At 63.3% G+C, this 113,010-nt stretch carries 110 protein-coding genes, 1 other RNA gene, 1 pseudogene and 1 riboswitch (1 of these 113 only partly in view); of the genes and pseudogenes, 66 read left to right on the top strand and 46 right to left on the bottom strand.

Annotation, left to right across the window (positions count from 1 at the left end; genetic code table 11):
- The 6 genes from AC6H0W_RS12260 to ispH form a co-directional block, all read left to right on the top strand.
- Positions 1–473, top strand: partial view of an N-acetylmuramoyl-L-alanine amidase gene (locus tag AC6H0W_RS12260; RefSeq protein ID WP_497577464.1) — the final stretch only. It extends 844 nt beyond the left edge of the window; only the last 473 of its 1,317 coding nucleotides appear in the window; its start codon lies beyond the left edge, outside the window; its stop codon occupies positions 471–473.
- A 63-nt stretch (positions 474–536) separates the two neighbouring features.
- Complete coding sequence (locus tag AC6H0W_RS12255; RefSeq protein WP_497577463.1) at positions 537–1,472, top strand: bifunctional riboflavin kinase/FAD synthetase; 936 nt, start codon at positions 537–539, stop codon at positions 1,470–1,472.
- 14 nt (positions 1,473–1,486) lie between these two features.
- Positions 1,487–4,303, top strand: coding sequence for an isoleucine--tRNA ligase (gene ileS, locus AC6H0W_RS12250; RefSeq protein ID WP_497577462.1), 2,817 nt, complete (start codon positions 1,487–1,489; stop codon positions 4,301–4,303).
- Positions 4,296–4,802 carry a signal peptidase II gene (gene lspA / locus AC6H0W_RS12245; RefSeq protein WP_497577461.1) on the top strand — a complete coding sequence of 169 codons (507 nt, stop codon included), beginning with the start codon at positions 4,296–4,298 and terminating at the stop codon, positions 4,800–4,802. The genes ileS and lspA overlap by 8 nt, the downstream gene beginning before the upstream one ends.
- Positions 4,799–5,230, top strand: coding sequence for an FKBP-type peptidyl-prolyl cis-trans isomerase (locus AC6H0W_RS12240; RefSeq protein WP_497577460.1), 432 nt, complete (start codon positions 4,799–4,801; stop codon positions 5,228–5,230). Before lspA ends, AC6H0W_RS12240 begins: the two co-directional genes overlap by 4 nt.
- A gap of 19 nt (positions 5,231–5,249) precedes the next feature.
- The gene (gene ispH, locus AC6H0W_RS12235; protein ID WP_497577459.1) at positions 5,250–6,188 is read left to right on the top strand and encodes a 4-hydroxy-3-methylbut-2-enyl diphosphate reductase; all 939 of its coding nucleotides are present in this window, start codon (positions 5,250–5,252) and stop codon (positions 6,186–6,188) included.
- Between the two features lie 70 nt (positions 6,189–6,258).
- Here ispH and AC6H0W_RS12230 read toward each other — a convergent pair whose 3' ends face one another.
- Positions 6,259–7,353, bottom strand: a complete 1,095-nt coding sequence (locus AC6H0W_RS12230; protein ID WP_497577458.1) for an aromatic ring-hydroxylating oxygenase subunit alpha — start codon at positions 7,351–7,353, stop codon at positions 6,259–6,261.
- 129 nt (positions 7,354–7,482) lie between these two features.
- On the opposite strand from AC6H0W_RS12230, the gene AC6H0W_RS12225 reads away from it, so the two are divergent.
- The 5 genes from AC6H0W_RS12225 to AC6H0W_RS12205 all read left to right on the top strand — a co-directional run bounded on the left by AC6H0W_RS12225 (position 7,483) and on the right by AC6H0W_RS12205 (position 12,005).
- Entirely contained in the window at positions 7,483–7,716 is a 234-nt protein-coding gene (locus AC6H0W_RS12225; protein WP_497577457.1) for an exodeoxyribonuclease VII small subunit, read from the top strand.
- Positions 7,713–8,606, top strand: coding sequence for a polyprenyl synthetase family protein (locus tag AC6H0W_RS12220; RefSeq protein WP_497577456.1), 894 nt, complete (start codon positions 7,713–7,715; stop codon positions 8,604–8,606). The genes AC6H0W_RS12225 and AC6H0W_RS12220 overlap by 4 nt, the downstream gene beginning before the upstream one ends.
- A gap of 20 nt (positions 8,607–8,626) precedes the next feature.
- Positions 8,627–10,489, top strand: coding sequence for a 1-deoxy-D-xylulose-5-phosphate synthase (gene dxs / locus AC6H0W_RS12215; protein WP_497577455.1), 1,863 nt, complete (start codon positions 8,627–8,629; stop codon positions 10,487–10,489).
- Positions 10,490–10,544: 55 nt separating this feature from the next.
- Complete coding sequence (gene folE2, locus AC6H0W_RS12210) at positions 10,545–11,354, top strand: GTP cyclohydrolase FolE2 (RefSeq protein ID WP_497577454.1); 810 nt, start codon at positions 10,545–10,547, stop codon at positions 11,352–11,354.
- 123 nt (positions 11,355–11,477) lie between these two features.
- Positions 11,478–12,005 (top strand): BPSL1445 family SYLF domain-containing lipoprotein, encoded by a 528-nt coding sequence (locus tag AC6H0W_RS12205; protein WP_497577453.1) that lies wholly within the window; start codon positions 11,478–11,480, stop codon positions 12,003–12,005.
- 88 nt (positions 12,006–12,093) lie between these two features.
- Here AC6H0W_RS12205 and argJ read toward each other — a convergent pair whose 3' ends face one another.
- Complete coding sequence (gene argJ, locus AC6H0W_RS12200; protein WP_497577452.1) at positions 12,094–13,332, bottom strand: bifunctional glutamate N-acetyltransferase/amino-acid acetyltransferase ArgJ; 1,239 nt, start codon at positions 13,330–13,332, stop codon at positions 12,094–12,096.
- 148 nt (positions 13,333–13,480) lie between these two features.
- Positions 13,481–16,198: a preprotein translocase subunit SecA gene (secA, locus tag AC6H0W_RS12195; protein WP_497577451.1), complete on the bottom strand. Its 2,718-nt coding sequence runs from the start codon at positions 16,196–16,198 to the stop codon at positions 13,481–13,483.
- A gap of 96 nt (positions 16,199–16,294) precedes the next feature.
- Between secA and AC6H0W_RS12190 the strand changes: the two genes are divergently transcribed.
- Entirely contained in the window at positions 16,295–16,729 is a 435-nt protein-coding gene (locus tag AC6H0W_RS12190; RefSeq protein WP_497577450.1) for a DciA family protein, read from the top strand.
- A gap of 4 nt (positions 16,730–16,733) precedes the next feature.
- Here AC6H0W_RS12190 and AC6H0W_RS12185 read toward each other — a convergent pair whose 3' ends face one another.
- The 21 genes from AC6H0W_RS12185 to rsmI form a co-directional block, all read right to left on the bottom strand.
- Positions 16,734–16,919, bottom strand: coding sequence for a hypothetical protein (locus AC6H0W_RS12185; RefSeq protein WP_497577449.1), 186 nt, complete (start codon positions 16,917–16,919; stop codon positions 16,734–16,736).
- A gap of 5 nt (positions 16,920–16,924) precedes the next feature.
- Positions 16,925–17,854, bottom strand: a complete 930-nt coding sequence (gene lpxC, locus AC6H0W_RS12180) for a UDP-3-O-acyl-N-acetylglucosamine deacetylase (RefSeq protein ID WP_497577448.1) — start codon at positions 17,852–17,854, stop codon at positions 16,925–16,927.
- 150 nt (positions 17,855–18,004) lie between these two features.
- On the bottom strand, positions 18,005–19,144 hold the full coding sequence (gene ftsZ, locus AC6H0W_RS12175) for a cell division protein FtsZ (RefSeq protein ID WP_497577447.1): 1,140 nt from the start codon (positions 19,142–19,144) through the stop codon (positions 18,005–18,007).
- Positions 19,145–19,270: 126 nt separating this feature from the next.
- A complete protein-coding gene (gene ftsA, locus AC6H0W_RS12170; RefSeq protein ID WP_497577446.1) occupies positions 19,271–20,500 on the bottom strand; it encodes a cell division protein FtsA in 1,230 nt (409 codons plus the stop codon).
- Positions 20,497–21,315, bottom strand: coding sequence for a cell division protein FtsQ/DivIB (locus AC6H0W_RS12165; RefSeq protein WP_497577445.1), 819 nt, complete (start codon positions 21,313–21,315; stop codon positions 20,497–20,499). The genes ftsA and AC6H0W_RS12165 overlap by 4 nt, the downstream gene beginning before the upstream one ends.
- Positions 21,308–22,222 (bottom strand): D-alanine--D-alanine ligase, encoded by a 915-nt coding sequence (locus AC6H0W_RS12160; RefSeq protein ID WP_497577444.1) that lies wholly within the window; start codon positions 22,220–22,222, stop codon positions 21,308–21,310. The genes AC6H0W_RS12165 and AC6H0W_RS12160 overlap by 8 nt, the downstream gene beginning before the upstream one ends.
- Positions 22,219–23,622, bottom strand: a complete 1,404-nt coding sequence (gene murC / locus AC6H0W_RS12155) for a UDP-N-acetylmuramate--L-alanine ligase (RefSeq protein ID WP_497577443.1) — start codon at positions 23,620–23,622, stop codon at positions 22,219–22,221. The genes AC6H0W_RS12160 and murC overlap by 4 nt, the downstream gene beginning before the upstream one ends.
- Complete coding sequence (murG, locus tag AC6H0W_RS12150) at positions 23,619–24,671, bottom strand: undecaprenyldiphospho-muramoylpentapeptide beta-N-acetylglucosaminyltransferase (RefSeq protein WP_497577841.1); 1,053 nt, start codon at positions 24,669–24,671, stop codon at positions 23,619–23,621. The genes murC and murG overlap by 4 nt, the downstream gene beginning before the upstream one ends.
- Positions 24,672–24,691: 20 nt before the next feature.
- Positions 24,692–25,927 carry a putative lipid II flippase FtsW gene (gene ftsW, locus AC6H0W_RS12145; protein WP_497577442.1) on the bottom strand — a complete coding sequence of 412 codons (1,236 nt, stop codon included), beginning with the start codon at positions 25,925–25,927 and terminating at the stop codon, positions 24,692–24,694.
- Complete coding sequence (murD, locus tag AC6H0W_RS12140; RefSeq protein WP_497577441.1) at positions 25,924–27,315, bottom strand: UDP-N-acetylmuramoyl-L-alanine--D-glutamate ligase; 1,392 nt, start codon at positions 27,313–27,315, stop codon at positions 25,924–25,926. The genes ftsW and murD overlap by 4 nt, the downstream gene beginning before the upstream one ends.
- A complete protein-coding gene (mraY, locus tag AC6H0W_RS12135) occupies positions 27,312–28,400 on the bottom strand; it encodes a phospho-N-acetylmuramoyl-pentapeptide-transferase (RefSeq protein WP_497577440.1) in 1,089 nt (362 codons plus the stop codon). Before mraY ends, murD begins: the two co-directional genes overlap by 4 nt.
- Positions 28,390–29,796 carry a UDP-N-acetylmuramoyl-tripeptide--D-alanyl-D-alanine ligase gene (locus AC6H0W_RS12130; protein WP_497577840.1) on the bottom strand — a complete coding sequence of 469 codons (1,407 nt, stop codon included), beginning with the start codon at positions 29,794–29,796 and terminating at the stop codon, positions 28,390–28,392. The genes mraY and AC6H0W_RS12130 overlap by 11 nt, the downstream gene beginning before the upstream one ends.
- On the bottom strand, positions 29,796–31,295 hold the full coding sequence (locus AC6H0W_RS12125) for a UDP-N-acetylmuramoyl-L-alanyl-D-glutamate--2,6-diaminopimelate ligase (protein ID WP_497577439.1): 1,500 nt from the start codon (positions 31,293–31,295) through the stop codon (positions 29,796–29,798). The genes AC6H0W_RS12130 and AC6H0W_RS12125 overlap by 1 nt, the downstream gene beginning before the upstream one ends.
- A complete protein-coding gene (locus AC6H0W_RS12120; RefSeq protein WP_497577438.1) occupies positions 31,295–33,034 on the bottom strand; it encodes a peptidoglycan D,D-transpeptidase FtsI family protein in 1,740 nt (579 codons plus the stop codon). Before AC6H0W_RS12120 ends, AC6H0W_RS12125 begins: the two co-directional genes overlap by 1 nt.
- Positions 33,027–33,299 (bottom strand): cell division protein FtsL, encoded by a 273-nt coding sequence (ftsL, locus tag AC6H0W_RS12115; RefSeq protein WP_497577437.1) that lies wholly within the window; start codon positions 33,297–33,299, stop codon positions 33,027–33,029. Before ftsL ends, AC6H0W_RS12120 begins: the two co-directional genes overlap by 8 nt.
- Positions 33,296–34,234, bottom strand: coding sequence for a 16S rRNA (cytosine(1402)-N(4))-methyltransferase RsmH (gene rsmH / locus AC6H0W_RS12110; RefSeq protein WP_497577436.1), 939 nt, complete (start codon positions 34,232–34,234; stop codon positions 33,296–33,298). The genes ftsL and rsmH overlap by 4 nt, the downstream gene beginning before the upstream one ends.
- Positions 34,231–34,674, bottom strand: a complete 444-nt coding sequence (mraZ, locus tag AC6H0W_RS12105) for a division/cell wall cluster transcriptional repressor MraZ (protein ID WP_497577435.1) — start codon at positions 34,672–34,674, stop codon at positions 34,231–34,233. Before mraZ ends, rsmH begins: the two co-directional genes overlap by 4 nt.
- 321 nt (positions 34,675–34,995) lie before the next feature.
- Positions 34,996–35,455, bottom strand: an RNA gene (rnpB, locus tag AC6H0W_RS12100) — RNase P RNA component class A.
- Positions 35,456–35,481: 26 nt separating this feature from the next.
- The gene (locus AC6H0W_RS12095; protein ID WP_497577434.1) at positions 35,482–35,895 is read right to left on the bottom strand and encodes a hypothetical protein; all 414 of its coding nucleotides are present in this window, start codon (positions 35,893–35,895) and stop codon (positions 35,482–35,484) included.
- Entirely contained in the window at positions 35,895–36,938 is a 1,044-nt protein-coding gene (pyrC, locus tag AC6H0W_RS12090) for a dihydroorotase (protein WP_497577433.1), read from the bottom strand. The genes AC6H0W_RS12095 and pyrC overlap by 1 nt, the downstream gene beginning before the upstream one ends.
- A 26-nt stretch (positions 36,939–36,964) precedes the next feature.
- Positions 36,965–37,831 (bottom strand): 16S rRNA (cytidine(1402)-2'-O)-methyltransferase, encoded by an 867-nt coding sequence (rsmI, locus tag AC6H0W_RS12085; RefSeq protein WP_497577432.1) that lies wholly within the window; start codon positions 37,829–37,831, stop codon positions 36,965–36,967.
- Between rsmI and AC6H0W_RS12080 the strand changes: the two genes are divergently transcribed.
- The 3 genes from AC6H0W_RS12080 to AC6H0W_RS12070 all read left to right on the top strand — a co-directional run bounded on the left by AC6H0W_RS12080 (position 37,830) and on the right by AC6H0W_RS12070 (position 39,630).
- A complete protein-coding gene (locus tag AC6H0W_RS12080) occupies positions 37,830–38,249 on the top strand; it encodes a YraN family protein (protein WP_497577431.1) in 420 nt (139 codons plus the stop codon). The genes rsmI and AC6H0W_RS12080 overlap by 2 nt on opposite strands.
- Positions 38,250–38,374: 125 nt before the next feature.
- On the top strand, positions 38,375–38,968 hold the full coding sequence (locus tag AC6H0W_RS12075; RefSeq protein ID WP_497577430.1) for a phosphoheptose isomerase: 594 nt from the start codon (positions 38,375–38,377) through the stop codon (positions 38,966–38,968).
- The gene (locus tag AC6H0W_RS12070) at positions 38,965–39,630 is read left to right on the top strand and encodes a BON domain-containing protein (protein ID WP_497577429.1); all 666 of its coding nucleotides are present in this window, start codon (positions 38,965–38,967) and stop codon (positions 39,628–39,630) included. The genes AC6H0W_RS12075 and AC6H0W_RS12070 overlap by 4 nt, the downstream gene beginning before the upstream one ends.
- 2 nt (positions 39,631–39,632) lie before the next feature.
- On the opposite strand, the gene mpl is transcribed toward AC6H0W_RS12070, so the two are convergent.
- Entirely contained in the window at positions 39,633–40,979 is a 1,347-nt protein-coding gene (gene mpl, locus AC6H0W_RS12065) for a UDP-N-acetylmuramate:L-alanyl-gamma-D-glutamyl-meso-diaminopimelate ligase (RefSeq protein ID WP_497577428.1), read from the bottom strand.
- 88 nt (positions 40,980–41,067) lie between these two features.
- On the opposite strand from mpl, the gene AC6H0W_RS12060 reads away from it, so the two are divergent.
- The 8 genes and pseudogenes from AC6H0W_RS12060 to AC6H0W_RS12025 all read left to right on the top strand — a co-directional run bounded on the left by AC6H0W_RS12060 (position 41,068) and on the right by AC6H0W_RS12025 (position 46,676).
- Positions 41,068–41,670, top strand: a complete 603-nt coding sequence (locus tag AC6H0W_RS12060; RefSeq protein ID WP_497577427.1) for a hypothetical protein — start codon at positions 41,068–41,070, stop codon at positions 41,668–41,670.
- Complete coding sequence (locus AC6H0W_RS12055) at positions 41,667–42,212, top strand: TlpA family protein disulfide reductase (protein WP_497577426.1); 546 nt, start codon at positions 41,667–41,669, stop codon at positions 42,210–42,212. Before AC6H0W_RS12060 ends, AC6H0W_RS12055 begins: the two co-directional genes overlap by 4 nt.
- Positions 42,213–42,273: 61 nt before the next feature.
- Positions 42,274–42,762, top strand: coding sequence for a type II 3-dehydroquinate dehydratase (gene aroQ / locus AC6H0W_RS12050; protein ID WP_497577425.1), 489 nt, complete (start codon positions 42,274–42,276; stop codon positions 42,760–42,762).
- 47 nt (positions 42,763–42,809) lie between these two features.
- Positions 42,810–43,253, top strand: a complete 444-nt coding sequence (gene accB, locus AC6H0W_RS12045; RefSeq protein ID WP_497577424.1) for an acetyl-CoA carboxylase biotin carboxyl carrier protein — start codon at positions 42,810–42,812, stop codon at positions 43,251–43,253.
- A gap of 8 nt (positions 43,254–43,261) precedes the next feature.
- Positions 43,262–44,623 carry an acetyl-CoA carboxylase biotin carboxylase subunit gene (gene accC, locus AC6H0W_RS12040; protein ID WP_497577423.1) on the top strand — a complete coding sequence of 454 codons (1,362 nt, stop codon included), beginning with the start codon at positions 43,262–43,264 and terminating at the stop codon, positions 44,621–44,623.
- A 5-nt stretch (positions 44,624–44,628) separates the two neighbouring features.
- Complete coding sequence (gene prmA, locus AC6H0W_RS12035) at positions 44,629–45,525, top strand: 50S ribosomal protein L11 methyltransferase (RefSeq protein WP_497577422.1); 897 nt, start codon at positions 44,629–44,631, stop codon at positions 45,523–45,525.
- Positions 45,522–45,584: pseudogene (locus AC6H0W_RS12030) on the top strand (MJ0042-type zinc finger domain-containing protein); the annotation flags it as partial. The gene prmA and the pseudogene AC6H0W_RS12030, both read left to right, overlap by 4 nt.
- A gap of 288 nt (positions 45,585–45,872) precedes the next feature.
- On the top strand, positions 45,873–46,676 hold the full coding sequence (locus AC6H0W_RS12025) for a DUF3426 domain-containing protein (protein WP_497577839.1): 804 nt from the start codon (positions 45,873–45,875) through the stop codon (positions 46,674–46,676).
- A 73-nt stretch (positions 46,677–46,749) separates the two neighbouring features.
- Here AC6H0W_RS12025 and AC6H0W_RS12020 read toward each other — a convergent pair whose 3' ends face one another.
- Complete coding sequence (locus AC6H0W_RS12020) at positions 46,750–47,217, bottom strand: outer membrane lipoprotein (RefSeq protein ID WP_497577420.1); 468 nt, start codon at positions 47,215–47,217, stop codon at positions 46,750–46,752.
- A complete protein-coding gene (locus AC6H0W_RS12015; RefSeq protein ID WP_497577419.1) occupies positions 47,214–48,152 on the bottom strand; it encodes a carbohydrate kinase family protein in 939 nt (312 codons plus the stop codon). Before AC6H0W_RS12015 ends, AC6H0W_RS12020 begins: the two co-directional genes overlap by 4 nt.
- Positions 48,153–48,293: 141 nt before the next feature.
- On the opposite strand from AC6H0W_RS12015, the gene AC6H0W_RS12010 reads away from it, so the two are divergent.
- Together AC6H0W_RS12010 and AC6H0W_RS12005 are read left to right on the top strand one after the other, a co-directional pair.
- On the top strand, positions 48,294–49,052 hold the full coding sequence (locus AC6H0W_RS12010) for a GNAT family N-acetyltransferase (RefSeq protein WP_497577418.1): 759 nt from the start codon (positions 48,294–48,296) through the stop codon (positions 49,050–49,052).
- A 17-nt stretch (positions 49,053–49,069) separates the two neighbouring features.
- Positions 49,070–49,828 (top strand): lysophospholipid acyltransferase family protein, encoded by a 759-nt coding sequence (locus tag AC6H0W_RS12005; RefSeq protein ID WP_497577417.1) that lies wholly within the window; start codon positions 49,070–49,072, stop codon positions 49,826–49,828.
- On the opposite strand, the gene AC6H0W_RS12000 is transcribed toward AC6H0W_RS12005, so the two are convergent.
- Positions 49,825–50,622, bottom strand: coding sequence for a symmetrical bis(5'-nucleosyl)-tetraphosphatase (locus AC6H0W_RS12000; RefSeq protein WP_497577416.1), 798 nt, complete (start codon positions 50,620–50,622; stop codon positions 49,825–49,827). The genes AC6H0W_RS12005 and AC6H0W_RS12000 overlap by 4 nt on opposite strands.
- Positions 50,622–51,629 (bottom strand): NAD-dependent epimerase, encoded by a 1,008-nt coding sequence (locus AC6H0W_RS11995; RefSeq protein ID WP_497577415.1) that lies wholly within the window; start codon positions 51,627–51,629, stop codon positions 50,622–50,624. The genes AC6H0W_RS12000 and AC6H0W_RS11995 overlap by 1 nt, the downstream gene beginning before the upstream one ends.
- 88 nt (positions 51,630–51,717) lie before the next feature.
- Here AC6H0W_RS11995 and waaA point away from each other — a divergent pair, with 88 nt between their 5' ends.
- Positions 51,718–52,980 (top strand): lipid IV(A) 3-deoxy-D-manno-octulosonic acid transferase, encoded by a 1,263-nt coding sequence (gene waaA, locus AC6H0W_RS11990; RefSeq protein ID WP_497577414.1) that lies wholly within the window; start codon positions 51,718–51,720, stop codon positions 52,978–52,980.
- A 319-nt stretch (positions 52,981–53,299) separates the two neighbouring features.
- Here waaA and AC6H0W_RS11985 read toward each other — a convergent pair whose 3' ends face one another.
- From AC6H0W_RS11985 to AC6H0W_RS11960, 6 genes are all read right to left on the bottom strand, one after another.
- Entirely contained in the window at positions 53,300–54,595 is a 1,296-nt protein-coding gene (locus AC6H0W_RS11985) for a TolC family outer membrane protein (protein ID WP_497577413.1), read from the bottom strand.
- Between the two features lie 12 nt (positions 54,596–54,607).
- Positions 54,608–54,931, bottom strand: coding sequence for a rhodanese-like domain-containing protein (locus AC6H0W_RS11980; protein ID WP_497577412.1), 324 nt, complete (start codon positions 54,929–54,931; stop codon positions 54,608–54,610).
- A 76-nt stretch (positions 54,932–55,007) separates the two neighbouring features.
- Positions 55,008–56,852, bottom strand: a complete 1,845-nt coding sequence (locus tag AC6H0W_RS11975) for an EAL domain-containing protein (RefSeq protein ID WP_497577411.1) — start codon at positions 56,850–56,852, stop codon at positions 55,008–55,010.
- 64 nt (positions 56,853–56,916) lie between these two features.
- Positions 56,917–58,059, bottom strand: coding sequence for a methyltransferase (locus tag AC6H0W_RS11970; RefSeq protein ID WP_497577410.1), 1,143 nt, complete (start codon positions 58,057–58,059; stop codon positions 56,917–56,919).
- On the bottom strand, positions 58,056–58,721 hold the full coding sequence (locus AC6H0W_RS11965; RefSeq protein WP_497577409.1) for an alpha/beta hydrolase: 666 nt from the start codon (positions 58,719–58,721) through the stop codon (positions 58,056–58,058). The genes AC6H0W_RS11970 and AC6H0W_RS11965 overlap by 4 nt, the downstream gene beginning before the upstream one ends.
- Positions 58,722–58,751: 30 nt before the next feature.
- Positions 58,752–59,156, bottom strand: coding sequence for an FKBP-type peptidyl-prolyl cis-trans isomerase (locus AC6H0W_RS11960; protein WP_497577408.1), 405 nt, complete (start codon positions 59,154–59,156; stop codon positions 58,752–58,754).
- Positions 59,157–59,309: 153 nt separating this feature from the next.
- On the opposite strand from AC6H0W_RS11960, the gene dinB reads away from it, so the two are divergent.
- Together dinB and AC6H0W_RS11950 are read left to right on the top strand one after the other, a co-directional pair.
- Positions 59,310–60,467 (top strand): DNA polymerase IV, encoded by a 1,158-nt coding sequence (dinB, locus tag AC6H0W_RS11955; protein ID WP_497577407.1) that lies wholly within the window; start codon positions 59,310–59,312, stop codon positions 60,465–60,467.
- Positions 60,467–61,360 (top strand): cobalamin-binding protein, encoded by an 894-nt coding sequence (locus tag AC6H0W_RS11950; RefSeq protein ID WP_497577406.1) that lies wholly within the window; start codon positions 60,467–60,469, stop codon positions 61,358–61,360. Before dinB ends, AC6H0W_RS11950 begins: the two co-directional genes overlap by 1 nt.
- Here the strand turns inward: AC6H0W_RS11950 and AC6H0W_RS11945 are convergent.
- Positions 61,349–62,482 (bottom strand): M48 family metallopeptidase, encoded by a 1,134-nt coding sequence (locus AC6H0W_RS11945; protein ID WP_497577405.1) that lies wholly within the window; start codon positions 62,480–62,482, stop codon positions 61,349–61,351. The two genes, AC6H0W_RS11950 and AC6H0W_RS11945, sit on opposite strands and share 12 nt — an antisense overlap.
- Before the next feature lie 259 nt (positions 62,483–62,741).
- Here AC6H0W_RS11945 and AC6H0W_RS11940 point away from each other — a divergent pair, with 259 nt between their 5' ends.
- Positions 62,742–63,017, top strand: a complete 276-nt coding sequence (locus tag AC6H0W_RS11940; protein ID WP_497577404.1) for a ComEA family DNA-binding protein — start codon at positions 62,742–62,744, stop codon at positions 63,015–63,017.
- A gap of 24 nt (positions 63,018–63,041) precedes the next feature.
- Here the strand turns inward: AC6H0W_RS11940 and cobA are convergent, their stop codons facing one another.
- Both cobA and AC6H0W_RS11930 read right to left on the bottom strand, forming a co-directional pair.
- Complete coding sequence (gene cobA / locus AC6H0W_RS11935; protein ID WP_497577403.1) at positions 63,042–63,890, bottom strand: uroporphyrinogen-III C-methyltransferase; 849 nt, start codon at positions 63,888–63,890, stop codon at positions 63,042–63,044.
- 151 nt (positions 63,891–64,041) lie between these two features.
- Positions 64,042–65,502: a cobyric acid synthase gene (locus tag AC6H0W_RS11930; protein WP_497577402.1), complete on the bottom strand. Its 1,461-nt coding sequence runs from the start codon at positions 65,500–65,502 to the stop codon at positions 64,042–64,044.
- 54 nt (positions 65,503–65,556) lie between these two features.
- Here AC6H0W_RS11930 and cbiB point away from each other — a divergent pair, with 54 nt between their 5' ends.
- The 4 genes from cbiB to AC6H0W_RS11910 are packed head-to-tail and all read left to right on the top strand — an operon-like array spanning position 65,557 to position 68,720.
- On the top strand, positions 65,557–66,483 hold the full coding sequence (gene cbiB / locus AC6H0W_RS11925; protein WP_497577401.1) for an adenosylcobinamide-phosphate synthase CbiB: 927 nt from the start codon (positions 65,557–65,559) through the stop codon (positions 66,481–66,483).
- The gene (gene cobD / locus AC6H0W_RS11920) at positions 66,480–67,475 is read left to right on the top strand and encodes a threonine-phosphate decarboxylase CobD (protein ID WP_497577400.1); all 996 of its coding nucleotides are present in this window, start codon (positions 66,480–66,482) and stop codon (positions 67,473–67,475) included. The genes cbiB and cobD overlap by 4 nt, the downstream gene beginning before the upstream one ends.
- Positions 67,472–68,353, top strand: coding sequence for a cobalamin-binding protein (locus AC6H0W_RS11915; RefSeq protein ID WP_497577399.1), 882 nt, complete (start codon positions 67,472–67,474; stop codon positions 68,351–68,353). Before cobD ends, AC6H0W_RS11915 begins: the two co-directional genes overlap by 4 nt.
- A gap of 52 nt (positions 68,354–68,405) precedes the next feature.
- Positions 68,406–68,720 (top strand): hypothetical protein, encoded by a 315-nt coding sequence (locus tag AC6H0W_RS11910; RefSeq protein ID WP_497577398.1) that lies wholly within the window; start codon positions 68,406–68,408, stop codon positions 68,718–68,720.
- A 42-nt stretch (positions 68,721–68,762) separates the two neighbouring features.
- On the opposite strand, the gene cobO is transcribed toward AC6H0W_RS11910, so the two are convergent.
- The 4 genes from cobO to AC6H0W_RS11890 all read right to left on the bottom strand — a co-directional run bounded on the left by cobO (position 68,763) and on the right by AC6H0W_RS11890 (position 73,208).
- A complete protein-coding gene (cobO, locus tag AC6H0W_RS11905; protein ID WP_497577397.1) occupies positions 68,763–69,371 on the bottom strand; it encodes a cob(I)yrinic acid a,c-diamide adenosyltransferase in 609 nt (202 codons plus the stop codon).
- 72 nt (positions 69,372–69,443) lie between these two features.
- Positions 69,444–70,220 (bottom strand): ABC transporter ATP-binding protein, encoded by a 777-nt coding sequence (locus AC6H0W_RS11900; RefSeq protein WP_497577396.1) that lies wholly within the window; start codon positions 70,218–70,220, stop codon positions 69,444–69,446.
- The gene (locus AC6H0W_RS11895) at positions 70,220–71,239 is read right to left on the bottom strand and encodes a FecCD family ABC transporter permease (RefSeq protein ID WP_497577395.1); all 1,020 of its coding nucleotides are present in this window, start codon (positions 71,237–71,239) and stop codon (positions 70,220–70,222) included. Before AC6H0W_RS11895 ends, AC6H0W_RS11900 begins: the two co-directional genes overlap by 1 nt.
- Before the next feature lie 10 nt (positions 71,240–71,249).
- Positions 71,250–73,208: a TonB-dependent receptor domain-containing protein gene (locus tag AC6H0W_RS11890; protein ID WP_497577394.1), complete on the bottom strand. Its 1,959-nt coding sequence runs from the start codon at positions 73,206–73,208 to the stop codon at positions 71,250–71,252.
- Positions 73,202–73,432: riboswitch (cobalamin riboswitch) on the bottom strand. (Overlaps the previous gene by 7 nt.)
- 53 nt (positions 73,433–73,485) lie before the next feature.
- Between AC6H0W_RS11890 and cobU the strand changes: the two genes are divergently transcribed.
- On the top strand, positions 73,486–74,010 hold the full coding sequence (gene cobU, locus AC6H0W_RS11885) for a bifunctional adenosylcobinamide kinase/adenosylcobinamide-phosphate guanylyltransferase (RefSeq protein ID WP_497577393.1): 525 nt from the start codon (positions 73,486–73,488) through the stop codon (positions 74,008–74,010).
- Positions 74,011–74,046: 36 nt separating this feature from the next.
- Here cobU and thpD read toward each other — a convergent pair whose 3' ends face one another.
- A complete protein-coding gene (gene thpD / locus AC6H0W_RS11880) occupies positions 74,047–74,991 on the bottom strand; it encodes an ectoine hydroxylase (RefSeq protein WP_497577392.1) in 945 nt (314 codons plus the stop codon).
- Positions 74,992–75,166: 175 nt separating this feature from the next.
- Positions 75,167–75,898: a 5,6-dimethylbenzimidazole synthase gene (gene bluB / locus AC6H0W_RS11875; protein ID WP_497577391.1), complete on the bottom strand. Its 732-nt coding sequence runs from the start codon at positions 75,896–75,898 to the stop codon at positions 75,167–75,169.
- Between the two features lie 133 nt (positions 75,899–76,031).
- On the opposite strand from bluB, the gene cobT reads away from it, so the two are divergent.
- The 12 genes from cobT to AC6H0W_RS11815 all read left to right on the top strand — a co-directional run bounded on the left by cobT (position 76,032) and on the right by AC6H0W_RS11815 (position 87,775).
- Entirely contained in the window at positions 76,032–77,072 is a 1,041-nt protein-coding gene (gene cobT / locus AC6H0W_RS11870; protein WP_497577390.1) for a nicotinate-nucleotide--dimethylbenzimidazole phosphoribosyltransferase, read from the top strand.
- A 14-nt stretch (positions 77,073–77,086) separates the two neighbouring features.
- Positions 77,087–77,857 (top strand): adenosylcobinamide-GDP ribazoletransferase, encoded by a 771-nt coding sequence (locus tag AC6H0W_RS11865; RefSeq protein WP_497577838.1) that lies wholly within the window; start codon positions 77,087–77,089, stop codon positions 77,855–77,857.
- On the top strand, positions 77,842–78,393 hold the full coding sequence (gene cobC, locus AC6H0W_RS11860) for an alpha-ribazole phosphatase family protein (RefSeq protein WP_497577389.1): 552 nt from the start codon (positions 77,842–77,844) through the stop codon (positions 78,391–78,393). Before AC6H0W_RS11865 ends, cobC begins: the two co-directional genes overlap by 16 nt.
- A gap of 67 nt (positions 78,394–78,460) precedes the next feature.
- Positions 78,461–79,483 carry a nicotinate-nucleotide--dimethylbenzimidazole phosphoribosyltransferase gene (locus tag AC6H0W_RS11855; RefSeq protein ID WP_497577388.1) on the top strand — a complete coding sequence of 341 codons (1,023 nt, stop codon included), beginning with the start codon at positions 78,461–78,463 and terminating at the stop codon, positions 79,481–79,483.
- Positions 79,484–79,531: 48 nt separating this feature from the next.
- On the top strand, positions 79,532–80,224 hold the full coding sequence (locus AC6H0W_RS11850) for a diguanylate cyclase domain-containing protein (protein WP_497577387.1): 693 nt from the start codon (positions 79,532–79,534) through the stop codon (positions 80,222–80,224).
- A 67-nt stretch (positions 80,225–80,291) separates the two neighbouring features.
- Positions 80,292–81,257: a D-glycero-beta-D-manno-heptose-7-phosphate kinase gene (gene rfaE1, locus AC6H0W_RS11845; protein ID WP_497577386.1), complete on the top strand. Its 966-nt coding sequence runs from the start codon at positions 80,292–80,294 to the stop codon at positions 81,255–81,257.
- Complete coding sequence (rfaD, locus tag AC6H0W_RS11840) at positions 81,254–82,204, top strand: ADP-glyceromanno-heptose 6-epimerase (protein WP_497577385.1); 951 nt, start codon at positions 81,254–81,256, stop codon at positions 82,202–82,204. The genes rfaE1 and rfaD overlap by 4 nt, the downstream gene beginning before the upstream one ends.
- Positions 82,205–82,209: 5 nt before the next feature.
- Complete coding sequence (gene waaF, locus AC6H0W_RS11835) at positions 82,210–83,289, top strand: lipopolysaccharide heptosyltransferase II (protein ID WP_497577384.1); 1,080 nt, start codon at positions 82,210–82,212, stop codon at positions 83,287–83,289.
- A complete protein-coding gene (gene waaC / locus AC6H0W_RS11830; RefSeq protein WP_497577383.1) occupies positions 83,289–84,371 on the top strand; it encodes a lipopolysaccharide heptosyltransferase I in 1,083 nt (360 codons plus the stop codon). The genes waaF and waaC overlap by 1 nt, the downstream gene beginning before the upstream one ends.
- Positions 84,368–85,492, top strand: a complete 1,125-nt coding sequence (locus AC6H0W_RS11825; RefSeq protein ID WP_497577382.1) for a glycosyltransferase family 4 protein — start codon at positions 84,368–84,370, stop codon at positions 85,490–85,492. The genes waaC and AC6H0W_RS11825 overlap by 4 nt, the downstream gene beginning before the upstream one ends.
- The gene (gene rfaP, locus AC6H0W_RS11820) at positions 85,489–86,307 is read left to right on the top strand and encodes a lipopolysaccharide core heptose(I) kinase RfaP (protein WP_497577381.1); all 819 of its coding nucleotides are present in this window, start codon (positions 85,489–85,491) and stop codon (positions 86,305–86,307) included. The genes AC6H0W_RS11825 and rfaP overlap by 4 nt, the downstream gene beginning before the upstream one ends.
- A 55-nt stretch (positions 86,308–86,362) precedes the next feature.
- Positions 86,363–87,775 (top strand): lipopolysaccharide kinase InaA family protein, encoded by a 1,413-nt coding sequence (locus tag AC6H0W_RS11815; protein WP_497577380.1) that lies wholly within the window; start codon positions 86,363–86,365, stop codon positions 87,773–87,775.
- Between the two features lie 9 nt (positions 87,776–87,784).
- Here the strand turns inward: AC6H0W_RS11815 and msbA are convergent, their stop codons facing one another.
- Together msbA and rpoH are read right to left on the bottom strand one after the other, a co-directional pair.
- Positions 87,785–89,602, bottom strand: a complete 1,818-nt coding sequence (gene msbA, locus AC6H0W_RS11810) for a lipid A export permease/ATP-binding protein MsbA (RefSeq protein WP_497577379.1) — start codon at positions 89,600–89,602, stop codon at positions 87,785–87,787.
- 362 nt (positions 89,603–89,964) lie between these two features.
- The gene (gene rpoH, locus AC6H0W_RS11805; protein ID WP_497577378.1) at positions 89,965–90,810 is read right to left on the bottom strand and encodes an RNA polymerase sigma factor RpoH; all 846 of its coding nucleotides are present in this window, start codon (positions 90,808–90,810) and stop codon (positions 89,965–89,967) included.
- Between the two features lie 147 nt (positions 90,811–90,957).
- On the opposite strand from rpoH, the gene AC6H0W_RS11800 reads away from it, so the two are divergent.
- The 20 genes from AC6H0W_RS11800 to AC6H0W_RS11705 form a co-directional block, all read left to right on the top strand.
- Complete coding sequence (locus AC6H0W_RS11800; RefSeq protein WP_497577377.1) at positions 90,958–91,548, top strand: BUD32 family EKC/KEOPS complex subunit; 591 nt, start codon at positions 90,958–90,960, stop codon at positions 91,546–91,548.
- The gene (locus AC6H0W_RS11795) at positions 91,545–93,743 is read left to right on the top strand and encodes a lipopolysaccharide kinase InaA family protein (protein ID WP_497577376.1); all 2,199 of its coding nucleotides are present in this window, start codon (positions 91,545–91,547) and stop codon (positions 93,741–93,743) included. The genes AC6H0W_RS11800 and AC6H0W_RS11795 overlap by 4 nt, the downstream gene beginning before the upstream one ends.
- Before the next feature lie 726 nt (positions 93,744–94,469).
- On the top strand, positions 94,470–94,799 hold the full coding sequence (locus AC6H0W_RS11790; RefSeq protein ID WP_497577375.1) for a MarR family EPS-associated transcriptional regulator: 330 nt from the start codon (positions 94,470–94,472) through the stop codon (positions 94,797–94,799).
- Positions 94,800–94,903: 104 nt separating this feature from the next.
- Entirely contained in the window at positions 94,904–96,070 is a 1,167-nt protein-coding gene (locus AC6H0W_RS11785) for a nucleotide sugar dehydrogenase (RefSeq protein WP_497577374.1), read from the top strand.
- Positions 96,071–96,078: 8 nt separating this feature from the next.
- Entirely contained in the window at positions 96,079–97,878 is a 1,800-nt protein-coding gene (locus AC6H0W_RS11780; RefSeq protein WP_497577373.1) for an ABC transporter ATP-binding protein, read from the top strand.
- 32 nt (positions 97,879–97,910) lie between these two features.
- Positions 97,911–98,909 (top strand): UDP-N-acetylglucosamine 4,6-dehydratase (inverting), encoded by a 999-nt coding sequence (gene pseB / locus AC6H0W_RS11775; protein ID WP_497577372.1) that lies wholly within the window; start codon positions 97,911–97,913, stop codon positions 98,907–98,909.
- 2 nt (positions 98,910–98,911) lie between these two features.
- Positions 98,912–100,069: a UDP-4-amino-4,6-dideoxy-N-acetyl-beta-L-altrosamine transaminase gene (gene pseC, locus AC6H0W_RS11770; RefSeq protein WP_497577371.1), complete on the top strand. Its 1,158-nt coding sequence runs from the start codon at positions 98,912–98,914 to the stop codon at positions 100,067–100,069.
- A 49-nt stretch (positions 100,070–100,118) separates the two neighbouring features.
- The gene (gene pseI / locus AC6H0W_RS11765) at positions 100,119–101,168 is read left to right on the top strand and encodes a pseudaminic acid synthase (protein WP_497577370.1); all 1,050 of its coding nucleotides are present in this window, start codon (positions 100,119–100,121) and stop codon (positions 101,166–101,168) included.
- A gap of 94 nt (positions 101,169–101,262) precedes the next feature.
- Positions 101,263–102,618: an MBL fold metallo-hydrolase gene (locus AC6H0W_RS11760; protein WP_497577369.1), complete on the top strand. Its 1,356-nt coding sequence runs from the start codon at positions 101,263–101,265 to the stop codon at positions 102,616–102,618.
- Entirely contained in the window at positions 102,530–103,285 is a 756-nt protein-coding gene (locus tag AC6H0W_RS11755; protein WP_497577368.1) for a class I SAM-dependent methyltransferase, read from the top strand. The genes AC6H0W_RS11760 and AC6H0W_RS11755 overlap by 89 nt, the downstream gene beginning before the upstream one ends.
- 34 nt (positions 103,286–103,319) lie before the next feature.
- Complete coding sequence (pseF, locus tag AC6H0W_RS11750) at positions 103,320–104,030, top strand: pseudaminic acid cytidylyltransferase (RefSeq protein ID WP_497577367.1); 711 nt, start codon at positions 103,320–103,322, stop codon at positions 104,028–104,030.
- Complete coding sequence (gene pseG, locus AC6H0W_RS11745; protein WP_497577366.1) at positions 104,027–105,124, top strand: UDP-2,4-diacetamido-2,4,6-trideoxy-beta-L-altropyranose hydrolase; 1,098 nt, start codon at positions 104,027–104,029, stop codon at positions 105,122–105,124. The genes pseF and pseG overlap by 4 nt, the downstream gene beginning before the upstream one ends.
- A 4-nt stretch (positions 105,125–105,128) precedes the next feature.
- Positions 105,129–106,010, top strand: a complete 882-nt coding sequence (locus AC6H0W_RS11740) for an LbetaH domain-containing protein (RefSeq protein ID WP_497577365.1) — start codon at positions 105,129–105,131, stop codon at positions 106,008–106,010.
- An 18-nt stretch (positions 106,011–106,028) separates the two neighbouring features.
- Positions 106,029–106,637, top strand: a complete 609-nt coding sequence (locus tag AC6H0W_RS11735; RefSeq protein ID WP_497577364.1) for a hypothetical protein — start codon at positions 106,029–106,031, stop codon at positions 106,635–106,637.
- Positions 106,634–107,563 (top strand): ketoacyl-ACP synthase III, encoded by a 930-nt coding sequence (locus AC6H0W_RS11730; protein ID WP_497577363.1) that lies wholly within the window; start codon positions 106,634–106,636, stop codon positions 107,561–107,563. The genes AC6H0W_RS11735 and AC6H0W_RS11730 overlap by 4 nt, the downstream gene beginning before the upstream one ends.
- Before the next feature lie 12 nt (positions 107,564–107,575).
- Positions 107,576–107,812: a phosphopantetheine-binding protein gene (locus AC6H0W_RS11725; protein WP_497577362.1), complete on the top strand. Its 237-nt coding sequence runs from the start codon at positions 107,576–107,578 to the stop codon at positions 107,810–107,812.
- A 724-nt stretch (positions 107,813–108,536) separates the two neighbouring features.
- On the top strand, positions 108,537–109,265 hold the full coding sequence (locus AC6H0W_RS11720; RefSeq protein WP_497577361.1) for a glycosyltransferase family 29 protein: 729 nt from the start codon (positions 108,537–108,539) through the stop codon (positions 109,263–109,265).
- A 16-nt stretch (positions 109,266–109,281) separates the two neighbouring features.
- Positions 109,282–110,253 (top strand): glycosyltransferase family 2 protein, encoded by a 972-nt coding sequence (locus AC6H0W_RS11715; RefSeq protein ID WP_497577360.1) that lies wholly within the window; start codon positions 109,282–109,284, stop codon positions 110,251–110,253.
- 1,599 nt (positions 110,254–111,852) lie between these two features.
- Positions 111,853–112,833 carry a glycosyltransferase family 2 protein gene (locus AC6H0W_RS11710; RefSeq protein WP_497577359.1) on the top strand — a complete coding sequence of 327 codons (981 nt, stop codon included), beginning with the start codon at positions 111,853–111,855 and terminating at the stop codon, positions 112,831–112,833.
- A partial coding sequence (locus AC6H0W_RS11705; protein ID WP_497577358.1) for a glycosyltransferase occupies positions 112,830–113,010 on the top strand: 181 nt, incomplete at its 3' end. The genes AC6H0W_RS11710 and AC6H0W_RS11705, both read left to right, overlap by 4 nt.

The following is a 113,010-nucleotide window of genomic DNA, read 5'->3' as shown; positions in this document are numbered from 1 at the left end:
ACGCCTTCACCCGGCCCGAGGCCAACGGCAGCTCGGTGTATGTGCTGTCGGAGCGCGGCGCCACCAGCACCGCCGCACGCTGGCTGGCCCAGAAGGAAAACGAGGCCGACCTCATCGGCGGCGTGAACATCGCCCGCCAGGAAGGTCACCTCGCCCGCACTCTGCTCGACCTGTCGCAAACGGCCACCATCAACGACAGCCTCAAGCTCGGCTCGGCCGTACTGGCTCAACTGGGCGGCATCAACCGTCTGCACAAACCAAAGGTTGAGCAGGCGGGTTTTGCAGTGCTGCGCTCGCCCGACGTGCCGTCGATCCTGGTCGAGACGGCCTTCATCAGCAACCCGGACGAAGAGCGCCGCCTCAACGACAAGGCCTATCAGGACAAGATGGCCAACGCCATCGTGGCCGGCATCCGCAAGTACTTCGCCAGCAACCCGCCGGTGCGCCGCACCACCGTGGCGCGCGCCGATTAAGCCAGCCTGCGGGGCGCGCAAGCCGCCCCGATGCCGTATAATTGCGGCTTTTTTCAGGCGCTTATGCAGGTTCTTCGCGGGATTCCCGAGCGTGCCGCACAGCCCTCGGTGCTCACCATCGGCAACTTCGACGGCGTTCATCGCGGGCATCAAGCCCTGCTCGAACTGCTCGTCGCGAGAGCCCGTGCGTACAGCGCTGCGGCAACCGTGCTGACCTTCGAGCCGCATCCGCGCGAGTACTTCTCTCCGCAAAATGCCCCGGCACGCCTGGCCTCGCTGCGCGACAAGCTCCTGCAACTCTCCCAGCAACACGTCGATCGCGTGCATGTGTGCCGTTTCGATGCGCGCCTGGCTGCGATGCCGGCTGATCGCTTCATCGAAGACGTGCTGGTGCGCGGCCTCGGCGTACGCCACCTGATCATCGGTGACGACTTCTGTTTCGGCGCGAAGCGTCAGGGCGATTTCGCATTGCTGCGGCGTGAAGGCGCCCGGCTGGGCTTCAGTGTCGAAGCCATGCCCACGCTGGCGACCGACGGGCTGCGCGTTTCCAGCTCGGCCGTGCGCGATGCGCTGGCCAATGGTGCGCTGACGCGCGCTGCGACCCTGCTTGGGCGGCCGTACAGCATTGCCGGGCGCGTGGTGAGCGGGCGCAAGCTGGGCCGAAGCATCGGCTTCCCGACCGCCAACATCCCGCTGCGCCACCTCAGGCCGGCGCTTTCGGGCGTGTTTGCGGTAAAGGTCGAAGGGCTTGCCGAAGGCTGTATCGCGGGGGTCGCCAATCTCGGTTCACGCCCCACGGTGGGCGGCGACAAGCCCAACCTCGAAGTACACCTGCTCGACTGGCAAGGCGATTGTTACGGCGCCCATCTGCGCGTGCACTTTCTGCACAAGCTACGCGACGAGGCACGCTACGATTCGCTCGACGCATTGACCCAACAAATCCGGCGCGACGAGGCCGGTGCGCGTGCCTGGTTTGCGCGCAATCCCATTCAAGACTGACGACACACGACGACATGGCCGAATACCGCACGACGCTCAACCTCACGGATACGCCCTTCCCGATGCGCGGCAACCTCGCGCAGCGCGAGCCTGCGTGGATCGCCGACTGGCAGCAGCGCAAGCTCTACCAGCGCATCCGCGAGAACGCCAAGGGGCGGCCGAAGTTCATCCTGCATGACGGCCCGCCGTACGCCAACGGCGACATCCACCTCGGCCACGCGGTGAACAAGATCCTCAAGGACATCATCGTGCGCTCGAAGACGCTGGCCGGCTTTGATGCGCCCTACGTGCCGGGCTGGGATTGCCACGGCCTGCCGATTGAGCACCAGATCGAGAAGAAACACGGCAAGAACCTGCCTGCCCCCGAAGTGCGCAAACTGTCGCGCGCCTTCGCCGCCACACAGGTCGAAACGCAGAAACAAGGCTTCATCCGCCTGGGTGTGCTGGCTGACTGGGACCGCCCTTACCTCACCATGAACTTCGGCAACGAAGCGGGCGAAATCCGCGCGCTGGCCGAGATGGTCAAGAAAGGCTGGGTGTATCGCGGCCTGAAACCCGTGAACTGGTGTTTCGACTGTGGCTCGGCACTGGCCGAGGCGGAAGTGGAGTACCAGGATCGCACCAGCCCGACGGTGGATGTCGGCTTCGAGATCGCCGATCATGAGCGCGCCCGCCTCGCTGCGGCCTTCGGCCTTACCGAACTGCCGGCCGGCAGCGTCAAGGCAGTGATCTGGACCACCACGCCGTGGACCATCCCCGCCAACCAGGCGCTCAACGCACACCCCGAACACGCCTACGCCCTGGTGCAGCTCGACGGCGGCGGCCACGTGGTGCTGGCAGAGGCACTCGTGGAAGAGTCCCTCAAGCGCTTCGGGCGCAGCGGCACGGCGGTGGCCACCACCGTTGGCGAGAAGCTCGAGCGCATTGCCTTCCGTCACCCGCTGTACGACCGTGAATCGCCGGTGTTCCTCGCCGATTACGTCGGCATCGATGCCGGTACCGGTATCGTGCACAGCGCCCCCGCTTACGGCGTGGATGACTTCCAGTCGTGCATGAAGAACGGCTTCACCACCGACGACGTGCTGAACCCGGTGCAGAGCAACGGCGTGTATGCCGACTCGCTGCCGTTGTTCGGTGGCCTGCACATCTGGAAGGCCAACCCGGTGATCGCCGAGAAGCTCGCAGAGGCCGGCGCACTGTTCTCGCATGACAAGGTGCAGCACAGCTACATGCACTGCTGGCGCCACAAGACGCCGGTGATCTACCGCGCCACGGCGCAGTGGTTCGTCGGCATGGACCTCAAGCCGAACGGCGGCCCGTCCTTGCGCGAATCGGCCCTGGCGGCAATCGAAGACACCGCCTTCTACCCGGACTGGGGCAAGGCGCGCCTGTCGGCGATGATCGCCAACCGGCCCGACTGGTGCATCTCGCGTCAGCGCAACTGGGGCGTGCCGATCCCGTTCTTCCTCAACCGCGCCACCGGTGAATTGCACCCGCGCACGGTCGAGCTCATCGAAGAAGTCGCCAAGCGCGTGGAGCACGCCGGCATCGACGCATGGTTCGACCTCGACGCGGCCGAGCTGCTGGGCGACGAGGCTGCGCAGTACGAGAAGATCAGCGACACCCTCGACGTATGGTTCGACTCCGGCGCCACGCACTGGCACGTGCTGCGCGGCTCGCACGCCGACCTCGCGCGCGACGACGGCGGCCCGGTGGCCGACCTGTATCTGGAAGGCTCCGACCAGCATCGCGGCTGGTTCCATTCGTCGCTGCTGACCGGCTGCGCCATCGACGGCCATGCGCCTTATCGCGCACTGCTCACGCACGGCTTCACCGTCGACGCCAAGGGCCGCAAGATGTCGAAGTCACTAGGCAACGGCATCGAGCCGCAAGAGATCGGCAACAAACTGGGCATCGAGATCCTGCGCCTGTGGCTGGCTTCCACCGACTACTCCGGCGAGCTGTCGATCTCGAAGGAGATCCTCGACCGCGTGGTGGAAACCTACCGCCGCCTGCGCAACACGCTGCGCTTCCTGCTCGCCAACACCTCGGACTTCAACTTCACGAAAGACGCCGTGGCACCCGAGCAACTGCTCGACATCGACCGCTACGCGCTGGCCCACCTGGCCGGATTGCAGCAACAAATCACGTCGGACTACGAGCGCTACGAGTTTCACCGCATCGTGCAGGCGCTGCAGAACTACGCCTCGGAAGACCTCGGCGCCTTCTACCTCGACGTACTGAAAGATCGCCTGTACACCACGCAGCCGGCCTCGCTGGAACGGCGCTCGGCGCAGACCGCGCTGTGGCACATCACGCAAAGCATCACACGCCTGATGGCGCCGATTCTGGCCTTCACGGCAGAAGAGATTCACGCCCTGGTGGGCAACGGCCCGGACGACAGCGTGATGCTGCACACCTGGCATGACGTGCCGGCCATCGACGACGCCGCCGCGTTGACCGCGCGCTGGACACACATCCGCGAAGCGCGTGCCGAAGCGCAGAAGGTGCTCGAAGATCTGCGCACCGCTGGCAGCATCGGCGCCTCGCTGCAGGCCACCCTGCACATCCGCGCCAGCGGCGAGCGCTTCGACGCACTGGCGAGCCTTGGCGACGACCTGCGCTTCGTGATGATCACCTCCGAGGCTACGCTGGAGCGCGTGCCCGGCGAAGCCGAGCAGTCCATCGTCGCCACGCCCTCATCGCATGCCAAATGCGAGCGCTGCTGGCACTACCGTGCAGAGGTCGGAACCATTGCCGACCACCCGGAACTGTGCAGCCGCTGCCATGGCAACCTGACTGACGTACCGGAGAACCGCACGCATGCATGACGGCGCGCAGATGAAAGGCCGCTTTGCGCTGTGGCTGGTGCTGGCCGCAGTGGTCGCCCTGCTCGACCAAGGCACCAAGTGGTACATGAGCCAATGGCTGGGCTCGGGCGACGTGATCACCGTGACCGGCTTCTTCAAGCTCATCCTAGTGCACAACCCCGGCGCCGCCTTCAGCTTTCTGGCCGACCAGTCCGGCTGGCAACGCTGGTTCTTCGTCGTTCTGGGCATCATCATCTGCGGCTGGTTGCTCGCCCTGATGTGGCAGCACCGCGCAGAACGCGCCCTGCCGCTGGCCTTCAGCCTGATCATTGGCGGCGCCATCGGCAACATCTATGATCGAATGGCCCACGGCGCGGTCGTAGACTTCCTGTACTTTCACGCCGGCTCGTATGGCTGGCCGGCGTTCAATCTGGCCGACTCGGCCATCACCGTCGGTGTCGTGCTCATGCTGTGGTCGCAGTTCCGGCCTCACCGCTCTACAAAGGAACCTGCCACATGAACCAGCAAGTACGCCCCGACAGCCTCGTCACCCTGCACTATTGCATCGCCCTGCCCGGCGGCCAGCCGCTGATCAGCACCTATGGTGGCAACCCCGCCACGCTGCAACTGGGTGCCGGCGAGCTGCTGCCGCAGATCGAGCGCCTGCTTGACGGCCTGGAATCGGGCTCGGAGCACAGCTTCGACCTCGCTCCAGAGCAAGCCTTCGGCGCTCGCCGTGATGACCTGATCGAACGCGTACAGCGCAAGCACCTGCCCGAGAGCGAAGTGGTCGAAGCCATGAGCATCATGGAATTCAGCGCACCGGACGGTTCGCGCTACTCGGGCCTGATCACCCAGGTCGAAGACGACGCGGTGATGATCGATTTCAACCATCCGCTCGCCGGCAAGCAGGTCCGTGTGGACGTGCGCATCGTCGGCGTGCTGTAAACCTTCTGCGAGCAAAACCATGAACGATCGCGAAATTCTCCTCGCCAGCCCGCGCGGTTTCTGCGCCGGCGTGGAACGCGCCATCGAAATCGTCGAACGCGCACTGGAGCAACTCGGCGCGCCGATCTACGTTCGTCATGAGGTCGTGCACAACAAGTTCGTGGTGGACGATCTGCGCAACAAGGGCGCGGTGTTCGTCGAGGAGCTCGATGAAGTCCCCGGCGGCAATACCGTGATCTTCAGCGCCCACGGTGTGTCACAAGCCGTGCGCGACGAAGCCGAGCGGCGCGGCCTGAAAGTGTTCGACGCCACCTGCCCGCTGGTGACCAAGGTACACAACGAGGTCATGCGCATGCATGGCCTCGGTCGCGAGATCATCATGATCGGCCACCGCGGCCACCCCGAGGTCGAAGGCACGATGGGCCAGATCGACGGCGGCATCCACTTGGTGGAATCGGCCGACGACGTCGCTGCCCTGCAGGTCGCGGACCCCGAGGCCTTGGCGTTCGTGACTCAGACGACGCTGTCGATGGACGACGCGGCAAGCATTATCGACGCCCTGCGCGCACGCTTCCCGGCCATTCAGGGCCCACGCAAGGACGACATCTGCTACGCAACGCAAAACCGTCAGGATGCCGTGAAATTCATGACGCCGCAGGTCGATGCGGTGCTTGTCGTCGGCTCCCCCAACAGCTCCAACTCCAACCGCCTGCGTGAAGTGGCCGAGTTGCGCGGCGTGCCGGCCTGGCTTGTCGAGAACGCCGATGCGATTGACCCGGCGTGGCTGAAGGGCAAGCGTCGCGTGGGCATCACTGCCGGCGCATCCGCCCCGGAGGTGCTGGTCAAATCGGTCATCGACCGTGTTCGTGCCCTGGGCGGTGCCACCGTGCGCACTCTCGACGGCGTGCAAGAGAAAGTCGTTTTCGCGCTACCGAAAGAGCTTCAGCAAACCAGCTAACCCGGCATCAAGGCAAAAAAAGGGCCGCAACGTCTGACGCTGCGGCCCTTTTTTTGCCTTGCGAGCAGGCTTAGGCGCCCATCACGCGCCGATAGAACTCGTGGAAGTGTTGCATGCCGTCTTCCATGGGCGACTGATACGGGCCGACCTCATTGCGCCCCTCGCGATACAAGGCCAGACGCCCGCGATCCATGCGCTCGGCGATCTCGTCGTCCTCGATGGCGGTCTCCATATACGCCGCCTGCTCGGCTTCGACGAAATCGCGCTCGAACTCCATGATCTCTTCCGGGTAGTAGAACTCGACCACGTTGGTGGTCTTGTCGACATCCCGCGGAATCAGTGAACTGACCACCAGCACGTGGGGATACCATTCGACCATCACGTTCGGGTAGTAAGTGAGCCACAGCGCGCCGTGCGGCGGCGGCTGATCGCCGTAGATCGAGCGCACCGCTTCATGCCATCGCGCGTAGGCCGACGTGCCCGGTTTCGACAGCGAAGTGATGCCCACGCGCTGCACCGAATACCAGTCGCCGAACTGCCAGGTCAGGTCATCGCAGGTCACGAAATTGCCGAGCCCCGGATGGAACGGCGCAACGTGGTAATCCTCCAGATAGACCTCGATGAAGGTCTTCCAGTTGTAGTTGCACTCGTGGATTTCGACACGGTCGAGCTTGTAGCCCGAGAAGTCGAACTCGGGCGCCACCTGCATGCCTGCCAGATCACCGGTAACCGAGCGCGGCCCCTTGAACAGCAGGCCGTTCCAGCGCTCCAGCGCATCACGGCGCAGATTGAGGCAGGGGTTTTCGGGGAAGTGCGGGGCGCCCTGCAGCACGCCGGTGTTGCCGTAGGTCCAGCGATGCACCGGACACACCACGCGCTCGGCCGAGCCGCTGCCTTCGAGCATGATGGCCTGACGGTGGCGACACACGTTCGACATGCGGTGAATGCCGTCGGCGGTATTGAACAGCAGAGCCGAATTGCCGAGCCATTCGAGGGAGCGGTAGTTGCCGACTTCAGGTACCATCAACTCGTGGCCGACGTACCCCGGGCCGGCATCGAAGAGAAGCTTTTTCTCCTGCTCGAAAACCTGCTCATCGAAATACGCAGAAACCGGCAGTTGTGAAACCCCCGGCGCCAGTTGCCTCCTGGAAGCCATGTCGGACATGCCCGAACCCCCAACGCGAAAAACCAAAAAGAAATTCGGCGGAAAAGAACCGGTAATTCTAGGCAAAAAGGCGTTTGACCGCCAGTTGCCGCTTCGGTTATTTTCGAAACTTTTCCCCTGTCCGCACACATGACCAAATCAGCCGCTTCCCCCAAATCCTTCGAGGGCGCCATCACCGAGCTCGAAGAGATCGTGCGCGCAATGGAAGCTGGCCAGATCACGCTGGAACAGGCTCTTGACCACTATCAGCGCGGCGTCGGCCTGCTGCGTTACTGCCAGGACACCCTGCGCAACGCCGAGCAACGCGTGCGCCAGCTCGAAGGCGACCAGCTCGTGGACAGCGCTGCGGAGAAAAAGTCGTGAGCGCTCACGATTTCCAGGCCTGGATGGGCCAGATCCAGCAACGCACCGAACACGCCCTCGAAGTGCGCCTGCCGACCGGCGACATCACGCCCGCCGACCTGCATGCTGCCATGCGCTACGCCGTGCTCGAAGGCGGCAAGCGCGTGCGCGCCCTGCTCGCGCACGCCGCAGGCGAACTGGCCGGAGCCGACAGTGCCGCCACCGACGCAGCGGCCTGTGCGGTGGAGCTCATTCACGCCTATTCGCTGGTGCATGACGACATGCCGTGCATGGACAACGACGTACTGCGCCGCGGCAAGCCCACGGTGCACGTCGAATTCGGCGAAGCCACTGCGCTGCTGACCGGCGACGCCCTGCAGACGCTGGCCTTCCAGGCGCTGAGCGACGCCCTTCCCGGTGTCACGCCGGCCCGCCAGATCGAAATGATCGCCTTGCTGGCCCGCGCTTCGGGCTCACGCGGCATGGCCGGCGGGCAGGCCATCGACCTCGCCGCCGTCGGAACCGCCCTGACGCGCGAAGAGCTCGAGCACATGCACATTCACAAGACCGGGGCGTTGATTCGCGCTTCGGTAGTACTCGGCGCCATGTGCAGCGCCGACACGGCGCCGGACACCCTCGACCGGCTTGACCGTTACGGCAAGCTCGTCGGCCTGCTCTTTCAGGTGGTCGACGACATTCTCGATGCCGAGTCGGACACCGCCACGCTGGGCAAAACGGCCGGCAAGGACGCTGAACAACACAAACCCACCTATGTCTCACTGCTTGGGATGAGCGAAGCCCGTGCGCTGTCGGCCCGCCTGCTGGCCGAAGCACACGACGCAATCGCACCGCTGAGCGCGGCGCAGCGGCTGCGCGAGCTCGCCGACTTCATTGTCCATCGCAAGTTCTGACCCGATCACGGCTGCACAACATGTCCAAATACCCTCTGCTAGACCGTATCGACTCTCCGGCACAGCTTCGCGCACTCGACCGCAGCGAACTGCCGGCAGTGGCCGATGAGCTGCGCGCGTTTCTGATCGAGTCGGTCTCCAAGACCGGCGGCCATCTGTCGTCGAACCTGGGCACCGTGGAACTCAGCATCGCGCTGCACTACATCTACGACACGCCAGAAGACCGCATCGTGTGGGATGTGGGCCATCAGACCTACGGCCACAAGATCCTCACCGGCCGCCGTGCCGGAATGAGCGGGCTGCGCCGCTTCGGCGGCATCTCGGGGTTTCCGCGTCGCAGCGAAAGCGAATACGACACCTTCGGCACGGCGCACTCATCGACCTCCATTTCGGCCGCAATGGGCATGGCCGTCGCGGCACGCGACAAGGGTGAAAGCCGCCAGAGCATCGCGGTGATCGGTGACGGCGCCATGAGTGCCGGCATGGCATTCGAGGCGCTCAACAACGCCGGTGAGCTCGACGGCATCAACCTGCTGGTGATCCTCAACGACAACGAGATGTCCATCTCGCCGCCGGTCGGCGCAATGACGCGCATCCTCGCCCGCATGCTGTCGGGGCGCACCTATAACGCTGCGCGCCGCGCTGGTGAAAAGGTGCTGGGCATCGCCCCGCCGGTGCTCCAGTTCGCCCGCAAGGTCGAAGAACACGTCATCGGCCTGGTCACACCAGGCACGCTGTTCGAGGAATTCGGTTTCCATTACTACGGCCCGATCGACGGTCACGACCTCGACTCGCTGATTCCGATGCTGCAGAACCTCAAGAAACTTCCGGGGCTGCAGTTCCTGCACGTGGTCACGCGCAAGGGCCAGGGCTACAAGCTCGCCGAAGCAGATCCGATCCTGTACCACGGCGTCTCGCAGTTCGAGCCCTCCGCGGGCATCGCCACCGGCAAAGGCAGCGGCAAGCTCACCTACACCAAGGTGTTCGGAGACTGGCTGTGCGACATGGCGGCGCAGGACGAGCGCCTTGTCGCCGTCACCCCGGCCATGCGTGAAGGCTCCGGGCTGGTGCGCTTTGCCGAGGAGTATCCGTCGCGCTATCACGATGTGGGCATCGCCGAACAGCACGCCGTGACCTTCGCTGCCGGCCTTGCCTGTGAGGGCCTGAAGCCGGTGGTGGCGATCTACTCGACCTTCCTGCAACGCGCCTACGATCAGCTCATCCACGACGTTGCGCTACAGAACCTGCCGGTGGTGTTCGCCATCGACCGCGCCGGTCTGGTCGGCGCCGACGGCGCCACCCACCATGGCGCCTTCGACCTCTCCTACCTGCTGTGCATCCCCAACATGGTGGTGATGACGCCGGCCGACGAGAACGAGTGCCGCCAGATGCTGTACACCGCCTATTGCCACGACGGCCCGACGGCTGTGCGCTACCCGCGTGGCGGCGGCATGAGCGTCACGCCCGAAACTGCCATGACGGCCATTCCGCTGGGCAAGGCCGAAGTGCGGCGCTCAGGCAAGAAGGTGGCCATCCTCGCCTTCGGCAGCATGCTGCCTGCCGCCTTGGCCGCCGGTGAATCTATCGACGCCACCGTGGTCAACATGCGGTTCGCCAAACCTCTGGACGAAGCGTGCATTCGTGAGGTGGCCGCCGAGCACGATGTGCTGGTGACCATCGAAGAGAACGCCGTGGTCGGTGGCGTGGGCGCGGAAGTGTCACGCGTGCTCGACACCCTGGAAAGCCGCCCGCGCCTGCTGCGCCTCGGCTTGCCCGATCGGTTCGAGGATCACGGCGAACAGGGTCAGCTGCTCGCAGAGCTCGGTCTCGACAAAGCCGGCATCCTCTCCGCGATTGCAAAACTGAATCAAGCCAATAGTTGAGCGTTTTTGTCGGATTTGCTACGATCCGCGCCTCGCTCCCCAACAGAGTTCGAAGATGAACCCCCAAGACCTCCTCACCATCCCGGATGTCCAGAGTTCCCGCGACAGCCGTGAGCTCGCCATCAACAAGGTCGGCATCAAGTCCATCCGTCATCCGGTGAAGGTCCGTGACCGGTCGGGCGGCGTGCAGCACACGGTGGCCATGTTCAACATGTACGTGGGCTTGCCGCACAACTTCAAGGGCACCCACATGTCGCGCTTCGTCGAGCTGCTGAACGGCTCCGAACGCGAGATTTCGGTCGAGTCCTTCGAGCCGATGCTGCGTGAAATGGTCGCCCGCCTCGAGGCCGAAACCGGCCATGTCGAGATGACCTTCCCGTACTTCATCAACAAGACCGCCCCGGTTTCCGGCGTGCAGAGTCTGATGGATTACGAAGTCACCTTCATCGGAGAAATCCGCGCCGGGGGCGTGTACGAATTCACCATGAAAGTCGTGGTGGCCGCCACCAGCCTGTGCCCGTGCTCCAAGAAGATTTCCGATTACGGCGCGCACAACCAGCGCTCGCACATTACCGTGACGGCCACGCTGGGCGACCACGTCTGGATCGAGGAGATCGTCGATCTGGTCGAGAAACAGGCCTCGTGTGAGGTCTATGCGCTGCTCAAGCGCCCTGACGAGAAGTACGTGACCGAGCGCGCCTACGACAACCCCAAGTTCGTCGAGGACATGGTGCGTGACGTGGCCGGTCAGCTCAACGCCGAGCCGCGCATTGTCGCGTATGCACTGGAGTCGGAGAACTTCGAGTCGATCCACAACCACTCCGCTTACGCCATCATCGAGCGCGACAAGCGTATCGAATCCTGATTCCGCCTCGTTGCGGCAGTGAATGAAACGGCGCCTCACGGCGCCGTTTTTGCTTGCAATTGCGCGAGCGAGGACAGCGTTGAATCGATTAGGGTAATACTCACAACAACCCGGAGATTCGACATGAAACTGCTGCTCGCAATGCTCATGGTGGTCGCAACGGCCAGCGCCAATGCGGCCTCGAAAGAACAGATCGATGCGGAGGTGCGCGAAGCCCTGCAGGATTTTCGTGAAACCACCAGCGCGGGGCATGACCTGTCGCAACAGGCCAAAGGCATCCTGGTGTTCCCCAGCGTCATCAAAGCGGGCGTGGGAGTCGGCGGCGAATACGGTGAAGGCGCGCTGATCGTGAACGGCGAGACGGTGGGCTACTACAACCTGGCTTCAGCCTCCATCGGCTTTCAACTGGGCGCCCAGAAACGCTCCCAGATCGTGCTGTTCATGACCGACGAAGCGCTTACCGGCTTTCGCAGCCGCGAGGGCTGGAAGGCCGGCGTCGATGGCAGCGTTGCACTGGCCACGCTTGGCACCGGTGGCGCCATCGATACCGAAACGGCCAAACAACCGATCATCGGTTTCATCTTCGCCAACAAGGGGTTGATGTACAACCTGACTTTCGAGGGCTCGAAGATCACCAAGATCGATCGCTGAGCACCACTTAACCGCACGGTGCAATGCAAACGGCTCGCAGAGCGATCTGCGGGCCGTCTTTGTTTCTTCTGTGCCGTGTGCGTCAAGGTCAACTGCGGTATTCGGCGTTGATCTTCACGTAGTCGTAGGAGAAATCGCAGGTCCACACCGTTGCGTCAGCATCGCCACGCCCCAATGCGATGCGCACGGTGATCTCGTCACGCTGCATGATGCGTGCGCCGTCCTCTTCCCGATACGCCGCCGCACGCCCGCCGTTCTCGGCAACCAGTACCGATTCGCCACCACTGGCCAGCCAGACGCTGAGGCGCGTCACGTCCAGATCTTCGATGCCGGCATTGCCCACCGCCGCCAGAATACGGCCCAGATTGGGGTCGGACGCGAAGAAAGCCGTCTTCACCAGCGGCGAATGCCCCACCGCATAGCCCACCTTGCGGCATTCCTCGCGGCTGCCACCACCTTCTACCGCCACGGTGATGAACTTGGTCGCACCTTCGCCATCGCGCACGATGGCCTGCGCCAGCTCGATCGAGATGCCGATCACGGCTTCGCGAAACGCCTGATAGGCCGGCGAGTCGGCATCGAGAATCTCGGGATTCTCGGCTTTGCCGGTCGCAATGAGGATGAAGGAGTCGTTCGTCGAGGTATCACCGTCGATGGTGATGCTGTTGAACGACTGATCCGCAGCATCCACCACCAGTTGATTCAACAGTTGCTGCGAGATGCTGGCATCCGTGGCGACAAACCCCAGCATCGTCGCCATGTTCGGCTTGATCATGCCGGCGCCTTTGCTCATGCCCGTGAGGGTGATGGTGCGACCGCCGATCTCGACGGTTCGCGAGGCAGCCTTGGCAACGATATCCGTGGTCATGATGGCGTGCGCTGCATCGTGCCAACCATCGGCGCGCAGATCGTCACGCGCGGCCGGCAGAGCCGCCTCGATGCGCTCGACCGGGAGTTGTTCGAGAATCACGCCGGTTGAGAACGGCAGAACCTGATTCGGCGCGATTTCCAGCACCTCGGCCACGGCCTGGCAGGTGCGCTGTGCGGCCACCATGCCCTGCTCGCCGGTACCGGCATTGGCGATGCCGGTGTTGATGACCAGCGCACGCACACTGGTATTGCGCAGATGCTCTCGGCACACCTGCACCGGCGCGGCACAGAAGCGGTTCTTGGTGAACACACCAGCCACGCGGCTGCCCTCATCCAGCTCGATCAGCGTCAAATCGCGGCGACCCGCCTTGCGGATACCGGCTTGCGCGATGCCGAGTTGAACCCCCAGCACGGGCTTGAGCGCAGCAGGCGCGGGAGCGACGAGATTCACGGGCATGGATAGAACTCCTTGATCTTCGGTTAAGCAACGTCAATGTGCCAAATGCCGCGACAGTTTACTGCATGCACCTCGCCAGAACCGAACCGGAGAAATGAAAAAAGCCCGCGACCTTGCGGTGGCGGGCTTTGTGTGCGGCTCAGCTGGATCAGGCGAGCTTGCCGTGGCAGTGCTTGTATTTCTTGCCCGAGCCGCAAGGGCACGGATCGTTACGACCGACACGCGGACCACCAGGCTCGCCGCCGCCGGCAGCCGCCTTGGCCGGCTGCTCCGGTTCGTCGAGGTTGTCATGCTTGTACTCGACATTCTCGATCGGAGCCGGCTTCTCGGCCTCTTCGAGCTCTTCGCGAGTACGCACCTGCACCGTCATCAGCACTTTGGTGACGTCCGCACGTACGGTGTCCAGCAAGCTCTCGAACAGCTCGAACGACTCGCGCTTGTATTCCTGCTTGGGGTTCTTCTGCGCATAACCACGCAGATGGATACCCTGGCGCAACTGGTCCAGCGCCGACAGGTGATCGCGCCAGTGGTTATCGAGGCTTTGCAGCATCACGTTGCGCTCGAACTGATGCCATGCCGCGCTATCCACGATGGCGATCTTGGCGGCATAAGCCTGGTCGGCGGCTTCAATGATGCGCGCCAACATGGTTTCAGCATCCAGGTTGGGATCATTGGCGAGCCACTCACTCACCGGCAGCTTGAGCTGGAATTCGCCGGCCAGCGCTGCTTCCAGCGCCGGGATCTCCCACTGTTCTTCAACGCTCTCCTCGGGCACGTAAAGATGCAAGGTATCGGCCAGCACCCCGTGACGCATCGCGGTGATGGTCTCCGAGATGTCTTCGTTGACAAGCAACTCGTTACGCTGCTCGTAGATCACTTTACGCTGATCGTTGGCGACATCGTCGTACTCGAGCAGTTGCTTGCGGATATCGAAGTTACGCTGCTCGACCTTGCGCTGTGCCGACTCCAGCGAGCGCGTGACCATGCCGTGCTCGATGGCTTCACCCTCGGGCATCTTGAGGCGAACCATGATGGCGTTGAGACGGTCACCGGCGAAGATCTTCATCAACGGATCTTCAAGCGACAGATAGAAACGGCTCGAACCCGGATCGCCCTGACGGCCGGAGCGGCCGCGCAGCTGGTTGTCGATACGACGGGATTCATGGCGCTCGGTGCCGATGATGTGCAAACCGCCCGCGGCGACGACCTGATCGTGCACGATCTGCCAATCGGCCCGCATCGAGGCGATCTTGGCTTCTTTCGCCGCTTCATCCAGCGAGGCGTCGCTGCGCACGGCTTCGATCTCACGCTCGACGTTACCGCCCAGCACGATATCGGTACCACGACCGGCCATGTTGGTAGCGATGGTTACCACGCCCGGACGGCCCGCCTGCGCGACGATGTTCGCTTCGCTGTCGTGCTGTTTGGCGTTGAGCAACTGATGCGGCACCTTTTCGCGGGTGAGCACCTGCGACAGGAATTCGTTCACTTCGATCGAGGTCGTGCCTACCAGCACCGGCTGGCCACGGCTGACGCAATCGCGAATGTCTGCGATCACCGCATCCCACTTTTCTTTCGCGGTGCGATAGACCTTGTCGTTCTCGTCACGACGCTGCATCGGCCGGTTGGTCGGCACTATGACGGTTTCGAGGCTGTAGATCTGGTGGAACTCGTAAGCTTCGGTATCCGCCGTGCCGGTCATACCGGCCAGCTTGCCGTACATGCGGAAATAGTTCTGGAAGGTAATCGAGGCCAGCGTCTGGTTCTCGGCCTGAATCTTCGCACCTTCCTTGGCTTCGACGGCCTGATGCAAGCCATCCGACCAGCGGCGCCCCGGCATCAGGCGGCCGGTGAATTCGTCGACGATGACGACTTCGCCGTTCTGCACGACGTAATGCTGATCCTTGTGGAACATCGTGTGCGCACGTAAAGCGGCATACAGGTGATGCACCAACATGATGTTGCCCGGGTCGTACAGGCTTGCGCCTTCCTTGAGCAGCCCCATGCTGAACAGGATGTTCTCGGCTTTCTCGTGGCCTTGCTCGGTCAGCAGCACCTGCCGCGCCTTGAGATCGAGCGTGTAATCGCCCGGCACGGTGACGTTGTCACCCTCGCCTTCCTGCTCGCTGAGCTGGCTCGGCAATTCGTTGAGGCGCAGATACAGTTCTGTATGGTCCTCGGCCTGACCGGAAATGATCAGCGGCGTACGCGCTTCGTCGATCAGGATCGAGTCGACTTCATCTACGATGGCGAACGACAACTTGCGCTGTACGCGCTCGGCGATGGAATACACCATGTTGTCGCGCAGGTAGTCGAAACCGAATTCGTTGTTGGTGCCGTAGGTGATGTCGGCAGCGTACGCGGCCTGCTTGTCGGCATGCGACATGCGGGACAGATTGCAGCCCGTGGTCATGCCGAGGAAGCCGAAAATACGCCCCATGCCTTCGGCATCGCGGCTGGCGAGGTAATCGTTCACCGTCACCACATGAACACCCTGACCGGCCAGCGCATTCAGGTACGCCGGCAAGGTCGCCACCAGCGTTTTGCCTTCGCCGGTCTTCATCTCGGCGATGCGCCCGTCGTGCAGCACCATGCCGCCGATGAGCTGCGTATCGAAGTGACGCATGCCATACACGCGGCGACCGGCTTCGCGCACGACGGCGAACGCCTCGACGAGCAGATCGTCGAGCTTCTCCCCATTGGCCAGCCGCGCCCGGAACTCCTCCGTCTTGGCGCGCAGCGCCTCGTCGGAAAGCGCGGCCACGTCCACCTCGAGGGCGTTGATGGCGCGAACCTTGTTGGAGTACTGGCGAATCAGGCGGTCGTTGCGACTACCGAAAATCTTCTTGATAAGGCCGGAGATCATGGATGTTTTGATAGGTCGATTCGGCAAGAGTGCTAGTGTAGCATGCACGCACTACCCTTCCGCATTGCGGAAATTCGGCGAATAAATGCCTAAAACATGAGCAGCCACCTGCAACGTTTTCTGGGTGCGGGCGACACGCTCACACGCCTGCACGACCACGCCCGCCTGTTGCTGCGCGCGCAGGAGGGGCTGCGTGCGATGCTGCCCGGCCCGCTGGCCGAGAGTTGCTCGGTCGCCAACATTCGTGACGGCAACATGGTGGTGTTCGCCCACAACGGCAGCGTCGCCGCGCGCCTGCGTCAGATGACGCCGAGCCTGATCAACGGCTTCGCCGCACGAGGTCAGATCGTGCAGGCCATTCAAGTGAAAGTCGGCTTGGTGGTTCAGGCCGAACCGCCCCCCCCGCGAGAAGCCCGCCGGGTGGGGTCGGTCGGTCGCGAGAGCCTCGCGGCCCTGATCGCGGAACTGCCCGAAGATGCTCCGCTGCGGGAATCGCTGCAGCGCCTGCTTGATCGCAGTCGCAGCGACTGAATCGCTAGAACGGGCCGACCAGCCGGTCGGCGACGAAAATCAGCAGCACTGCCAGCAACACAAGCAGGCCACCCAAGGTGATGTTCCACGCCACGGCCCGGTATCGCGGATTGCCGGTCAGCAGCCATGCCAGCACGGCACCGCCAATAGCGAGCAGCGCCGCCAGAGCGACTAGACGTACGGCGAACACCGGGCTCAGACCAGAACCGGCTCAGGGGCCGGCGCGAATTGGCGGATGACGGACTGCGGCGCCTGCTCGACCTGTTCGAAACTCACCATTTCCCAGGCGGAGTCGTCCTCCAACAGAGCACGCAGCACTTCGTTGTTCATTGCGTGGCCGGACTTGTGCGCCGAATAACCGGCGAGCAACGGATGGCCGCACAGGTAGAGATCGCCGATGGCGTCCAGCACCTTGTGCTTCACGAACTCGTCGGCGTAGCGCAAACCCTCGGAGTTCAGCACGCGATACTCGTCGAGCACGATTGCGTTGGCCATGCTGCCACCGAGCGCCAGACCATTCGAACGCATGAATTCGACATCCTGCATGAAGCCGAAGGTGCGCGCACGGGCGATGTCCTGCTCGTACGAATGTTCGGCGAAGTCGACGGCGACGCGCGTGGCCGTACCGTCGATGGCCGGGTGGTTGAAGACGATGGAGAACTCTAGACGGAAGCCGTCATGCGGCTCGAGGCGCACCCATTTGTCGCCATCATGGAATTCGACCGGCTTCTTCACCCGGATGAACTTCTTCGGCGCGTTCTGCTCTTCCACACCGGCCGAACGCAGCAGGAACACGAAGGGGCTCGAACTGCCGTCCAGAATGGGCAACTCCGGCGCATCGATATCAACATGCACGTTATCGACGCCCAGACCGGCCAGCGCCGACATCAAGTGCTCGACCGTACCAACCTTGGCCTCGCCCTGCTGCAGGCCCGAACACATGCGCGTATCGCACACCGAGTAAGGGTCTGCCGGCAAGGTTACTACCGGGGCCAGATCGACGCGGTGAAAAACGATGCCGGTATCGGGCGCGGCCGGGCGCAGGGTCATCGTGACCTTGCGCCCGCCGTGCAGGCCTACGCCGGTGGCGGTTACGACAGACTTCAGTGTGCGCTGCTTGATCATCATGCGCTCCATGGCAATGGGCGGATTTTAGCTTCCGCGCCTCGCTCCGTCACCTCAATGCACTGCACGTCAACGGAAACGGGCGCCTGGGAAACAGACCGGAGGCGGAGGTCTGCGTTCCCTGGCGCCCGTGTAGGGCGAGGGGGTTTCTCAGTCGGCCTGACGGCGCAGGAAAGCCGGAATGTCGTAGGTGCCCATGCCGTTGGTGCTCATGGCCTCAACCGTGGTGCGACGCTGACGCATGACCGCCGGCACCTCGCTGGTTTCCTGCGTGTAACCCCCCGCGTCGCCGTAGGTGCCGGTACCGCGCACGACCTGCATGACGGGCTGGCGCGCCGCGCTCTGCGAACCCAGACCAGTTGCCACCACGGTGACACGCACGCGGTCGTCCATGGCGTCATCGAACACCGTACCGTACTTGACGAAGGCTTCCGGTGCCGCGAAGGCCTGCACGGTCTTCACCGCATCGCGCACTTCCGACATCTTCAACGAACCGCGCGCCGCAGTGATATTGATCAGCACGCAGCGTGCGCCGGACAGCTCGGTACCTTCGAGCAGCGGGCTCACGGCTGCTTGCTCGGCGGCGATACGCGCACGGTCCAGACCGGAGGACTCGGCCGAGCCCATCATGGCACGACCCATCTCGCCCATGGCGGTACGCACGTCCTGGAAGTCGACGTTCACCAGACCGGGGACGTTGATGATTTCAGCGATGCCGCCCACGGCGTTCTTCAGTACGTTGTCGGCCGAGCGGAAGCACTCTTCGAAGCCGGCATCATCGCCGAACACGTCGAGAAGCTTGTCGTTGAGCACGACGATGAGCGAATCGACGTGGCGCGACAGATCGTCGACCCCGCTTTCCGCCACACGCAGACGATTCTCGAAGTCGAAAGGCTTGGTGACCACGCCCACGCAGAGAATGCCCATTTCCTTGGCGATTTCAGCCACGACGGGCGCTGCACCGGTGCCCGTGCCGCCACCCATGCCGCCGGTGATGAAGCACATGTGCGCACCTTCGAGCGCCGCAGCGATCTCGTCGCGCGACTCCTGCGCGGCCACTCGGCCGGCTTCGGGCTTGGAGCCGGCGCCGAGGCCGGACGTGCCCAGTTGCACTTTCACCGGAGCGAGGCAACGCTTGAGCGCCTGGGCATCCGTATTGGCGACGACGAAGTCGACCCCTTTGACGCCCTCGCGGATCATGTGATCCACCGCATTGCCACCTGCCCCACCGACGCCGACCACCTTGATGATGGTGTGCGCCTGTTCCTTTTCCACGATTTCGAACGTCATGCCGGCCTCCTGATATCCACCCACATCGGCAACCCCCGCCATTTAGTGAGCCTGGTTGAGTCTATAACTAAATAGCCTGTTTTTACAGGCAATTTCCAAAATTTTTCATCCCTTTACAGGATGTTTTCAAAAGTTTCTTTCAAGCCACGATTTCACCCTGCCGAACCACTGCCGAAGGTTGCGAGATTCACGCCCCAACATCCCTTTTCGACGCTGCGCCATTCCCTCCATCACAAGGCCCATTGCGGTCGCGTAATGCGGCTTGCACACGACGTCTTCCAGCGCGCCGTCATACTGCGGCGAGCCCACCCGTGCGGGAAGATTGAAGACTTCTTCAGCGAGTTCGACCATGCCCGGCATTACCGAGGCCCCGCCGGTGAGCACGATGCCCGACGACAACAGCTCTTCGTAGCCGCTGCGGCGCAGCTCGGCCTGCACCAGCTCGAACAGTTCGGAGACGCGCGGTTCGATCACGTCGGCCAGGCGCTGACGCGACAACGGACGCGGCTGACGGTCGCCGACGCCCGGCACTTCGATCATCTGCTCGGGGTCGGCCATGGCGTGCATGGCGACGCCGTATTGGCGCTTGATGTCCTCGGCTTCTGCCGTCGGGGTGCGCAGCGCCATGGCGATATCGTTGGTGATCTGATCGCCGGCCACCGGCAGCACTGCCGTATGACGGATCGCGCCTTGTGTGAACACCGCGATGTCGGTCGTGCCGCCGCCGATGTCGACGAGACACACGCCGAGATCCTTTTCGTCGTCGGTCAGCACGGCATAGCTCGATGCCAACGGCTGCAGGATCAAACCGACCACTTCCAACCCGCATCGACGCACGCACTTGATCACGTTCTGGGCAGCGGAAACCGCGCCGGTAGCGATGTGCACCTTCACTTCGAGACGCACGCCACTCATGCCGACAGGCTCGCGCACGCCGCCCTGACCATCGATGATGAATTCCTGCGTGAGGATGTCGAGCACCTGCTGCTCGGAGGGGATCGGCATGGCGCGCGCCACCTCGATCACCCGCTCGACATCCATCGCGGTGACTTCCTTGTCCTTGATGGCCACGGTGCCGCTGGAGTTGAAGCTCTTGATATGGCTGCCGGCAATGCCGGTGAGTACGTCGCGCACCTTGCATTCGGCCATCAGTTCGACCTCCTGCACTACGCGCGAGATGGCATCGACGGTGGCCTCGATGTTCACCACGACGCCGCGCTTGAGCCCGCTCATCGGCTGCGTGCCGATGCCGATGACCTCGAACTGCCCGTCCGGGAAAGCCTCGACCACCAGACACGTCACCTTGGACGTACCGATATCGAGACCGACCACCAGATCCTTGTATTCCTTGCTCATCGCTTGTCTTTCCCATCCCGTGGCTTGACCACCGGTGTCAATGCAAATCCCCTCTGGTAGCGCACGTCCGCCACCGCGATCTCGATGCCGACCTGTTCGCGTGCCGCAGGCCAGTTGGCAACGAACGCCGCCAGGCGGTCGGCCACCGGGGCACGCTCACGATCACGCCCCAGTTGCACGACCAAACCGTTATCGAGTTCCAGCTCCCACGACTCGCGCGCCGACAGCCACAAACGGGTCATGCGCAGGCCCAGCGGCTCGAGCAGGCGCGAGAACTCACCGTAGCGCGCATGCAGGTAACCGGCAGCGCCCTGCGGCCCTCCGTACGAGGGCAGCTTGGCGTTGCTCGCGGCCACGAAGACTTCGCCCTGCAGGTTGATCAAGTGCACTTCGTCGCTGCCGAGCGGATTCCAGTAGGCCACCGGCTGGTGCTCTTCCAGACGCAACTCAAGCTTGTCGGGCCAGCTGCGTCGCACTTCGGCACGACGCACCCACGGCAGCTTCTCGAAGCTCTCGCGCACGTCGGCAAGACCGACCGTGAAGAAGTTGCCCTTGATCGCGGAGCGCGCCGCATACTCGATCTGCGCAGAAGTCACTTGCCCCGGCGCCGTCACCACCACGACTTCACGCAGCGGAAAGAACGGCCGGCTGAGGAACCACGTCACCAAGGCCCAACCGAAGGCGAGCGCCGCAAACAGCAGCATCAGATCCGACAGCAGATTGAGCACGGCCGGGCGATGCCACAACCCGCCCTCGCGCTGGTTTTTGGCGTCTGTGTAGCGTTTCGGCACGGATCCGAGGCGCTTGTCACCCAAGGCTGGCGCCCTCCAGAATGCTCAGGCACAACTGATCGAACTCGATGCCGGCTGCACGCGCCGACATCGGCACCAGCGAGTGCCCGGTCATGCCCGGCGAGGTGTTCATCTCGAGCAGCCACGGCCGGCCAGCGCCGTCGAGCATCAGATCGACACGCCCCCAGCCACGGCAACCCAGCACCGCCGCGCTCTTCATCACCAGCGCACGCAGCTCGCTCTCCACCTCGTCGGCAAAGCCGGCCGGGCACAGATAGCGCGTGTCGTCGCTGAAGTACTTGTTCTGATAGTCGTAGTTGCCGCCCGGCGCCTCGATGCGGATCACCGGCAACGCCCGCTCGCCGAGGAACGGAACAGTCAGCTCTTTACCGTCGATGAACTCTTCGGCAAGCACCAGGGTGTCGTACTTGGCGGCAAGCTCCCATGCGGCGCGCAGGTCTTGCGCTCGCAGCACCTTGGTGGCGCCCATGCTCGAGCCTTCGTGCGCCGGCTTGACGAAGATCGGCAACCCCAGGTCACGTGCCACGGCGTCGAAATCGCTCGCAGCATCGAGCAATGCGTAGCGCGGCGTAGGCAAACCGCAAGCCGCCCACACCATCTTCGTGCGCCACTTGTCCATCGACAGCGCCGAGGCCATCACGCCGCTGCCGGTGTACGGAATGCGCAGCGTCTCGAGCACGCCCTGCAGCGTTCCATCCTCACCGCCACGGCCGTGCAGCGCGATGAAGGCGCGGGTAAAGCCCTCGGCACGCAAGCTCCACACGTCGCGTTCGGCGGGGTCGAAGGCATGCGCATCCACGCCCTGGCGCAGCATCGCATCGAGCACGGCTTTGCCGGACATCAGGGACACCTCACGCTCGGCGGACGACCCGCCGAACAGCACCGCGACTTTGCCGAACTGCTGACTCACGACTTCACTCCGTTCGAATCGGCGAGCTTGCCCGGCACCGCGCCGACCGAGCCCGCACCCATGGTGATCACCACATCGCCATCGGCCGCAGCCGACAGGATGGCTTCCGGCATGTCCTCGATACGCTCGACGAACACCGGCTCGACCTTGCCGGCGACGCGCAGCGCACGCGCCAGACTACGGCCGTCCGCAGCCACGATGGCCGGCTCGCCGGCGGCATACACTTCGCTCAGCAACAGTCCGTCGACCGCCGACAAGACCTTCACGAAATCCTCGAAACAATCACGCGTGCGCGTGAAGCGATGCGGCTGGAACGCCAACACCAGACGGCGATCCGGGTAGGCTCCACGCGCCGCGGCGATGGTGGCTGCCATTTCGACCGGGTGGTGGCCGTAGTCGTCGATCAGCGTGAAACTGCCACCGGCCGGCAGTGCAATCTCGCCGTAGTCCTGGAAGCGACGACCGACGCCGCGGAATTCGGCCAGCGCTTTGACGATGGCGTCGTCCGGCACTTGAACCTCGGTGGCCACTGCGATGGCGGCCAGCGCGTTCAGCACGTTGTGGCGACCGGGCAGGTTCAACACGATCGGCAAACGGGTGGTCGTGCCGTTCACCCGCACCACATCGAACAGCATGCGGCGGCCATCGGCACGCACGTTCTCGGCGCGGATGTTGGCGCTCTCGGAAAAGCCGAAACGCATGATCTGCTTCGATACCTGACCGGCCACTTCGCGCACGTTGGGGTCGTCCTCGCACAGCACCGCCACACCGTAGAACGGCAAGCGCTGGAGGAAGTCGATGAAGGCCTGCTTCAACTTCGTGAAGTCATGGCCATAGGTTTCCATGTGATCGGCATCGATGTTCGTGACGACCGAAATCACCGGATTGAGCAACAGGAAGGAGGCGTCCGATTCGTCCGCCTCAGCCACCAGGAAGTCGCCCTTGCCAAGACGTGCATTGGCCCCGGCCGCCGTGAGACGGCCACCGATCACAAAGGTCGGGTCCATGGCGCCCTCTGCGAGGATGCTGGCCACCAGAGACGTCGTGGTGGTCTTGCCATGCGTGCCGGCGATGGCAATGCCCTGCTTCAGGCGCATCAGCTCGGCGAGCATCTGCGCACGCGGCACGACCGGAATGTCGCGCGCACGGGCAGCCACGACTTCGGGGTTTTCGGCTGCAACAGCGGTCGAGATCACGACGGCGTCAGCCTGATTCACGTGCCCGGCATCATGTCCGATCATGACTTCAACGCCCAGCGAGGCCAGGCGGCGCGTCACGGCGCTCTCATGCAGATCCGAGCCACTCACGCCGAAGCCGAGGTTGGCAAGCACTTCGGCAATGCCGCTCATGCCGGCACCACCGACGCCCACGAAGTGAATGCGTTTGACCTTGTGCTTCATGCCTTCATCCCCTTCACGAGTGCGGCACACTCGTCGGCCACCACCTCAGCAGCGTCGGCCTTGGCGAGCGAGCGAGCACGCGCAGCCATGTCACGCAGGCGATCACGGTCGAGCCCGCGCAGAATGCCGGCGAGGCTGCCCGGCTCCAGTTCGCGCTGCGGCAGCAGCATGGCTGCGCCGCGCTCGGCCAGAAAACGGGCGTTTGCAGTCTGGTGGTCATCCACGGCATGGGGGAACGGCACCAGAAGACTTGCAACGCCGGCCGCTGCAAGCTCGGCCACCGTCGTTGCACCGGCGCGGCAGATCACCAGATCAGCCGCGGCGTAGCGTGCATCCATGTCTTCGATGAAATCGACCAGCTCGCCTTCGACACCGGCCCCGGCGTAGGACTGCTTGAGGCCGTCAAACTGTTTACGACCGGCCTGATGCGTCACTACCGGGCGCTCGGCCTCGGCGATGCGCGCCAGCGCTTGCGGCACGATGGAATTGAGCGCTGCGGCGCCCAGACTGCCGCCTACCACCAACACGCGCAGGCGGCCTTCGCGGTTGGCAAGCCGCTCTTCAGGCGGAGCAATCGCAGCAATCTCGGCGCGCACCGGGTTACCCACCCAGGAGGCCTTGCCGAGCACATTCGGGAAGCCGGTCAGCACACGGTCGGCAACGGACGCCAGCACCTTGTTGGCCAGACCGGCAACCGAGTTCTGCTCGTGCAAGACCAGCGGGCGACCGGTCAGCACGGCCATCATGCCGGCCGGAAAGCTGATGTAGCCGCCCATGCCCAACACGACATCCGGCTTGACCTTGCGCAGCACGCCCTGCGCCTGCCAGAAGCCCGACAAAAGGTTCAGCGGCAGCAACAGCTTGCGCACGATACCTTTGCCGCGCAGCGCGCCGAAGCGGATCCACCGGGTTTCGTAGCCGCGCTCGGGCACGATGCGCGCTTCCATACCCTCGGGGTTGCCGAGCCACACAATGCGCCAGCCGCGTGCGCGCAGCACTTCGGCCACCGCAATGCCGGGGTAGATGTGGCCGCCGGTACCGCCTGCCATGATCAGGATGGTCGGCGCGCTCACGGGCTCACCCCTTTGCGCATCTGGCGGTTTTCCCAATCCACGCGCAGCAGGATCGCGAGGAACAGGCATCCGCCGACGATTGCCGAACCGCCGAAGCTCATCAGCGGCAGGGTTAGTCCCTTGGTGGGCAGCAGGCCCATGTTCACACCCATGTTGATGAAGGATTGCACGCCCAGCCACAGGCCGATGCCCATGGCCACCAGGCCTGCGAAGTAACGCTCGAGGTTGATCGCTTCGCGACCGATGGCGAAGGCACGCTGCACGAGAATCGCGAACAGCACGACGATGGTGAGCACGCCGACGAAGCCGAGCTCTTCGGCGATGACCGCCAGCAGGAAGTCGGTGTGCGCTTCCGGCAGGTAAAACAGCTTCTCGACACTGCCGCCCAGACCGACACCGAACCATTCGCCACGCCCGAAGGCGATCAGTGCGTGCGAAAGCTGGTAGCCCCGGCCGAACGGATCCTCCCAGGGGTCCATGAAGCCGAAGATACGTTCGCGGCGGTACGGTGAGGTCATGATCAGCACGACGAAACCGATCACCGCCACGACGATCAACAACCCGAAGAAGCGTACGTTCATGCCGCCGAGGAACAGCACGCCGAAGGCGATCACGCAGATCACCACGAAGGCGCCGAAGTCAGGCTCAAGCAGCAACAGGCTGCCGACCGCCAGAATCACGCCCGCCATGGGCAGGAAGCCGCCGCCGATGGTGCCCATCACCGGCAGCTTGCGCACGGTGTAGTCCGCCGCGTAGAGCGCCACGAACACTTTCATGAGTTCGGAAGGCTGCAGGTTGATCGGGCCGAGGCCGATCCAGCGCTGCGCACCGTTCACGGACTTGCCTACGCCCGGAATCAGCACCAGTACGAGCAAGGCAACGCCCAGCAAGAACAGCCACGGCGCAAGCTTCTGCCACTGGCGCATCGGAATGCGGAAGGCGATGGTCGCGGCGATCAGCCCCACGGCCAGGAAGATGGCGTGGCGCTGCAGGAAGAAGTACGGGCGATTGCCGGTGAAACTGCTGCCCTCGGCTACCGCGATCGAGGCCGAGAACACCATGATCAGGCCGAGCAGAATCAAGCCCGCGGCGGACCATACGACCAGCGGATCGAACTCGCCGACCGGCTTTTCGTTGGGCGTGACACGGCGCACCGCATGACGAGCCGTGCTGCGTGCAAAGTCTTCGCGCGGCGCGCCGAAGAGGCCGGAGAGAAGGTTGCCGAAACTCATGCGGGCTTCACCTCGGGCAAAGCGCGCACCGCCGCGACGAACACTTCCGCGCGATGCACGTAGTTGCGGAACATGTCGAGACTGGCGCACGCGGGAGAGAGCAGCACCGCATCACCGGCCTGCGCCAGCGCATTGGCGCGGCCGACGGCGGCCTCCAGAGTTTGCGCGCGCTCACTGCCGGCACCGACTTCGTCCAACGCCGCTTCGATACGCGGCGCATCGCGACCGATCAACACGACTGCGCGCGCATGCCGAGCCACCACTTCGGCCAAGGGGCGGAAATCCTGCCCCTTGCCATCACCTCCCGCGATCAACACGACCGGGCAACCCAGGCCTTCCAGCGCAGCCACCGTGGAGCCCACGTTGGTGCCCTTGGAGTCGTCGTAAAACACCACACCGTCCGCACGGCGAGCGACGGCCTCGACGCGATGCGGCAAGCCGCGGAAGCTGCGCAAGGCTGCAAGCATCGCAGCCATCGAAGCGCCGATGGCATTGCCCAGGGCAAGCGCGGCCAGCGCATTCAATGCGTTATGACGACCGGCAATCGGCAGATCCGCCTGCGGCAGCAAACGGGTGCTGCCATGCGCCAACCAAGCTTCCCTCCCCTCGCCCACGATGCCGAACTCGCCGATGCGAGGCTTCGCAGCACCGAACCCGATGACACGGCGACCGGCACGCTCCATCGCGGCGACGCGGACATCGTCACGATTGATGATCTGCACGCCACGGCCTTCATAGATGCGCGCCTTGATGGCAGCGTAATCCGCCATGCTGCCGTGGCGATCAAGGTGATCGTCGGTGACGTTAAGCACCACCGCGGCGTCGGGCGCCAAAGCACCGGCGGTTTCGAGCTGGAAGCTCGACAACTCCAACACCCAGCACTGCGGCAGCGCCTGACGGGCTTCGATTCGGTCGGTCAGCACGGCCAGCGCGGCCGGGCTGATGTTGCCGGCCACCACGGCATCCAGCCCGGCGCCTTGCAGCAGATGCGCGGCCAGGGCGGTGGTTGTGGTCTTGCCGTTGGTACCGGTAATGGCCACGATGCGCGTGGCCGAGCGCTCACCGAGTGCATCCAGCGCGTCAGCGAACAAGGCCATTTCACCAACGATCTCGATGCCACGCTCACGTGCCGCCGCCACGATGGGCTCGCGCAGATCAATGCCGGGGCTCAGCGCGAGCAGGTCGACGTCTTCGAGCAGTTCCAGCGGAAAGCCCCCGACATGCACTTCCGCGTCCACAGCATTCTTCAGCGCGGCGCGCATCGGCGGCTCGGCGCGACTGTCGGCAACGCGCAGATGCGCGCCGGCGTGAGCGCACCAGCGCGCCATCGCCAGACCGGACTCGCCGATTCCGAGAACCAACACGAGGGCGTCGCGCAGCATTTTCATCGCAGCTTCAGCGTCGACAGCCCGAACAGCACGAGCATTATGGTGATGATCCAGAAGCGCACGACGACCTGCGTCTCTTTCCAGCCGCTGAGTTCGAAATGGTGGTGCAGGGGCGCCATGCGGAAGATGCGTTTGCCGCCCGTCATCCTGAAGTAGGCCACCTGCAGCATCACCGACAAGGTTTCGGCCACGAACAGGCCACCCATGATGAAAAGGACGATTTCCTGGCGCACGATCACGGCCATCACGCCCAGAGAGGCGCCCAGCGCCAGCGCACCGACGTCACCCATGAAGACTTCCGCCGGATAGGCGTTGAACCACAGGAAGCCCAGACCCGCGCCACAGATCGCGCCGCAGACGATGGCCAGCTCCCCCGCCCCCGCGATGTAGGGCACGCCGAGGTATTTCGAGAAGCCGGCATGCCCCGCCACGTAGGCGAAGATCGCCAGCGCGCCGGCAACCATCACGGTGGGCATGATCGCCAGACCGTCGAGGCCGTCGGTAAGGTTCACCGCGTGGCTGGTTCCGTTGATGACGAAGTAGGACAGCGCTACGAAACCCATGAGACCAAGCGGCAGAGCCACCGACTTGAAGAACGGCACGATCAGCTCGGTGTGGGCCGGCGTGCTTGCCGTCATGGCCAACGTCAGCGCAGCCGCCAAGGCGATCAGCGAGGTCCACAGATACTTCCAGCGGCTTGGCAGGCCGCGCGGGTCGCGGTGCACCACCTTGCGCCAGTCATCCACCCAGCCCACGGCGCCGAAGCCCATGGTGACGAACAGCGTGATCCACACATAGTGGTTGCGCAGATCACCCCACAGCAGCACCGTGACGCCGATGGAAATCAGGATCAACACGCCCCCCATGGTCGGCGTTCCGGCTTTGGTGAGATGCGACTTCGGCCCGTCATCCCGCACTGCCTGCCCGATCTTCTTGGCCGCCAACCAGCGAATCACCGGCGGACCAAAGGCGAACGAAATCAATAGCGCGGTCAGTGCAGCAAGCACGGTGCGCAACGTGATGTAGCCAAACACGTTGAGAGCGCGGACGTCTTGCCCAAGCCACAGCGCAAGTTCAAGAAGCATTGTTTTCTCCCTTTGCGCCGTTGGCGCCGGTGTCGCGCGCGGCAACCAATGCCTCCACCACACGTTCCATACGCATGAACCGCGACCCTTTCACGAGCACTACGGAGTCTTCGTCAAGCTGCGGCACGAGCGCTGCCACGAGCTGCTCGATGGTGCCGAAATGCTGGCTACCGTCGCCGAAATTGCGGGCTGCCAGCGCGGTCATGTCGCCGAAGGTGTACAAGGTTTCAATGCCCTTGCTCTTGGCGTAGCCGCCGACTTCGTCATGCACCTGGGCGCTGGTCTCGCCGACCTCGCCCATGTCGCCGAGCACCAGCGTTCGCCAGCCCGGCATCGCTGCCAGCACGTCGATGGCAGCGCGAACCGAGTCGGGGTTTGCGTTGTAGGTGTCGTCGATGATCAGGGCGTCGCGCGGGCCGGCATATTGCTGCAGACGGCCTTTGGTACCGCGATAGGCCTCTAGCCCGGCCACAATTGACGGCATGGCGACCCCGGCTGCAAGACACGCAGCGGCGGCTGCCAGTGCGTTGCACACGTTGTGTGCGCCGGGCACGCCAAGCGTCACGCTGGCACTCCCGACGTGGCAGTCGATCTCAAGACGGGCGCCGAGCCCGTGCATGACGACTTGCCCACGCACATCAGCGTCGCGCTCGACACCGAATGCAAGCGTGCGGTGGCCGGCAACAAGCTCGCGCCAGTAATCGGCATGCGCGTCGTCGGCGTTGATGACGGCAACGGTATCGGCGCCGCCCGCGGTGAAAATGCTGCCTTTCTCGCGCGCCACTTCAGCCAGCGACCCCATGCCTTGAAGGTGCGCACGCTGCGCGTTGGTGACGACCGCGACGGTTGGCCGGCCGATCGCGGCCAGCGCGGCGATTTCGCCGGGGTGATTCATGCCCATCTCGATCACCGCTGCACGATGCTCTTCACGCAGGCCCAGCAGCGTCAGCGGCAAGCCAATGTCGTTGTTCAGATTGCCGCGTGTGGCGAGCACTGCATCGGCGCCGAAGGCCTCGCGCAGGATCGATGCGCACATTTCCTTGACGGTGGTCTTCCCGTTACTGCCGGTCACCCCGATCACCGGGATATCGAAACGCCCACGCCAGTGCGCAGCGAGTTGCGCCAGAGCAATGCGCGTATCCGCAACCACCACGAGCGTGCCACCGACATTGCCGATTGCATCGGCGCCGGCCTGATCCACCACGGCTGCGGCCGCACCACCGGCAAGGCTTGCAGCGACGAAATCGTGCGCGTCAAAGCGCTCACCACGCAGCGCAAAGAACAGCATGCCCGGGGCCACCGCGCGGCTGTCGCTGCCGACCGATGCAAAACCACCACCCGCCGGGCCACGCAGGCGGGCGCCGAGTACTTCGCACAGTTCTTCTATGCGCATCATCATGCCGCCCCCCCGCTCTCTCCGCGTGCGCGCAACGCTGCAACGGCCTGTTCGGCGTCGGAGAATGGATAACGCTGACCGAAGATTTCCTGATAGGGCTCGTGCCCCTTTCCGGCCAGCACCACCACGTCATTCGAGGCCGCATTGCTCACGGCACGCGCGATAGCGCGTGCGCGGTCGACTTCGCACTCCGCACCCGCCTTGCAACCGGCCATGATCATTTCGGCGATGGCTACAGGCTCTTCGGTACGTGGGTTATCGCTGGTCACAATCACGTCGTCGGCCAGGTTCGATGCCACCTCGCCCATCAACGGGCGCTTGCCCGGATCGCGATCACCCCCGCAGCCGAACACGCAAACAACCTTGCCTCCGCGACGCGTGGCGGTTTCACGGGCTGCCTCAAGCACTTTGGCCAGGGCATCGGGCGTGTGTGCGTAGTCCACCAGCACCAGCGGCTCGCCCACCCCGCCGAACAACTGCATGCGCCCCGGTGGTGGCACCAGGCGATTCGCTGCGCGTGTAGCGTCGTCGAAGGAAACGCCGCGCGCCAGCAACGCACCGATCACTGCCAAGGCGTTCGAAACATTGAAATCACCCACCATCCCGAGCGTGACGTCAGCGCTCTCGCCGTGCCAAGTGGCAGCGAAGCGCAAGCCGGTGTGGGTGTTGGTCACGTCGTGGGCAGCCAAGACTTCGCAGCCGGCCACGCTGACGCCGTTGCGGGTGTAAGCGATTACATTCAGTCCGCGCTCTGCCTGGGTGCGTGCCAGGGCCAGGCCGAAAGGGTCGTCCACATTGATCACCGCATGCTCCAACCCGGGAAGCTCGAACAGCTTGGCCTTCGCGCGGGCGTAGGACTCCATGTCGCCGTGGTACTCAAGGTGATCGCGCGTCAGGTTGGTGAACAGCGCGACAGCGAAATGCACGCCGTTCACACGCCCCTGATCAAGGCCGATCGAAGACACCTCCATGGCCACTGCTCGCGTGCCTTGCTTGCGGAACGTGCTGAGCATGCGATGCACCGACAAGGCGTCTGGAGTGGTGTTGAGCAGCGGCTCCAACTCGCTACGCAAACCCCACCCCAACGTGCCGATCACGCCGCAATGGGTGCCGATCAGTTCGAGCGCCTGCGCAAGCCATTGGCTGGACGTGGTCTTGCCGTTGGTGCCGGTGACGCCAGCCACCCAGATGTCGTCCGACGGACGACCATGAAACTCATGCGCGAGATAACCCGACAGATCACGCAGGCCGGACACGCCGATCATCGGCACCCCCGGCTCTGCCACGTGGCGCCCGTCGGCCGTCTCGGTCAATACCGCAACCGCGCCGCAGGTGACGGCATCGGCGATGTGATCACGCCCGTCGAGGTGTGCCCCGGGCATTGCCAGAAAAATGTCGCCGGCCTGGACCCGGCGCGAATCGGACTGCAGCCCGGCCGGCGACACGCCGTCGGCACGCAGGCGTTCGATGAGATCACGCGCTTGCTGGACCGCGGCCATCACATGTTGCCTCGCGGCAGTTGCTCGTTTTCGGCGAAGTGCAGCGGCACCAGCGGCGCATCCGGGGCCACGCCCAACGCGCGCAGGCTCGCTTCGGTCACGCGGGAGAACACCGGCGCGGCCACAGCCCCGCCAAAGTGCTTGCCGGCACTGGGCTCGTCGATCATCACGGCGACAACAATGCGCGGGTCGGAGACCGGCGCAAAGCCGACGAATGAAGACACATATTTGTTCGTGTAACGGCCGCCCTCAAGCTTGTGCGAGGTGCCGGTTTTGCCGCCGACGCGGTAGCCGGTGACGAGCGCCCGCGGCGCCGTACCCTGGGGCCCGGCTGCGGTTTCGAGCATGTCGCGCATGGTGCGCGCCGTCGCGACCGAGAAAACACGCTGGCCGGCCGGCGGCGCATCCAGACGCTTGAGCGAAAGCGGGAGCAGATCACCGTCACGGGCGAACACCAGATAGGCGCGCGCCATGTGCAGCAAGGTGGTGGACAGCCCGTGCCCGTATGACATCGTCGCCTGCTCAATCGGGCGCCAGCTGCGCGCCGGGCGCAGCAGCCCACCTGCAGCGCCGGGAAAACCAAGTTCCAGCGGCACTCCGATGCCGAGCCCGTGGAACATGCTCCACATGTCGTCCGGCTCCATCTCCAGCGCCATGCGCGCCGTACCGATGTTCGAGGATTTCTGGATGACCTGCGAAACGGTCAGCGGGCCGTGGTTGCGAACGTCGCTGATGGTGGCTCGGCCAATCGTCATGCGGCCGCCCGTCGTATCAATCACGGTTTCGGGCGTCACGCGATGCATTTCCAGCGCCAGCGCACCGATGAAGGGCTTCATCGTCGAGCCCGGCTCGTAGAGGTCGGTAATCGCACGGTTGCGCAGCTGTGCGCCCGACAAGCCACTGCGGTTGTTCGGATTGAAAGTCGGTGCATTCACCAGCGCCAGCACTTCACCAGTGCGCACATCCAGCACGGCCACCGAGCCGGCAGCCGCCTGATGCTCGGCCATGGCTTGACGCAGAGCCGTATGGGCGATGAACTGGATCTGCTTGTCGATCGACAAGGCCACGTCCTCGCCATCGCGTGGTGCGCGTACCAGCCCACCGTCTTCGATGATGGCGCCACGGCGGTCGCGGATGATACGGCGCGCGCCCGGCTCGCCACGCAGCTGGCTGTCGAAGGCCAGCTCCATGCCCTCCAACCCGCGATCATCTACATTGGTGAAGCCCAGCACGTGCGCCCAGACCTCCCCGCCCGGATAGAAACGGCGATAGCCCTGATCCTGCCCGATGCCCGGCAAATTCAGTTCGGCAATCCGGCGCGCCACCTCGGGAGCCACCTGGCGGTGCAGATAGACACGATCACGCTCACTGGTGAGCTGACGATTGAGCGTCTCGACTTCAACGCCCAGCAGACCGGCCAGACGACGCGCATCTGCAGGCGCAAGCTGCGCTTCACGCGGCGCCGCCCAGATGGCGCGCACAGGAGTACTCACCGCGAGAATATCGCCGTTCCGGTCCATGATGCGGCCACGCGAGGCCGGCACGGGCACGACGCGCGCGAAACGTTGCTCGCCGCGCGCCTGCAGGGTTTCGTGGTTGTAGCCTTGCAGCCATGCTGCACGCACCACCAGCACAAGGGACGCGGTCAGCAACAGCGCCAGCACAAGACGCGCCCGCCACGTCTGGAGAGTGCTTTCCAGAAGCGGATTGTGTGCGCGCACGGGACGGCCTTTAGTCATGACGCGCGCCTCCCACGACGATGACCCGGCCCGCGACCGGCTCCGCCAGCCCGAGGCGTTCGCGCGCAATCGGCTCGATGCGTGACAACGCGGCTACGGTGCTGAGTTCAAGTTGAAGCTGCCCCCACTCGACCTCGAGTTGATGGGCCCGTGCCTGCTCACGCTCGTATTCGGCGTGCAGCTTGCGCGATTGATGCTGGGCCGATACGACACCCAATGCGCTGGCGACGACGATGGCCACGAAAGGAATCCCGGCCTGCATCATGCCGCCACCTCCGTGCGCTCGGCCACACGCATCACCGCGCTGCGCGAACGCGGATTGGCCTTCACCTCGGCGACCGAAGGCTTGACTGCCTTGCCCACCAGGGTCAGCCGCGGCTGCGGCAGTTCGCTGGCCCGCAACGGCAACCGCGAAGGCCCGCTGTCGGGGCGGGCCTGATCACGCATGAAGCGTTTCACGATGCGGTCCTCAAGGCTGTGGAAGCTGATCACCACAAGCCGCCCACCCGGCGCGAGACGCTTCATCGCGGCGGGCAGGACATGAGTCAACTCCTCAAGCTCCTGATTGATGAAAATCCGTAGAGCCTGGAAGCTGCGCGTCGCCGGGTGCTGCCCCGGCTCGCGTGTGCGGACCGCCTTCTCCACGATCGCGGCAAGTTGTCCAGTGGTCGAGACAGCCCCCCCTGACCGAGCAGTTGCAATCGCCTTTGCAATCGCATGAGCAAACCGTTCTTCTCCATAATCCCTCAGTACCTCCGTGATTTCGGCGACGCTGGCCTGCGCCAGCCATTGCGCCACCGTGATCCCACGACTCGTGTCCATCCGCATATCGAGGGGCGCATCAAAACGGAAACTCATTCCGCGCTCGGCTTCATCCAGTTGCGGTGACGACACGCCGAGATCCAGCAAAACACCATCCACCTGCTCCACGCCGAGGGCGTCGAGCCGTTCATCCAGCTCGCTGAACGGCGCGTGCACCAGAGTCAGGCGGGGGTCGTCGATTTCCTGCCCTGCCGCAATCGCGCGCGGGTCGCGATCAAAGGCCACCAGCCGCCCCTGCTCACCCAGCGAGGCCAGCACAGCCCGGCTGTGACCACCACGCCCGAAGGTGCCGTCGACGTACACACCGTCGGGCTTGACCTCCAGTGCATCGACCGCCTCCGCGAGCAGGACCGTGACGTGCGTCCGCTCTGCGCTCATAGCGCCAGACTCTCGAAGCCCGGCGGCAAAGCGTCGCCGTCGAGCGCCAGCATGGCCTCTTGCTGCGCCTGCCAGCCTGCGTCTGACCAAAGTTCGAAGTGAGTGCCCTGCCCGACCAGCCAGACCTGCTTTTCCAGGCCGGCCCACTGTCGGAGGGAAGGTGCAATCAAGGTCCGGCCAGCACCGTCGAGGGTTTCCGACTGGGCATGGCCGATCAACAAGCGCTTGAGCGTCGCGGTGCGCGGATCAAGCCCCGGCAGCGCCGTGATCTGGCGACTGATGGGCTCCCAGGCCTGTTGCGGATAGACGAGAAGGCAGCGATGGGGGTGCGCGGTGATGACCAGCGGCGCGCCGTCGGGCACCAGCGCGTCGCGATGGCGCGCCGGGACCGCTATGCGGCCCTTGGCATCGACACTGAGCGCGGCTGCACCCTGAAACATCGCACCCCCTGAATTTTGATCAGGAATCGGCAGAAATCACCACCGAAACCCACTTTTGTCCACTTGCTGCCACTCTAGAGTAAAGAATTGGCATGGTCAAGCCGCCCAGCAGGGGTTTTTCGTTGCGTCACAATGACTTACCGGGCACTCCAAAACGGGCGATTTACCCCGAGAAATCAATGCTCCGCACCATGCTCTTGAGACAGCACCTGAGATATGTCGCGACGAGAGGGGAAACATCTGGAGAACAATCGTGAAAACGTGCGGCAAAATGAAAAAACCCCGCTGTCGCACGCTGCGACAGCGGGGTTTTCAAGTCGAAGTGGAAGTCCGCCGATAAGCCGGGTTCTGTCGAGGCCTGCTGCGCAAACAGCAGGCCCGGGCAATCATTCCTCTGGGAGCCGCGTTACCGCGACCCTCTAGCAGCCTACCCGGGAGCGACGCGAGCCACGCCATTACTCCCCTATTTGGCCTTGCCCCGGATGGGGTTTACCGTGCCGGTCCTGTTGCCAGTCCCGCGGGGGTCTCTTACACCTCCGTTTCACCCTTACCTGTGCCCTGAAGAAGCGGGCCTTGCGGCTCGCCCTGCGAACCTTGCGGCTCACTCTTCATAAAGGACTTTGCCGCCTTGCGGCGGCGAAGCCCGAGCCATCGGCGGTCTGCTCTCTGTTGCACTTTCCGTCGCCTCACGGCGCCCGGCCGTTAGCCGGCATCCTGCCCTGCGGGGCCCGGACTTTCCTCCACGCACAACGAGGTGCGCAGCGATTGCCTGGCGAACTTCCGCTGTGGATTATACGCAGCTATGCATCAAGTACCCGCCGGAACGAAAACCGGATTGCCATCAGCGAGACGGAATTGGCCCACTGCGCGCCCCGGCGGCTGGCCGGTGGCATTCACCCAGTCTTGCACAGCGCATGTTTCGGTACCGACCAGATACCAACGCGCCCCCTGGCGCATGGCCCACAGCAGCGACCCCGCCTCGAAGACATCGATGGGCGTCAGGGTCTTGGCATCGGGATGGATCGCGACTTTGCGCTGACAATTGGGCAAGCGCGAAACCACCACGTACTGCTTGATCTGCGCATCCCAGAAATAGGGCTGCTCACGCACCAGTACGATGGCGTGCTGATTGGTATCGACGGTGTAGGCCGTGGCGCTGTTCTCGCACCCGGCCAACAGCACGGCACCAAGCAGCACCACGCATGCGCGCGCGCGTCGCATCACGCCTCCGTCTGCAAACGCCAGCCGACGGTCTCGCCGGCACGCAACGGCACCACCACCTGCCCATTGATCCACGGATACGATTCCGGAACGGTCCATGATTCCCTCACCAGCGTGATGCGCTCGCGATTCGGCGCGACTCCGTAGAACGCCGGCCCGTTCAGGCTGGCAAACGCTTCCAGCTTGTCGAGCGCACCGGCTTTCTCGAACACTTCGGCATACAGCTCGATACCGGCATTGGCGACATAACAGCCCGCGCAGCCGCAAGCGGACTCCTTGTCGCCCTTGGCATGCGGAGCCGAATCAGTACCCAGAAAGAATCGGGCATCACCCGAAGTCGCCGCATCCACCAGCGCACGGCGATGCTGCTCGCGCTTGAGCACCGGCAGGCAATAGTGATGCGGGCGGATGCCACCGGCAAAAATCGCGTTGCGGTTCATCAGTAGATGATGCGGGGTGATGGTGGCACCGACACCACTGGCACGCGAGCGCACGAAATCCACCGCAGCCGAGGTGGTGATGTGTTCGAAGACGATGCGCAGCCCCGGAAAGCGCTCGACCAACGGCGAGAGCACACGCTCGATGAAGACATGCTCACGGTCGAACACGTCGATCTCGCCATCGGTGACTTCACCATGCACGCACAGCACCAGCCCGCGTTTCTCCATGCGTTCGAGCACCGGATAGACCTTGGTGATATCGGTAACGCCGGAGTCTGAGTTGGTGGTGGCACCGGCCGGGTACAGCTTGAGCGCCACGACCACGCCGGAATCCTTGGCGCGATCGATTTCGTCGGGCGACATGTTGTCGGTGAGATACAGCGTCATCAGTGGCTCGAACTTCAAGCCAGCCGGCACGGCGGCAAGAATGCGCTCGCGATACGCCACCGCCTGCTCGGCGGTGGTTACCGGCGGACGCAGATTGGGCATGATGAGGGCGCGACCGAAGCGCTCTGCCGTGTGGGGCACAACGGCCGCCAGTGCGGCGCCGTCGCGTACGTGCAAGTGCCAGTCGTCCGGGCGCACGAGGGTGATGGATTGCATGATTTCCTGAGCCTTTACGGGTGACGTCATTCTAGTCCCTGTTTCAATTCGAGCGCGCGCGCATAGAGCGGCTTGCGCGGCACACCGGTGATCTCCGACGCGAGTCGTGCCGCGGACTTAACGGGCAGCTCCGACAGCAGCAAGGCGAGCACGCGCTCGACGTCAGCAGACAAACCTTCCTCCACCTGACAACCGGACACCACCAAAACGAATTCGCCGCGGGAACGGTCGGAATCGGCCGCCAGCCACTGCGGCGCATCTGCAAGCGGCATGCGCACGATCTGCTCGTGACGCTTGGTGATCTCGCGCGCAACCACGATTTCGCGCTCGCCACCAAGCTCGGCCAACAGATCGTCCAGACTTTCGGCAATGCGGTGCGGCGATTCATAAAACACGAGTGGCACCGGCGAGTCCACGAGCCCCTGCAGCACAGCTCGCCGCGCGCCCGCCTTGTGGGGCAGAAAACCGACGAAGCGGAAGCCACCTTCGCCCATGCCCGACGCGGACAGCGCCGCAATCGCGGCGCAGGCGCCGGGCACAGGCGTGACCGCATACCCCGCCTCGTGCACGCGCGCCACGGCTCGCGCGCCGGGGTCGGAAACAGCCGGCGTGCCGGCATCGCTGATCAACGCCACGTGCTTGCCGTCAGCCAGCAGGCCGATCAGCTTGGTCGCGGCCGTCTGCTCGTTGTGTTCGTGCAACGCCAGCAAATGCGCCCGAATGCCGTGCGCATCCAGCAGGCGCTGGCTGTGACGCGTATCCTCCGCGGCCACCACATCGACTTCACGCAAAATACCCAACGCGCGTGCGCTGATGTCGGACAGATGCCCGATGGGTGTAGCCACCACATACAATGACGGCGTACTGGACAGAAAGCTTGCGGGGTCGCGCATGAGCGGACGTTCCGATGCAGAAAAGAGAAGCATTGTCGGCCCCTGCGCCGTGGATGCGCAAGCGCGCGGCGTGCAAGCCGAAGCGCTGGCCGAGCGCTTTCTGGCACGGCATGGCGTCTCGACCCTGGCGCGGCGGCTACGTTGCCGCGGCGGCGAAATCGACCTGATATGCCTAGAGGGCGCCACACTGCTGTTCGTGGAAGTCCGTTTGCGCGCACCAGGGCGATTCGGCAACGCGGCGGACAGCATCACGCCGCTCAAGCAACAGCGCATCATCCACGCCGCACACTGGTGGCTCAGCCGCGACGGCCGCAAACACGCGCAGCGCGCGATGCGCTTCGACGCCGTGCTGTTCGACCAGCTCGACACCCGCAATGCGCGCTGGCTTCGAGGCGCGTTCGAGGCGAGCGCTTGGTAACTTCGTGTAAGTCACCTACAGATGCGAATGGCCCACAGGGCATACTTTCTGCATGAATTTCGCAGCGCAACACGCATGCTAGACTGCGAATCCCGCCGAATCCCGGCGTTTTCCGAATCGCCACCATGGATCTCATCAAACGCATTTCCCGTCAGTTCGAAGACAGCGCCGCCGTCAAGCTGAACGCCCTGTCGCAACTTGCTGCGCCGATCGCCGGCGCCATCGAAGCAATGACGCAGAGCCTGCTTGCCAACGGCAAGATCATGGCTTGCGGCAACGGCGGTTCGGCCGCCGATGCGCAGCACTTCGCCGCCGAACTGCTCAACCGTTTCGAGATGGAGCGCCCCCCGCTGGCCGCCATTGCGCTGACCACGGACACATCGACGCTTACATCCATCGCGAACGACTATGACTACGTGCAGGTCTTTTCGAAGCAACTGCGCGCGCTCGGCCAGCCCGGCGACGTTTTGCTGGCGATTTCCACCAGCGGCAACTCGCCCAACGTCATCGATGCCATTCATGCCGCACACGAGCGCGACGTGCGAGTGGTCGCACTGACCGGCAAGAACGGCGGCAAGATGAACGATCTGCTTGGTCCGAACGACATCCACATTTGCGTACCGTCCGATCGCACAGCACGCATTCAGGAGGTCCACCTTCTGGTTCTGCATTGCCTGTGCGACGGGATCGATTGTCTTCTGTTAGGAGTCGAAGAATGATGGACACCCCCGCCGTTAACCGCCGCCGTATCCTGCTTGGGCTGGCCGCCGGCGCCAGCCTGCCGTTGCTGCAGGGCTGCGCCCCGCTGCTCGTCGGCGGCGCAGCCACCACTGCAGTCGTGGCCTACAACGACCGCCGCACTTCGGGCGCAATCGTCGAGGATGAAGGCATCGAATGGCGCGCCCGCCGCAGCCTGCGCGACCGCTTCGGCAACGCTGCGAACATCAGCGTTACGTCATACAACCGGACCGTGCTGCTCACCGGGCAGGTGCCGTACGACAACATGCGCGGCGAAGCCGAGCAGATCGCGGCGCAGGTCGAAAACGTTCAGGGCATCGTGAACGAGATCCAGGTGTCCGGCCTCAGCACGCTATCCGAGCGCAGCAACGACGCCATGCTCACTTCCATGGTCAAGGCTCGCCTGGTCGACAGCAACAATGTCGGCGCCAATCACGTGAAGGTGACGACCGAAATGGCAACGGTGTACCTGATGGGCATCGTCACCCAGGCCGAAGCCGAAAGCGCCACCGAAGTGGCTCGCACCACGCGCGGCGTTCAGAAGGTAGTGCGCGTGTTCGAAATCGTCACGCCCGAGCAGGCCGCCAAATTCGATGCCGCCAAGAAGGCATCGAATAACGGGTCGTCGAACAACGGCAACTGATCTCAGCGCGCGAGCGCGGCAAGCAACTTGCCGTGCACGCCGCCGAAACCACCGTTGCTCATCACCAGCACATGGTCGCCGCACCGCGCATCACGCGCCACGGCGGCGACCAATGCATCCAGATCTTCAAAGGCCCCTGCCAAGCGGCCACCCAACGGCGCCAAGGCTTCAGCGGCATCCCAACCCAGTCCTTTTGCATAGCAATACACGCTATCCGCGCATGTCAGACTCTCTGCAAGCCGCGATTTCATCGTGCCCAGCTTCATGGTGTTGGAGCGCGGCTCCAGCACGGCCAAGATACGCCCGCCCTTCTCGCGCTTGCGCAAACCTTCGACGGTGAGGGCGACTGCCGTTGGATGATGAGCGAAATCGTCATAGACGGTGACGCCACGCTCGACACCGCGCACTTCCATGCGGCGTCGAATACCTGAAAAACTCTCCAGTGCCTCGATGGCCACCTCGACCGGCACGCCAACGTGACGCGCCGCCGCGATGGCGGCCAGCGCATTGCTGCGGTTGTGACTGCCCGACATGGGGATTTTCGCGCGTCCGACGGGCTTCCCATTGTGAGAGAACTCAGCCTCAAGCTCGTCGGGCGCTGCCACTGCCCACTCTCCGCCGTCACCGAAGCGCTCCACCTCTGACCAGCATCCCCGCGCAAGCACGCGGTCGAGAGTGGACTCAGCGGCGTTGGCGACAATGCGACCGCCGCGCGGGACGGTTCTCACCAGGTGGTGAAACTGCGTCTCGATGGCCGCAAGGTCTGGAAAGATATCGGCATGGTCGAACTCGAGGTTGTTCAAGATGGCCGTGCGCGGGCGGTAATGCACGAACTTGGATCGCTTGTCGCAGAAGGCCGTGTCGTATTCATCGGCCTCAATGACGAAAAACGGGGTGTCGCCCAGACGCGCCGAAATGCCGAAGTTGCCGGGCACGCCGCCGATCAGGAAGCCCGGCTTCAGACCGCCGTATTCGAGCATCCACGCCAGCATCGAGCTGGTCGTCGTCTTGCCGTGCGTTCCGGCCACTGCAAGCACCCAACGCCCCGCCAGCACGTGCTCGGCGAGCCATTGCGGCCCGGACACGTAGGGCAGACCGCGATCCAGGATTTCCTCGAGCAAAGGGTTTCCGCGCGACACCGCGTTGCCCACCACGAACAGATCTGCACCGATCCCCACCTGGGAAGCATCGTAGCCTTCGATCAAGCCGATGCCCTGCTCCTCAAGCTGGGTACTCATCGGCGGATATACATTGGCATCGCAGCCGGTGACCTTGTGGCCTGCGGCACGCGCCAGCAAGGCAACGCCTCCCATGAACGTGCCGCAAATGCCGAGGATGTGGATGTGCATTCAAGCTCCCGGTAACGCCCCCACCGTGGCGGCGCGTGTAGAATCGAGGCATTCTACATCCACCGCCGACGAGCCCCGAGCCGCCAGCATGCGCCACCATCCCACACCGCCGCGAGGCAGTTACATACGGCGCGAGATCGCCGCGTTGGCTGCCCGCCTGATGGCCGAAGATGGCATCAACGACTTCGGCTTCGCCAAACGCAAGGCCGCCAAACAACTCGGCGTCTCCGAGACAGAGGCCCTGCCGAACAACGCCGAAATCGAAGCGGAACTCCGGGCCTGGCAAGCCCTCTATCAAGACGACGAGCAGGAAGACCGCATCCGCGCCATGCGCGAAACCGCGGTAGTCATCATGCACATGCTCGAAGAGTTCCGCCCGTACCTGACCGGCGGCGTGCTGGACGGCACGGCAGGCCGCTATTCCGAAGTTGAAATCGAGCTCTACCCGGAAAGCGCCAAAGACGTGGAGATCTTCCTGCTGAACGAAGGCATCACTTATGAACATCGCGAGTCGCGTCGCGTGACCAACTACATGCCGGAAGTCATCCTCAGCTTCGACTGGGACGATGTGCCGGTGCGCCTGACGGTGCATGAGCAGGTCGCCGAACGCAGCTCACGCCGAGGCACGGATCGTGCTCGCGTTACCGCGGTCGAAGCCATGCTGCAAGCCAACGCACAGGAAGAAAAATGAAGCGAGCCCTGCAGGTCGTGATTTTGCTGGCCGTTGCCATCGCCGCCGCGGGCGCGGGCCTGTATGCCAGTCAGGCCGTACGCAGCCCATTGGCCCCCGAGGGCGTGACGGCTGCCGCCCTGCCCGGCCTGATGGCCACCACCCTGCCCGATACGGACGGAGTGGAACACGCCATTGCCAACTGGCAAGGCAAGATACTGGTGGTGAATTTCTGGGCCACCTGGTGCCCGCCCTGCGTGAAGGAAATTCCCGAGTTTGCTGCGGTCAGCCGACACTTCGCCGATCAGCCGGTACAATTCGTCGGGCTGTCGATCGACTCCGCCGACAAGGTCCGCGAATTCAAGGAGCGTTTTGACGTTCCTTACCCCTTGCTGATCGGCTCCAGCGACACGTTGCAACTTGCCAGCGAATTCGGCAATACGGCCCGCGCACTGCCTTTTACCGTGATCGTCGCACCGGATGGTCGCATCCACAGTGTTACGCTAGGCACCTTGAGCGAGGCCGAGCTCACGGGCAAAATCCGGTCTCTGCTGCACTCGTAACGCATTCCGAAGACGCTCCAGCGCTGGACAAAATGCGTCGAACTACGGCAAACTCGCCGCCATGATGCAATCAAAACGCAAGAAGCCCGCAGAAGCACCCCCACCCCGCGGTCGCGTTCTCGCCTTGCACGGCCCCAATCTCAACCTGCTTGGCACGCGCGAACCCGAGGTTTACGGGCGCACCACGCTGGCCGACATCCACACAGCCATGGAAGCACGCGCTCAAGCGCACGACGTTGTCGTGGAATCCTTCCAGAGCAATCACGAAGGGCAACTCGTCGATCGAGTGCAGGCTGCAGCGGCTGAAGGTATCGATTTCATCATCATCAATCCGGCCGCGTACACCCACACCAGCGTCGCCCTGCGTGACGCCCTCGCGGCGGTGAATATTCCCTTTATCGAAGTGCATCTATCGAACGTTCATGCACGCGAGTCGTTCCGTCATCACTCGTATTTCTCCGACCGTGCTGTCGGCGTGATCTGCGGGCTGGGGGCCGACGGCTACATGGCGGCACTGGATTTCGCATTGGCGCGCCTCACCGAAAACTGAAACCCTCTGGCGACGCGCGACTGCGCCCGCCCCCCACGGAGAAAAGAATGGATTTGCGCAAGCTCAAGAAACTGATCGACCTCGTCCAGGAATCGGGCATTTCCGAGCTGGAGGTCACCGAGGGCGAAGAAAAGGTACGCATCGCCAAGCACCTCCCCGCCTCCCAGGCCGTCAGCTACGTCACGGCCGCCCCCGCTGCCGCAGCGCCTGCCGCTCCGGCAGCTGTTGCGCCGGTTGCCGATGACGCTCTGCCGAGCGGCCATGTCGTCAAATCCCCGATGGTCGGCACGTTCTATCGCGCGCCTTCGCCGGGCGCCAAGCCCTTCGTGGAAGTGGGCGACAACGTGTCTTCGGGCGGGCGCCTGTGCCTGATCGAAGCCATGAAGCTGATGAACGAAATCGAAGCCGACGCCGATGGCGTGGTCAAAGCCATCCTGGTCGACAACGGCCAACCGGTGGAATATGGCCAGCCCCTCTTCATCATCGGCTGAGCGAGCACATGTTTGAAAAAATCCTGATCGCAAACCGCGGTGAAATCGCATTGCGTGTTCTGCGTGCATGCCGCGAACTGGATATCCGCACCGTCGCGGTACATTCCGAGGCTGACACCGAAGCCAAGTACGTCAAGCTGGCCGACGAATCGGTGTGCATCGGCCCTTCGCCATCGGGCCAGAGCTACCTGCACGTTCCGAGCATCATCGCCGCGGCCGAAGTCACCGACGCCGAAGCCATCCACCCCGGCTACGGCTTCCTGTCGGAGAACGCCGACTTTGCCGAGCGTGTCGAGCAATCGGGCTTCGTGTTCATCGGCCCGCGCGCCGACACCATTCGCATGATGGGCGACAAGGTTTCGGCCAAGGACGCCATGAAAGCAGCCGGCGTACCCTGCGTTCCGGGCTCGGATGGCGCCCTGCCGCCAGACCCTTCTGAGATCATCCGCATCGGTCGCGAAGTCGGCTATCCGGTGATCATCAAGGCAGCGGGCGGCGGCGGCGGCCGCGGCATGCGCGTGGTGCACACCGAAGCTGCGCTGCTCAACGCCGTGACGATGACCCAGACCGAAGCCGGATCGGCCTTCGGCAACCCAACGGTTTACATGGAGAAGTTCCTAGAGAACCCGCGCCACGTCGAATTTCAGGTGCTTGCCGACACGCATGGCAACGCCGTACATCTGGGCGAGCGCGACTGCTCCATGCAGCGCCGCCACCAGAAAGTCATCGAAGAGGCGCCGGCTCCGGGTATCCCGCGCGAGTTGATCGCCAAAGTGGGCGAGCGCTGTGCGGACGCCTGCCGTCGCATCGGCTACCGGGGCGCCGGCACCTTCGAGTTCCTGTACGAGAACGGCGAGTTCTACTTCATCGAGATGAACACCCGCGTGCAGGTGGAGCATCCGGTGACGGAGATGATCACCGGCATCGACATCGTGCAGGCACAGATCCGAATCGCCGCAGGCGAGAAGCTGTGGTTCGGCCAGGATGACGTGCGCTTCTCCGGGCACGCCATGGAATGCCGCATCAACGCCGAAGACCCGTTCAAGTTCACGCCCAGCCCCGGCAAGGTCACCAACTGGCACATGCCGGGCGGCCCGGGCGTGCGCGTCGATTCACACGTCTACAGCGGCTACACCATTCCGCCGCACTACGACTCGATGATCGGCAAGCTCATCACCTACGGTGACACGCGCGAGCAGGCCATGCGCCGCATGCGCATCGCTCTGTCGGAGATGGTGGTCGAGGGCATCAAGACCAACGTGCCGCTGCACCAGGAGCTGATGTTCGACAACCGCTTTGCGGAAGGCGGCACCAGCATCCACTACCTCGAACACCGCCTCGCCGAGCGTGGTGATCTGAAGAACGGCTGAGTCGCATGTGGATTTCGGTCACGCTGCAGGCGGAGGCCAACCAGGCCGAAACCCTGTCTGAAGCCTTGATGGACGCCGGCGCACTGTCGGTATCCATCGAGGACGCCGACGCCGGCACGGAAGCCGAAAAGGCACAGTTCGGCGAACCTGGGCATCTGCCCACCTCGCTGTGGGACCATAGCCGTGTCGTAGCCCTGTTCGGCACCGACACGCCGTTGGAGCACGCGCTGGCAGAGGCTGCCGCGCTGGCCGGGCTGTCTGCCGTGCCGCCCTTCACTTGCGAAGAGGTAGCCGAACAGAACTGGGTGCAGCTCACGCAAAGCCAGTTCGACCCCATCCGCATCACCGACCGCATGTGGATCGTGCCCTCGTGGCACGAAGCACCCGATGGCGACGCCATCAACATCGAACTCGACCCCGGCATGGCCTTCGGCACCGGCTCCCACCCCACCACCCGTCTGTGCCTGGAATGGCTGTGCGAGGCCGTGACGCCGGATTGCTCGGTGCTCGATTACGGCTGCGGCTCGGGCATTCTCGGCATCGCCGCAGCGCGTCTCGGCGCAGGTGACGTATTGGGCATCGACATCGACGAAAAAGCCGTGGAAGCGGCCCGCGACAACGCCGAGCGCAATCACGTGAGCATGCGCCTGCAACATTCCGGCGTGCCGCTGGAGGCATGCTTTGAAGTGGTTGTGGCGAACATCCTCACCAATCCCTTGAAGGTTCTTGCTCCGCTGCTGGCTGCGCGTGTGGCGCCGGGCGGGCGCATCGCGCTGTCAGGCGTGCTCGTCGAGCAGGCGACGGACGTCATCGCCGCCTACGCTCCATTCATCGCACTTCAGGTTGGCGCCACCCACGAAGGCTGGGCCCGCCTCGAAGGGAACAAACCACCCTCCGCATGACGATCACGCGCTGCCCGGCCTGCTCGACCACCTTCCGAGTCAGCCCGGAGCAGCTTGCGCTGCGCAACGGCCGGGTGCGCTGCGGACATTGCTACCGCCCCTTCGATGCGCTGGCTTACGCCGTTGAGGAAGAAGAGGCCGCTCCTGCCGAGCCCGTCGCAGCACCGCCAGCACCCGTTCCACAACCGCGGCCCACGGCGCCTGCCGCGCTGCGCTCGGGGCGCAGCATCCCTGCTCCTGCTCCTGCTCCTGCTCCTGCTCCTGCTCCTGCTCCTGCTCCTGCTCCTGCTCCTGCTCCTGCTCCTGCTCCTGCTCCTGCAATGGAGCGTGCCGCCACGGCGCAAGCGGTGCCTGAAGAGCTTCCGCCACAGCCCTCGGAGTTGGCTGACCTCGACTTTCACGTACCCGAATTGCCAATGCGGGACGAGCCCGGCGCCAGTGTCGCTGCGGACGCGCACAGCGCACGGCGATGGGAGCCGACGGAACGGCGCAGCTCCGAACATGACGATTTCCGCCAACGCTGGCGCAACGGTGGCGTTCGCATCGACCCAGCACCAGGCGATGCTGAACTGACTACACCGCCCGCCCCCGCGCCGCTTCAAGAGCCTCGTCGTGAGCGCGAAGTCGAGAACTGGCGGGATCAGGCCTACACCACCGAGAACGTACCGATACGGTATCGCTGGCTGAAGGCGCTGTGCATCGGCGTTCTGCTGGGCACGCTCGGCGCCCAGGCGAGCTACATCTACCGCGAACCCATCACGCGCTCATGGCCGCAACTGCGGCCGCTGTATCTCAGCGCGTGCGCGCAGCTTGGCTGCGAAATCCCGCTGCCCAAGCGCATCGACGATATCGTTATCGAGCGCTCCAATCTCGAATTCAGCGCCCCCGGAAGTGCGCATTACGAATTGCAGGCGGTGATTGGCAATCGTGCCGAACATCCGCAGGAAGTGCCGCACATCGAACTGACGCTGACCGACCTTGGCGATCAACCGTTGGTGAGGCGCGCGCTCACGCCAGTTGAATGGCTGCCGAAAGATTTCAACCGTGAGCAAGGCATCGAGGCCGGCACTCGCGTCGCCTTCACCTTGCCATTCGCTGCCCGCGACCTGAAGGGTGTGACAGGCTTCCGCGTAACCGCGTTCTACCCCTAAGCGCCCGTCTCTGCGCAGCCACCCAAAAGAAAAGCGGCCAGAAGGCCGCTTTTGCTTGGTGCCATTCAATCGATCAGCGCGTCACACGCATCGTGCTGCCGTCTCTGACCAGGCGAACACGCTCACCGGGGCGGAAATTCTCGCCCTGATCTTCCTGCACCACGGCCAGCATGCGCCCGTTCGCCGTCACCACGGTTACCTCGACCCCCGTCTGACGCGTCACACCCTCTTCCACGGCGGAACCGGCCAAGCCACCGGCCACCGCACCAAGCACCATGGCGATGGTACGTCCGCTGCCGCCGCCGACACCGCTGCCTGCGATGCCGCCCACTGCGCCACCCGCGATCGTACCGACCGGCGACTTGGTGCCTTCCAAGCGGACTTGACGGACCGATTCGACGGTCGCCACCTCGACTTCCATCGCACGCCGAGCCTCGCCGCGCTCGTAGGTTCCACCCCCCAGGCCAGAGGCGCAGCCTGCCAGCATCAACGCGGCCAACGCCAAAACCATCCAACCTGCTCGATTTTTAACGATCTTCATGCCCATAACTCCTCACCAAAAGCACTGCGATACACATTAGCAATATCGTCGCGGGAAGGGCTGTGATTTTGCCCGCCGCGGTGTGCGATCTTCAGCGCGCCCATCACCGACGCAAGTCGGCCACAGCGCTCCCACTCCATTTCATTGGCAATGCCGTACAACAAGCCCGCGCGGTAGGCATCGCCGCAGCCCGTCGGATCTTCGATGCTCTCGGCTGCGACACACGGCACTTCGATGCACCGGCCCTGCACGTAGATTCTTGACCCTTGCGGGCCGCGCGTCACGACCAGCGCCTCAACCAAGGCGGCAATGCCCTCAAGCGTCAAGCCGCTGCGCTCGCACAACATCTGCGCTTCGTAGTCGTTGACGGCACACCACGTCGCAAGGTTCAGAAAGCGCAACAAATCCTCACGATCGAACAACGGCAGTCCCTGGCCCGGATCGAAGATGAACGGAATGCCGGCTTCGGCAAATTGCTCGGCGTGCTGCAGCATGCCGTCTCGCCCGTCGGGCGCAACGATGCCGAGCTTCACACCGGGTGCGTCGCCAACGTGATTCTCGTGGGCGTGATTCATCGCGCCGGGGTGGAAAGCGGTGATCTGGTTATCGTCGAGGTCGGTGGTGATGAAGGCTTGCGCGGTGAAAGTGCCAGGCACTCTACGCACGTTTTCGCGAGACAGCCCCAGGCTGGCGAGACGCTCGAAATACGGAGCGATGTCGTCACCCACCGTAGCCATGATGCGGGCGTCGGCACCCAGCAGGGCCAGGTTGTAGGCGATGTTGCCGGCGCACCCACCGAATTCGCGGCGCATGTCGGGCACCAGAAACGACACGTTCAGGATGTGGATCTGCTCCGGCAGGATGTGATTGCGGAAGCGATCATGGAACACCATGATCGTGTCGTAGGCCATCGAACCGCACACCAGAATGCTCATCTCCCACCCCTTTGGCGAAAGCACGATTATAGGCGCCCGCCACACTGAGCAGCCGTAACCGCGGCGTAACACTCGCGTCATTGCGCTGCAATGCGCCCTTCTCAAACTGCCCGCACACAGAAGAGCGAAGAGGAAAAGACCATGTTGCAGACCGAACGCCGTGCCTTCCTGCGCGAACCACGCAGCCTGCACGTTACGCTGGCGACCTGCGAAACCGAGATTCTGGAAGCGCAAAAACTGCGCTACCGCGTGTTCCACGACGAGATGGGCGCACGCCTGCCGACCCGCACGCCGGGTGTCGATCGCGACGTATACGACCCGTTCTGCGAACACCTGATCGTGCGCGACGAAAACCTCGGCCGCATCGTCGGCACCTACCGCATCCTGTCGCCCTCGGCAGCGCGCAAGGTGGGCGGGTACTACTCCGAGAACGAGTTCGACATCACTCGCCTGCAGCACCTGAAGAGCCGCATCGTCGAGATCGGGCGCTCGTGCATCGACCCGGAGTACCGCAGCGGAGCGGTGATCACCCTGCTGTGGTCGGGCCTGGCGCGCTACATGCTCGAGAACAACTACGAATACCTGATGGGCTGCGCCTCGGTGAGCATGGCCGACGGCGGCCACAATGCCGCCAGCCTGTACAATCAGCTCAAAGACGCTCACCTGGCGCCGCTTGAATATCACGTATTCCCGCGCCACCCGCTGCCGCTGGACCGACTGCGCGGCAACCTCGAAACGCACACCCCGCCGTTGATCAAAGGCTATCTGCGCGCGGGCGCCTGGATTTGTGGGGAACCTGCATGGGATCCGGATTTCAACACGGCGGACCTGCCGATCCTGCTGCCGATGAACCGGCTGCAGAGTCGCTACGCCCGCCATTACGTCGGCCGCCCGGACTGAAGCCCCCTGGCCTTGCAATGCGCCTGTGGCGCAGACTGCGTCTGACGCTGCACCTGTTCGTCGGCCTGGGCACCGTCATCGCCATCTTTCCGTTCGCCTCCACGCAGAAGCGGCGTGCGCTGCGCCAGCGTTGGTCACATCGCCTGCTGTATATCGTGGGCATCGAATTGCGCGGCAGCGGCGAGCGCATTTCGCCGGGCACGCTGCTGGTGGCCAACCATGTGTCCTGGATCGACATCTTCGTGATCAACGCGCTGTCTCCGGCAGCGTTCATCTCGAAGGCCGAAGTGCGCAAGTGGCCCGCCATCGGCTGGCTCGCCGCCACCAACGAGACTGTATTCCTGCAACGCGGCAGCCGCGGCCACGCGCGCATTGTCGGCGGGGAAATCACCGGCAGCCTGCAGGCCGGCACCACCGTGGCGCTGTTCCCCGAAGGCACGACCACCGACGGCAGCCACGTGCAGCACTTCCACGCAGCGCTGCTGCAGCCTGCGCTGGATGCTGCCCGGCCGATCCAGCCGCTGGCGATCCGCTACCGTGACGCCGGTGGGCAATACACTCGCGCTGCGGCCTATTACGGCGAAATGTCACTGCTCGAATGCATCAGCAACATCATCCGAGAGCCGAAGATCGTGGCCGACGTGGTGGTGATGGAAGCGGAGGTGTATTCCGCCGAGGCCGACCGGCGACCGATCGCCAATGCCTTACAGGCGCGCATCGCAGAGCAGGTAAGGCCCGACGACGACACGTCGCACACAGAGCAGCGCGCAGCTTAGCCGTTTTCCTGGAAGGCCTGCCCGTCTTCGAGGCGCACGGCGGTGAGCTTCCCGCCCCACACACAGCCCGAATCGAGCGCAATCAACCCCGGCTCGCGGTGAAAGCCCAGTGCCGACCAATGTCCGCACACCACGGTGTGGCCGCGCCAGGAGGGTTTGTTGGCACGAAACCACGGCACGGTGCCGGAAGGCCCCTTGTTCGGAGGCCCCTTGCCATCAAGCGCCAGACGCCCTTCGGGCGAACAGAAACGCATGCGCGTCATCGTGTTCACGATGAAGCGCAGACGCTCCCAGCCTTTCAGATCGGCACTCCACTTACTTGGCTTGTCGCCGAACAGGTGCTTGAGAAAGTCCTTGGCGCGCGGCCCGCGCAGCGCGGCCTCGACTTCGCCCCCCAGAGCCAGCGCGTCGGCTGCACTCCATTGCGGCACCAGCCCGGCGTGCACCAGCACGTGCTGGTTCTCGACGTGCGCCATCGGGCAGCCCGCCAGCCAGTCGAGCAACTCTTCGCGGTCAGACGCCTTGAGCACGTTGTCGAGCGTATCGTCACGCCCGCGCTGCACCACGCCCCCAGCCAACATCAGCAAATAGAGATCGTGGTTGCCGAGCACGCAGACGGCCGCGCCCCCAAGACTGCGCACCTTGCGCAGAACTTCGGCCGAATGCGGGCCACGATTGACCAGATCGCCCGCGATCCACAGGCGGTCTTCGGACGGATCAAAGCGGATGCGGTCAAGCAGGCGTGAGAACGGGGTGTAGCACCCCTGAATGTCGCCAATTGCGTAGGTAGCCATCAGCGTCCGTAGTATTCGCGGTACCAGGCCACGAAGCGGCCTACACCCTGTTTTACGGGGGTTGACGGCGCGAAGCCTACCCATTCGGCCAGCTCGGCGGTGTCGGCGCTGGTCGCCGGCACGTCACCGGCCTGCATCGGCAGCATGTTCTTCTGCGCCTCGCGGCCCAGCGTGGCCTCGATGGCGGCGATGAAATCCATCAGCGGCACCGGGTCGTTGTTGCCGATGTTGAACACGCGGTAGGGCGCATGCGACCGCGCGGGGTCTGCCGCAATGGCGTCGTAACCCGGGTCGGCTTGCGGCACGCGGTCGAGCGTGCGCACCACCCCCTGCACGATGTCGTCGATGTAGGTGAAATCCCGCCGCATCTGACCGTGGTTGAACACGTCGATGGCACGCCCTTCGAGAATGGCCGACACGAACAGGAACAGCGCCATGTCGGGCCGCCCCCACGGGCCATACACGGTGAAAAAGCGCAGCCCGGTGGTCGGCAGTCCGTACAGATGGCTGTAGGTATGTGCCATCAATTCGTTGGCCTTCTTGGTCGCGGCATACAGGCTGACCGGGTGGTCGACGCTGTCGTGCTCCGAGAACGGCATCTTCTCGTTGCCGCCATACACGCTGGAACTGCTGGCATACACCAGATGCTGCACCTTGCCGTGGCGGCAGCCTTCGAGGATGTTCATGAAGCCGACCAGGTTGCTGTCGACATAGGCGTGCGGGTTCTGCAGCGAATAGCGTACACCGGCCTGGGCGGCCAGATGCACCACGCGATCAAAGCGCTCCTCGGCGAACAAGCGCGCCATGGCCTCGCGATCGGCCACATCCATGCGCACGAAACGAAAGCCCGCCTGCGGCGTGAGCCGTGCCAACCGCGCCTCTTTCAGCGAGGGGTCGTAATAGTCGTTGAGATTGTCGAGGCCGACGACTTCATCACCGCGCGCGAGCAAGACTTCGCTCACGTGCATGCCGATGAAGCCGGCAGCGCCGGTAACGAGGACTTTCATGCGTGGGTCGCCGTGGGATCAGACACGGCTTGATTATCGCACGCTGCGGTTCGCTATACTGGGCACCCCGCCGCCGTGGTCGCGCCGCATGCTCGCCCGCCTCATCTACTCCCTGCTGTGGTTCGTCGCGCTTCCCTTCGTCGTGCTGCGTCTCATCTGGCGCTCACGCCGCCAACCGGGCTATGTGCGCGATCTCTGCCAACGCTTCGCGTGCTTCCGTGGCGCGCCGCCCGCAAAATCCATCTGGCTGCATGCGGTCTCAGTGGGTGAAACCCGCGCAGCCGAACCGCTGGTGCGCACGTTGCGCCAGCGCTGGCCGGATCACACGGTGGTGCTCACGCAGATGACGCCAACCGGGCGCGAAACCGCACAGGCCTTGTTCGGCAAAGACGACGGTGTTCACATCGTGTGGCTACCCTATGACCTGCCCTTTCTGGCGCGCCGCTTCTTCATGCACTTTCGCCCGCGCATCGGCATCGTCATGGAAACCGAGCTGTGGCCCAACACCCTGCTCACAGCGCGCGAGCTGGGGATTCCGGTGCTGCTGGCCAATGCACGCCTGTCACAGCGCTCTGCCCGACGCTATGCGCGCTGGCCCTCGCTGGCCGCGCTCACCGTCGGTGCGCTCGATGCCATCGGCGCGCAAACCGCGGGTGATGCCGACCGTCTGCGCAGCATCGGCGCTCGCGATGTCGAAATCACCGGCAACGTGAAGTTCGACATCGACCCGCCCGCCGCCCAGCTTGAACTGGGTGCGCACTTCCGCGCCCTGCGCGGCACCCGCCCGACGCTGCTGGCCGCCAGCACACGTGACGGTGAGGAGGCACTAATTATTGACGCCTTCGTGCAACAGGCGCCTGAAGACAGGCTGCTCATCCTCGTGCCGCGTCACCCACAGCGCTTCGACGAGGTCGCGGCGCTGGTCACCGCCCGCGGCCTGAAGCTCGCGCGCCGCAGCCGTAACGAGGCAATCGACGCAGATACGCGTGTGTGGCTCGGAGACTCGATGGGCGAGATGTTCGCGTGGTACGCCACGGCAGACGCCGCATTGATCGGCGGCAGCTGGCTGCCCTTCGGCGGTCAGAACCTGATCGAGGCCTGCGCCGTCGGCACGCCCGTGCTGATCGGCCCGCACACCTTCAACTTCCTGCAGGTCGCGGAACAGGCCGTCGAATGCGGCGCTGCCATACGCGCCGCAGACGCAGCCCATGGCGTGCGCGCGGCGCTCGCCCTGATAGGCGACGCTGATGCGCGGTCTTATGCCTCGCAGGCCGGGCTTGCTTTCACTGCGGCGCATCGGGGGGCGACGACGCATACGATGCGGATGATCGAGGGTCGGCTGGGGGCTTGAGAAAATGCTCGCGGCTTTTCGAACTTGAGCTTTGAGCCAAGGTGCATGAGTCATGCGCTGGGGTGCTTTCACGTGAGTTCTTTGTTTGGCCTTGACCGGCCGGGATTTCGCCCCGGCCAGTCAAGGCCAACATGACGACCTCACCCCAAAAAACATGAAAAGCGTCGCAGCCCATACCTCCGGCAAACCATCTCTATCGCCGAAAACCACCCCGAGCATTCGGTAAGAGACCAGCGTTCAGCCAAGCCACCTCGGCCAGGATTAGGTTGAGTCGGGTCGGGTCGGGTCGGGTCGGGCACCGATTGGCAGCCACCGCCCATCAGGGCTGCAGCAGCCCGTTGATTTCAGCCAGATCCGGCTCGTCCAGCGAACCTGAAGCCGCCTTCAGCCGAAGTTGGGCCAGGAGCGTGTCGTAGCGCGCACGCGCCAGCTCCTGACGCGTTTCGGCAAGCTGCGTCAGCGAGTTCAGTACATCGATGTTGATGCGCACCCCCACCTCGTAACCCGTTCGGTTCGCATCAAGTGCGGACAAGGATGAAACCTCTGCCGCCTCCAGCGCACGAATGCGTGCCAAGCCGCTCGACACGCCCAGATACGCCTCGCGTGCGGCCAGGGCGGAACCGCGGCGGGCCGATTCGAGTTCGGCATCGGCCTGCACTTTGAGCGCCGCCGTTTCGCGCGAAACCGACGAAATGCGCCCGCCGGCGTACAAGGGCATGTTGAACTGCACGCCGATCGAGCTCGTATCCGCGCGCGGGCTCAAGCCGTTGTTCTGGCGTGTGCCGGAGCCGTGGCTGGCCACCAGATCAAGCGTCGGAAGATGGCCCGCGCGTGCGCGCTCCACCTCGCGCAAGGCGATCTCCTGCTGCAGCGTCTGGATCTGCACTTCAAGGCTGGCGCCCGAAGCGGCATCCACCCAACTGCCCGAGTCCGCCGGCACAGGCGGCGCAAAGCCAACCCCCGGGCGCAAACGTGCAAGCTCGCCCGGCTCACCGCCAATAATGCGGGCGAGCATGTCTTCAGCGACATCCAAAGCAGCTTTGGCGGCAATGACCTGCGCCTGGGCGAGGTCATGGCGCGACTGCGCTTCATGCACGTCGGTGATGGTGACCGTGCCCACTTCAAAGCTGGTGCGCGCAATCTCGAGCTGCTCTTCGGCCGCCTCACGCAATTGCACGACGGCATCCAGCGAATCCAGCGAATTGAGCACGCCGAAATAGCCTTCGGCCACGCGCAGGATGAGGTCTTGTCGCGCCTGACCGAAGCGCACGCCGGCCAGGCTGGTCTGCAACTCGCCCTGCTGGGCGACGATGAAATTCTGCATGCGGAACAGCGGCTGGGTGAGTTGCACACGCCAGGCGTTGCTGCTGTAGCTCTCCGAGGGCATGCCTGACGGGTCGCTCAGGTTGCGCGCGGCGCTGGCCGTCAGGGCGACGTCGGGCAGAAGGCCTGAGCGCCCTTGCACCGCACGCTCCTGCCCGGCCAGCAGGTCAGCTTGCGCAGCTGCAAATTCTGCGTCGTTGGCCAAGGCGCGTTGATAGGTACCTATCAGGTCGGCTGCAGAGGCGGCCATCGAGAAAAGACTGGCAATGCAGGCAACCAAGGTACGCTTCATCAAGAACTCCGATCAATACTGGGGCATGGACGGATCGACATCGGCCGCCCATGCAGCCACGCCACCCGAAAGGTTGATGACCCTCAAAAAGCCCTGACGTTCGAGGAACATGCAAACCTGGGCGCTGCGCATGCCGTGGTGGCACACCACCACGATCTCAGCCTCGGGGTCGAGTTCTTCGGCACGGGCCGGCACGCTCGACATGGGCATCGAGAGCGAACCAGCGATGTGACACGTGGCGAACTCCCAAGGTTCGCGCACATCCAGCAGCAGGGGCGCCGGATGCTCCGGCTGGGAGAGGCGGCGGGAAAGTTCGGCAGGCGCTATGGTTTGCATGAGATTCCGTGCGGTTGTTGCCGGCAGAGGGCCTGCCCGCAAATGCAGGGGCGATTGTAGCGCCCTGCCGCAGGAATCAGCGAATACCGCCTGACTGCGCAGCCTCGAAGGCCTGCAGGTGAAAGCCGCCCGGCGCACCCTTGGCGACCTTCTTGGCGGCGGCTGCCGCGGAAGCCACGTCTTCGGGCGAGCGATATTGCCCCGGCACGACCTCCACCGCCCCCACCGACAGTGCGGTGAGCGGAAAGAAGGCACGAAAGCCGCGGCGGTCCTCGCTTTCGAAGCCGTTGCGATCAAGGTCGGCCTGGTTGAACAAGGAGCGCGCCCGGGCAGCGAACTCGTGCACTGCGCGGCGACAGCGCAGTCCCCAGTCCTCACTCTGGAACAACACGACGAAGTCGTCGCCGCCCACATGGCCGATGAAGTCCTGCCCCTGGTCGCAAGCTTCGAGAATGGTCTGGGCGGCGAGCTTGATCATCTCGTCCCCGCGCCAGTAGCCATACAGATCGTTGTACGGCTTGAAGTTGTTGAGATCGAAGTAGCACGCCGCAAAGCTCGCGTCGGCCGAGAGCAGGCGGCGGATATGTTCGGTGATGGGGATGTTGCCGGGCAGCAGCGTCAGCGGGTTGGCATGGCGGGCAGCCTCGATGCGGCGCTCGGTTACCGCGCGCACCAGGCTTTCGCCCGTGGCGAGGCCGGCGTAGCGCCCGCTGTCGGTGACGATGAAGCCTTCGAACAGGTAGCGTTGATCGTCCCCCGCCAGCATGCGAACCATCGATTCGATGGGCACCGAACGATCCACGCGCAGCGGGCGCGAATTCATCATCCCCGAGCACGCGCGTCGGCCGTACAGATCATTGAAATACGGCTGGGCGTAGCGATCCAGAAAGGTGCGCCGGTCGATCAGGCCCACCGGGTAGTCGCCATCCACCACGGCCACCGCGTGCAAATCCGGCCAGCGGGCGAACACGCGCCGCACCTCGTCGTTGCATTCATCCGTCGGCACGGTGGGCGCCTCGACGATCAGCCTGGCCACCGTGTGGTCGGGGTGCGGGTCGGGCATGGCATTCGGCAGCACGGCGATCTTCGACGAGATCAGCACCGAATCCACGTCCGACGGCAACACCGACGCCGGCTGCTCAAGCGGCCGGCCGAGCAGATAACCTTGGGCGTAACGACAGCCCAGATCGCGCAGCACGGCCAGCTCGGCCGGCGTTTCGATGCCCTCGGCCACCAGCAAAGTGCCGAAGCGCTCGGCCAGCGTCAGCATGGCGCGCACCACATCGACCTTGCGCGGGTCGCGGTGCACATCGCGCGTGAAGTACTTGTCGAGCTTGACGATGGCCGGCCGCAACTGCGACCACAGCCGCAGGCTGGAGCGGCCGTCGCCGAAGTCGTCGAGCGCCAGCCCGATGTCCTGCGCAGAGAAGACGGTGAGCGCCTCGCGCAGACGCTCGGGATGCTCGACGCGCTCGTGCTCGGTCAGCTCGATCATCAGCCGTGCCGGCGCAATGCCGGCATCCACCGCAGCACGGAACAGCAAGGCGCCTCGGTCTTCGGCAAAGGCCTCGATGGCCGGCGCGCCAAGGTTGATGAAAAGTTTGCCCGGCAAACGCAGTTGCCCGAAGGCGGCAATCGCACCCAGCGCCGCGGCGATTTCCAGCTCAAGCAGACGCCCCTCGTCGTGGGCCACGCGCAGCATGACTTCGGGGGATTCCAACGGCGACCCGACCGGACCGCGCATGAGCGCTTCGAAACCGAAGACGGCAACGCTGGTGATGTCGGCAATCGGCTGAAAAACGAAGCGCAGCCGCCCTTCGTCAATGATCGCATCCACGGGAGAGCGCGGCATGGCCAATGCGCCACAAGCGGGCGCATTGGCCTGGAGCGGCGCGAAATCTTCGGCAAGCATGCGGCCCATGGGCGTGACCTCCTGTGGCGGGGATCACATTATTCGGCGCCGCGGTTACAGCTGCGTGACGGAGTCAGCCGGCCACGCGGAGCCGCCACAGAGAGGTGATTTCGTCTTTGCGGGCAGCGTGCAACGGGTCGTCCGGGTCTGAGGCCCGGCCATGCTGCGGGCGCGCGTCCAGCCGGCCGGCCACCTGCAGACCCGCCGATTCGAACGCGCGCTCGAGCTCGCCTTCGGCGCGCAAACCCAGCCGCTCGGCCAGATCCGACAGAATCAGCCAGCCCTCGCCGCCTTCGTCCAGATGCTCGGCCAGGCCAGCGAGAAAGCCCTTGAGCATGGCGCCGTCGGGGTCATACACGGCACGATCCAGCGACGACCCGGCCTTGGCTGGCAGCCATGGCGGGTTGCATACGATGAGGCCGGCGCGACCGGGCGGGAAGAGATCGGCTTCAAGCAGTTCGACGCGCTGGGCGAGCCCCAGGCGCGTGAAGTTTTCACGCGCACAAGCCAACGCGCGGGGTGAAGTATCGGTAGCAACCACACGCTCGACCCCGCGCTGCGCCAGCACCGCCGCCAGCACCCCGGTGCCGGTGCCGATATCGAACGCCAGCGCAGTGCGTGGCAGGGGCGCACGCGCCACCAGATCGACATACTCACCTCGCACGGGTGAAAACACGCCGTAGCGTGCGTGAATGCGCCCGCCCAGCGCCGGCACTTCGACGCCGTTGAGTTGCCACTGATGGGCGCCCGAAGCGCCCTGCAGTTCGCGCAGGGAAACCACTGCTGCTTCGCTTAGATCACCCCACGCCGCGGTGCACGCCGCCACCATATCCGGCGCCCGCCCGAGCGGCACATGCCAGCCGGGCTCGAGCGGAATCAGCAACAGGCCCAGCGTGCGGGCGCGCTGCGCCTGCGCCATGCGGTACAGATGGAAAGCTTCGGCCGGAGCGGGCGCGGCCGAGGCGCGGCGCTTGGCACGGCTGCGGTCAAAGCGCCGCCCCATGGCCTGCAGCAACTGGCGGGCATTGTGAAAGTCGCTCTGCCACAGCAGCGCCGTGCCCTCGCAGGCCAGACGGTAGGCCGCGTCGGCCGACAAGGTGTCGTCGGCCAGCACCACGCGCGCCGGGGGCTTTGCGCCACTCTCGCTGAGCCAGCGGGCAGAGTGCGTCTGCCCTTCGGCGTCGTTCCAGACGATGCGCGGCGCAGCCTCGCTCATCGCGCCAGCACTTTGAGCAGGAAGGCGTGAATGTCGCGCAGCTCTTGCGGCGTGACGGTGTGCACCATGCTGTACGGACGCCATTCGACCGGGTAGCCCAGACCGGTGAGCACGTCACGCGCGGCTTCGGCTCGTGCGAACGGAATCACCGGGTCGGCCGTGCCGTGCGCGAGGAAGATCGGCACGCCGGCGCTTGCTTCGCTGCGCTCGTCCGCGGTGGTGTCGGACAGCGGCAGGTAACCGGACAGCCCTACCAAGCCAGCCAGACGCTTGCCGTAGCGCACGCCCGTCATCAGCGTCATGGCGCAGCCCTGCGAAAAGCCCATCAGCACGATGCGCTCGGCCGGCACGCCGCGCGCGATCTCGGCGTCGATCAACGCGGAGATGTCGGCTTGCGACTCGCGCAGCCCTTTTTCGTCTTCGTTCTTGCCACGCTCGAAGCTCAGCACGTCGAACCACGCGCGCATGCGGTAGCCGCCGTTGATGGTCACCGGGCGCACCGGCGCATGCGGGAAGATGTAGCGCACGGGACCGACCGCCGAAAGGTCGAGCTGGTCGCAAATCGGCACGAAGTCATTGCCGTCGGCACCCAGGCCGTGCATCACGATGATGCTGGCTTCGGGGTTCTTGCCGGTTTCCTGTTCGATGGTGTCGAGAGACATGGTGAACAACCTCGGTTCGTAAGAGAGGGGTCAGCGCAGCACGTCGAGCAGCTCGACTTCGAACTGCAGCGTGGCATTGGGGGGAATCACACGCCCGGCGCCGCGGCTGCCGTAGGCGATGGACGGCGGGCAGGTCAGGCGGGCCTTGGAGCCTACCTTCATGCGCTGCACGCCCTCGGTCCAGCAAGCGATGACCTGATCCAGACGGAAGTCGATGGGCTGGCCGCGGGCGTAGGAGCTGTCGAACTCGCGGCCGTCCATGAAGGTGCCGCGGTAATGCACGCGCACGCGGTCGCGCGCACCGGGGGTCGCACCCTCACCGGCCTGCAATTCCTCGAATACCAGGCCACTGGCGGTGGTCACCGGCTCGGCAAATGCGGTGGGCGCGACCAGCGTCGCGGCGGCAAACAGCACGGCAGAAAGAAGGCGGGTCATGCGGGGCCTCGCGCTAAATTGGATACGGGCCGCCATCATCCCTGCTTGCGCTGGCACGTGCAACGTGACGCCGCCCGCAGCGCTTGCGCACACGCACGGCGAGGCGCGGTTTCGGCGTATCCTCGCGCCTGCAACCGACCTTTCCTGCGCACCATGAACAGCCCGTCCCGCCGCATCGCCCACCTCGACATGGATGCCTTTTACGCATCGGTCGAGCTGCTGCGCTATCCCGAACTGCGCGGGCAGGCGGTGGTGATCGGCGGCGGCCGGCAAGGCGAGCCCGAGCGACTGGCAGACGGCACGTTGCGCTTCGCTCGCCTGGCCGATTACGCGGGGCGCGGTGTGGTCACCACCTCGACCTACGAGGCGCGAGCCTTCGGTGTGTTCTCGGCGATGGGCATGATGAAGGCCGCCAAGCTCGCGCCCGAGGCCATTCTGCTGCCGCCCGATTTCGATGCTTACCGCCACTATTCGCGCCTGTTCAAGGCTGCCGTGGCCGCGATTGCGCCGTGCATCGAAAACCGCGGCATTGACGAGATCTACATCGACCTCAGCGACATCGCGGAAGACACCCTGCCGCTGGCGCAACGCATCAAGAGCGCCGTGCGCGAAGCCACCGGCCTGTCGTGCTCGATTGCGGTGGCGCCGAACAAGCTGCTGGCCAAGATCGGCTCGGAGCTTGACAAGCCCGACGGCCTCACCATTCTGACCATGGCCGACGTGGCCACGCGCATCTGGTCGCTGCCCGCGCGCAAGGTCAATGGCATCGGGCCCAAAAGCGCCGAGAAGCTCGCCGCGCTGGGGCTGGAGAGCGTGGGAGACATCGCCCGCGCCGAGCCCGCCCTGCTGCGCGAACACTTCGGGCGCAGTTACTCGGAATGGCTTCTCGACGCCGCCAACGGGCGCGACGAGCGCCCGGTGGTGACGCATTCCGAGCCGAAATCGATCAGCCGCGAGACCACCTTCGAGCGCGACCTGCACCCGCGCAGCGACCGCGAAAAGCTCAGCGGCATCTTCACCGCACTGTGTCAGCGCCTGGAGGGCGATCTTGAACGCAAGGGCGTGGCCGGCCGCACCATCGGCATCAAGCTGCGCTACGCCGATTTCAGCACCGTCACGCGCGACCTGACCCTGCCGGCTGCGGTGGCCGATGCCGCCGCCATCCGGCGCGCGGCCGGCGAGTGCCTCAAACGCGTGCCGCTCGACCGCCGCCTGCGCCTGCTCGGCGTGCGCGTGAGCGGCCTCGGCCCGCCCGCACAGGCGTCGGCCGAGCCGGCGCAGGGCGAGCTGCCGTTGGCGGAGCGGCCGTGATGCGCGCACTCTTGCTTGCCCTCGCCCTGCTGCTGGCCGCGCCCGGTCACGCGCAAGAAATTCGCGTCATCGACGACGCCGGTCGCGAGCTGCGCTTGGACGCCCCCGCGCGCCGCATCATCAGTCTCGCCCCACACATCACCGAACTGCTGTTCGCAGCCGGCGCGGGCGACCTGCTGGTCGGAGCGGACGAATACAGCGACTACCCGCCCGCAGCCCTGAAGCTACGCCGCATCGGCCGACATTCCAGCCTCGACCTGGAGGCCATTCTGGCGCTCAAGCCGGATCTCGTGATCGGCTGGGCCAGCGGCAACCGCATGCCCCAACTACAGCGGCTCGAAGCGCTGGGCATCCCGCTCTACCTGAACGAAATCCGCCGCATTGACGACATCGCCAACACTATCGAAACCATTGGCCGCCTCACCGGCAGCGGGCAGGCCGGCCCTGCTGCGGCAGAACTGCGCGAACGCGCCTCGGCACTGGCCGAACGCATGCACGCAGGGCCGCGCCTGCGTGTGTTCTATCAAATCTGGAATCAGCCGCTGATGACCGTCAATGGCGAGCACCTGATCTCTCAGGCCATCACCCTGTGCGGCGGGCAGAACGTGTTCGCTTCGCTGGCGGCGATTGCACCGACGGTGGGGGTGGAAAGCGTGCTGCTGGCCGACCCCGAGGTGATCGTGGCCAGCGGCTCAAGCGACGAGCACCCGAAATGGCTGGGCGACTGGAAGCGCTGGCCACAGCTCGCTGCCGTCGAGCGCGGCAACCTGTTCGTGATACCGCCCGATCTGGTGCAACGCCCGACGCCGCGGTTTCTCGACGGAGCGGAGCGCCTGTGTGAAGCGCTCGGTGAAGCGCGCGGCAAGCGCCGCCTCGATCCCTCAGCGCGCTGAGCGCACGCCACCACGGCTGAGGTAATACACCTCGCGCCACTGCCCCCGCGTGGCCGACCACCACGCGCGGTCGAGCTCCCAGGCGAGGCTGGCGAGCAGGTCACCAAGGTGGCGCTCGGCCACCGAATCCTCCACGAAGGAATCCAGCACCGGCACCTCCTGCAGTGCATCGAGGCGCTCGGACAGCGTCGGGTGCAGGCCGTCTTCCGCGCCCTCGTCACCCAGCAGGTAATCCTCACGCTCGGCCGAGGGCAGAAAGCCGGCCACCATCCCGAACCCCATGTCACGGTATGGCCGCACCGACGGCCGCGGGCGCTGTGCGCACTGCGCCATCACCTTCACCCAGTAGTCACAGCGCAGAAAACGCTCGCGCGCGGCCACCTCGACCAGCGTCTGAGCAAGCAGCGGCGCACCGACCGAGCTTGCCGCTGCGCGATCGGCCTCGAACTCTTCAAGCCGGCACAGGGCCTGGGCCTGCACCACATCGCATTCGGTCAATCGGTCAATTACATGCCCAAACAAGGGCAAGCGCTCAATGCAGTTGTCGAGCGCCCGAAACCACCATGCCCGCGCGTGGCAGGCCCAAGCGTGCCGCCCTTGCCGCTGGCATGCGAGATGGCCGAATTCGTGCGCCAGAATGGCACTCAACTGCCGCTCTGACACGCTGTGCACCAGCGGCAGGCCGATGAGCAGGTGGGTTTGCATTGCGCCGTACAAGCCCTTGGCCGGGCGCTGCAGCACGGCCGCGTTCATGTCACCGGTGATCCACAGGGCATCGATGCGTACGCCTGCGAAATCTCGCGCCACGCCATTGACAAGATCGTGCAGGGACGGCGCCAACTCGGGCGAGAGCACCACACCGAGCGGCATGGGATTGGATGCGAACACGCACGCCCCAAGGCGCGCCGTAAGCCAGCAGGACGAGGCGCACACCGCCAACCACCACAGACTGGTACCCCAGCTTTTGCTTGTGGCGGCTTCGTGCCACCACCACAGCGCGTTGAACGTCAGCACGGCGAGGCCGCACAAGGTCACGAGCAAGACGGCCAAGCCCGCCACGGCTCGACGTGTGAGGCGGTCAGCCGCCGCTACGCGCTCAAGGGCTTGCGAATCCGGTTTCAAGCCTGCCCCCTTCGTGAACAAGGTTTTGAATATAGGCGGAAGAGTCCGGCGGATGGACCTACCTCCCGCCAACCGTGAACAAATGCACACCCAGCCCAGAGCCAGTACACCGACTCCGCACAGATATGCCAAAGCAATCCAAGCAAAACAACCGACCGAACTATTCCAGACGATTAACCAAATCGCAAACAATTTACTTGTCATTAACGACAAATGAATATATTTATGTCTCGCCATGTGGCAAAACCGGAGATTCAACATGAAGAAACTGTTTGGAGTTCTTGCGTTTGCACTGCTGCTCTCGCCGCTGCTGAGCTTCGCCGCAGTCAACATCAACTCTGCTGACGCTGTGGCACTGGAGCAGATCAAGGGGGTCGGCCCGGCCAAGGCCGCAGCCATCGTCAAATACCGTACGGAAAACGGCCCGTTCAAGACGGTTGACGATCTTGTGAATGTGCCGGGGATCGGCGAGAAATCGGTCGAGCAACTGCGCAGCCAAGTTACCGTCGGTACGCCGGCCGCCAAACCGAAGTGACGAAGTGAGGGCTATCGAGCGGGCTCAGCCCCGCTTGGAGTCACGATGCACGCCGGCACAGCCGGCGTGCTGCGCTTCGCGCACCTCGCCCCCTGAAGGGCGGAACCATTCCAGCCGCGGGTACAAACCCACCACGCCACCGATCACGGTGAGGGCGGGCGGGCGAATGCCTGCGTCCTTCACCTTGCCCGGCAGATCCGCCAGCGTCGCCACGCACACGCGCTGCGCCTCCGTGGTGCCGCGTTCGATCACGCCCGCAGGCGTCTCCGGCGGCAAACCGTGCTGCATCAGTTCCGCGCAGATGTCGGCCAGTCGTGAGATGGCCATGTAGATCACCAGCGTCTGGTTCGGGCGCGCCAGCATCGGCCAGTCCAGATCCAGCGCACCGTCTTTCAGAAAGCCCGTGGCGAACACCACCGACTGCGCATGCTCGCGATGCGTCAGCGGAATGCCGGCATAGGCCGCAACCCCCGCCGCCGCCGTCACCCCCGGAATGACTTCGACGGTGATGCCGGCTTCGACCAGCACCTCCATCTCTTCACCACCTCGCCCGAAAATGAACGGGTCGCCCCCTTTCAGGCGCACCACGCGCCGCCCTTCTCGGGCAAAGCGCACCAGCAGCGCGTTGATGTCATCCTGCGGCAGCACGTGGTCAGCGGCCTTTTTGCCGACGTACACGCGCTCGGCCGACTCGGGCGCGAGTTCTAGGATGCGCGGGCTGACGAGGTTGTCGTACACCACCACGTCCGCCCCGGCCACCAACGTGGCGCCGCGCAGCGTGAGCAATTCCGGGTCGCCCGGCCCTGCGCCGACCAGATACACGCACCCCGGCTGTGGACCGGGGCGGGCGTTGCGGATGTCGGGCAAGGGCATGAAAGGCTCCAAAGGTTAAGGCGCGGGAGCATCCCGCAAACAGGTTGGCAATTCAAGGGACAGCTGGGATTGCCTCGTCGGGCAAAGCCTCATGGATCAAGGATAGTTGCCCGGGAGGATGACTTGCGCCGGCTGGCGCAGACTTATCGAATCACGCCTGCGCTCCAGCGCACGCGCGCAGCATCGCCTCGACATCACAGTGTGCCTCTACCGCATCGGCCAGCCGGTCGATATCCGCCTCGCGCCGCGCCGCCAGATCCACCGTCACGGCATCGCGCGCACCGGCCCACGCCAGCAGCGCGCCGAGAGCTTGCGGCGTGTCGAACAGGCCATGCACGTAGCTGCCCAGCACTTGCCCGTCGGCCGAGCACGCCCCTTCGAGGCGCCCGTCGGCCAGTCGCAACAAGGGGTGCTCGAGCCCCTCGCCATGGCTCACGCCCATGTGAATCTCGTAGCCGCGCACCGGCGCGTCTGCCCCGAGCCACGTGCCTTCCACATTCCTGAGCTGTTTCCCGGCTTCCAGCACGGTGTCGAACTCCAGCAGCCCCAGCCCCTCACTGACGCCGGGCGCATCCTCCAAGCCCTGCGGGTCGGCCACGCTGCGGCCGAGCATCTGAAACCCCCCGCACAGCCCCGCCACGCGGCCGCCATACCGCAGATGGCGCCGAATGGCAGCGTCCCAACCCTGCTCGCGCAGCCATGCCAGATCGGCGCGCACGTTCTTCGAGCCCGGCAGCACGATGAGGTCGGCTGGCGGGATGGCCTGCCCCGGCCCGACCCAACTGAAATCCACCTGTGGGTGCAGGCGCAAGGCGTCGAGATCGGTGTGGTTGGAAATGCGCGGGAACACCGGCACCGCAACCTTGAGCAGCGTCTCGCCCTTCTCCACCTCGCTGCCGGAAAGCGCATCTTCCGCGTCAAGAAACAGCCCGTGCAGATACGGCATCACACCGAACACCGGCTTGCCCGTGCGTGCTTCGAGCCAATCGAGCCCCGACTGCAGCAGCGCGATGTCGCCGCGAAAGCGGTTGATGACGAAGCCCTTCACGCGGGCCTGCTCGCTCTCCGAGAGCAATGCCAGCGTGCCGACCAGATGTGCGAAGACGCCACCACGGTCGATGTCGGCCACCAGAATCACGGGCACGTCCGCCGCCTCGGCAAAGCCCATGTTGGCGATGTCGCGGTCACGCAGATTGATCTCGGCCGGGCTGCCGGCGCCTTCGATGAGCACGCAATCGAATTCCGCCAGCAGACGCTGCCAGGATTCCATCACCGCCGTCATCGCGATGTACTTGTAGTCGTGATACGCCCGCGCATCGAGCTGCGCCACCGCGCGGCCATGCACGATCACCTGCGCACCGGTGTCGCTCGACGGCTTGAGAAGGATGGGGTTGAAGTCGATGCGCGGCTCAACACCTGCCGCCACGGCCTGCAGCGCCTGCGCCCGGCCAATTTCGCCTCCGTCCACCGTCACTGCCGAGTTGAGCGCCATGTTCTGCGGCTTGAACGGCGCCACGCGCACCCCGCGCCGCACCAGCACGCGCGCCAGCCCCGCCACCAACGTGCTCTTGCCCGCGTCCGACGTCGTTCCCTGCACCATCAAGGCCTGCATGCACTGTGCTCCTGGTTCGTTCAACCGCCCTGCGTGATATGTTCGCCGCCTGCCATGCCTGAACTCGCACTCAAATTCGCTCTCGGCCTGCTGCTCGACCGCCTCATCGGCGAGCCGCCCAACCGCCTGCACCCGCTGGTGGCCTTCGGCCGCTGGGCGGCTGCGGTCGAGGCCTTTTCCCGGCGCACGCTCGGAGACGGCATTTTCGCCGGCCTGGTGGCCTGGTGTCTCGCCGTGTTGCCATGGTGCGCCCTGGCCTTGTGGCTGCGCGCCGCCACCGACTGGGCGCACTGGCCCGTCGACATCGCATTGCTGTGGTTCGCCCTCGGCGCGCGCAGCCTGCGCGAACACGCCGAAGCCGTGGCGGCACCGCTGGCGGCCGGCGAGCTTGATACCGCCCGCGCAGCCGTAGGCCGCATCGTCAGCCGCGACACGCAAGCGCTCGACCCCGAAGGCGTAGCCCGCGCCGCCACCGAATCAGTGCTGGAGAACGGTCACGACGCCGTGTTCTCGACGCTGTTCTGGTTCGTCATGTTCGGTGGCCTCGGCGCCCTGCTGGCACGGCTCGCCAACACACTGGACGCCATGTGGGGCTACCGCACGCCGCGTTATCTGCACTTCGGGCGCATCGCCGCCCGCGTGGATGACGCGCTGGGCTGGATTCCCGCCCGACTCACCGCTCTGACCTATGCCCTGCTCGGCCGCACGCGCGATGCGCTGCACTGCTGGCGCAGCCAGGCTCCGACATGGAGCAGCCCCAACGCCGGCCCGGTGATGGCCGCCGGGGCGGGCGCGCTGGGCGTTCAGCTTGGCGGCCCGGCACCTTATCACGGGCAGATCGAAGCCCGCCCCGTGCTGGGCTGCGGTGCCCCGCCCGACGCGCACACCGTGCGCCGCGCCATCGCGCTGGTGGGCAACGGCATGTGCTGGTGGCTGGGCGTGGTGACCCTCATCAACCTGCTGTTGCTGGTGGCGCAATGAACGGCGCACCCGCACACGGCGGCCGTCTGCGCGAAGCCGCGCAGCGTTACGGCATTGCGCTGGAGAACTGGCTCGACCTATCCACCGGTATCAATCCGCAAGCCTATCCGGTGCCGCCGATTCCCCCGCAGGTCTGGCAGCGTCTGCCCGAAGAGGAGGACGGCCTGGAAGCAGCGGCCGCGAAATACTACGGCAGCGACGCGCTGCTGCCCGTCGCCGGCACACAAGCCGCCATACAGGCCTTGCCCGCCGTACTGCATGGTGCGCGTGTGAGCCTGCTCACCCCCACGTACAGCGAACACGCCTGGGCATGGCGAGCGAGCGCGCCGCAGCCGTGCACGGCAGACGCCATGGATGCGGCCGTTGCCCGCAGCGACATCGTGGTGCTGGCCAACCCCAACAACCCCTGCGGCACGCGCTTTGCACCCGCCCAACTGGCCGACTGGCACCTGCGGCTGGCCGCACGCGGGGGCTGGCTGATCATCGACGAGGCCTTCATCGACGTCACGCCGGAAGATTCCCTTGCGCCCATCGCCGGCCAAGCCGGGCTGATCGTGTTGCGCTCGCCAGGCAAGTTCTTCGGCCTCGCCGGCGCGCGCGGCGGCTTCGTGTTTGCACCGGCGAGCGTGCGTGCTGCACTGGCTGAACGCCTCGGCCCGTGGGCCGTCAGCGGCCCGGCGCGCCATGCACTGCGCGCCGCACTGGCCGATGCGGCCTGGCACGATGCTGCACGCGCCCAACTCACGCAAAGCTCGGCACAACTCGCAACCTTGCTTGCCGCGCGCGGCTTCAACCCGCACGGCACGGCGCTGTTCCAACGCGTGCTCACACCGCACGCCAACGTGCTGGCCGAACGACTTGCCGCACAAGGCGTACTGGTGCGACGCTTCACCGAACCGGCCGCCCTGCGCTTCGGCCTGCCCGCCAACGCAAGCGAGTTCACGCGCCTGGCCGCGGCCCTCGACCATGCCCTGACTGGAATCCCGCAATGATTCACCGCTTCACTGCCGCGTTGCTACTCACCTTGCTGCCCGCCTTTGCACTGGCCGACGCCGTTGTCGTCACCGATGATCTCGGCCGCGAGGTGCGCCTTGCCGGGCCGGCACAGCGCATCGTCAGTATGGCGCCACACGTCACCGAGCTGCTCTACGCCGCTGGCGCGGGAGATCAGATGGTCGGCGCCGTGTCGTACAGCGACTACCCGGAAGCGGCCAAGGCCCTGCCGCGCGTCGGCGGCTATAACAAGGTGGATGTGGAAGCCGTGGTCGCGCTGCGCCCGGATCTGGTCGTCGGCTGGGGCGAAGGCAACCGCCCTGCCGAGCGCGAACGCCTGCAGGCGCTGGGCATTGCCGTGTTCGTCAACGACCCGCATTCGCTCGACGACATCGCTCACAGTCTGGAGCGCATCGGCCAGCTCGCCGGCACCTCGAAGGTCGCCAACGCCGCCGCCAATGACTTCCGTGAACGTCACGCCGCCCTCAAAGCCCGCTACGCCAGCCAAGAGCCGGTGCGCGTGTTCTATCAGGTGTGGCACTCGCCGCTGATGACGGTGAACGGCGAACACCTGATCTCGCAAGTGATTCGCCTGTGTGGCGGAGACAACGTGTTCGCTGCCCTGCCCACGCTGACACCGCGTATCGGGACTGAAAGCGTGCTGGCCGCCAACCCTCAGGCCATCGTCGCCAGCGGCATGGACGCCGCCCGCCCGGAATGGCTCGACGACTGGCGCCGCTGGGGGGACCTCACCGCCGTGCGCAACGAGCATCTGTTTTTCATCCCGCCGGACCTGATCCAGCGACACAGCACGCGGATTCTGGATGGGGCGGAGAGGCTGTGCGGGCAGTTGGAAGAAGTACGTAAAAAGCCCTGAAAGCACGTAATTTCTTTACCGTCGATTTTTCCCATGTGGATAATCTATCGGCATGAAAAAACTCTTGCTTATATTGGCCTTCAGTCTGTCAGGCCACGCTCTCGCCCAATCCACCACGCATCAGGCCGGTCGCGCCTTGGGAGAATTCAGCGCTGGCGTGGGAGCAGGCATCGCACAGGGCATGAATTCGCTGCAGCCACAGTGGATCACCATTCACCCGCGATCGAAAGACGAATGCATTGCTGAATCGGGCGGTGTACTCAACACGACGTATGCACGATGCCGTAATGGCCGCCAGGAATTTGTGCGTTTCGACGCCAACGGCAACAAGGTCGTCCTCAGCGAGCGCAGCATTCCCATGCGTTGAAGGTCTCCGCCCTCCTCGGTTCAGACTGCGTGCCCCGCAAGCTCAGAACTCAACCCCCGGCATCGCCTGCACGCCCGCCTTGTAGGCATGCTTGGTCATGCCCATGTCGGTCACCGTGTCGGCGGCTTCGATGAGTTCATCCGGCGCTCCACGCCCGGTGACGATCACGTGCTGCATGTGTGGGCGGGATTGCAGGTCGGTCAGCACCGTCGCAACATCGAGGTAGCCGTACTTGAGCGCGATGTTGAGCTCGTCAAGCACCACCAGCCCGATGTCGGGGTTGTCGAGCAGTGCGCGCGCCTGCACCCAGCCTTCCTGCGCCTTGGCGATATCGCGCTCGCGGTCCTGCGTCTCCCAGGTGAAGCCCTCGCCCATCACGTGCCATTCCACGCCCGGCTGATTCCGGAAGAACGCCTCTTCGCCCGTGTCCGAGCGCCCCTTCACGAACTGCACCACGCCAGCGCGCATGCCGTGGCCCAAGGCGCGCGCCAGCACACCAAAGGCGGCGCTGGATTTGCCCTTGCCATTGCCGGTATTCACCAGCAGCACGCCACGCACCTCATTGGCGCGGGCGATGCCGGCGTCGACCACTTCTTTCTTGCGCTTCATGCGCTCGTTGTGACGTTCATTGCGGGCGGCTTCATCGGACATCGGAGACTCCTTCAAATAGGCAATACGGGCGCGCGCTCGATACGGTATCGGCGCGCACCATGAAAAACGCGGTCAGCGCGGCACGAAGATGCGCCGGCCGGCGTGGTCGATGCAGTCCATCGGCTGCGAGAAGGCCTGCTCCAGCACCTCGGTGCGCAGCACTTCGTCGCGCGTGCCGGCCAGCACCTGACCCCGGCCGTCGAACAGCACCACATGGTCAGCCAAGCGCACAGCCAGGTTGATGTCGTGCAATACCGTAACCACCGCACAGCCTTGCGTCGCGCGTTCGCGCAGCAGTTCAAGGGTGCTGATCTGGTGATGCAGGTCGAGATGGTTGGTGGGTTCGTCGAGCAGCATCAGCCGCGGCGCCTGCGCCAACAGCGCGGCAATGGCCACGCGCTGCCGCTCGCCGCCCGACAGGGTCTGCACATCGCGAGTGGCGAAATCCAGCATGCCGGTTTCGCGCAGCGCAGCCTCGGCCACGGCGACGTCCTGCTCGCCCTCCCAGCCCCAGCGCCCCAGATGCGGGTGGCGGCCCACCAGCACGGTCTCGAGCACGCTGGAGGGAAACAAATCGGGCTGCTGCTGCGGCAAGTAGCCACGCAGGCGCGCCAACTCGCGCGGCGGCCAGTCGGCCACGGCACGGCCGGCAATCGTCAGCTTGCCAGCGGCGGGCGGTGCCAGCCCGGCGAGCGTGCGCAGCAGCGTGGTCTTGCCCGCACCGTTCGGGCCCAGCAGCACCAGCACCTCGCCCGCGCGCAGTTGCTGGCTGAAGGCGCAGCACAGCCAGCGCTCGCCCACGCGCAGCGCAAGCTCATCAATGCCGAGCAGGATCTCGCCGGCGGCCATCAGCGCATCCGCCGCGAGAGCAAAAAGAGGAACAGCGGCACACCGATCAGCGCCGTGAGCACGCCCACCGGCAATTGAATGGGTGCCATCACCGTGCGCGCGGCGGTATCCGCGATGGTCAGCAACGTGCCACCGGCCAGCGCCGCTGCGGGCAACAACACGCGCTGGTCGTTGCCGATGACGAGGCGTACCAGGTGCGGCACGATCAGGCCGACAAAGCCGACTGAACCGATCAGCGTCACCGACACGGCAGTCAGCAAGGACGCCAGCGCGTACAACAGATAACGCAGCATGCGCACATCCACGCCCAGCGCCCGCGCACCATCCTCACCCCGCGACAGCACGTTGAGATCACGCGCGAACGGCGCCAGCACAACCAACGCCAAGCCCAACACAATCAATGCCGGCCACGGCTGTGTGGCACCGCTGGCGTCGCCCATCAGCCAGAAGAGCATCGAGAACACGCGAGTGTCCGTGGCCAGCGACAACATCAGCGACACCAGCGCGCCACAACCGGCCGCCACAACCACGCCCGTGAGCAACAAACGCGTCTGCGTCCACGACCCATCCCCATGCGCCAGCCCGAACACCAGCAGCATCGCCCCCAGCGCCCCGGCAAAGGCCGCACCATCGACCATCCACGGCGCGAGGCCGATCATCATCGCGAACAGCGCGCCCACCGCCGCGCCGCCGGAAACACCGAGAATGTAGGGGTCGGCCAAGGGGTTGCGCAGCAAGACCTGCATCAACGCCCCAGCCAGCGCCAGCAAGCCGCCGCAGGCGAAGACGGCGATAGCGCGAGGCAGACGCAGAGTGCGCACGATGTCGCCAGCCATACCGGCGTCTCCGCCGCTCAAGGCCAGCAGCACTTCTCGCAGCGACACGTTGAGCGACCCGGCCAGCAAGGCCAACAACAATGACAGGGGCGCCCCAAGCACAAACAACAGCAGCCAGCCGCCGATGCGACGACGCTCGACGGCCAAACCGTTGTGAGCCGCGTGATTACTCAGGGGCGCCATGCTTCTCCAGTCAGCGCGGCGCGTAACGCACCGCCACGAATGCGCTCAGGCGCTCGGTGGCATAGCCGTTGGCGGTCTGATAACGCTTATCGAGGGCGTTGTTCAGGCGCATTTCAAGTCTCCAGTCAGGCGTGAGCGAGTAATGCGCATACAGGTTGGTGACGCCGTAGCCTTGCATTGTGACTTCTCCTACACCGAACACCGTATCACCACGTCTTCCCTGACCGCGCCACTCAATGCCATACAGCCACTTGCCAGCACTGCGATCGAGCGCCAGCGACCCGGAATGGCGAGCGCGACGGATTAGGCGATCCCCCGTATCAAGGTTCAGAGCTCGCAGATAATCGTAGCTCGCACGCAGATTGAAGCCGGCCAATATCGTGCTTAACCCGACCTCCATACCTTCGAGCTTCGCTTTGCCAACGTTGGTGGCGGTGGCTCCGCTACCAACGATGAGATTGCGCACACGATTGTTGTAATAAGTCGTGCTGACGCTGCTCACACCTCGCTCGAAAACCACCCCGACCTCGCGGCTCAAGGACTGCTCTGGCTTCAAGTCGGGATTGCCGAAGCCGGGATAATAAAGCTGGTTGAAGCTAGGCACACGGAAGCCTGTACCAAGGCTGGCACGCACACGCCATTCAGGCGCGAAGCGGTAGCCCCAAGCCGCCGAACCGGTGTTCTCGCCACCGAACTGACTGCTGCGGTCACGACGCGCATTGAACTGCACATCGTGCTCGCCAAACGCTCCGCCCCACCCGACCAAAAGCGAGTCAAGCGTGCGGCTGCCTTCATCGTAATTAACCGTGCTGTCTACATCCTGCTTGAGCTTCTCGACGGCCGCGAGCAGCGTGCCCCCTGCGAAGGCGATGTCGTGCTGCCATCCTATCTGGCGCTGACGCGTGTCGAATTCGTCATAGCGCGATGCGGCAGCCGGATTGTACGAATGAGAGATGTCTTTGCTCTGGCTCAAGCGCAGCGTGCTGACCCAGCCGGGGCGAAGCTCGTTTCGCATGTGCACGCCGAACGATTCCGCCCGCTTGTCGGAATATGAATCATAGGTGGCGAATGCGCTGTCATAGTGATTGCGCCCCTCTGAGTGGAAAAACGAGAAGCCGACCTCATCGCGCTCACGGAACCCCAGTGAGAGGGAGCCGTTGGCGTAATCATTACGGAAGCCGTCACGATCGCTGTTGGTGCCATTCGACACCAGCGGCTGGGCATCGAAAGCACGCGTACGATCATGGCCGACGTCAAATTGGTAGCGAAGCGCGCCTTTAGCGCCCGAGATACCTGCGCTAGCGCTGTAGGTATCGCGACTGCCGGCACCGATCCGGGCGCGCGGCGTGATGCCATCGCCTGTATTGCGACGGGTGATGATGTTGATGACCCCGCCCAACGCATCGGCCCCGTAGAGTGCACTTGCCGGGCCGCGCAGAATCTCGATGCGCTCTACCATTTGAAGCGGAACCATTTCAAGAGTGGGCGAGCCGCTGGTTGCGGAGCCAATCCTCATGCCGTCCACCAACACCAGCGTGTGATTCGAATTGGCGCCCCGAATGAATACGGAGCTGGTGGAGCCAGGACCACCATTCGCAGCAACCTGCACACCGGGCCGGCTGGCCAGCAACTGCACCAACGTGGTTTGACCTGCGCGCTCAATCTCCTCGCGCTGCACCACATCGACGCTAGACAACACCTCGTCGGCCGACTGCGCTTGGCGTGTAGCGGTAACCACCACCGGACGAAGCTCGTCGCCCGCATCCGATTGCGCAAATACAGAAAACGGAAACACCGAAGCCACCGCGAGCGCGGTAGCTGTAATTTTGAAATGCATGAGACAGGCTCCCTGACGGCCAGCCGCGCGTCCCCGCCCGGCCATGCCGAAATCAAATTCGAAGCCACGAAGGGAAAGAAAAGGGACTCTGTGAAAAACAGGTCGCGCCGCCACCCCGCGGAACTTCGCCATTTGTGTTCCGAGGCCGGTATCCGGGCTCGTGGGCTGGCCGAAACTGCGTCGACCGGCGCATCGCCTTCCCGGGCCGGAGCCCAGTGGCGTTTTCGATGCGCTTTGCTTCCACTTACCGTTGCGGGGGCAGCACAGGCCTGGCGGCGGGGGTTCCGTCGCGCACCTGTTTCCCGTTTAACCCTGGGCGAGAATCGCCTTAGGGCACCTGAAACACGATCGCCCCTTGCGGAGCGAAGCGCGCATGATAGCCTGATTCATCTCTGGATATTTCGCGCCAATGAGCCTTCATCTGATCTTGGGTGGCGCCCGCTCGGGCAAAAGCCGCCACGCCGAACAACTCGCATATGCCAATGGCGGGCCGGTCTGCGTCATCGTTACCGCAGAGCCCCTGGACGCGGAAATGGCCGAGCGCATCCGCCGCCATCAGGCCGACCGGCCTGCCGGATGGCGCACGGAAGAAGCCCCGCTCCACCTGGCCGATGCATTGTTGCGCGAAGCCAAAAAAGGCCGGGTGGTGGTGGTCGATTGCCTCACGCTGTGGCTCGCCAATCTGCTTGGCGACGCATCACCGAAATGCGAGGAGATGCTGTTGCGCGAGCGCAACAAGCTGCTAGAACTGCTGCCCACCCTGCCCGGCAACGTGCTGTTGGTCGCCAACGAGACAGGGCTGGGCCTGGTGCCCGAAACCCCGCTCGGCCGGCGTTTCCGCGATGAGGCCGGCTGGCTCAATCAGGCCGTGGCGCAGCGTTGCGACCGGGTGAGTTTCATTGCGGCGGGCCTTCCGCTGCATCTGAAGGGGTGAGTTTTCGTCGCCGGAGAATCTTCCGGCAGTGAGGGCTCACACCTTCACCGGCCACGGTCGCCACACCTCATCCGCCTCGTGCGACAGGAAGCGCGGCCGCCGCTGCGAAGCAGCGTAGGGCTCATCGCACGCGTTGTCTCGCCGGTTGTAGACGAAGAACACGTTGCTGCGCGGGTCCGGCGACATGTTGGCGTTGGAGCCGTGGAGCGTGTTGCAGTCGAACAGCAGCAAACCACCTGCCGGCCCTGTTGGCGCTTCGATGCCGGAATGCCCGATCAATCGGCGCAGCGCTTCGCGCGGCGGCACCCCCACTTGCTGCACCTTCAGCGACTGCTTGTAATTGGCCTCCGGTGTTGGCCCCACGCACGGCACGAAGCTGCGATGTGAGCCGGGCACCAGCATCAACGGGCCGTTGAAGTGATGGTTGTCGGTAAGGATGATCGACGCACTCACCGCGTGCATGGCCGGCATGCCGTCCTCGGCGTGCCAGGTTTCGAAGTCCGAATGCCAGTTGAAGCCTTTGCCTTCGAAGCCGGGCTTGTAGTTGATGCGCGACTGATGCACATACGGTTCACCGCCGAGAATCTGCCGCGCACGAGACGTCAGGCGCTCGTCACCAGCCAGCCGCGCAAAGCGCTGCGACAGGAAATGCACCGCAAACAGCGAACGGATTTCCTGATGCTCCGGCTCGGTGATGCTGAAGTCGCGCCCACGAAATTCGGGGCGCTCCAACAGCACGTTCAGTTCGGCACTCAATTCCGCTATTTCATCGCTTGAAAGAAACTGCGGTTCGAACAGAAAACCTTTTTTCTCGAACGTTTCGAGCTGCGATAGGCTCAAGGGTCCGTCACCTGCGCGCCCCTTCACGACCGGCTCGTGGCGCTCCAGCCACGGCCGCTCGGGCGGACGAGAAAGACGGGTCGGGTACGGGTCGTGGCGCTCGGCCACGGACGGGGAAAAACCACGGGATGCGTTGTGCATTAACACCCTGTTCACCTCCTACTGAATCCGTTAACGGGTTTCAATGAATCGGCGACGAAAGATCTTAATGCGGCTCTGTTGCCACACTCACAAACGTCGGCGCCCCCAAGGCGGGGGTCCGTAGCAGCACGTGGAGATGGCCAGTGCGAGTTCAAGAGGTGGGCATGGAAACGGCTTATTTCAAGGCATTGCAAGTCGTTTCCGCAGACAGCGCGTGACGCAGCGAATCCTCTTCCGCCAGCCCGCCCCACGCATCGCGATGCACCAGCGAGCGCAGGTCCAGACGCTGGCGCCAGCCGGCGCGGGCCAGCTCCGGCTCGTCGAGGAATTCATCGACATAGCCCAGACACAAATACGCAAGCGGATAGACGCTCTCCGGCAGACCCAACAGACCGGCAAGCTCGGCCGGGTCGATGATGCTTACCCAGCCCACCCCCACGCCCTCGGCGCGCGCTGCCAGCCACAGGTTCTGAACCGCCAGGCAGGTGCTGAAGAGGTCGGTGTCGAGCATGCTGCTGCGCCCGAGCACATGCGGCCCGCCGCGCTGGCGGTCACAGGTGATGCACAGGTTGAAAGGCGTTTCCAGAATGCCTTCGAGCTTGAGGCTGCGGTACAGCACGCCGCGCTGACCTTCGTGCAAGGTGGCGGCACGGGCGTTCTCGCGGTCGAACGCCGCCTTCACGCGCTGGCGCACGGCGCGGTCGGACACCACCACGAAATCCCACGGCTGCATGAAGCCCACCGAAGGCGCGTGGTGTGCCGCCGCCAGCAAGCGGGCCAGCACCGCGTCGGGGATCGGGTCGGCGCGAAACTGCGCGCGCACGTCGCGCCGCTCGAAAATGGCGCGATACACGCCATGGCGCTCTGCGTCGTTGAAGCCGTGTTGCTTGTCGGGGTGATCACTCATGTCTGTTTGCGCGCGGCCGATTCGAAGAGCCCGTCTTGTACTCCGCTTGCCGGCCGCGAGACAAGCCCGCGCATGTCGTGAGAGGCCGGCGGCGAGTGCTAACATCCGCCGCTTCACGTGCTCACTGCCCGCCATGCCCTTTGAAATCCTGCCGCTGGACCGCCGCCTTGCCCCTACCCTGCAGGCGCGCATCGACGCCAAGACCAAGCCGCTCGGCGCGCTCGGGCGCCTCGAGGCGCTGGCGCTGCAGCTCGGGCTGATCCAGAACACCACCGAGCCATGTTTGAACGCGCCACGCATGCTGGTCTTCGCCGGCGACCACGGCGCGGTCAAGGCCGGCATTTCTGCCTACCCGCAAGACGTGACCTGGCAGATGGTGGAGAACTTTCTGGCCGGCGGCGCAGCCATCAACGTGTTTTCGCGCCTGGCCGGGCTGCAGCTGGCAGTGGTGGATGCCGGCGTGGCGCACGACTTCGCGCCGCGTGCAGGGCTGATAGACGCCAAGATTGCCCACGGAACGGCCAACTACCTGGAAACCCGCGCCATCGAGCCGGACGCGCTGGACGCCGCGCTCGAGCGTGGCCGCCAACTCGCGCACGACGCGGCCGCGGCCGGGTGCAACGCCCTCGGGCTGGGCGAAATGGGCATCGGCAACACCGCCTCGGCCTCGTTGCTGACGCGCTGCCTCACCGGCCTGCCGCTGGCCGATGTCACCGGCCGCGGCGCAGGGCTGGATGACGCCGGCGTGGCGCGCAAGCTCACCTTGCTCGAACAGGCGCTGGCACGCGGCGGCCGGCCGTCCAACGCTTACGAGGCGCTGATGCAATACGGCGGCTTCGAGATCGCGATGATGGCCGGCGCCATGCTCGGCGCGGCCGAAAAGCGCATGGTGATCGTGGTGGACGGTTTCATCGTCACCGCCGCCTTGCTCGCCGCGCAGGGCATCGTGCCCGAAGTGCTCGAGTACTGCGTGTTCGCCCACTGCTCCGACGAAGCCGGCCACGCCGCGCAACTCGCACACCTTGATGTCGAGCCGCTGCTGCAGCTCGACATGCGCCTGGGCGAAGGCTCGGGCGCCGCGCTGGCTTTCCCCTTGCTGCAGGCCGCCACGGCGTTTCTGAGCGACATGGCGAGCTTCGAGTCGGCTGGCGTATCCGGGCGGGCGCCCGCATGAACCTGCCGCCGCGCCTGCGCGAAGAGCTGGAGCTGTTCTTTACAGCCATGGGCTTTTTCACGCGCATTCCGGTGCCGGCGTGGGTGCCGTGGTCACCTGAGCGCCTCAACCACGCGGCGCGTTACTTCCCGCTGGTCGGCTGGGTGGTGGGCGCGGCAGGCGCAAGTGCCGCCGCGCTGGCACTGACGGTGCTGCCGGCCACGCTGGCGGTGGTGCTGTCGATAGCCGTCACCATCCGCCTCACCGGCGCCTTCCACGAAGACGGCTGGGCCGATGCCTGCGACGGCCTCGGCGGTGGCTGGGAGCGCCTGCAGGTGCTCACCATCATGAAAGACTCACGCATCGGCACCTACGGGGCAGTCGGGCTGGTGTTGATGCTGCTCGCCAAGGCCGCTGCGCTGGTCGAGCTGGCCGGGCACGGTGCGTGGGCGCTGGCCGCCGCGCTGATCGCGGCACACGCCTTTTCCCGCCTGGCCTCGACCAGCCTGATCCATACGCTCGAATACGTGCGCGAGGACGAGCTCTCGAAGGCCAAGCCGCTGGCGCGCAAACTCAGCCGGCGCGAACTGGCGATTGCCGCCGTCACCGGCAGCCTGCCATTGCTGCTGCTCGGCCTGCCCGCCGCATTGATCACAGTGGCAGTCGTAGCGATGGTCACGCTGTATTGCGCGCGTCTGTTCAAACGCCGGCTCGGCGGCTACACCGGCGACTGCCTGGGCGCGGCACAACAACTCACCGAACTGGCCTGCTATCTGGCGATAGTCGCGACATGGAACTCCATCTGATCCGCCACCCGCGCCCGGACATCGCACCGGGCACCTGCTACGGCTCGAGCGACATCGCGCTGGTCGAGCCGGCCGGCGTCGCAGCCGCCCGGCTTGCGCCCTTGCTGCCGCAGACCTTCGAACTGCACGCCAGCCCGCTGCAGCGCGCACGCCTGCTGGCCGAGGCACTCGGCACCCCGCGCATCGATGCACGGCTCGCCGAGATGCACTTCGGCGAGTGGGAGCTGCAGCGCTACGAAGCCCTCGGCACGGCCATCGACGCCTGGGCAGACGACCCGCTTGGGTTTCGCGCTCCCGGCGGCGAATCATCCTCCGAGATGGCCGAGCGCGTGCTGGCCTGGCTGGCCGACCTGCAAGCCACCGCGCCCGACGGCGCCGTGGTGGTGGTTGCCCACGGCGGCCCGCTACGCGTCATCGCCGGCCACCTGCTCGGCGTGCCTCGCGAACGCTGGCTGGGGCTGGACTTTGCGTTCGCACACAGCACGCGCATCGACATTGCCGATTGGGGCAATACCCTCAAGTGGTTCAATCGCTGATGCCCATGGTCTAAGCCGATCGAAGCGGTGCTAGACTCGATGCGTCGTTCCTCCAGAGGCCCCGCGCATGCAATTCCGCATCGACCCCCCGGACAACGCGCTTCAAGGCACGCTGCGCGGCCGACTCGACACGCTCCCCAGCGGACGCATCTGCGCGCTGGCGCTGCAGCTGGGCTTGGTGCAGCAAAGCCTGCAACCCGTCGTACATAAACCCCTCATCGCGATTTTCGCGGGCGACCACGGCGCCATCGCCGCCGGCGCCTCATCACTGCCGCAACGTCAGACATGGGGAGCCGTCGAGCGCCTGCTGGGCGGGCACTCGGTGCTCAACGCCGCTTGCCGCGACATGGCGCTTGCGCTGACGGTGGTCGATGCCGGCGTCAGCCACGATTTCACCCACCGCCCTGGCCTGGCCCACGCCAAGATCGAACACGGCACCGCCAACTACGCCCTCGAGCCCGCCATGTGGCGCTCGCAACTGGAGCGTGCGCTGGAATACGGACGCGGCCTTGCCCACCAGCATGCCGCGCAGGACGGCAATGTTCTCGGGCTGTCGTCCATCGGCGTAGGCGCCGAAGCGTCTGCCGCCTTGCTGGCGCACTGCATGCACGGCATCGATCTGGATGTGCTGGCAGCCGCAGCACCGGACGGACATGACGAAGCCTTGCAACGCAGGCGTGCCTTGCTGGGCCGCAGCCTTGCACGCTGTGGCTGCATCGACGACCCGTTCGAGGCCTTGCGCGAGTTCGGCGGCTTCGAAACCGCCATGCTGGTCGGCGCCATGCTCGGCGCAGCTGAAAAACACCTTGTCGTGATCATCGACGGACTGGTCACCACCAGCGCCCTCGCCGTTGCGCAGCGCATTGCTCCGGCCGCCGCGCAATACTGCATCCACGCCACCCGTGCCGAGCACGAAGGGCACGCTCAACTGCAAAGCGCGCTGGGCGCGCAGCCGCTGCTCGACCCCGACCTCACACCGGGCGACGGCATGGGGCTTGCCTTGAGCATCCCCTTGCTGCGCGCCGCGGCGGCCTGCCTGCACAGGCGTGCGGGCATCGCCCCCGCCGGACAGGGCAGCGGGCGAGGCTGATGCGGCGTCCCGTATAATTCAGGCTTCCGCGCCAAGGACCTTAACGCTGTGCCTGATTTCCTCCCCCTCGTACTCGCCGTTCTCGTCGGCATCGCCATCGGCTTTGCCATTCAGCACGTGCGCAGCCGCACGCCACACACGCCGCAGCACGCCGCCCCTGCCGACGCCGACGATGCCCTCACCGCAAAATTGGCCGAGCGCACGCGTGAGGTCGAAGCGCTGCGCACACGCGTCGCCACGCTCGAACGCCTGGAAAAAGACATCGCTCTGAGCGACCCGCTGACGGGCATCGCCAACCGCACCCTGCTGAGCTCGCGCATCGACCACGCCATCACGCGCGGGCAGCGCTACAACACGCGGCTGGGCGTGATCGTGCTCGACATCGCCGATTTCGCTGCAATCGAGCAACGTCTGGATCGCCAGGCCACCGAGCGCCTGCTGATCGCCGCCGCACGCAAACTGCGCGAGACCATGCGTGCTGAAGACACGGTGGCCTTCATGCAGGGCGGGCGCTTCGCGGTTGCGCTGGAAGGCACCTTCGAGCGTGAGGACATCGACCGGGCACGTGAATCCGCGCTGCGCGCCTTCGCAGAGCCCTTCATCATAGACAATCAGGATGTCGCGCTGCGGGCCCAGATCGGCACTGCGCTGTACCCGGCCGACGGCGCCAACGCCGAGGCCCTGCTGCGCACTGCGGAACACAACCTCAATCACGCCCGCAAGACACCCAGTACCGCCTGAAGCCGCGAGTTGCACCGGGTTCGTGAAATAATCTCGTTCGCCCCTCATCACAGGCCGTCGCCAAGCAATGTCCGCAACACTCCCCGACTTTCATTCCGGCCGCGTCATCGTCGTCGGTGACGTCATGCTCGACCGCTACTGGCATGGCTCGACCAACCGCATCTCGCCCGAGGCGCCGGTGCCCATCGTCAAGGTCGAGCAAGACGAATTCCGCGCCGGCGGCGCCGGTAACGTGGCGCTCAACATCGCTTCGCTCGGCGGCCAAGCCGAACTCATCGGGCTGGTCGGCCGTGACGAAGCCGGCAAGCTGCTGAAAGAGCGCTTGAGCGAATCCGGAGTTGGCTGCCGTTTCATCGAAGCCCCCACGCACCCCACCATCACCAAGCTGCGCATCATCAGCCGCCACCAGCAACTCATCCGCCTCGACTTCGAAGAGAGCTTCGCAGCCGTCGACTCGGCCGACGTGCAAAGCGCGCTGCAGGCCGCCCTCGCCGGCTCGGGCGCGGTGGTGCTGTCCGATTACGGCAAGGGCACTCTGACGCAGGTGGGCGCACTGATTCGTGCGGCGCGGGAACACGGCGTGCCGGTTGTCGTCGACCCCAAGGGGACGGACTTCGAGCGCTACCGCGGCGCCACCGTGATCACGCCGAACCTGTCCGAATTCGAAGCCGTCGTGGGCCACTGCGCTGACGACTCCACGCTGGTCGCGCGCGGCGAAGCGCTGCGTGAATCGCTGGGCCTCGAAGCCGTGCTGGTCACGCGCAGCGAGCGTGGCATGACCCTGTTGCAACGCGGCGCAGAGCCGCTGACCTTGCCTGCCCGCGCGCGTGACGTATTCGACGTCACCGGCGCCGGCGACACCGTGGTGGCCCTGCTCGGCCTCGGGCTGGCCAGCGGGCAGTCGCTCTCGCAGGCCATGATGCTGGCCAACGTCGCCGCCGGCATTGTCGTCGGCAAGCTCGGCACCGCCAGCGTCAGCCCGGACGAACTGGCCCGCGGCCTCGACAACGCACCTTCCGGAGAATCCGCATGATCATCGTTACCGGCGGCGCCGGCTTCATCGGCAGCAACATCGTGCAGGGCCTGAACGCCCGCGGCATCGACGACATTCTGGTCGTCGACGATCTGACCGATGGCCACAAGTGCCTCAACCTCAACGACGCCGACATTGCCGACTACATGGACAAGGACGAATTCCTCGCCCGCATCCGCAGCGGTCAGGATTTCGGTTCGGTCGAAGCCGTGTTCCATGAAGGCGCCTGCTCTTCCACCACCGAGTGGGACGGGCGCTTCGTGATGAACGTGAACTACGACTATTCCAAGGCTCTGCTGGAATGGTGCGCGCCCACGCGCGTGCCCTTCATCTACGCCTCGTCGGCCTCGGTGTACGGCATGGGTCCGGACTTTCGCGAAGCGCGCGAGTTCGAGCGTCCGCTGAACATGTACGCGTATTCCAAATTCCAGTTCGACTGCCATCTGCGCCGCCTCATGGCCACGCTCGAAAGCCAGGTCGTCGGCCTGCGCTACTTCAACGTGTATGGCCCGCGCGAGCAACACAAGGGCTCGATGGCCAGCGTGGCCTATCACTTCTACAACCAGCTACGCGAATCCGGCCGCCTGCGCCTGTTCGAAGGTTCCGACGGCTACGGCCCCGGTGAGCAAGAGCGCGACTTCATCCACGTCGACGACATCGTCGCCGCCAATCTTTGGTTGCTGGACAACCCGAAAGTGTCGGGCATCTTCAACCTCGGCACCGGCCGGGCGCAGAGCTTCAACGACGTGGCGCGCGCCGCCATCGCCTGGCACGGCACCGGCGAGATCGATTACATCTCCTTCCCCGAACACCTGCGCGGCCGTTACCAGAGCTACACGCAGGCCGACATGACGGCCCTGCGAGCAGCCGGTTTCGAACACCGCTTCACCCCGGTCGAGGAAGGCGTACCCCGCTATCTCGACTGGCTGAAAGGTCGCGGCCTGTGAGCACGATGCCCGAACGCGAGCCGGACGACGATTTCGACGCCGCGGCCGGGCCGGTGCGCGGCATTCTCGTGGTCGGCCCGTCGTGGGTCGGCGACATGGTGATGGCGCAGAGCCTGTTCAAGGTGCTGCGCGCGGCCGAGCCCAACTGCATCATCGACGTGCTGGCACCGGCGTGGTCACTGCCGGTTCTCGAACGCATGCCCGAAGTGCGGCGCGGCGTGGTGATGCCGGTCGGTCATGGCAAGCTCGAACTCGGCACGCGCTGGGCGCTGGGACGCGAGCTGGGGCAGATCGGCTACAGCCAGGCCATCGTGCTGCCCAACTCGTTCAAGTCGGCGCTGATTCCGGCCTTTGCCGGCATTTCGCAACGCACGGGCTTCCGCGGCGAAATGCGCTACTGGTTCGTCAACGACATGCGCATGCTCAGCAAGCGGCGCCTGCCACTGACGGTGCAGCGCTTCGTCGCACTGGGGCGCGGCATCCACCAGGCGCTGCCAGACCCACTGCCGCGCCCACAACTGGTGGCCGACGCTGCCAACCAGGCCGCGCTGCGCAAGTCGCTGGGCTTGCCTGAGGGCCAGCGAGCCGTGGCCTTCATGCCCGGCGCCGAGTACGGCCCGGCCAAGCAGTGGCCGCTGGAGCACTTCACCGCCGTCGCCCGCGAACTCACCGCGCGCGGCATCGAAGTGTGGGTGATCGGCTCGGGCAAGGATGCTGAAGCGGGCGATGTCATCGCCCAAGGCGCTGGTCACGGCGTGCGCAACCTCGCCGGCCACACCACGCTGGGCGATGCAGTCGATCTGCTGGCCATGTGCGAAGCCGCCGTCACCAACGACTCCGGCCTGATGCACGTGGCTGCCGCGCTCGACCTGCCGCTGGTGGCGCTGTTCGGCTCATCCACGCCCGAGCACACGCCGCCGCTGGCTGCGCCCGAGCGCGTCGCCATCCGCTACCTGGCGCTCGAATGCTCGCCCTGTTTCAAGCGCACCTGTCCGCTCGGCCACCTGCGTTGCCTGACCGAAATCACGCCGGCCAGCGTGCTCGACGCACTGGCCGGCCTGGGTGTAGCGCAGCCGGGGCGCTGATGCACGTTCTGGTCATCAAAACCTCTTCGCTCGGCGACGTGATCCACACGCTGCCGGCCCTCACCGACGCCGCGCGCGCACTGCCCGGCGTGCGCTTCGACTGGGTGGTGGAAGAGAACTTTGCAGAGATCCCGGCATGGCACCCGGCGGTGCAGCGCGTGATTCCGGTCGCGCTGCGGCGCTGGCGGCGCAGCCTGTTGCAGACCTGGCGCAGCGGCGAATGGCGCAGCATGAAACGTAGCCTGCGCAGCGCACGCTACGACTTTGCCATCGACGCACAAGGCTTGCTCAAGAGCGCCGTGCTGACGCGCTACACCGCTGCGCCGGTACACGGCCTCGACCGCAGTTCGATCCGCGAGCCGCTCGCCAGCCGTTTCTACGACCAGACCCACGCCGTAGCCAAGGGCCAGCATGCCGTCGAGCGCGTGCGCGCGCTGTTCGCGCAGGCACTCGGTTACGCCCTGCCCGACACGCCTTGCGACTACGGCCTCGACCATGCGCGCGTGCTGGGTACCCAGCCGCCTGCGGCTGCACCGTATCTCGTCTTTCTGCACGGCACGACCTGGGCCACCAAACACTGGCCCGAGCTGTACTGGCGCCAACTCGCCGAGCGCGCCAGCGCCGCCGGCTGGCAGGTACGCCTGCCGTGGGGCTCGGAGAGCGAACGGCTGCGCGCGCAGCGCATCGCCGACGGCCTGCCGCAAGTGAGGGTACTGCCGCGCCTCAAACTTGCCGAAGTGGCCGGGCAATTGGCCGGGGCATCAGCCTGCGTGGCGGTGGACACCGGGCTGGGCCATCTCGCCGCTGCCTTCGACGTACCCACCGTATCGGTGTTCGGCCCCACCAGCCCGAGCCTGACCGGGGCATGGGGGCCACGCCAGCGTCACCTCGCGTCCAGCTACACCTGCTCGCCGTGCCTGTCGCAGCGCTGCACCCATGTGCCCAGCGCAGAAGAACGCAGCCGCTTCGACCTCGAACGCGAGCAGCCGCTGTGCTTCACGCAGGTGGGGCCGCAGCGGGTGTTCGACGCGGTCACCGCGCTAGTGCATGAAACAGGGCGCCGACTGCCCGAGGCGGCATGATGCAACTCGCCTTCTGCCTCTACAAATACTTCCCCTTTGGCGGCCTGCAACGCGACTTCCTGCGCATCGCGCAGGCCTGCGTGGCACGCGGCCACGCCGTGCGTGTGTATGCGCTGGAGTGGGAGGGTGAGCAACCCGACGGGCTGGAAATCGTGCTGCTGCCGGCGCGCGCGCTGACCAACCCGGCGCGCTACCGCTTGTTTAACGACTTGCTGCAACTGGATCTGCAGGCCCGCCCGGTGGATCGCGTGGTCGGCTTCAACAAGATGCCGGGGCTCGACGTGTATTACGCCGCCGACCCGTGCTATGCCGAAAAGGCCGCCGAGCGGCGCGGCTGGCTGTATCGCCTGTCGGGCCGCTTCCGCCATTTCTCGGCGTACGAGCGCGCGGTGTTTGCGCCCGAGTCGAACACCGAGATCCTGATGATCTCGACCGTGCAGCAGCCGCTTTTCGAGAAACACTACGGCACGCCCAAATCACGCTTTCATCTGCTGCCGCCGGGTATCGCACCAGACCGCCGGGCACCGGCCAACGCGGCGGAAATTCGCGCGGCGTTTCGCGATGAATTCGGCCTGGGCGACGATCAGCGGCTCGTGGTGCAGATCGGGTCGGGCTTTCGCACCAAGGGGCTGGACCGCAGCCTCAACGCCATCGCCGCACTGCCCGAGGCGCTGCGCGCGCGCACCCATTTCATCGTCATCGGCCAGGACGACCCGCGCCCCTTCCGCATTCAGGTGAAGGCACTGCGCATCGAAGAGAACGTCATCATCCTGCCCGGCCGCACCGACATTCCGCGTTTTCTGCTGGGTGCCGACGTGCTCATCCACCCCGCCTACGCCGAAAACACCGGCACGGTGCTGCTCGAAGCGGTGGTGGCTGGTCTGCCGGTGCTGACCACCGCGGTGTGCGGCTATGCGCGCTACATCAGCGAGGCCGACGCCGGAAAGGTGCTGCCCGAACCCTTCGAACAATCCGCACTCGATTCCACCTTGAGCACCATGCTCAGCGACGATGCCGCGCGTAGGCGCTGGTCGAAAAACGCCCTCGCTTGGGCAGACACCGCCGACATCTACAGCCTGCCCGAACGCGCGGCCGACATCATCGTGGGGGAGCGGCCATGAACCGCCAATGGCTCGCTCCTCCGTTTGACCGCCTGTGGGCCGAGCGTGATGCCTTCGAGGCCGTCGAAGCACTGCAGGGCGAAGTCTTTCGCGAGCTGGAAGCGCGCCGTACCTTGCGCACTGAGGTCGAAGGCCGCGCCTACTTCGTGAAGATTCACCGTGGCGTGGGCTGGTTCGAGATTGTCGAAAACCTGGTGCGCGGCCGCGTGCCGGTGCTGGGCGCCCACAACGAATACGCTGCCATTCGCCGGCTGGAAGAGCTGGGCGTGGCCACCATGACGCCGGTGGCCTTTGCCGAGCGCGGCAGCAACCCGGCCACGCGGCGCTCGTTCATCATCACCGAGGCGCTGACCCCCACCGTTGCGCTCGACGAGCACTGCCGCAGTTGGCGTGACACCCCGCCTGCCCCCCGCTGGCGCCGCGCCGTGATCGAGCGCGTGGCCGACATGGCGCGGCGCATGCATCAGGGCGGCGTCAATCATCGCGACTTCTACCTCGTGCATTTCCTGCTGCACCTCGACCCGCTGCCCACACCGGACAACTTCCGCGTGTCGCTGATCGACCTGCACCGCGCTCAGATTCGCACCGTCACACCGCGCCGCTGGCGCGACAAAGACCTGGCCGCGCTGCATTTCGCCTCGCTCGAAGCGGGCCTGACGCACCGCGACCGGCTGCGCTTTCTGCGCACCTATTTCGGTCGCCCGCTGCGCGAGATCCTGCGCGATGAAACCGCGCTGCTGCAGTTTCTGGAGCGTGAAGGCAAACGTCTGATGGAGCGCTGGGAGCGCAAGTTCGCCCCCGGAGTAGAACAATGAGTACACCGAAAAGCACGGCACGCTTCTGCTCTCTGTTTTGCTACTGGACGCTTAAATGAGTCGACTCGACGCTGCCTCGCTACGGGCTGCCAAGCGCACACCACCGATGCCGTGCAGCGTCGAGTTGGATAACGGCCAGCAGCTCAGCCTGCTTCGCTCGCTTCGCGTGCTGCCGGGAAAGCGCGTGGTGGCCGAGGCAGTGCTTGACGGGCAACGCGTACTCGCCAAGCTGTTCATCTCCGACGCCTCCGAGCGTCACCTGCGCCGCGAACGTGATGGCATCGAGGCGCTGCTGTCCGCCGGCATCGCCACCCCGGAGATCATCTGGAGTGGCTCACTGATTGGCGGCGGCCATGCCCTGCTCACCCGCTTCCTGCCGGACGCCGTAAGCCTTGCCGACGTATGGAAGCGCGCAGCACGCGCGCCCGGTGACGCCGAAAGCCTTGAGCTACTCACACTGATACTGGCAGCGGCCGGCCATATGCATGCGGCCGGGCTCACGCAGAGCGACCTGCACCACGGCAATTTTCTGGTTGCCGGGGAACACACCTGGGTGATCGACGGCGACACCGTGGAACGCCACACGCCCTTGCCAGCGCCTCAGGCCACCGCCAACCTCGCGATTCTCCTCGCCCAGTTACCTCCAGGCTGGGACGAGGCCTTGCTCGGATTGCTGCCTCATTACATTGCCGCAGGCGGCCCGCCACCCGACCCGGCAAGCCTGGCGATGGAGATCCACGCGGTTCGCCAGCGGCGCCTGAATGATCTGCTGGGCAAAAGCCTGCGTGACTGCACACTGTTTGCCGTGCGCAAAAGCTTCACGCGCTTTTCATCCGTCGTGCGTGACGAGGCCGAGACACTGGCCCCGCTGCTGGCCGACCTGGATGGCGCGATGCAGCGCGGCTCCCTGCTCAAAGACGGCAACACCGTGACCGTCGCCAAAGTGCATATCGGTGAACGACCGCTGGTCATCAAGCGTTACAACATCAAAGGGGTTGCGCACGCCATCTCGCGCATGCTGCGGCCAAGCCGCGCATGGCACTCGTGGTTGGCTGCGCACCGGCTGGACTTCTTCGGAATCGACACACCACGCGCACTTGCCATGGTTGAAGAGCGCCTCGGCCCCCTGCGCCGCCGGGCTTGGTTGATGACCGAGTGGAGCCCCGGCGCGGCGCTGCTGGATGTGCTGGACGCGGACCATGAACCGCCCCCGGCTCAAGCCGCCGCGCTGCGCAATACATTCGAAACACTGTGGGGTGAGCGTATCCAGCACGGTGACCTCAAAGCCACGAACCTGCTGTGGGATGACGGTCGGCTGATGCTCATCGACCTGGACGCCACCACAGCTCACGCGTCTGCCGAAAGCTTTGCCAAAGGGTGGTCCCGTGACCGGGCACGACTTTTACGCAACTGGCCTGCGCAAAGCCGCCTCGCCGTGTGGCTCGACACAAACCTGCCGCCAGCCTGAGGGCTCTGCTCAGAGCCCCTCTTCGCGGAACTGCACGGCGTGCAAACGTGCATAGTGCCCGCTCAGCTTCAGCAGTTCAGCGTGCGTGCCGCGCTCGACGATGCGGCCCTGATCCATCACCAGAATCTGGTCGGCTTTTTCAATGGTGGATAGGCGATGGGCGATCACCAGAGTACTGCGACCACGCATGACTTCATCCAGCGCGCCCTGAATGTGGCGCTCAGATTCGGTATCCAGCGCTGACGTGGCCTCGTCAAGAATCAGGATGGGAGCGTTTTTGAGGATGGCCCGCGCAATCGCCAACCGTTGGCGCTGCCCGCCCGAAAGCAACACACCGTTTTCGCCCACCAAGGTATCGAACCCTTCCGGCAGCCGATCCACGAATTCGCGCGCATAGGCCATTTCAGCGGCCCGCTCGATGTCGGCTCGCGGCGCGTCGGCGAGATCGCCATAAGCAATGTTATTGGCAACAGTGTCGTTGAACAGCGTGACATGCTGCGTCACCAACGCGATGTGACGGCGCAGGTTACGCAAAGTGTAGTCCTCGACATCGACACCATCGATCAAAATGTCGCCCTGCTCATGGTGATAAAAGCGCGGGATCAGGTTAGCCAACGTCGACTTGCCGCTACCGGAGCGCCCTACCAATGCGACCATCTGGCCTGGCTCGATGGCGAAAGAGATATCGTTCAGCACCGGGTTTTCGCTACCCGGGTACGTGAAGCCTAGGTTTCGCACCTCGATGCGGCCCGAAACACGGTCGCGCTCAACGGTGCCGAGATCGGGTTCTGGCGTTTCATCAAGCTGCTCGAAAATGCTCTCGGCGCCTGCCAAGCCTCTCTGAATCGTTGAGGCCACCTCCGAAATATGACGGATTGGCTTTGGCAAAAGACCCGCTGCGGTGATGTACGCCACCAGATCGCCGGCCGTTGCATCGCCGCGCAGCAGCAAGACGAGATACAGCAAAAAAGCCATCGCACTGTAGGTAACCACCTGCAGCGAGGGAGTAAAAACGGCGCTCAAGCGCACCATTTTTACTTGCTTCTCGGTGTTATTGGCGCTTGCAGCACCGAAGCGGCGAGCCTCGTAGTCCTCGCCCCCGAAGCTACGCACCACCCTGTAGCCCTGAATGGTTTCAGAAGCCACGTGGGTTACATCGCCCATGGCAGCTTGAATCTTGTGACTTTGCTTGCGAAACCTGCGGCTGGCGCGGGCGACCATAACGCCGATCAAGGGCAGCACTGCAAGCATCACCAGCGTGAGCTGCCAATTCATCCAAAGCAGGAAGCCGAAGAGGAAAATGATGGTCAGCCCTTCACGCACCACGATCTTGATGGCGTCGGTGGCAGCCCCCGTCACCATCGTGACGTTGTAGGTGATGCGTGAAATCAGATGGCCGGAGTTGTGCTGGTCGAAATAGCGATTCGGCAAACGCAACAGGCTGCCGAACAAAGCACGCCGCAAATGATCGATCAAACCCAGCGAGACCCTGGCGATGAAATAGCTGCCCAGAAACGTGCCGAGCCCTTGCCACGCGGCAATCGCCACCAGCAGTAGAGGCACGGCGTACAACAAAGGCACGCCAGAGAGGAGCGGCAGCCCCTCGACCATGCCAGCCCCCGATGACGAAAGACCATCCACGAAGAATTTGAGCAAACCCGCCATCATCGGCTGGGCCGATGCGAAGATCATGAACCCCAGCAGGCTGATCGCGAACCAGCCCGCGAACGGGCGAACATAGCTCAACAACCGCAGGTAGATCCTGAGGGAAGTTTTGGCAGAAGCGGCTGGAGGCCGCTCAGCGGGCGGTGTCGGCGATGAACTCATGAGGGCTGGATGGTAGCACGCCAGTGTTTGCGCCGTAGCAAGCCCCGCTGTCGCATTTCGCCCGCAGCCCAACGGCGACCTGCGTAACGGCAGGGAACCCCCAATCGGGGGTACGTCGCGATGAGCGCAGCGAATTGCGACGCCGGCCGTACCCCAGGCATCCATCGCCTGGCGGGACCGGGGGCGCCCGGGAAAGCCGATTCGGCCCCGACAAAACACCCGGGGAAATCTGGCGCCACACAGGGCACCAACTCAGCTGTCGGAATTCGCGATGCTCATCCCGACCTACGGTTATGGATGCAAACGCCCGCCACTTCAACCGGACTCGGTGAAGGTGACAGGCGTGTGCCCCGGGAGGGCAATCAGGCGCCGATCAAGCCGCGCATTTTCTGCATGGCTTTGGCCTCGATCTGGCGAATGCGCTCGGCCGAAACACCGTACTCGGCCGCCAACTCGTGCAGCGTGGCCGCACCGCTTTCAACCAGCCAACGACGGCTGACGATATCGCGGCTGCGCTCATCCAGACTAGCCAAAGCATCGCGCAGGCCTTCGTCGCTCAAGCGCGCCTGCTGTGCCTGCTCGAGCGCCTCGGAGGGCTCGGCGTGCGGATCGGGCAGGTAGGCGATCGGAGCAAACGCGTCGTCCTCATCGCCGCTGCCCTCCAAAGGCATGTCGCGGCCGGTGAGGCGGGTTTCCATCTCGACCACTTCCTCGGGCTTCACGCCGAGCTGCGTGGCAACCACCTCGACCTCTTCGCGGTTCAAGGTGGCGGAGCCGGGCTTCATGCTGCGCAGATTGAAGAACAGCTTGCGCTGAGCCTTGGTGGTGGCGATTTTCACCAAGCGCCAGTTGCGTACGATGTACTCGTGAATCTCGGCCTTGATCCAGTGGATGGCAAACGAAACCAGACGCACGCCGCGAGTGGGGTCGAAACGCTTCACGGCTTTCATCAGACCGATGCTGCCTTCCTGAATCAGATCGGCGTGCGGCAAGCCGTAGCCCAGATAACCACGGGCGATGGACACCACCAGCCGCAAATGCGACATCACCAGCTGACGCGCGGCATCCACATCGCCCTCATCGCGCAGCCGGGTCGCCAGCGCGCGCTCTTCCTGCTCGCTGAGCATGGGGATGCGATTGACGGACTGAATGTACTGATCGATGCTGCCGACCGAAGCCGGCACGGGAAACGACAGGGCGTGAGTCATGTGTGTCTTACCTCCTGTGTGCTCCATTTTAGCACTCTGGGTCTATGAGTGCTAAACCGCTTGTTGGGTTCCCGCATCGGGCGCGCCCATCCGCGCACGCGAGGCGGTAGACTGCGGCCTGATACGACTCACCCTCGACAGGCCAGTTTGAAATCCATCTCTCACGACGCGTGGCTCGAGCGGCGCAGGGACGCCATCTCCGTGCAGAACGACGGACACGGCGAAAAAGTCCTGCTGCGGCCCGACGGCACCTACATCAAGCTCTTCCGGCGCAAGCGTCTGCTCTCTTCCGCCGCGTGGAGCCCGTATGCCCAGCGGTTTGCCAACAACTCCGCCGCACTGCAGCGGCTCGGCATACCGTGCCCGCAGGTGATCGAGGTGTTTCGCGTGCCCGACATCGCCCGCGATGCCGTGCATTACCACCCGCTGGTGGGCGACACACTGCGCGACCTTGCCGAGAAGTCCATCGACGATATCAATCGCGGCTACCTGCGTGACGCCTTCAACCGCTTCGTGCGCCGGCTGCACGATCTGGGCGTGCACTTCCGCTCACTGCATCTGGGCAATGTCGTGCTCACCCCTGCTGGCGAGCTTGGCCTGATCGACATTTCCGACATCCGCAATTGGCGTAAGCGCAACCTGATCCGCCTGGAAGGTATCCCCACCGAACGCGACTGGCTCGACCATGACGTAATTCTCGGCCCGGCACCGGCCGCCCGCAACGGAAGCACCCCGTGAAGCCCACCCTCAAAGACTTTCTGAAGGCCAATCTTGCAGCACTGCTGCGCGGCCGCTTATTCATGCGAGACGGCCACCTGCCGCAGGCCGGCCACACCGTCCCCGAGGGCTTTGCTGGCGTAGGCGTGGCCTCCAACGCAGACCCGGCTACCGATGCGGCGGTCATCGCGATCCTGCTCGATGCCGGTATCCGCCGCGTGCGCCTCGACTTCACCTACGGTGACGAGGGCAATCACGTTGCGCGCTTTCTCGAAGCGCTAATTGCGGCCGACATCGACGTGCTGTTGCACCTAGTGCAGCCCGCCGAGGCCGCGCAGGCCATGCCCGCCGAGGCCGCCGAGAACGCATGGCGTGACTTCATCCGCAGCACGCTGGAGCGCTTCGGCAAACACATTCGCATCGTCGAAGCCTGCTCCACCGTCAATCGAAAACGCTGGGCCGGCTACAGCTTGGACGGCTTCCTCGCAGCGTGGCGCATCGCCTTTGAAGAAGTGCGCAAACACGACCTACTGCTGGCCGGCCCCAGCGTCACCGATTTCGAGCCGGTCTGGAACATCGGGCTGCTGCGCCTGCTACGCGATCGCAACCATTTGCCCGACATCCACACCGACAACCTGTTCTCCGAGCGATGCACCGAGCCTGAGCGCTGGGACCACAAGATTCTCGGCCACCGCCTCGCGCCACTGATCCGCTTCAACCTCATCCGCAAGGCGCGCCTGCTGCAACGCATCGGCGCCGACTTCGGCGTGCCGCGGTTGATGTCACCCTCCGCTTTCTGGACACTGCCGCGCATCGAACGCTTCCTGCCCGACAGCGAGCAGAAACAGGCCGACTACCTCGCCCGCTACATGGTGCTCTGCGCCGCCTCCGGTGCCCTCGAAGCCGCGTGGTGGGGCCCGCTCGTGTGCCATCGCGAAGGGCTAGTGGATGACGGGCCGTTTCCGTACCCGAAGCTTGAACGCATCACGCATTACGACGCCGTCGATGGCAAGGCGGGCGACTTCCGAACCCGCCCCGCGCTTGCGGCGCTAGCGACGTTCAACAGGCTCATTCCCGGCGCGCGTTATGAGGGGCGACTCACCGTAGCCCAGGGCCTGGAGGTGCACGCTTTTCGCACCACCGATCACCTCGTACATGTGGCGTGGACGGCCAATGCCAGAGCTGCCGCCGTCTGCGACGTGTATTCCAACGGAGATCTGATCAGCGCAGAATGGCTCGACCGGGACGGGCGACAGATGGATGAGCACGCCACTTTGCTGACCGAATCACCGATCTACCTTAAATGGCCCGCAAAGCGCACCGTCAGGGCGCTTGATGCGGCGCGCGCGCTGGACGGCGTCGCCATTCACCGTCACATTACCAACCGGCGGCACTACTATCACCGCGACGCTGACTGGCAGGGCATGGTGCTTGCACGCAATCGCGCGGAAGCAGACCTCCTCATTGCCGCACTACACCCGGCTGGGCTGCCCCCACCGCCAACCAAACAGAAAAGCCTCCGCCTTGCGCGCAACGCCATCTGGACGGTTGACGATCCGCGCGCGGCAGAAGCAAAGCTTGTGCTCAAAAAGCCCATAAAGCACCACCTGCACAAGAAAGTGCTGGACCGCCTCAAACCCTCCAAAGCACGTCGCAGCTGGAATGGTGCGGCCGAGTTGCTGCGTCGGGGCATCCCTACAGCTCCGCCTGTGGCTTGGTTTGAGCAACGCAGCGGCCAAGACATCACAAAAAACTGGTATGTGTGCGAGCACGTGCCGGGGGGCGAGTCGGTTGGCAGCGTTTTCTCGCAGATGATTCCCACCAACGACCCGACAGCCGCTCGCCAGATCTACGCCCCGCTGGCTAATTTCATTCGCCGTATGCACGACAGAGGCGTTTACTTCCGCGACCTTTCGGGTGGAAACATCCTTCTCGAACCCGGCGTGGAATCCAGCACCACCGCTTTTACGTTGATCGACACGGGCCGCATACATCTCTTTCCAAGAGGCGTATCGCCGTCGAAAAGAATTGCGGATCTCGCACGGGCATGCCACAAATTGCCAGAAGCCGAGCGCCCCAGATTCATGCAGCACTACCTAGATCGCTCTAATCTTTCGCCAGCAGCGGTGCGCATTCATTTCACGCTCTACGACAAAAAGGCCGCCTTCAAACGCCGGCTGCGCAAAACTTCCTTGTATAAAAAACTCAAGCGCTGAACGGAAAGCCGACTTCCAAGCAAGTAATCCCGAACTTGAACGGCGACGCCTGCCGCAGCGCCCTGGAACGCTGGATGCTCACCTGCCAGAAAACCCCAGCGGGGCCGGTGCATGACCATACACCCCACTTTGCCCGTCAACTCACCCAAGCCCCGATGGGAGCACTACGCAGCCGCTCTGCGTGCTTAGCCCCGATGGGCCTATAAAACCTCTCGACCGTAAGTGTTGATGGACACCATGCTCGCGTACGTGCGCGAGCGCATGCAGCTACTAACCGCTGTGCGACCAATACCCCTCACGCCACCGAATGGCTTTCAACGCGCGCGCAACCCGAGACGCGTCACAGTCGCCCCCCCCCCCGGCCTGGGAAAAACGGGATTCCCGCCCCCGCCATCGCTGTTCAGCGGCCTGAGCAATCTAGCCAAGTTCATGTATGAGAGTGGCGCAGTGATTGACATCGACTCCGGTAGCGATCACCTCGCCGCTTTGCTGGAGACTCGAGAATTCACGGTCTACAGAAAGCGCGACATGCATTTCCACTAGCACCCTGACTGGGGCCCGTGCACGTCGTCACACCGCGGGTTCGTCTGCCTTTTCCAAGCCTGAGAGCACTCTGACGCCCCTTCATTCATAACGCAGATATTTTTAAGCCTTGAGGTATTAAGACTATTCGCGCTACGAAGGCATGCGTAAAATCCGCGTTCAACCGATGAACACTCATAGTCCATGCCCGATACGACAGCGGAGTACTTCGTACTCAAATTGCTAGAAGCCGACCCCGAGCTCACTCAGCGCGAGCTCGCCCGTCGCATGGGCGTTAGCGTAGGCAAGACTAATTACTGCCTCAAGGCGCTAATTGAGAAAGGCTTTGTCAAGCTAGGTAATTTCCGCCGCAGTGACAGCAAGTTTGCATATGCCTATCTTCTGACCCCCTCCGGAATCGAAGAAAAAGCGCGGCTGAGCTTGGCATTCTTGCGCCTTAAGGAGGCAGAGTACGAGCGCATCAAAAGTGAGATCAAAGAACTGAGGCTTGAAGCCCAAGCGAACTCAAACTGAGTCGATCGCGCGCCGCGAGACAGCAACTCCGCCGCAACACCCCCACAACACAGCAATCGCCCAGGATAATAAGCCTCCTGTGGCATGCGGAACAGGACCCCCATATGAAAATAGCAGTCGCCGGAACGGGCTACGTAGGCCTGTCCAACGCCGTACTCCTGGCACAACATCACACCGTGGTAGCACTCGACATCGTCCCCGAGAAAGTCACCCAGCTCAATCAGCGGCGCTCACCCATTGCCGACGTCGAAATCGAGGAATACCTGCAACACCGACGGCTAGACCTTACAGCCACGCACGACAAACGCACAGCCTACGAAGGGGCGGACTTCATCATCATTGCCACGCCCACCGACTATGATCCTGACTCCAACTATTTCAACACCGGCTCGGTGGAGGCCGTAATCAACGACGTACTCTCCATTAACCCGAGCGCAGTCATGGTGATCAAATCCACCGTGCCGGTGGGTTACACCCGCCAAATCAAGGAGCGAACCGGGTCGGACAACATCATCTTCTCTCCCGAGTTCCTGCGTGAAGGCAAGGCGCTTTACGACAACTTGCACCCTTCCCGCATCGTCGTCGGGGAGCGCTCTGAGCGCGCGCAGCGTTTTGCTGAGCTTTTACAGCAAGGCGCGATTGACAAAAACGTGCCGGTGCTGCTCACAGATTCCACTGAAGCCGAGGCCATCAAACTCTTCGCCAACACTTATCTTGCAATGCGGGTGGCGTACTTCAACGAGCTAGACACATACGCCGCAACGCATGGTCTAGAACCCGGCCAGATCATCGAAGGCGTGTGTCTCGATCCTCGCATCGGAAACCAGTACAACAACCCAAGCTTTGGCTATGGCGGCTACTGCCTGCCCAAAGACACCAAGCAGCTGCTTGCCAACTACGACCAGGTTCCCAACAATCTGATCAGCGCCATCGTCGAAGCTAACCGAACGCGCAAGGATTTCATCGCGGATGAGATCGTCAAGCGCAGGCCGACAACCGTTGGTATTTACCGCTTAGTGATGAAGGCCGGCTCCGACAACTTTCGTGCGTCCGCCATCCAGGGGGTGATGAAGCGCATCAAGGCCAAGGGGATCGAAGTCATTGTTTATGAACCGGCGCTGACTGAAACTGAGTTTTTCAACTCTCATGTCGAACGCGACCTGCAGGAATTCATGAAAAAAAGCGACTTGATTCTCGCCAACAGGATTTCAGCGGATATCGAAGGTGTAAGCCACAAGGTCTATACCCGCGACCTCTTTGGCCACGACTAAACACAGCCATGCTCGCCACACTCAGCCGCCTCTACCGGCTTCTTAACACCGAACAACGCCGGCGTCTGATCCGGCTGCAGGCGCTTGTGATCCTTATGGCATTTGCAGAACTCTCAGGAGTAGTCGCGATAGGCCCTTTCATTGCAGTAGTCGGCGATATGAGTCGCTTGCAAGGAGATGGCCTACTCGCAAAACTCTATGCGGCCGGAGAGTTCACCGAGCCAGCCACCTTTCTGTTCTGGCTGGGTATAACCGTACTGGGCACTTTGGCCATCGCGGCGGGTATTTCAATGTTTACCGCATGGCGGCTCAACATCTACGCCTCACAGGTGGGCGCCGAACTCAGCACGCGGCTTTTTAAGCATTACATGAGCCAGCCTTGGCTATTCCACGCGAACGGCAACAGTGCCAACCTAACCAACAAAATCAGCCAAGAATGCGCGCGCCTCACCAACCAGATAATCGTACCTCTCATGCAGATGAACTCCAAGGTGGTCATGGCCTTCGTGCTTGCCATCGCCGTTCTTATGCTCAACCCGTTCGTTGCGATCTCGGGGCTGGCGATCTTCTGCACCGCATACATCACGCTCTATAAGCTCGTAAGGCGCAGACTCATTCACCACGGACAGGTCATCACCGAAACGAGTCGCCAACGCCTCAAACTATTGAATGAAGGCTTCGGTGGCATCAAGGACACCCTGCTGCTCTGCCGCCAAGACGATTTCAATCATCGTTTCGAGCTCACCAGCCAACGCATGGGCAAAGCTCAAGGCAAGACCAAAGCCCTTGGCCAAGCCCCCCGCTACGCGGTCGAACTGTTTGCCTTCGGCGCCGCCATTCTGCTGGTGCTGCACCTTCTCTCCGCCCATCAAGGTGACCTTGGCACCATTCTCCCTATCCTCGCAGTGTACGCCTTGGCAGGCTTCAAAATGCTACCTGCATTCCAGCAGATCTATAGCAGCCTCACACAAATACGCGGCAACCTCGCCTCATTCGAGAACCTAGAAGCAGACCTGCAGGCGAGTTACGAAGCAGCCTGGCCCACGACCAATCCCACCAAAGCGGGACACTGGGCGCCAGCCGAGGGCATCCACGTTGAAAACGTCAGCTTTCAGTACCCCGGCAAAGAACAACCGGCGCTTCAAGGTTTCAACCTCCGAATTCCAGTGAATGCAGTGATTGGCCTGGTCGGCCCCTCCGGCTCCGGAAAATCCACAGCCATCGACATTCTCCTCGGGCTGCTGCAACCTCAAACCGGCCAGCTAACGATAGACGGCGCTCCGGTAACGGAAGAAAACCGCCGCGCTTGGCAGAACAGTATTGGTTTCGTACCTCAAAGCATTTTCCTCGCAGACGCATCAATCCGCGAAAACATCGCCTTCGGCATCCCGCCCGATGAAATCGATAACCGCCGCGTCCGAAAAGCCGCAACCATGGCTCACTTGGACGAGTTTCTGGAAACCCTGGCAGATGGTCTTGAAACCCGTGTAGGAGAACGCGGCATCCAGCTTTCCGGTGGCCAGCGCCAGCGTATCGGTATCGCTCGCGCACTGTATGACGATGCAGAAGTGCTCATCCTCGATGAAGCAACCAGTGCACTCGACGGCATCACAGAGAAGCTCGTCATGGACGCCATTCACGATTTTTCGGGCAAGAAAACAATCATCATGATTGCCCACCGCTTGGCGACCGTGAAGCCCTGCCACCGCATTCACCTAATGGCCGCAGGCAAGATTGTCGACAGCGGCAGCTACGAAGAGCTCATTGAACGTAACCCCATCTTCAAACGGATGGCGGACCATGCTTAAAAATTTGAACAAGATCGCTGGGAACCTCGACTATGCTTGATAACGCCTCCATTCTCGTCACCGGTGGCACCGGCTCCTTCGGCCACACCTTCGTGCCGATGACGCTCGCCAAGTACGACCTCAAGAAGATCATCATCTTTTCGCGCGACGAGATGAAGCAATGGGAAATGGCCAAGCTATTTCAGGGCGACCCACGCGTGCGCTTCTTCATCGGTGACGTGCGTGACAAGGACCGTCTCTACCGCGCTCTTGACGGCGTCGATTACGTAGTCCATGCCGCAGCCACCAAAATCGTGCCGACGGCAGAATACAACCCGTTCGAGTGCGTCAAAACCAATATCATCGGCGCGATGAACGTCATCGACGCGTGCATCGACAAGGGCGTCAAACGCGTCGCAGCGCTATCCACCGACAAGGCCAGCAGCCCCATCAGTCTGTACGGTGCTACTAAACTCGCCTCCGACAAGCTCTTTGTCGCCGGCAATTCCTATGCAGGCGGCCATGACACGCGCTTCGCCGTGGTGCGCTACGGTAATGTCATGGGCTCGCGCGGTTCGGTCATCCCGTTCTTCATGTCGATCAAGGACAACGGAGTGCTACCGATTACGGACCCCCGCATGACCCGCTTCATGATCTCCCTCGAACAGGGCGTGGAATTGGTCTGGCACGCGTTCGACGACATGGAAGGCGGCGAGATCTATGTCAAGAAGATTCCCTCCATGAAAGTTACCGAGCTCGCCCAGGTCGTGGCCCCTGAAGCACGGCAAGAGATCGTGGGCATTCGCCCAGGAGAAAAGCTTCACGAACAGATGATCGGCGAGGAAGACGCCCTCTATACCTACGAGTACCCCGAACACTTCAAGATTCTGCCGGCCATCAACGACTGGCATGAATGCAAGAACCGCATCAAGAACGGTGAGCGCGTACCGGCCGGCTTCAGCTATACCAGCGACAACAATAGTGAATGGATGCAGCCAAGCGAACTCCAGGCATGGATCGAGGCCAACCAGAATAAGATTGGAAAGATCTGAGCATGATTCCGTACGGTCGCCATGACATCACCCAGGCCGACATCGATGCTGTCGTCAGCGTGCTGCAGTCCGACTTCCTCACCCAAGGGCCGCAGGTCCCACGCTTCGAGCAGACCGCGGCCAAACACGTGGGCGCGAGCCACGCGATTGCGGTCAACAGCGCCACCTCCGCCCTCCACATTGCCTGCCTAGCACTCGACCTCGGCCCCGGTGACTGGCTCTGGACCTCCCCCATCACGTTCGTCGCATCGGCTAACTGCGGTCTGTACTGCGGCGCCAAAGTCGATTTCGTGGACATCGATCCTCGCACCTACAACCTGTGCCCGCAAGCACTGGAGCGCAAGCTCGCAGCCGCCGAACAGGCTGGCCGCCTGCCCAAGATCGTCGTCGCCGTACACCTGTGCGGTCAGCCTTGCGACATGGCCGCCATCCACGCGCTCAGTCAGCGTTACGGCTTTCGCATCATTGAAGACGCCTCGCACGCCATCGGAGGAAAATACCGCGGCGAGCCAATCGGGAGTTGCCGCTACAGCGACGTGACGGTGTTCAGCTTTCACCCGGTAAAGATCATCACCACCGGGGAAGGCGGCATGGCATTGACCAACGACCCGGAGCTCGCCGACAGGATGTCCTTGCTGCGCAGCCACGGCATCACCCGCGAACCCACGCGGATGACACACGAGCCGGACGGCCCGTGGTACTACCAGCAGATTGATCTGGGCTTCAACTACCGTATGACCGATCTACAAGCAGCGCTAGGCTTGAGCCAAATGTCTCGTGTCGACGGCTACGTCGCGCGCCGCCACGCACTTGCCCGCCACTATGACAATCTGTTGGCTGATCTGCCGGTGATCACCCCCTGGCAACACCCCGATAGCTACTCCAGTCTGCACCTTTACGTGATCCGGCTGCCGGATAACTCACCGGTCGATCGCAGTGAGGTCTTCGTGCGCCTGCGCGAGGCTGGCATCGGCGTCAATGTCCACTACATCCCCATTCACACCCAGCCCTATTACGCCAAGCTCGGCTTTCAGTCCTGCGATTTTCCCGAAGCCATGTTCTACTACGCATCGGCCATCAGTCTCCCGATGTATCCAGCTCTGTCACACGAGCAGCAAACCTTGGTGGTTTCTGCATTGAATAGGGCTTTGATCCTATGACAAGCGGAAACTTTCCTGCCATGGCCCTTATAGAGTACGCAGAGACCCTATGATCCGTATCGGAAATCGTGCCATCGGCACCAACGAACAACCCTTCGTGATCGCAGAAATGTCGGGCAATCACAACCAGTCATTGGACCGGGCACTTACCATCGTCGATGCCGCAGCGGATGCGGGCGCCCATGCGATCAAGCTTCAGACGTACACTGCTGACACGATGACGCTGGATGTCGCCGAAGGCGAATTCACCAATCGTGATCCGAATTCACTGTGGTACGGCCGCGTCATGCATGACCTATATCAGGAAGCGCACACCCCGTGGGAATGGCACGCGCCCATCATGGCAAAAGCCAAAGAGCGCGAGCTGCTGTGCTTCAGTTCGCCGTTCGACGAAAGCTCGGTCGATTTCCTCGAGTCGCTGGATGTGCCCGCCTACAAGATTGCCTCTTTTGAGTGTATTGATCTTCCGTTGATCCGCAAGGTCGCCGCCACGGGTAAGCCCATGATCATCTCGACCGGCATGGCCACCGTGGCCGAAATCGCCGAGGCGGTGGACGCCGCACGGGCGGCAGGTTGCAGCGAACTGATCCTGCTGAAGTGCACCAGCACCTATCCGGCCACCCCGGAAAATACCAATATCAGCACCATCGCACACATGCGCGAGCTCTTCGGATGTGAGGTAGGCCTTTCGGATCACACCATGGGCGTTGGGGTCGCCGTGGCCTCGGTCGCTTTCGGCGCTACCGTTATTGAAAAGCACTTCACGCTATCGCGCGCCGACGGCGGTGTTGATTCCGCCTTCTCGCTCGAGCCCCATGAACTGAAGACACTAGTCATAGAAACTGAGCGCGCGTGGCTGGCGCTTGGTAAGGTCAACTATGGCCCGACCCAGGCAGAACAAAAGTCGCGCCTGCGTCGTCGCTCCCTCTACATCGGCGAAGACATGGAGCCCGGCGATGTTCTGACCGAGCGCAACCTGCGCCGAGTACGCCCAGGTGAGGGCCTTCCGCCCAAGTTTTACGATGCCCTGATGGGCAGAAAAGTGGCGCGAAAGCTCAAGAAGGGCATGCCCGTGACATGGGATATCTTCGAACAATAAATCAGTAGTATTTAGGCCCATGCTTAGCCGTTTGTTTGTCCTTGTAGACTGGCGGTAATTAGTTCGACTTAATATCACTCTGCGAAGCTATTTCATGCAAGTTCAGTACATTACGAATGCTTGTTTTTTGTTCACATTCTCGGACGGCCTGACCTTATTGTCCGATCCATGGTTGTCGGATGGCATCTATCACGGCGCGATGTTCAATTATCCACCCGTTCCGACTGCACTGAAGTCTAAGTATCTGGCTTTGCAGCCTGACTACATCTACATCAGTCATTTGCACACAGATCATTTTGACGCTGTTACTCTGAATCATTTCGACAAGCGAACGCCTATACTGATTGGCAAGCTCTCAACGCCTGCGTTAATGTTGAGTCTAAAGAGTTTGGGCTTTCAAAATGTGCACGAGATCGAATGCGGCCGTACCGTGCCACTGGGCCCGCATCAGATTCGTATCTACCCGCAGTTCTCCGGCTCGTCGGACGACTTGGCTAACGACTCAGGTATCGATGTAGACACCTCCCTGTTCGTTCGAGATAGCAATGGGCAGAGATGTTTTTTTGCCGTGGACAACCCGATGCAGGAGAGGCACGCCGAGATGATCCGGTCTGAGCACGGACCGCTTGATTTGGCCATCCTGCCATATGCTGGAGCTAGCATATTCCCGTTCGTCTACAAGAATTACTCCGATGATGAAAAGCGTCAGCGGGCGTCGAAGTTGCGCCGTGCGAAACTGGACAAGTTCGTGCAGCTATCCAAGGTACTTGATGCCCGCCGGACGGTCCCTGCCGCCGGCTCTTTTGTACTTGCAGGTAAGGCCGCCCACCATGCGCCTTTTCAACCCCAACCTACCCCTGCCCAGATTGCCGAACATTGGCGGGAGCAGGGTATGGAGGAACAACAGCTCTGCCAGCTGGCTACCGGCGACAGCCTTGATCTCGGAAGCTTAACCGTGAGTATGGAGCCCCTGACCCAAGGGGTGAATCGAGACTATACAGAGCAAGACCGGGCGAATTATGCACAGTCTCGAGCGCACTTTCCATGCGACTTGGATAAGATCCAATGGCCGGACTCATTGCGTTTGCCGTGGCGAAGCCTGATGACTCGGGCGAGAGCCAATATGTGGAGCTACCAACAAAAGTCGGAGTGTAAGCCTGAAGTTGATGTCTATCTCATCGTCGAGTCTTCTCAACAGATTGCCCTACCTCAGGGACGCAGCATGCGCATCAAGATGGCAATGGACGATGAGCGCATCGAATTCATGGGCGTGGAGGTCAATGATTCAACTCGCCCTTATATTGAGTTCTTTTTCAGCGCTCAAATCCTGATTGCGTTGCTGTTAGCGGGAACATATTGGAATGTGGCTGAATACCATATGCAGATCTATCGCAATCCGGACCAGTTTGATCCGACGGTCAGAAGTCTTCTCGCACTGTTCAAACTTTGACGATATGAAAGCAATTAAGCACGCCTATCAGCAGATGCGCTTGCCCTCGGGGCAGCTGAGCCCCAATCGAGTACGCTTGGGGCAAAGAGAAATTGTGACACTCAAAAATCTGTTGCGTCTGCAAGGAAGGGAACTTCCGGTCGGCGGCGTCTTTCTAGATATGGGGTGTGGGGATCGCCACTTAGAGCCTTCCGTTACTGCCCTCGGGTGCGAGTATATTGGGCTGGATATCGATACCACAAATTTTGAAGCTGATCGCTTCCCACTAGAATCCCAGAGTGTCGATGTAGCGATCAGTTTGGCTGTGCTGGAGCACTTGCACGATCCCGAGCTTTTCTTGTCAGAGATATACAGATGCCTGAAGCCAGGTGGTGTCGTGTATTTGTCGACCCCCAATTTCCAGTACGACTGGAGAAACTTTTATAATGATCCGACCCACGTCCGGCCGTATACCCCGGCTTCGATAAAGGCGTTACTTAGATTGGCCGGGTACAGAGATGTCGATGCCTTTCCTGGGCTGCGCTGCAAGCCCTTGTGGTACTACAAAGGGTCACTTAGATTCTGGAAGGCCTTCTTCCTCCTTCCTTTCAGGTCCGACGTCAAGTGGGCACCTTTTTTTTTGAAGGGACATGCACGGTCCATTTTTGCTGTCGGAGCCAAGCCTTGAGCGCTGGGTTGGCTTTTTTTCCTGAGGCTCGGCGGTGACCATTAAGTCCATCGCGATCATTCCGGCTCGGGGCGGCAGCAAGCGCATTCCGCGCAAGAATATCCGCGAGTTCTGCGGCAAGCCGATGATCGTCTGGACGATAGAAGCGGCGAAGGCTACCGGTCTCTTTGCGCACATCATCGTCTCGACGGACGACGATGAAATCGCCGCGATTGCCCAAGCCTGGGGCGCGGAAGTTCCGTTTAGGCGGCCGGCGGAGCTGGCCGACGATCACACCGCCACGCGTCCCGTTGTGATTCACGCCATCGAGCAAGCGGAACGCATCTACGGTCCGGTCGAGCATATCTGCTGGCTCTATCCGGCCGCGCCGTTTATCGATCCGGCGAATATCCGCGCCGGCTACGAGGCCATGATTGCAGCGAACAGCGATTTCGCCTTCAGTGTCACGAGCTTTCCGTCCGCCATCCAGCGCGCATTGCGCATTGCGCCGACGGGGCGGGTTGAAATGTTCAACCCCGAATTCCGCAAGACCCGGACGCAGGACCTCGAGCCGGCCTACCACGACGCCGCTCAGTTCTATTGGGGCAGAGTCGCAGCAGTCAAGCAGGACATCCCCACGTTTGCCGGCAATGCCGTGCCCGTCATTCTGCCCCGCGAACGCGTGCAGGACATCGATACGCCTGAAGACTGGAGGGTGGCCGAACGCATGTTCGCCGCCATGCAGCTGGCTAGGACCAAGCCGTGACCCGGCATATCGCTTTCCGCGTAGACGCAGGTTTGCAAATCGGTACCGGGCATGTCATGCGCTGCCTGGTGCTGGCCGATGAGCTGCGCGCGCTGGGTGCGGAGGCGACGTTCATCTGCCGACCGCATCAGGGGCATATGGCCGAACATATTGCCGCGCAGGGTCATCGTGTCGCTCTGCTGAGTCCCCCCGACACCATCCACAGCCCGGACGATGACAGTCCCTATGCTGACTGGCTCGGCGCGAGCTGGCAGAACGATGCAGAGGAAACCACGGCGGTCCTGCGCGAGCGCCCCGCGAGCTGGCTGGTGGCGGACCACTATGCGCTGGATGCACGCTGGGAAAGCGCTGTCCAACGCGGCGCGAGCCTCAGGATCATGGCGGTCGACGGCCAGGTCAATCGCAGTCACGACTGCGAATTGCTGCTGGATCCCACCTATTCGAGTGAGGGCGAGCGCCGCTGGCAAGGTCGAGTGCCGCCGTCCTGCCGGCTGCTGGTAGGGCCGCAGTATGCATTGCTGCGGCCGGAGTTTGCCGCCGCCCGTGCAGCAGCGACCCGTCACAAAGGCGGTGTGCCCCGCGTGGTGATGGCTTTCGGCGGCGTGGACAAGATCAATGCGACCGCTTTGGTGCTGGAGGCCATGCGCGACGACCGCTTCACGCAGATTACGACCGACGTGATCGTGGGCGCCGGCAATCCACATTACAAGAGCCTGACCGCTGCCTGCGCCGGTTCCGCCCATATCCGCCTGCATCGCCAGCCGCCGAATGTGGCAGGGCTGATGGCCGCGGCGGACGTGGCCGTCAGCGCGGGCGGTACAATGCTGCTTGAGCAGTGTTTCATGCACCTGCCCTCACTGGTGATCAGCGTCGCCTACAACCAGATCGGCCTCTGCCAGGCTTTGGCGGGCACAGGGGCCATTGAATATCTGGGGCGACTCGAAGAGGGCAATCGCCTGCAAATGCAGGAAGCGTTTCGCAGGAGCTTGGCTCGCCTGCTGCAAGACCGGGAGCGGCTGGCGCAAATGCGCGAGCGCTGCCGACAATTGATGCATCGGGCGGAGGTGTCGGCTGCAAACCTGCTGATGGAGTAATGCAATGAAGTTGTCTGATTTTGCCGCGTATGGACGGGTTGAGCGGGATGTCGAGTTTTCCCGCTTGGGCTATGTGGATTCGGATGCCGAAGGTCTGTTGGCCTATGCGGACAGCTACGCCTATCTGAAGCGCGCGCTAGAAAATCCGCGCCTGGTCGCGATTGTGACCACGGCCGAACTCGCAGCGCAGGCCGGCAATCTCCCCGGCCTAATGGTGGCGGAAACGCCGCGCGATACCTTCTACTCCATTCATATCCGCTTTATCGAGGAGGGGCGCTATGCGCTGCCCTTCACGCCAGGCATAGGCAACGGCTGCAAGATCCACCCATCCGCCATCGTGGCGCCGGGCTGCCGCATCGGCGACCATGTCACGATCGCCGAGCATGTCGTCATCCGCGATGCGGTGTGGATAGGCTCGCATGTCACCATCGAGCCGGGCGTAAAGCTGGGCATGGAAGGCATCCTGTACAGCAGGGCGCCTTCTGGACCGCGCCTGATTCGCCACGGCGGCTATGTGCGCATCCACGACCACGCCATTCTTATGACCAACGCTACCGTGGTGCGCTCCGTGCACGACACCGACCTGACCGAAGTAGGTGAGGCGGCCTTGATCGGACTGGGCAGCATCGTCGGCCACGAGGCCAAGATAGGCGCGCGCGCTGTGGTGTCAAATCACTGCGTTGTCGCCCGTAAAAGCACAGTAGGAGAGGACGCGTTCCTCGGTACGCAGGCAATGGTGAGGGAAAACACCGCTATCGGACAATCCGCCATGGTCATGGCAGGCTCTATCGTTATCGACGACGTTACGCCGGGCGCGACGGTCTCGGGCAACTTTGCGACCAATCACCGCGCACGCATGCTTGATTTCATGCGCGCGCCCAGATGAAAAAGCATCTCCATTGACATGAACACTCCACTTGATATCAGCTACAAAGGCAGCCGCACCTATTTGCACGGCAGTGATATTTTCAACGCCCTTGTGCAGGCAGCGCCGACGGCGGCGAACAATGCAGCTGCCTATGTAGAGCAGCTCACCTTCCGCCGCTTTGCGAGCAGCGGCTGCGACATAACCACCGAGCGTCCGGAGGATGTAGCTAGCGTGGTCGGCCAGGTCAGCTTCCGTATACCGGGGCAGGATGCCTCGGTAGCGGCCTGGATTGTTGAGACAAACAGGCCAGTGACAGATCGCCGTCCCTTCGATGAGGCGGCGCTGCTAGCGAAGGCAAAACTGGACGTGGTGGCACGAATCGACTGCCTGCCGGAGCGCTCGATCTATACGCCGATAGAGGAGCTGATTGCGCTGACGAAGCAGCTCAACTACGCGATTTGTCCGCCAGATACGGGACAATGGGTCTTCGGCCAACTCAACTTGAGCGAGCCTTTAAGCGCTAGCTATCAGCACATGGAAATCCGAATGAAAACCCTTCTGGCAGGCCGATTCAGTATCAATGAGGTGTTTGTAGATGGCCGCACCATCGGCGCAATGCGTTTTATCGTGGGATCCCCCCAATGATAGGTATCAAGGCGATTGCCAGCTATGTGCCATGCGACGCGGTAAACAATCTCACACGCGCCGCGACTTTTGGCGAAACGGAAGACTTCATCCGCAACAAGATCGGCGCCCTGCGCCTGCCACAGAAAGCGGCTGAGCAGGAAACCTCCGACCTCGCCGTGCAAGCCATTCAGGCCTTGTATGCGAAATGCCCTGAACTAATTGGTACGCACGTAGACGCGTTGATCGTGGTTACCCAGAACCCGGACGGCGAGGGGCTGCCGCATACGGCCGCTATCGTACAGACCAAACTGGGCCTGCCGGAAACAGTCGCCGCCTTCGATGTTTCGCTCGGGTGCTCGGGTTACGTTTACGGCCTCTTCATCCTTAAGGGCTTCATGCAGGCATCGGGGCTCTCTAACGGCATTCTCGTGACGGCAGACCCCTATTCCAAGATAATCAATCCAGCGGATAAGGTGACCAGCCTGCTGTTCGGAGATGCCGCGACGGCAACCTGGGTTGGCGAGGGCGCAGCCTGGGGACTGGATACCGTCTCCTACGGCACTAACGGCTCGGGCTCCAAGCATCTGAGGAAAACTGATCATGTTCTTTACATGAACGGTCGCCAAGTCTTTAACTTCGCCTTAAATCAAGTTGCACCCCACATTACTCAAATGCTCGAAAATTGTGGGTTGGCGCCTGAGGATGTGGATATGTACTGCCTCCATCAGGGCAGCGCAGCCATTGTGGACGCCATTTCCGGAAAATTTCCCGGCCTGAGAGACCGCTTCATCAAGGATATAGAACAAACGGGCAACACCGTTTCGTCTTCAATTCCCTTGCTGCTCGAACGGCACGCCCTAAATACAGATGCCCGGCGGGTCGTAATTTCAGGATTCGGCGTGGGCTTGTCCTGGGCCAGCGCAATCATTTCACAATCGAACTAGGAACTTTGCATCATGTTGAACCCCGAACAACTCATCGTACTTATGAACAAGACTCTGAAGCTCAACCTTGATCCGGCTACGACGCCTAGGGACGTTTCGTTCAAATCGCTTGGCATTGACAGCTTGGACTTCTTCGGCGTACTGACGGAGTTGGAGAACCTGACAGGAAAGGACATCGCCGACGAGGACGTGGACAAGCTAACTACCATCGAAGCGGTAGTTGAGCACTTTCGCGACAATGACGCATAACCGGACATAACGGAATTGCTCCAGCATTTCGTTATAGATAAAGCCGATCAAGCATCGCGAGCAACCCGAGGATTTTCGATTTAATCTGAATCCTGAACGACCTTTTCCATATCCCGCGCCGAACTAACGTTTGACCTCTTGCGTCGAACTTGGCTTTTGAGGCACAAGCTTTCTCTAGGTCCGCGGTCACATGAGGCCAAGACTACTGAGCAGAACGAAGCCCCCCGCGAACTTGCAATTCACTTCATTAGAGGCCATCGCCCGCCCCCATGTGGCAATCATCTGCACACGCCGAAGCCTACAATTCCCCCGCAATGGCAGCTGACCGAGATGAAAATGCGAGACGACCGGAGCGGCGCACTTAGCACGATATCGGAATCCATTCGTAGAACAGAAGACATTGAAGCCACCAAGGCCACTCTCCTTTCCCAACGACTCCCGGCCCATTAAGTTCTAGAGCACCAAGCTAACTATCCGAAAACTTTAGATGAACGTCCCTCTGTACAGCAAATAACTCCATAACCGCACTAGCCGAATTGGGCGCCGAAATCGACGAAGCGCACATGTAGGTCGTCGACAGATCCGCGAGAATGATCTGACAGATATCGCCGCGAAGAAGAAAGGGCGTCAGCGCGAGCAATACAGAGAGGTTTACGTGTGAGTCGACAACCACAAAGGCATGGAACGATAGTCGAGAACTAATCAATAGCATCCGGAGGTTATCTTGAAAGCCCTCCCTGCAGCATACCGCCTCCTTCGCAAAATATATATCCTCAGCAGATCCAACCTCACGTGGGCGCTGCATTTCCCGCATTTCAGACGATACCTGATGAACGAATTCAAAGGGAAAAGTGTGGCGATTGTTGGCGGCGCCCCCTTCATGCACACTGAGGACACTGGAATACTGATCGATAATCACGATGCAGTCGTGCGAATAAACATGCCGAGAAACACCCCACACTCCGTTTTCGGCGCCAGGACTGATTACTGCTTCCTAGGGGCAAATATTAAAGACCAGACTTATTTAGATGATCTTTACACGGCCCTTCCCCGAACTACCAAACTTATAAGCACCAGACGCAATTTTGGGAAACTGAGCGCATTCGAGAAAGCTCACGACGTAACGTATTACCCAAAGCAGCTGCCCGTAGAGGTAATCAAGGAATTATCTGCAAAACTACGGAAAGATTTAGCCGTAGATCTAAATGGCGTACCACGATCAGGACTTATTTGTGCGACACTTATGTTTTTGTTTTCCGGCGCAGAAAGAGTAACTATCTTTGCAATGTCTGACGACCCCGTCTCGGCAAGGGTGACAAGCACCCCTCAAGGAAAGATCATAAAATATGACGAAGCCACACTACTCGAGTGCCATTGCAGCCCCGAGGAGGAAATTGAACTCATGCACCTCTTGACCGCACACTCGCGCGGAAAGGTACGCTGGGTAACGTAAAGGAGCCGTCATTACCATGAGAATCTCCATCGCGATGGCCACCTATAATGGAGCTCGATACATAAAACAGCAGCTCCAGAGTTTCGTTACGCAAACTCGGCAGCCGGATGAACTGATCATTACGGACGACTGCTCGACTGATGATACTGAGCTCATCATCCGCGAGTTTGCCAAGCACGCCCCCTTTACCGTTGAATTCCATCGTAACGATGAGAACCTCGGCTATTGTGGTAATTTCAATGCAGCTTTGATGAAGACGACTGGCGACCTAGTATTTCTCAGTGACCAGGATGATGTTTGGTTCCCCGAGAAGATCGAGCACATGGTTGGCGTCGCCGAGCGCAACCCCACGGCATTGGTGATAATGAACGATGCTGCACTAACAGATGAGAACCTTAATGAAGTTGGCTTGACCAAACAGGGCCAGATTCGCTCCGCCGGATTCAGTCAGAAGCATTTTGTTATGGGCTGTTGCTGCGGGATTCGTCGCGAGTTACTAGACTTATGCTTGCCTATTCCGAAGGGCATTAAGTCTCACGACAAATGGATCGTCACCCTGGCCGCCGGATTGCATGCCAAAACAATAGATCATAGCGTTCTGCAATACTATCGGCGCCACGACTCCAACGAGTCACAATTCATCGCAAACCGCACAGTAAAAGTTACCCGGGCACACAGGATCAGACTCACATTAAAACGGTCTTTTGGCAAGAACGCTCGCGAATTAGATAAGAATAGCTTGGCGCAGCAACAGGCAATGATAGACAGCATTCGTTACCTCTTGACTTCCGCCCCCCCTAAGCACAGACCCAATTTGCAATCCATGCTAGAACAGGCAGAAGCTGACGCCGCGATTTTTGCGTTGCGAGCAAGGGTTAGAGCAAGGGCGTTTGTACCGCGCGCCGTAATGGCCTTCGGCTTACTGCTGAATGGCGGCTACCGGAACGCTAGGGGCATTAGAGGCGCGCTGCGGGACTTGTTGGGTTGATTGTCGTAGTCGTCACTCAACAAACAGAATTCTTGAACCAAGCCCCCTACCTCACACGCCGCCCAGGCGCGTCAAACGCCCTTTAAAGAACGTATGCCCCAAAAAAACAATCTCTTAAGTATTCAAACCGAGCCCCATGCATCATCACACTGACACGCCGGACTGGAATGCCTTTTTCAATCATCGTAACAACACTTAATAAGGCAAGGCACTTGGAGCGCGCACCAACCTCCATCACAAACTGAACCTCCGATAACTTTGAAATTAACACCAGCAACGACGCGCCCAGCGACGGAAGCACAAAAATACTCGACAACTTCGAAAACTCTAGGGAAAAGTCATACTAGAGAGAAAGCGCGGGCTAGGGGGCTACGCTGCACGAAATTTAAGATTAATGGAATCGACCGACGAATCGTTATGCTTTATGCATTCTGACAACCACTGGGAAGTTGATCATTTGAAAAAACAAGAGGCTCATAACATAAAATCGCGGGCTCAATTGTTTCTAGCAATTGGCACGCTTAAGATTTAAAAAGGAACCATATCCTTTCCTCTTTCTACGAAAACTAGAAGAATAGAATTAGCCGAGCCATCTCCGCAAGAGGCCGGCTGCAGCCATACATTTCAAATGTTAGACGTACACACACCAACGTTGTTTGCGTCAACCTCAAGCCAACACCAATCACTTCCCCACGCCCAAATGGAAAGGAAAATCGCTTTGTTGACGTGTACGCGTGGATTTATCTTGCCCTATTTTTCGATAGAATCTTCGCAGGAAACTTCGTTGGAGCGAAAAGTGATACTGAAATTTAAAATAGAGTCAGCGAAATGGACCGCCTAGAAACAGCGCCCTTTCGATCGACGTAAAACACTTTGCAGACAGTCAGCCAACGCTCCAAACAAGTTTTTTTAGACGATGGCACCGCCACGCTAACGGTTAAGGCGCGATACATAGATCAAGAATCTTCTACCCGGCCCAGCCCACACCCCCCCTTTATTCAGAGGAAGGCTTACTTGACGCAACGGAATCATGGAAGTAAGTCGATTTGCAGAAGCGCGGGAGGTTTCGATCCTGCGCAAAGCGACGGAGGCGCCGAGGCGCGCGACAAAGAAATGAGGTTGGAGTACGCTAGCATGTCATGCGCCCCAGCGAACCTCCCGCGCTTCACAGCCGCTTGACGAAATGACATGAATCAGCACGACTCCGCCAAGGCGCGAGTACGACAAAAGGCCGAGCCTCCGCTTTATGTCGTGAAGCCTCCTCCTCTTGGCCGAACGCCCCTTGACCTGCACCACGAACACAGCGCAGCTGTCTTCGCCTTTGAAAACAAACTGCGGTTCTGGTCATTGTGGCACAGCGTTTGCGGGCGCTCGACGTGCGACGTGCGTTTTAATTGCACGCAGCGCTTGGAACTGCACCATCAGCGCTCGGACCGAGGGGAAGCGCGAGGGCCCCATATGTATATCTGGAACCTGTAGTGCGCGCCACGTGTAGCCAAACAACATACCTTAAATATTTGGCCGCCATAGCAGACCACAGACCAACATTCATCGAGCGCAGGTTGTGATTTTTAAGCTTCAGACTTCCGTCGACATAACATGAACTTTTCGGTAATTGCCCCGCACTATCAGGACACCGAGCGGCTCGACCGGCTTTTACGTAGCATCCCGGTGCAACGCGCGGATGTTGACGTCATTGCAGTCGATGACTGCAGCCCGGACCAGGCAGCGCTTATCGCGCTGCAAGGTCGCTGGCCGATGGTTCGCTGGCTGTCCACAACTGAGAATGGCGGTGCAGGAGTGGCTCGAAACGTGGGGCTCGAGGCGGCAACAGGCCGCTGGATTGTATTCGCCGACTCTGATGACGAATTCCTACCGGGGGCGTTCGAGACGTTTGACGTCGTTCTCAAGCCCGACGACGAGTTGGTCTATTTTCTTGCTGAGGCCGTGCAGGAGGCCGATGGCAGCCCATCGGTCCGCTCCGAACGGTTGAATGAACTAGTCATCGATTACGCCCAATCACCTAATGCCGACTCACTGCAGCGCTTGCGACTCCAGCATGTAGTTCCTTGGGCGAAAGTTTATTCTCGAGCTTTCATCGAGACCCATCACCTTCGGTTTGATCCAGTGCGGCGCAGCAACGACGTCGCGTTTAATGTCTTGGCTGCAATGCATGCAAGGAACGCGCGGGCCGAGCGTATTCCAACATACCGAATCTATCGACGCTGGGGCAGCCTCACGACGGACGCCTCCGAAAAGGACCTACTCGCGAGGCTCAAAGTAATCGGCGAGCTAAATGACCGACTTTGCGCATTAGGTGTGCCGGCACGCATGCACGCCGCGTCCTACGTTGCCCGCGCGTTTTGCTTTGGACCAAAGGCGTTGATTGCGGTGTTACGGTTAATGGTCCGCCACCACATGGTCTGGCCTACACTGCGGCGGCTCAGGCCTTCAGAGGTGCTCCGATTCGTACAGCGTCGGCGACGGAATTCCACTGAGCTTCTTCTTCTGACAGGGCAGCCGATAACGCGGAAACCAAAGGAATTCACGCGACTGTCCCAGCGCAAGAGCAAACGATGAAGACTTATTCTCTTGTGGTCCCACACCACAATGATGCAGATCGGCTCGAGCGGCTTTTACGTAGCGTCCCGGTGCAACGCGCGGATGTTGACGTCATTGCAGTCGATGACTGCAGCCCGGACCAGGCAGCGCTTATCGCGCTGCAAGGTCGCTGGCCGATGGTTCGCTGGCTGTCCA

Source organism: Pseudazoarcus sp. NS20 (assembly GCF_059703745.1).
This window is presented reverse-complemented; position numbering and strand designations above follow the sequence as displayed.

Bases quoted from the DNA above. Each gene is read 5' to 3' on its own strand.
- aroQ (WP_497577425.1), top strand. From the start codon at position 42,274: ATGATGCAATCAAAACGCAAGAAGCCCGCAGAAGCACCCCCACCCCGC.
- argJ (WP_497577452.1), bottom strand. From the start codon at position 13,332: ATGCCCGTGAATCTCGTCGCTCCCGCGCCTGCTGCGCTCAAGCCCGTG.
- murC (WP_497577443.1), bottom strand. From the start codon at position 23,622: ATGAAGCACAAGGTCAAACGCATTCACTTCGTGGGCGTCGGTGGTGCC.
- ileS (WP_497577462.1), top strand. From the start codon at position 1,487: ATGGCCGAATACCGCACGACGCTCAACCTCACGGATACGCCCTTCCCG.
- murD (WP_497577441.1), bottom strand. From the start codon at position 27,315: ATGAAAATGCTGCGCGACGCCCTCGTGTTGGTTCTCGGAATCGGCGAG.
- mraY (WP_497577440.1), bottom strand. From the start codon at position 28,400: ATGCTTCTTGAACTTGCGCTGTGGCTTGGGCAAGACGTCCGCGCTCTC.
- AC6H0W_RS11730 (WP_497577363.1), top strand. From the start codon at position 106,634: ATGATAGGTATCAAGGCGATTGCCAGCTATGTGCCATGCGACGCGGTA.
- msbA (WP_497577379.1), bottom strand. From the start codon at position 89,602: ATGAGTTCATCGCCGACACCGCCCGCTGAGCGGCCTCCAGCCGCTTCT.
- AC6H0W_RS12060 (WP_497577427.1), top strand. From the start codon at position 41,068: ATGCGCCACCATCCCACACCGCCGCGAGGCAGTTACATACGGCGCGAG.
- AC6H0W_RS12055 (WP_497577426.1), top strand. From the start codon at position 41,667: ATGAAGCGAGCCCTGCAGGTCGTGATTTTGCTGGCCGTTGCCATCGCC.
- AC6H0W_RS11760 (WP_497577369.1), top strand. From the start codon at position 101,263: ATGCAAGTTCAGTACATTACGAATGCTTGTTTTTTGTTCACATTCTCG.
- accB (WP_497577424.1), top strand. From the start codon at position 42,810: ATGGATTTGCGCAAGCTCAAGAAACTGATCGACCTCGTCCAGGAATCG.
- AC6H0W_RS11855 (WP_497577388.1), top strand. From the start codon at position 78,461: ATGCAATTCCGCATCGACCCCCCGGACAACGCGCTTCAAGGCACGCTG.
- rfaE1 (WP_497577386.1), top strand. From the start codon at position 80,292: ATGTCCGCAACACTCCCCGACTTTCATTCCGGCCGCGTCATCGTCGTC.
- pyrC (WP_497577433.1), bottom strand. From the start codon at position 36,938: ATGCAATCCATCACCCTCGTGCGCCCGGACGACTGGCACTTGCACGTA.
- secA (WP_497577451.1), bottom strand. From the start codon at position 16,198: ATGATCTCCGGCCTTATCAAGAAGATTTTCGGTAGTCGCAACGACCGC.
- AC6H0W_RS12205 (WP_497577453.1), top strand. From the start codon at position 11,478: ATGAAACTGCTGCTCGCAATGCTCATGGTGGTCGCAACGGCCAGCGCC.
- rfaP (WP_497577381.1), top strand. From the start codon at position 85,489: ATGAACCGCCAATGGCTCGCTCCTCCGTTTGACCGCCTGTGGGCCGAG.
- cbiB (WP_497577401.1), top strand. From the start codon at position 65,557: ATGCCTGAACTCGCACTCAAATTCGCTCTCGGCCTGCTGCTCGACCGC.
- waaA (WP_497577414.1), top strand. From the start codon at position 51,718: ATGCTCGCCCGCCTCATCTACTCCCTGCTGTGGTTCGTCGCGCTTCCC.
- prmA (WP_497577422.1), top strand. From the start codon at position 44,629: ATGTGGATTTCGGTCACGCTGCAGGCGGAGGCCAACCAGGCCGAAACC.
- rfaD (WP_497577385.1), top strand. From the start codon at position 81,254: ATGATCATCGTTACCGGCGGCGCCGGCTTCATCGGCAGCAACATCGTG.
- AC6H0W_RS12120 (WP_497577438.1), bottom strand. From the start codon at position 33,034: ATGACTAAAGGCCGTCCCGTGCGCGCACACAATCCGCTTCTGGAAAGC.
- waaC (WP_497577383.1), top strand. From the start codon at position 83,289: ATGCACGTTCTGGTCATCAAAACCTCTTCGCTCGGCGACGTGATCCAC.
- AC6H0W_RS12225 (WP_497577457.1), top strand. From the start codon at position 7,483: ATGACCAAATCAGCCGCTTCCCCCAAATCCTTCGAGGGCGCCATCACC.
- folE2 (WP_497577454.1), top strand. From the start codon at position 10,545: ATGAACCCCCAAGACCTCCTCACCATCCCGGATGTCCAGAGTTCCCGC.
- mraZ (WP_497577435.1), bottom strand. From the start codon at position 34,674: ATGTTTCAGGGTGCAGCCGCGCTCAGTGTCGATGCCAAGGGCCGCATA.
- waaF (WP_497577384.1), top strand. From the start codon at position 82,210: ATGCCCGAACGCGAGCCGGACGACGATTTCGACGCCGCGGCCGGGCCG.
- ftsA (WP_497577446.1), bottom strand. From the start codon at position 20,500: ATGAGCAAGGAATACAAGGATCTGGTGGTCGGTCTCGATATCGGTACG.
- cobU (WP_497577393.1), top strand. From the start codon at position 73,486: ATGAGCCTTCATCTGATCTTGGGTGGCGCCCGCTCGGGCAAAAGCCGC.
- AC6H0W_RS11960 (WP_497577408.1), bottom strand. From the start codon at position 59,156: ATGACCCGCCTTCTTTCTGCCGTGCTGTTTGCCGCCGCGACGCTGGTC.
- accC (WP_497577423.1), top strand. From the start codon at position 43,262: ATGTTTGAAAAAATCCTGATCGCAAACCGCGGTGAAATCGCATTGCGT.
- AC6H0W_RS11755 (WP_497577368.1), top strand. From the start codon at position 102,530: ATGTGGCTGAATACCATATGCAGATCTATCGCAATCCGGACCAGTTTG.
- AC6H0W_RS11715 (WP_497577360.1), top strand. From the start codon at position 109,282: ATGAGAATCTCCATCGCGATGGCCACCTATAATGGAGCTCGATACATA.
- AC6H0W_RS11915 (WP_497577399.1), top strand. From the start codon at position 67,472: ATGATTCACCGCTTCACTGCCGCGTTGCTACTCACCTTGCTGCCCGCC.
- AC6H0W_RS11790 (WP_497577375.1), top strand. From the start codon at position 94,470: ATGCCCGATACGACAGCGGAGTACTTCGTACTCAAATTGCTAGAAGCC.
- rpoH (WP_497577378.1), bottom strand. From the start codon at position 90,810: ATGACTCACGCCCTGTCGTTTCCCGTGCCGGCTTCGGTCGGCAGCATC.
- ftsW (WP_497577442.1), bottom strand. From the start codon at position 25,927: ATGAGTTTCGGCAACCTTCTCTCCGGCCTCTTCGGCGCGCCGCGCGAA.
- ftsZ (WP_497577447.1), bottom strand. From the start codon at position 19,144: ATGACGTTCGAAATCGTGGAAAAGGAACAGGCGCACACCATCATCAAG.
- AC6H0W_RS12000 (WP_497577416.1), bottom strand. From the start codon at position 50,622: ATGGCTACCTACGCAATTGGCGACATTCAGGGGTGCTACACCCCGTTC.
- AC6H0W_RS11975 (WP_497577411.1), bottom strand. From the start codon at position 56,852: ATGGGCCGCATGCTTGCCGAAGATTTCGCGCCGCTCCAGGCCAATGCG.
- AC6H0W_RS12240 (WP_497577460.1), top strand. From the start codon at position 4,799: ATGAACCAGCAAGTACGCCCCGACAGCCTCGTCACCCTGCACTATTGC.
- AC6H0W_RS11785 (WP_497577374.1), top strand. From the start codon at position 94,904: ATGAAAATAGCAGTCGCCGGAACGGGCTACGTAGGCCTGTCCAACGCC.
- mpl (WP_497577428.1), bottom strand. From the start codon at position 40,979: ATGCACATCCACATCCTCGGCATTTGCGGCACGTTCATGGGAGGCGTT.
- dinB (WP_497577407.1), top strand. From the start codon at position 59,310: ATGAACAGCCCGTCCCGCCGCATCGCCCACCTCGACATGGATGCCTTT.
- cobA (WP_497577403.1), bottom strand. From the start codon at position 63,890: ATGCCCTTGCCCGACATCCGCAACGCCCGCCCCGGTCCACAGCCGGGG.
- AC6H0W_RS12255 (WP_497577463.1), top strand. From the start codon at position 537: ATGCAGGTTCTTCGCGGGATTCCCGAGCGTGCCGCACAGCCCTCGGTG.
- AC6H0W_RS11970 (WP_497577410.1), bottom strand. From the start codon at position 58,059: ATGAGCGAGGCTGCGCCGCGCATCGTCTGGAACGACGCCGAAGGGCAG.
- thpD (WP_497577392.1), bottom strand. From the start codon at position 74,991: ATGCACAACGCATCCCGTGGTTTTTCCCCGTCCGTGGCCGAGCGCCAC.
- ispH (WP_497577459.1), top strand. From the start codon at position 5,250: ATGAACGATCGCGAAATTCTCCTCGCCAGCCCGCGCGGTTTCTGCGCC.
- AC6H0W_RS11740 (WP_497577365.1), top strand. From the start codon at position 105,129: ATGAAGTTGTCTGATTTTGCCGCGTATGGACGGGTTGAGCGGGATGTC.
- AC6H0W_RS12005 (WP_497577417.1), top strand. From the start codon at position 49,070: ATGCGCCTGTGGCGCAGACTGCGTCTGACGCTGCACCTGTTCGTCGGC.
- AC6H0W_RS12095 (WP_497577434.1), bottom strand. From the start codon at position 35,895: ATGCGACGCGCGCGCGCATGCGTGGTGCTGCTTGGTGCCGTGCTGTTG.
- pseB (WP_497577372.1), top strand. From the start codon at position 97,911: ATGCTTGATAACGCCTCCATTCTCGTCACCGGTGGCACCGGCTCCTTC.
- AC6H0W_RS11825 (WP_497577382.1), top strand. From the start codon at position 84,368: ATGATGCAACTCGCCTTCTGCCTCTACAAATACTTCCCCTTTGGCGGC.
- murG (WP_497577841.1), bottom strand. From the start codon at position 24,671: ATGGCAGGCGGTACCGGCGGCCACATCTACCCCGGCATTGCGGTGGCC.
- AC6H0W_RS11980 (WP_497577412.1), bottom strand. From the start codon at position 54,931: ATGCAAACCATAGCGCCTGCCGAACTTTCCCGCCGCCTCTCCCAGCCG.
- lpxC (WP_497577448.1), bottom strand. From the start codon at position 17,854: ATGATCAAGCAGCGCACACTGAAGTCTGTCGTAACCGCCACCGGCGTA.
- rsmH (WP_497577436.1), bottom strand. From the start codon at position 34,234: ATGAGCGCAGAGCGGACGCACGTCACGGTCCTGCTCGCGGAGGCGGTC.
- rsmI (WP_497577432.1), bottom strand. From the start codon at position 37,831: ATGCGCGACCCCGCAAGCTTTCTGTCCAGTACGCCGTCATTGTATGTG.
- lspA (WP_497577461.1), top strand. From the start codon at position 4,296: ATGCATGACGGCGCGCAGATGAAAGGCCGCTTTGCGCTGTGGCTGGTG.
- AC6H0W_RS11815 (WP_497577380.1), top strand. From the start codon at position 86,363: ATGAGTCGACTCGACGCTGCCTCGCTACGGGCTGCCAAGCGCACACCA.
- AC6H0W_RS11995 (WP_497577415.1), bottom strand. From the start codon at position 51,629: ATGAAAGTCCTCGTTACCGGCGCTGCCGGCTTCATCGGCATGCACGTG.
- AC6H0W_RS12075 (WP_497577430.1), top strand. From the start codon at position 38,375: ATGGATCTCATCAAACGCATTTCCCGTCAGTTCGAAGACAGCGCCGCC.
- AC6H0W_RS12010 (WP_497577418.1), top strand. From the start codon at position 48,294: ATGTTGCAGACCGAACGCCGTGCCTTCCTGCGCGAACCACGCAGCCTG.
- AC6H0W_RS11710 (WP_497577359.1), top strand. From the start codon at position 111,853: ATGAACTTTTCGGTAATTGCCCCGCACTATCAGGACACCGAGCGGCTC.
- AC6H0W_RS11725 (WP_497577362.1), top strand. From the start codon at position 107,576: ATGTTGAACCCCGAACAACTCATCGTACTTATGAACAAGACTCTGAAG.
- AC6H0W_RS12230 (WP_497577458.1), bottom strand. From the start codon at position 7,353: ATGTCCGACATGGCTTCCAGGAGGCAACTGGCGCCGGGGGTTTCACAA.
- AC6H0W_RS11890 (WP_497577394.1), bottom strand. From the start codon at position 73,208: ATGGCGAAGTTCCGCGGGGTGGCGGCGCGACCTGTTTTTCACAGAGTC.
- AC6H0W_RS12130 (WP_497577840.1), bottom strand. From the start codon at position 29,796: ATGATGCGCATAGAAGAACTGTGCGAAGTACTCGGCGCCCGCCTGCGT.
- AC6H0W_RS11900 (WP_497577396.1), bottom strand. From the start codon at position 70,220: ATGGCCGCCGGCGAGATCCTGCTCGGCATTGATGAGCTTGCGCTGCGC.
- AC6H0W_RS12190 (WP_497577450.1), top strand. From the start codon at position 16,295: ATGAGCAGCCACCTGCAACGTTTTCTGGGTGCGGGCGACACGCTCACA.
- AC6H0W_RS12070 (WP_497577429.1), top strand. From the start codon at position 38,965: ATGATGGACACCCCCGCCGTTAACCGCCGCCGTATCCTGCTTGGGCTG.
- AC6H0W_RS11735 (WP_497577364.1), top strand. From the start codon at position 106,029: ATGAACACTCCACTTGATATCAGCTACAAAGGCAGCCGCACCTATTTG.
- AC6H0W_RS11950 (WP_497577406.1), top strand. From the start codon at position 60,467: ATGCGCGCACTCTTGCTTGCCCTCGCCCTGCTGCTGGCCGCGCCCGGT.
- cobT (WP_497577390.1), top strand. From the start codon at position 76,032: ATGCCCTTTGAAATCCTGCCGCTGGACCGCCGCCTTGCCCCTACCCTG.
- dxs (WP_497577455.1), top strand. From the start codon at position 8,627: ATGTCCAAATACCCTCTGCTAGACCGTATCGACTCTCCGGCACAGCTT.
- AC6H0W_RS11895 (WP_497577395.1), bottom strand. From the start codon at position 71,239: ATGGCGCCCCTGAGTAATCACGCGGCTCACAACGGTTTGGCCGTCGAG.
- ftsL (WP_497577437.1), bottom strand. From the start codon at position 33,299: ATGATGCAGGCCGGGATTCCTTTCGTGGCCATCGTCGTCGCCAGCGCA.
- pseC (WP_497577371.1), top strand. From the start codon at position 98,912: ATGATTCCGTACGGTCGCCATGACATCACCCAGGCCGACATCGATGCT.
- pseI (WP_497577370.1), top strand. From the start codon at position 100,119: ATGATCCGTATCGGAAATCGTGCCATCGGCACCAACGAACAACCCTTC.
- AC6H0W_RS11910 (WP_497577398.1), top strand. From the start codon at position 68,406: ATGAAAAAACTCTTGCTTATATTGGCCTTCAGTCTGTCAGGCCACGCT.
- AC6H0W_RS11940 (WP_497577404.1), top strand. From the start codon at position 62,742: ATGAAGAAACTGTTTGGAGTTCTTGCGTTTGCACTGCTGCTCTCGCCG.
- AC6H0W_RS12020 (WP_497577420.1), bottom strand. From the start codon at position 47,217: ATGAAGATCGTTAAAAATCGAGCAGGTTGGATGGTTTTGGCGTTGGCC.
- bluB (WP_497577391.1), bottom strand. From the start codon at position 75,898: ATGAGTGATCACCCCGACAAGCAACACGGCTTCAACGACGCAGAGCGC.
- AC6H0W_RS12125 (WP_497577439.1), bottom strand. From the start codon at position 31,295: ATGGCCGCGGTCCAGCAAGCGCGTGATCTCATCGAACGCCTGCGTGCC.
- AC6H0W_RS11780 (WP_497577373.1), top strand. From the start codon at position 96,079: ATGCTCGCCACACTCAGCCGCCTCTACCGGCTTCTTAACACCGAACAA.
- AC6H0W_RS11930 (WP_497577402.1), bottom strand. From the start codon at position 65,502: ATGCAGGCCTTGATGGTGCAGGGAACGACGTCGGACGCGGGCAAGAGC.
- AC6H0W_RS12080 (WP_497577431.1), top strand. From the start codon at position 37,830: ATGAGCGGACGTTCCGATGCAGAAAAGAGAAGCATTGTCGGCCCCTGC.
- AC6H0W_RS11965 (WP_497577409.1), bottom strand. From the start codon at position 58,721: ATGTCTCTCGACACCATCGAACAGGAAACCGGCAAGAACCCCGAAGCC.
- AC6H0W_RS12015 (WP_497577419.1), bottom strand. From the start codon at position 48,152: ATGAGCATTCTGGTGTGCGGTTCGATGGCCTACGACACGATCATGGTG.
- cobC (WP_497577389.1), top strand. From the start codon at position 77,842: ATGGAACTCCATCTGATCCGCCACCCGCGCCCGGACATCGCACCGGGC.
- cobO (WP_497577397.1), bottom strand. From the start codon at position 69,371: ATGTCCGATGAAGCCGCCCGCAATGAACGTCACAACGAGCGCATGAAG.
- cobD (WP_497577400.1), top strand. From the start codon at position 66,480: ATGAACGGCGCACCCGCACACGGCGGCCGTCTGCGCGAAGCCGCGCAG.
- AC6H0W_RS11985 (WP_497577413.1), bottom strand. From the start codon at position 54,595: ATGAAGCGTACCTTGGTTGCCTGCATTGCCAGTCTTTTCTCGATGGCC.